Annotated in this window: 103 protein-coding genes and 2 pseudogenes (2 of these 105 running past the window's edge); 69 read left to right on the plus strand and 36 right to left on the minus strand. The window is 65.8% G+C overall.

What is annotated here, in order from left to right:
- From LC407_RS04870 to pcaC, 14 genes are all read left to right on the plus strand, one after another.
- A protein-coding gene (locus tag LC407_RS04870) for a glutathione S-transferase (RefSeq protein WP_025875105.1) crosses the window boundary here: on the plus strand, positions 1–11 show its end. 679 nt of this gene lie to the left of the window's left edge; the window shows 11 of its 690 coding nt (coding positions 680–690); the start codon falls outside the window, past its left edge; its stop codon occupies positions 9–11.
- 31 nt (positions 12–42) lie between these two features.
- Positions 43–1,608 carry a protein adenylyltransferase SelO gene (locus LC407_RS04875; protein ID WP_223482276.1) on the plus strand — a complete coding sequence of 522 codons (1,566 nt, stop codon included), beginning with the start codon at positions 43–45 and terminating at the stop codon, positions 1,606–1,608.
- 649 nt (positions 1,609–2,257) lie between these two features.
- Positions 2,258–3,769 carry a right-handed parallel beta-helix repeat-containing protein gene (locus tag LC407_RS04880; protein ID WP_223482277.1) on the plus strand — a complete coding sequence of 504 codons (1,512 nt, stop codon included), beginning with the start codon at positions 2,258–2,260 and terminating at the stop codon, positions 3,767–3,769.
- A gap of 22 nt (positions 3,770–3,791) precedes the next feature.
- Positions 3,792–5,081 (plus strand): carbohydrate porin, encoded by a 1,290-nt coding sequence (locus LC407_RS04885; protein ID WP_117310159.1) that lies wholly within the window; start codon positions 3,792–3,794, stop codon positions 5,079–5,081.
- Positions 5,082–5,116: 35 nt separating this feature from the next.
- Positions 5,117–5,968 (plus strand): type I 3-dehydroquinate dehydratase, encoded by an 852-nt coding sequence (gene aroD, locus LC407_RS04890; protein ID WP_223482278.1) that lies wholly within the window; start codon positions 5,117–5,119, stop codon positions 5,966–5,968.
- A gap of 53 nt (positions 5,969–6,021) precedes the next feature.
- Complete coding sequence (locus LC407_RS04895; protein WP_080149067.1) at positions 6,022–7,341, plus strand: MFS transporter; 1,320 nt, start codon at positions 6,022–6,024, stop codon at positions 7,339–7,341.
- Between the two features lie 171 nt (positions 7,342–7,512).
- Positions 7,513–8,193: a 3-oxoacid CoA-transferase subunit A gene (locus LC407_RS04900; RefSeq protein ID WP_025875093.1), complete on the plus strand. Its 681-nt coding sequence runs from the start codon at positions 7,513–7,515 to the stop codon at positions 8,191–8,193.
- Positions 8,190–8,837 (plus strand): 3-oxoacid CoA-transferase subunit B, encoded by a 648-nt coding sequence (locus tag LC407_RS04905; RefSeq protein WP_025875091.1) that lies wholly within the window; start codon positions 8,190–8,192, stop codon positions 8,835–8,837. Before LC407_RS04900 ends, LC407_RS04905 begins: the two co-directional genes overlap by 4 nt.
- 7 nt (positions 8,838–8,844) lie before the next feature.
- On the plus strand, positions 8,845–10,053 hold the full coding sequence (pcaF, locus tag LC407_RS04910) for a 3-oxoadipyl-CoA thiolase (protein ID WP_223482675.1): 1,209 nt from the start codon (positions 8,845–8,847) through the stop codon (positions 10,051–10,053).
- A 68-nt stretch (positions 10,054–10,121) separates the two neighbouring features.
- Positions 10,122–10,832 carry a protocatechuate 3,4-dioxygenase subunit beta gene (gene pcaH / locus LC407_RS04915; protein WP_032977592.1) on the plus strand — a complete coding sequence of 237 codons (711 nt, stop codon included), beginning with the start codon at positions 10,122–10,124 and terminating at the stop codon, positions 10,830–10,832.
- Between the two features lie 4 nt (positions 10,833–10,836).
- Complete coding sequence (gene pcaG / locus LC407_RS04920) at positions 10,837–11,400, plus strand: protocatechuate 3,4-dioxygenase subunit alpha (protein ID WP_223482279.1); 564 nt, start codon at positions 10,837–10,839, stop codon at positions 11,398–11,400.
- Between the two features lie 90 nt (positions 11,401–11,490).
- The gene (locus LC407_RS04925) at positions 11,491–12,834 is read left to right on the plus strand and encodes a 3-carboxy-cis,cis-muconate cycloisomerase (protein WP_059063875.1); all 1,344 of its coding nucleotides are present in this window, start codon (positions 11,491–11,493) and stop codon (positions 12,832–12,834) included.
- 25 nt (positions 12,835–12,859) lie between these two features.
- Entirely contained in the window at positions 12,860–13,645 is a 786-nt protein-coding gene (gene pcaD / locus LC407_RS04930; RefSeq protein ID WP_223482280.1) for a 3-oxoadipate enol-lactonase, read from the plus strand.
- Between the two features lie 23 nt (positions 13,646–13,668).
- Positions 13,669–14,055: a 4-carboxymuconolactone decarboxylase gene (gene pcaC, locus LC407_RS04935; RefSeq protein ID WP_025875079.1), complete on the plus strand. Its 387-nt coding sequence runs from the start codon at positions 13,669–13,671 to the stop codon at positions 14,053–14,055.
- Between the two features lie 80 nt (positions 14,056–14,135).
- Here pcaC and LC407_RS04940 read toward each other — a convergent pair whose 3' ends face one another.
- Positions 14,136–14,990 carry an IclR family transcriptional regulator C-terminal domain-containing protein gene (locus LC407_RS04940; protein ID WP_025875077.1) on the minus strand — a complete coding sequence of 285 codons (855 nt, stop codon included), beginning with the start codon at positions 14,988–14,990 and terminating at the stop codon, positions 14,136–14,138.
- 101 nt (positions 14,991–15,091) lie between these two features.
- Positions 15,092–17,515: a membrane-bound PQQ-dependent dehydrogenase, glucose/quinate/shikimate family gene (locus tag LC407_RS04945; RefSeq protein ID WP_223482281.1), complete on the minus strand. Its 2,424-nt coding sequence runs from the start codon at positions 17,513–17,515 to the stop codon at positions 15,092–15,094.
- A 300-nt stretch (positions 17,516–17,815) separates the two neighbouring features.
- Between LC407_RS04945 and LC407_RS04950 the strand changes: the two genes are divergently transcribed.
- Positions 17,816–18,355: an adenine phosphoribosyltransferase gene (locus LC407_RS04950; RefSeq protein ID WP_032951771.1), complete on the plus strand. Its 540-nt coding sequence runs from the start codon at positions 17,816–17,818 to the stop codon at positions 18,353–18,355.
- A gap of 78 nt (positions 18,356–18,433) precedes the next feature.
- On the opposite strand, the gene dbpA is transcribed toward LC407_RS04950, so the two are convergent.
- From dbpA to LC407_RS04965, 3 genes are all read right to left on the minus strand, one after another.
- On the minus strand, positions 18,434–19,810 hold the full coding sequence (gene dbpA / locus LC407_RS04955) for an ATP-dependent RNA helicase DbpA (RefSeq protein ID WP_025875072.1): 1,377 nt from the start codon (positions 19,808–19,810) through the stop codon (positions 18,434–18,436).
- A 102-nt stretch (positions 19,811–19,912) separates the two neighbouring features.
- Complete coding sequence (locus tag LC407_RS04960; protein WP_025875070.1) at positions 19,913–20,185, minus strand: hypothetical protein; 273 nt, start codon at positions 20,183–20,185, stop codon at positions 19,913–19,915.
- A gap of 28 nt (positions 20,186–20,213) precedes the next feature.
- Positions 20,214–21,293, minus strand: a complete 1,080-nt coding sequence (locus LC407_RS04965; protein ID WP_223482282.1) for a YeiH family protein — start codon at positions 21,291–21,293, stop codon at positions 20,214–20,216.
- 102 nt (positions 21,294–21,395) lie between these two features.
- On the opposite strand from LC407_RS04965, the gene LC407_RS04970 reads away from it, so the two are divergent.
- Both LC407_RS04970 and LC407_RS04975 read left to right on the plus strand, forming a co-directional pair.
- Positions 21,396–22,271 carry a LysR family transcriptional regulator gene (locus LC407_RS04970; protein WP_223482283.1) on the plus strand — a complete coding sequence of 292 codons (876 nt, stop codon included), beginning with the start codon at positions 21,396–21,398 and terminating at the stop codon, positions 22,269–22,271.
- A 409-nt stretch (positions 22,272–22,680) separates the two neighbouring features.
- Positions 22,681–24,561 carry an ATP-binding cassette domain-containing protein gene (locus LC407_RS04975; RefSeq protein ID WP_032977580.1) on the plus strand — a complete coding sequence of 627 codons (1,881 nt, stop codon included), beginning with the start codon at positions 22,681–22,683 and terminating at the stop codon, positions 24,559–24,561.
- A gap of 111 nt (positions 24,562–24,672) precedes the next feature.
- Here LC407_RS04975 and LC407_RS04980 read toward each other — a convergent pair whose 3' ends face one another.
- Both LC407_RS04980 and LC407_RS04985 read right to left on the minus strand, forming a co-directional pair.
- The gene (locus LC407_RS04980; RefSeq protein ID WP_032977578.1) at positions 24,673–25,134 is read right to left on the minus strand and encodes a cytochrome c; all 462 of its coding nucleotides are present in this window, start codon (positions 25,132–25,134) and stop codon (positions 24,673–24,675) included.
- Between the two features lie 9 nt (positions 25,135–25,143).
- Positions 25,144–25,536, minus strand: a complete 393-nt coding sequence (locus LC407_RS04985) for a c-type cytochrome (protein WP_025875058.1) — start codon at positions 25,534–25,536, stop codon at positions 25,144–25,146.
- 205 nt (positions 25,537–25,741) lie between these two features.
- Between LC407_RS04985 and LC407_RS04990 the strand changes: the two genes are divergently transcribed.
- The 3 genes and pseudogenes from LC407_RS04990 to LC407_RS05000 all read left to right on the plus strand — a co-directional run bounded on the left by LC407_RS04990 (position 25,742) and on the right by LC407_RS05000 (position 33,488).
- The gene (locus LC407_RS04990) at positions 25,742–26,893 is read left to right on the plus strand and encodes a MexH family multidrug efflux RND transporter periplasmic adaptor subunit (RefSeq protein ID WP_025875055.1); all 1,152 of its coding nucleotides are present in this window, start codon (positions 25,742–25,744) and stop codon (positions 26,891–26,893) included.
- Between the two features lie 62 nt (positions 26,894–26,955).
- Positions 26,956–30,411 (plus strand): annotated as a pseudogene (locus LC407_RS04995) (efflux RND transporter permease subunit); the annotation flags it as partial.
- Complete coding sequence (locus tag LC407_RS05000; RefSeq protein WP_223482284.1) at positions 30,408–33,488, plus strand: efflux RND transporter permease subunit; 3,081 nt, start codon at positions 30,408–30,410, stop codon at positions 33,486–33,488. The pseudogene LC407_RS04995 and the gene LC407_RS05000, both read left to right, overlap by 4 nt.
- A 195-nt stretch (positions 33,489–33,683) precedes the next feature.
- On the opposite strand, the gene LC407_RS05005 is transcribed toward LC407_RS05000, so the two are convergent.
- From LC407_RS05005 to ykgO, 6 genes are all read right to left on the minus strand, one after another.
- Complete coding sequence (locus LC407_RS05005) at positions 33,684–34,916, minus strand: TraB/GumN family protein (RefSeq protein WP_032951769.1); 1,233 nt, start codon at positions 34,914–34,916, stop codon at positions 33,684–33,686.
- On the minus strand, positions 34,909–35,439 hold the full coding sequence (locus tag LC407_RS05010; protein WP_025875048.1) for a GNAT family N-acetyltransferase: 531 nt from the start codon (positions 35,437–35,439) through the stop codon (positions 34,909–34,911). Before LC407_RS05010 ends, LC407_RS05005 begins: the two co-directional genes overlap by 8 nt.
- Positions 35,440–35,453: 14 nt before the next feature.
- Positions 35,454–36,341, minus strand: a complete 888-nt coding sequence (locus tag LC407_RS05015) for a carbon-nitrogen hydrolase (protein ID WP_223482285.1) — start codon at positions 36,339–36,341, stop codon at positions 35,454–35,456.
- 163 nt (positions 36,342–36,504) lie between these two features.
- Positions 36,505–37,542, minus strand: a complete 1,038-nt coding sequence (locus LC407_RS05020; RefSeq protein ID WP_025875044.1) for an agmatine deiminase family protein — start codon at positions 37,540–37,542, stop codon at positions 36,505–36,507.
- Positions 37,543–37,581: 39 nt separating this feature from the next.
- Positions 37,582–37,851: a hypothetical protein gene (locus tag LC407_RS05025; protein ID WP_223482678.1), complete on the minus strand. Its 270-nt coding sequence runs from the start codon at positions 37,849–37,851 to the stop codon at positions 37,582–37,584.
- Between the two features lie 206 nt (positions 37,852–38,057).
- A complete protein-coding gene (ykgO, locus tag LC407_RS05030; RefSeq protein ID WP_005409283.1) occupies positions 38,058–38,183 on the minus strand; it encodes a type B 50S ribosomal protein L36 in 126 nt (41 codons plus the stop codon).
- A gap of 197 nt (positions 38,184–38,380) precedes the next feature.
- On the opposite strand from ykgO, the gene cmk reads away from it, so the two are divergent.
- The 8 genes from cmk to galU all read left to right on the plus strand — a co-directional run bounded on the left by cmk (position 38,381) and on the right by galU (position 46,672).
- Positions 38,381–39,058 (plus strand): (d)CMP kinase, encoded by a 678-nt coding sequence (gene cmk / locus LC407_RS05035; RefSeq protein WP_032977572.1) that lies wholly within the window; start codon positions 38,381–38,383, stop codon positions 39,056–39,058.
- A 201-nt stretch (positions 39,059–39,259) separates the two neighbouring features.
- Positions 39,260–40,945: a 30S ribosomal protein S1 gene (rpsA, locus tag LC407_RS05040; RefSeq protein WP_025875032.1), complete on the plus strand. Its 1,686-nt coding sequence runs from the start codon at positions 39,260–39,262 to the stop codon at positions 40,943–40,945.
- Positions 40,946–41,034: 89 nt separating this feature from the next.
- Complete coding sequence (locus tag LC407_RS05045; RefSeq protein WP_005409286.1) at positions 41,035–41,340, plus strand: integration host factor subunit beta; 306 nt, start codon at positions 41,035–41,037, stop codon at positions 41,338–41,340.
- Between the two features lie 77 nt (positions 41,341–41,417).
- Positions 41,418–41,702, plus strand: a complete 285-nt coding sequence (locus LC407_RS05050; RefSeq protein ID WP_025875021.1) for a lipopolysaccharide assembly protein LapA domain-containing protein — start codon at positions 41,418–41,420, stop codon at positions 41,700–41,702.
- A gap of 6 nt (positions 41,703–41,708) precedes the next feature.
- Positions 41,709–42,887 (plus strand): lipopolysaccharide assembly protein LapB, encoded by a 1,179-nt coding sequence (gene lapB / locus LC407_RS05055; protein WP_032977571.1) that lies wholly within the window; start codon positions 41,709–41,711, stop codon positions 42,885–42,887.
- Between the two features lie 3 nt (positions 42,888–42,890).
- Entirely contained in the window at positions 42,891–43,868 is a 978-nt protein-coding gene (locus tag LC407_RS05060) for a glycosyltransferase family 4 protein (protein ID WP_223482286.1), read from the plus strand.
- A gap of 15 nt (positions 43,869–43,883) precedes the next feature.
- The gene (locus LC407_RS05065) at positions 43,884–45,797 is read left to right on the plus strand and encodes a nucleoside-diphosphate sugar epimerase/dehydratase (protein WP_162292037.1); all 1,914 of its coding nucleotides are present in this window, start codon (positions 43,884–43,886) and stop codon (positions 45,795–45,797) included.
- Positions 45,794–46,672, plus strand: a complete 879-nt coding sequence (gene galU, locus LC407_RS05070; protein ID WP_223482287.1) for a UTP--glucose-1-phosphate uridylyltransferase GalU — start codon at positions 45,794–45,796, stop codon at positions 46,670–46,672. Before LC407_RS05065 ends, galU begins: the two co-directional genes overlap by 4 nt.
- A gap of 454 nt (positions 46,673–47,126) precedes the next feature.
- On the opposite strand, the gene LC407_RS05075 is transcribed toward galU, so the two are convergent.
- The 3 genes from LC407_RS05075 to LC407_RS05085 form a co-directional block, all read right to left on the minus strand.
- Positions 47,127–48,335: an acetyl-CoA C-acyltransferase gene (locus tag LC407_RS05075; RefSeq protein ID WP_032977565.1), complete on the minus strand. Its 1,209-nt coding sequence runs from the start codon at positions 48,333–48,335 to the stop codon at positions 47,127–47,129.
- A 69-nt stretch (positions 48,336–48,404) separates the two neighbouring features.
- Positions 48,405–50,777, minus strand: a complete 2,373-nt coding sequence (locus LC407_RS05080) for a 3-hydroxyacyl-CoA dehydrogenase/enoyl-CoA hydratase family protein (RefSeq protein WP_218789140.1) — start codon at positions 50,775–50,777, stop codon at positions 48,405–48,407.
- A gap of 26 nt (positions 50,778–50,803) precedes the next feature.
- Positions 50,804–51,472: a TetR family transcriptional regulator gene (locus tag LC407_RS05085; RefSeq protein ID WP_025875011.1), complete on the minus strand. Its 669-nt coding sequence runs from the start codon at positions 51,470–51,472 to the stop codon at positions 50,804–50,806.
- A gap of 363 nt (positions 51,473–51,835) precedes the next feature.
- Between LC407_RS05085 and ndk the strand changes: the two genes are divergently transcribed.
- From ndk to der, 7 genes are all read left to right on the plus strand, one after another.
- The gene (gene ndk, locus LC407_RS05090) at positions 51,836–52,261 is read left to right on the plus strand and encodes a nucleoside-diphosphate kinase (RefSeq protein ID WP_008265389.1); all 426 of its coding nucleotides are present in this window, start codon (positions 51,836–51,838) and stop codon (positions 52,259–52,261) included.
- Positions 52,262–52,271: 10 nt separating this feature from the next.
- Complete coding sequence (gene rlmN / locus LC407_RS05095; RefSeq protein WP_223482288.1) at positions 52,272–53,477, plus strand: 23S rRNA (adenine(2503)-C(2))-methyltransferase RlmN; 1,206 nt, start codon at positions 52,272–52,274, stop codon at positions 53,475–53,477.
- Positions 53,464–54,249, plus strand: a complete 786-nt coding sequence (gene pilW / locus LC407_RS05100) for a type IV pilus biogenesis/stability protein PilW (protein WP_033830909.1) — start codon at positions 53,464–53,466, stop codon at positions 54,247–54,249. Before rlmN ends, pilW begins: the two co-directional genes overlap by 14 nt.
- An 18-nt stretch (positions 54,250–54,267) precedes the next feature.
- The gene (locus LC407_RS05105; RefSeq protein ID WP_025874999.1) at positions 54,268–55,128 is read left to right on the plus strand and encodes a RodZ domain-containing protein; all 861 of its coding nucleotides are present in this window, start codon (positions 54,268–54,270) and stop codon (positions 55,126–55,128) included.
- Between the two features lie 64 nt (positions 55,129–55,192).
- Entirely contained in the window at positions 55,193–55,831 is a 639-nt protein-coding gene (locus tag LC407_RS05110; RefSeq protein WP_025874997.1) for a tetratricopeptide repeat protein, read from the plus strand.
- Positions 55,831–57,039: an outer membrane protein assembly factor BamB gene (gene bamB / locus LC407_RS05115; RefSeq protein ID WP_032977555.1), complete on the plus strand. Its 1,209-nt coding sequence runs from the start codon at positions 55,831–55,833 to the stop codon at positions 57,037–57,039. Before LC407_RS05110 ends, bamB begins: the two co-directional genes overlap by 1 nt.
- Before the next feature lie 15 nt (positions 57,040–57,054).
- On the plus strand, positions 57,055–58,452 hold the full coding sequence (der, locus tag LC407_RS05120; RefSeq protein ID WP_025874993.1) for a ribosome biogenesis GTPase Der: 1,398 nt from the start codon (positions 57,055–57,057) through the stop codon (positions 58,450–58,452).
- A 78-nt stretch (positions 58,453–58,530) separates the two neighbouring features.
- Here der and LC407_RS05125 read toward each other — a convergent pair whose 3' ends face one another.
- Positions 58,531–59,118 (minus strand): GNAT family N-acetyltransferase, encoded by a 588-nt coding sequence (locus tag LC407_RS05125; protein ID WP_223482289.1) that lies wholly within the window; start codon positions 59,116–59,118, stop codon positions 58,531–58,533.
- Between LC407_RS05125 and moeB the strand changes: the two genes are divergently transcribed.
- The 5 genes from moeB (at position 59,117) to guaA (ending at position 66,757) form a co-directional block, all read left to right on the plus strand.
- Positions 59,117–60,253 (plus strand): molybdopterin-synthase adenylyltransferase MoeB, encoded by a 1,137-nt coding sequence (moeB, locus tag LC407_RS05130; RefSeq protein WP_223482290.1) that lies wholly within the window; start codon positions 59,117–59,119, stop codon positions 60,251–60,253. The genes LC407_RS05125 and moeB overlap by 2 nt on opposite strands.
- Before the next feature lie 217 nt (positions 60,254–60,470).
- Positions 60,471–62,306, plus strand: a complete 1,836-nt coding sequence (locus tag LC407_RS05135; protein ID WP_059063917.1) for a monovalent cation:proton antiporter-2 (CPA2) family protein — start codon at positions 60,471–60,473, stop codon at positions 62,304–62,306.
- A gap of 219 nt (positions 62,307–62,525) precedes the next feature.
- A complete protein-coding gene (folD, locus tag LC407_RS05140) occupies positions 62,526–63,404 on the plus strand; it encodes a bifunctional methylenetetrahydrofolate dehydrogenase/methenyltetrahydrofolate cyclohydrolase FolD (RefSeq protein WP_025874985.1) in 879 nt (292 codons plus the stop codon).
- 221 nt (positions 63,405–63,625) lie between these two features.
- The gene (gene guaB, locus LC407_RS05145) at positions 63,626–65,083 is read left to right on the plus strand and encodes an IMP dehydrogenase (RefSeq protein WP_025874983.1); all 1,458 of its coding nucleotides are present in this window, start codon (positions 63,626–63,628) and stop codon (positions 65,081–65,083) included.
- Between the two features lie 108 nt (positions 65,084–65,191).
- Positions 65,192–66,757: a glutamine-hydrolyzing GMP synthase gene (gene guaA, locus LC407_RS05150; protein WP_108265561.1), complete on the plus strand. Its 1,566-nt coding sequence runs from the start codon at positions 65,192–65,194 to the stop codon at positions 66,755–66,757.
- 80 nt (positions 66,758–66,837) lie between these two features.
- On the opposite strand, the gene LC407_RS05155 is transcribed toward guaA, so the two are convergent.
- Positions 66,838–67,764 (minus strand): LysR family transcriptional regulator, encoded by a 927-nt coding sequence (locus tag LC407_RS05155; protein ID WP_223482291.1) that lies wholly within the window; start codon positions 67,762–67,764, stop codon positions 66,838–66,840.
- 109 nt (positions 67,765–67,873) lie between these two features.
- On the opposite strand from LC407_RS05155, the gene LC407_RS05160 reads away from it, so the two are divergent.
- Positions 67,874–68,626: an SDR family oxidoreductase gene (locus LC407_RS05160; protein ID WP_218789483.1), complete on the plus strand. Its 753-nt coding sequence runs from the start codon at positions 67,874–67,876 to the stop codon at positions 68,624–68,626.
- A 385-nt stretch (positions 68,627–69,011) separates the two neighbouring features.
- On the opposite strand, the gene LC407_RS05165 is transcribed toward LC407_RS05160, so the two are convergent.
- A complete protein-coding gene (locus LC407_RS05165) occupies positions 69,012–70,376 on the minus strand; it encodes an ImmA/IrrE family metallo-endopeptidase (protein ID WP_223482293.1) in 1,365 nt (454 codons plus the stop codon).
- Between the two features lie 155 nt (positions 70,377–70,531).
- Here LC407_RS05165 and LC407_RS05170 point away from each other — a divergent pair, with 155 nt between their 5' ends.
- Positions 70,532–71,503 carry a hypothetical protein gene (locus LC407_RS05170; protein ID WP_223482294.1) on the plus strand — a complete coding sequence of 324 codons (972 nt, stop codon included), beginning with the start codon at positions 70,532–70,534 and terminating at the stop codon, positions 71,501–71,503.
- Between the two features lie 144 nt (positions 71,504–71,647).
- On the opposite strand, the gene LC407_RS05175 is transcribed toward LC407_RS05170, so the two are convergent.
- Together LC407_RS05175 and LC407_RS05180 are read right to left on the minus strand one after the other, a co-directional pair.
- On the minus strand, positions 71,648–72,004 hold the full coding sequence (locus tag LC407_RS05175) for a hypothetical protein (RefSeq protein ID WP_223482295.1): 357 nt from the start codon (positions 72,002–72,004) through the stop codon (positions 71,648–71,650).
- 543 nt (positions 72,005–72,547) lie between these two features.
- Positions 72,548–73,471 carry a LysR family transcriptional regulator gene (locus LC407_RS05180; RefSeq protein WP_223482296.1) on the minus strand — a complete coding sequence of 308 codons (924 nt, stop codon included), beginning with the start codon at positions 73,469–73,471 and terminating at the stop codon, positions 72,548–72,550.
- Between the two features lie 96 nt (positions 73,472–73,567).
- Here LC407_RS05180 and LC407_RS05185 point away from each other — a divergent pair, with 96 nt between their 5' ends.
- A complete protein-coding gene (locus LC407_RS05185; RefSeq protein WP_223482297.1) occupies positions 73,568–74,407 on the plus strand; it encodes a type 1 glutamine amidotransferase domain-containing protein in 840 nt (279 codons plus the stop codon).
- A 95-nt stretch (positions 74,408–74,502) separates the two neighbouring features.
- Here the strand turns inward: LC407_RS05185 and LC407_RS05190 are convergent, their stop codons facing one another.
- Positions 74,503–75,078: a hypothetical protein gene (locus LC407_RS05190; protein WP_223482298.1), complete on the minus strand. Its 576-nt coding sequence runs from the start codon at positions 75,076–75,078 to the stop codon at positions 74,503–74,505.
- Between the two features lie 550 nt (positions 75,079–75,628).
- Between LC407_RS05190 and LC407_RS20880 the strand changes: the two are divergent.
- The 4 genes and pseudogenes from LC407_RS20880 to LC407_RS05205 all read left to right on the plus strand — a co-directional run.
- Positions 75,629–75,916: pseudogene (locus tag LC407_RS20880) on the plus strand (DUF1963 domain-containing protein); the annotation flags it as partial.
- Positions 75,917–75,982: 66 nt separating this feature from the next.
- A complete protein-coding gene (locus LC407_RS05195) occupies positions 75,983–76,720 on the plus strand; it encodes a hypothetical protein (protein ID WP_317850711.1) in 738 nt (245 codons plus the stop codon).
- Positions 76,721–76,829: 109 nt separating this feature from the next.
- Positions 76,830–77,285 (plus strand): hypothetical protein, encoded by a 456-nt coding sequence (locus LC407_RS05200; protein ID WP_223482300.1) that lies wholly within the window; start codon positions 76,830–76,832, stop codon positions 77,283–77,285.
- 85 nt (positions 77,286–77,370) lie between these two features.
- Positions 77,371–78,153: a 3-hydroxybutyrate dehydrogenase gene (locus LC407_RS05205; protein ID WP_223482301.1), complete on the plus strand. Its 783-nt coding sequence runs from the start codon at positions 77,371–77,373 to the stop codon at positions 78,151–78,153.
- Between the two features lie 295 nt (positions 78,154–78,448).
- On the opposite strand, the gene LC407_RS05210 is transcribed toward LC407_RS05205, so the two are convergent.
- The 5 genes from LC407_RS05210 to LC407_RS05230 all read right to left on the minus strand — a co-directional run bounded on the left by LC407_RS05210 (position 78,449) and on the right by LC407_RS05230 (position 81,172).
- Entirely contained in the window at positions 78,449–78,988 is a 540-nt protein-coding gene (locus LC407_RS05210) for a chemotaxis protein CheW (protein WP_223482302.1), read from the minus strand.
- A 75-nt stretch (positions 78,989–79,063) separates the two neighbouring features.
- Entirely contained in the window at positions 79,064–79,522 is a 459-nt protein-coding gene (locus LC407_RS05215) for an SRPBCC family protein (protein WP_223482303.1), read from the minus strand.
- A 2-nt stretch (positions 79,523–79,524) separates the two neighbouring features.
- Positions 79,525–79,839, minus strand: coding sequence for a metalloregulator ArsR/SmtB family transcription factor (locus tag LC407_RS05220; RefSeq protein WP_059063951.1), 315 nt, complete (start codon positions 79,837–79,839; stop codon positions 79,525–79,527).
- A 9-nt stretch (positions 79,840–79,848) separates the two neighbouring features.
- Entirely contained in the window at positions 79,849–80,304 is a 456-nt protein-coding gene (locus tag LC407_RS05225; RefSeq protein ID WP_223482304.1) for an SRPBCC domain-containing protein, read from the minus strand.
- Between the two features lie 412 nt (positions 80,305–80,716).
- On the minus strand, positions 80,717–81,172 hold the full coding sequence (locus tag LC407_RS05230) for a MarR family winged helix-turn-helix transcriptional regulator (protein ID WP_108264839.1): 456 nt from the start codon (positions 81,170–81,172) through the stop codon (positions 80,717–80,719).
- An 82-nt stretch (positions 81,173–81,254) separates the two neighbouring features.
- Here LC407_RS05230 and LC407_RS05235 point away from each other — a divergent pair, with 82 nt between their 5' ends.
- Together LC407_RS05235 and LC407_RS05240 are read left to right on the plus strand one after the other, a co-directional pair.
- Positions 81,255–82,349: an NAD(P)/FAD-dependent oxidoreductase gene (locus LC407_RS05235; protein WP_223482305.1), complete on the plus strand. Its 1,095-nt coding sequence runs from the start codon at positions 81,255–81,257 to the stop codon at positions 82,347–82,349.
- 120 nt (positions 82,350–82,469) lie between these two features.
- Positions 82,470–84,239 (plus strand): oleate hydratase, encoded by a 1,770-nt coding sequence (locus LC407_RS05240; protein ID WP_223482306.1) that lies wholly within the window; start codon positions 82,470–82,472, stop codon positions 84,237–84,239.
- Positions 84,240–84,320: 81 nt separating this feature from the next.
- Here the strand turns inward: LC407_RS05240 and LC407_RS05245 are convergent, their stop codons facing one another.
- The gene (locus LC407_RS05245; protein ID WP_223482307.1) at positions 84,321–85,166 is read right to left on the minus strand and encodes an oxidoreductase; all 846 of its coding nucleotides are present in this window, start codon (positions 85,164–85,166) and stop codon (positions 84,321–84,323) included.
- Positions 85,167–85,267: 101 nt separating this feature from the next.
- On the opposite strand from LC407_RS05245, the gene LC407_RS05250 reads away from it, so the two are divergent.
- From LC407_RS05250 to LC407_RS05265, 4 genes are all read left to right on the plus strand, one after another.
- Positions 85,268–86,221 carry an AraC family transcriptional regulator gene (locus LC407_RS05250; RefSeq protein WP_223482308.1) on the plus strand — a complete coding sequence of 318 codons (954 nt, stop codon included), beginning with the start codon at positions 85,268–85,270 and terminating at the stop codon, positions 86,219–86,221.
- A 120-nt stretch (positions 86,222–86,341) separates the two neighbouring features.
- Complete coding sequence (locus LC407_RS05255) at positions 86,342–86,929, plus strand: TetR/AcrR family transcriptional regulator (protein ID WP_134832424.1); 588 nt, start codon at positions 86,342–86,344, stop codon at positions 86,927–86,929.
- A 90-nt stretch (positions 86,930–87,019) separates the two neighbouring features.
- Positions 87,020–87,511, plus strand: coding sequence for a hypothetical protein (locus LC407_RS05260; RefSeq protein ID WP_317850712.1), 492 nt, complete (start codon positions 87,020–87,022; stop codon positions 87,509–87,511).
- An 81-nt stretch (positions 87,512–87,592) separates the two neighbouring features.
- Positions 87,593–87,988 (plus strand): hypothetical protein, encoded by a 396-nt coding sequence (locus LC407_RS05265; protein ID WP_033830936.1) that lies wholly within the window; start codon positions 87,593–87,595, stop codon positions 87,986–87,988.
- 11 nt (positions 87,989–87,999) lie between these two features.
- On the opposite strand, the gene LC407_RS05270 is transcribed toward LC407_RS05265, so the two are convergent.
- Complete coding sequence (locus LC407_RS05270) at positions 88,000–89,001, minus strand: helix-turn-helix domain-containing protein (protein ID WP_223482310.1); 1,002 nt, start codon at positions 88,999–89,001, stop codon at positions 88,000–88,002.
- Positions 89,002–89,316: 315 nt separating this feature from the next.
- Here LC407_RS05270 and LC407_RS05275 point away from each other — a divergent pair, with 315 nt between their 5' ends.
- The 10 genes from LC407_RS05275 to LC407_RS05325 all read left to right on the plus strand — a co-directional run bounded on the left by LC407_RS05275 (position 89,317) and on the right by LC407_RS05325 (position 100,952).
- The gene (locus LC407_RS05275) at positions 89,317–91,893 is read left to right on the plus strand and encodes a TonB-dependent receptor (RefSeq protein ID WP_223482311.1); all 2,577 of its coding nucleotides are present in this window, start codon (positions 89,317–89,319) and stop codon (positions 91,891–91,893) included.
- 52 nt (positions 91,894–91,945) lie between these two features.
- Positions 91,946–92,527, plus strand: coding sequence for an FMN reductase (gene msuE / locus LC407_RS05280; protein WP_223482312.1), 582 nt, complete (start codon positions 91,946–91,948; stop codon positions 92,525–92,527).
- Between the two features lie 3 nt (positions 92,528–92,530).
- Positions 92,531–93,556 carry an LLM class flavin-dependent oxidoreductase gene (locus LC407_RS05285; RefSeq protein WP_223482313.1) on the plus strand — a complete coding sequence of 342 codons (1,026 nt, stop codon included), beginning with the start codon at positions 92,531–92,533 and terminating at the stop codon, positions 93,554–93,556.
- Between the two features lie 166 nt (positions 93,557–93,722).
- The gene (locus tag LC407_RS05290) at positions 93,723–94,085 is read left to right on the plus strand and encodes a DUF3088 family protein (RefSeq protein WP_089240600.1); all 363 of its coding nucleotides are present in this window, start codon (positions 93,723–93,725) and stop codon (positions 94,083–94,085) included.
- Between the two features lie 14 nt (positions 94,086–94,099).
- Entirely contained in the window at positions 94,100–95,077 is a 978-nt protein-coding gene (locus tag LC407_RS05295; RefSeq protein ID WP_223482314.1) for an LLM class flavin-dependent oxidoreductase, read from the plus strand.
- Between the two features lie 16 nt (positions 95,078–95,093).
- Positions 95,094–96,437: an LLM class flavin-dependent oxidoreductase gene (locus LC407_RS05300; protein ID WP_223482315.1), complete on the plus strand. Its 1,344-nt coding sequence runs from the start codon at positions 95,094–95,096 to the stop codon at positions 96,435–96,437.
- Positions 96,438–96,441: 4 nt separating this feature from the next.
- Entirely contained in the window at positions 96,442–97,662 is a 1,221-nt protein-coding gene (locus tag LC407_RS05305) for a M20 aminoacylase family protein (RefSeq protein ID WP_223482316.1), read from the plus strand.
- Entirely contained in the window at positions 97,659–98,225 is a 567-nt protein-coding gene (locus LC407_RS05310) for a GNAT family N-acetyltransferase (protein WP_059063980.1), read from the plus strand. Before LC407_RS05305 ends, LC407_RS05310 begins: the two co-directional genes overlap by 4 nt.
- Positions 98,222–99,958 carry an amino acid ABC transporter permease/ATP-binding protein gene (locus LC407_RS20885; RefSeq protein WP_317850703.1) on the plus strand — a complete coding sequence of 579 codons (1,737 nt, stop codon included), beginning with the start codon at positions 98,222–98,224 and terminating at the stop codon, positions 99,956–99,958. The genes LC407_RS05310 and LC407_RS20885 overlap by 4 nt, the downstream gene beginning before the upstream one ends.
- A 19-nt stretch (positions 99,959–99,977) precedes the next feature.
- Positions 99,978–100,952: an ABC transporter substrate-binding protein gene (locus tag LC407_RS05325; protein ID WP_223482317.1), complete on the plus strand. Its 975-nt coding sequence runs from the start codon at positions 99,978–99,980 to the stop codon at positions 100,950–100,952.
- A 145-nt stretch (positions 100,953–101,097) separates the two neighbouring features.
- Here LC407_RS05325 and LC407_RS05330 read toward each other — a convergent pair whose 3' ends face one another.
- The 3 genes from LC407_RS05330 to LC407_RS05340 form a co-directional block, all read right to left on the minus strand.
- Positions 101,098–101,526, minus strand: coding sequence for a hypothetical protein (locus LC407_RS05330; RefSeq protein WP_223482318.1), 429 nt, complete (start codon positions 101,524–101,526; stop codon positions 101,098–101,100).
- Complete coding sequence (locus LC407_RS05335) at positions 101,489–104,608, minus strand: discoidin domain-containing protein (protein ID WP_223482319.1); 3,120 nt, start codon at positions 104,606–104,608, stop codon at positions 101,489–101,491. The genes LC407_RS05330 and LC407_RS05335 overlap by 38 nt, the downstream gene beginning before the upstream one ends.
- A 114-nt stretch (positions 104,609–104,722) precedes the next feature.
- Complete coding sequence (locus LC407_RS05340) at positions 104,723–105,619, minus strand: LysR family transcriptional regulator (RefSeq protein WP_080148989.1); 897 nt, start codon at positions 105,617–105,619, stop codon at positions 104,723–104,725.
- An 84-nt stretch (positions 105,620–105,703) separates the two neighbouring features.
- Between LC407_RS05340 and LC407_RS05345 the strand changes: the two genes are divergently transcribed.
- The 3 genes from LC407_RS05345 (at position 105,704) to LC407_RS05350 (ending at position 107,394) form a co-directional block, all read left to right on the plus strand.
- Entirely contained in the window at positions 105,704–106,501 is a 798-nt protein-coding gene (locus LC407_RS05345; protein WP_080148988.1) for an NAD(P)H-dependent oxidoreductase, read from the plus strand.
- Positions 106,502–106,617: 116 nt separating this feature from the next.
- Entirely contained in the window at positions 106,618–106,860 is a 243-nt protein-coding gene (locus LC407_RS20845) for a hypothetical protein (protein WP_080148987.1), read from the plus strand.
- 33 nt (positions 106,861–106,893) lie between these two features.
- Positions 106,894–107,394, plus strand: a complete 501-nt coding sequence (locus LC407_RS05350; RefSeq protein ID WP_223482680.1) for a DNA-binding protein — start codon at positions 106,894–106,896, stop codon at positions 107,392–107,394.
- 21 nt (positions 107,395–107,415) lie between these two features.
- Here the strand turns inward: LC407_RS05350 and LC407_RS05355 are convergent, their stop codons facing one another.
- Positions 107,416–108,492, minus strand: a complete 1,077-nt coding sequence (locus LC407_RS05355) for an MBL fold metallo-hydrolase (protein WP_223482320.1) — start codon at positions 108,490–108,492, stop codon at positions 107,416–107,418.
- A 103-nt stretch (positions 108,493–108,595) separates the two neighbouring features.
- On the opposite strand from LC407_RS05355, the gene LC407_RS05360 reads away from it, so the two are divergent.
- On the plus strand, positions 108,596–109,207 hold the full coding sequence (locus tag LC407_RS05360) for a TetR/AcrR family transcriptional regulator (RefSeq protein WP_032976163.1): 612 nt from the start codon (positions 108,596–108,598) through the stop codon (positions 109,205–109,207).
- A 15-nt stretch (positions 109,208–109,222) separates the two neighbouring features.
- On the opposite strand, the gene LC407_RS05365 is transcribed toward LC407_RS05360, so the two are convergent.
- On the minus strand, positions 109,223–109,855 hold the full coding sequence (locus LC407_RS05365; RefSeq protein ID WP_025874904.1) for a TetR family transcriptional regulator: 633 nt from the start codon (positions 109,853–109,855) through the stop codon (positions 109,223–109,225).
- Positions 109,856–109,958: 103 nt separating this feature from the next.
- Between LC407_RS05365 and LC407_RS05370 the strand changes: the two genes are divergently transcribed.
- Positions 109,959–110,618 (plus strand): O-methyltransferase, encoded by a 660-nt coding sequence (locus LC407_RS05370; RefSeq protein ID WP_105163941.1) that lies wholly within the window; start codon positions 109,959–109,961, stop codon positions 110,616–110,618.
- 7 nt (positions 110,619–110,625) lie between these two features.
- Here the strand turns inward: LC407_RS05370 and LC407_RS05375 are convergent, their stop codons facing one another.
- Together LC407_RS05375 and LC407_RS05380 are read right to left on the minus strand one after the other, a co-directional pair.
- Positions 110,626–112,566, minus strand: a complete 1,941-nt coding sequence (locus LC407_RS05375; RefSeq protein ID WP_080149509.1) for a bifunctional diguanylate cyclase/phosphodiesterase — start codon at positions 112,564–112,566, stop codon at positions 110,626–110,628.
- Between the two features lie 104 nt (positions 112,567–112,670).
- Positions 112,671–113,387, minus strand: coding sequence for an SDR family NAD(P)-dependent oxidoreductase (locus LC407_RS05380; protein ID WP_223482322.1), 717 nt, complete (start codon positions 113,385–113,387; stop codon positions 112,671–112,673).
- A 71-nt stretch (positions 113,388–113,458) separates the two neighbouring features.
- Here LC407_RS05380 and LC407_RS05385 point away from each other — a divergent pair, with 71 nt between their 5' ends.
- Positions 113,459–113,908: the 5' portion of an APH(3')-II family aminoglycoside O-phosphotransferase gene (locus LC407_RS05385; RefSeq protein WP_223482323.1), read on the plus strand. Its footprint extends 354 nt past the window's final position; only the first 450 of its 804 coding nucleotides appear in the window; its start codon is at positions 113,459–113,461; its stop codon lies off the right edge, out of view.

Raw genomic sequence — 113,908 nt, forward strand, 5'->3', positions numbered from 1 at the left:
GCGGCGATTGAGGATGGCCGTCGCCGCCCCCATGCTTTGCCCATGGATACCACTGCCCCCCAGTTCGACAACCGCCTGCTGAATCTGCTGCCGGGCGATCCCGAGTCCGGTCCGCGCCGGCGCGAAGTGCTGGGTGCGGCCTGGTCGTCGGTAATGCCGACGCCTGTCGCAGCGCCGGTGCTGCTGGCGTGGTCGCCGGAGGTTGCCGGGATGCTGGGGTTCGATCCTGCGCAGGTCGATGACGAAGGCTTCGCCGAGGTGTTCGGCGGCAACGCGTTGTATGCGGGCATGCAGCCGTGGGCGGCCAACTATGGGGGCCATCAGTTCGGCCATTGGGCCGGCCAGCTCGGTGATGGCCGCGCCATCTCGCTGGGCGAGGTGATCGCCCCCGATGGCCGGCACTGGGAGCTTCAGCTGAAGGGTGCCGGGCCGACGCCGTATTCGCGCGGCGCCGACGGCCGTGCGGTGCTGCGCTCGTCGATCCGTGAATTCCTGTGCAGCGAGGCCATGCATCACCTGGGTGTGCCGACCACGCGCGCCCTGTCGCTGGTCGGCACCGGCGAAGACGTGGTGCGCGACATGTTCTACGACGGTCATCCGCGCGCGGAGCCCGGCGCGATTGTCTGCCGGGTATCGCCCTCGTTCCTGCGCTTTGGTTCGTTTGAACTGCCTGCTTCACGTGGCGAGACCGCACTGCTGAAGCAACTGGTCGAGGCGTGCATCGCCCGCGATTTCCCGGAACTGACGGGGCAGGGCGAAGCGCTGTATGGCGACTGGTTCGCACGGATCGCCGTGCGCACCGCAGAGATGATCGCGCACTGGATGCGCGTGGGCTTCGTGCATGGGGTGATGAACACCGACAACCTCTCCGTGCTCGGCGTGACGCTGGACTATGGCCCCTATGGCTGGGTCGAAGACTTCGACCCGGACTGGACCCCGAACACCACCGATGCGCAGGGACGCCGCTATCGTTTCGGCACCCAGCCGCAGGTGGCGTACTGGAATCTCAACCGGCTTGCGCAGGCGCTGTCGCCGTTGTTCGCCGACGTGCAGCCACTGCAGGCAGGGCTGGCCGCTTACCAGGCGACCTTGGTCGCCTGCACCCGCCGCGATGTTGCGGCCAAGCTGGGGCTGGCCGCGGCCGACGATGCCGATCTGCAGCTTTACCAGCGCTGGCAGCAGCTGATGCAGGACGGCGGCATGGACATGACCCTGGCATGGCGTGCGTTGATGCGCATCGATGCCAACGCACCCGATGCAAGCGTATTGGCCGAGGTCTTCTACGACGCCGAGCGCCAGCACGCGGTGCAGGAACCTCTGCAGCAGTGGTTGCAGGAGTACGCGGCGCGGCTGCGTGCCGATCCGCTGCCGGCAGCCGAGCGTGTCGCGAAGATGGGTGCGGCCAATCCACTGTATGTGCTGCGCAACTGGCTGGCACAGGAAGCGATCGACCGCGCCGAGCAGGGCGACCTGGGCGCTGTGCATGCCCTGCAGGACGTACTGCGTGATCCGTACACCGAACGCCCGGGGCTGGAGCATTACGCCGGCAAGCGGCCGGCGTGGGCTGACGACCGCGCAGGCTGTTCGATGCTTTCCTGCAGTTCGTAGGGTTTTCCTTTGCAGGGCTGCGCCCTGCACCCGCCGAGGCCGGAGCAACAGCCACAGCGGGGATCCTGTGGGATGGCCGGGCACTGTGGGTTTGCGGGGACGCCGTAAACCCCCGGTGGCCAGTAGAGCCACGCCATGCGCGGATGTTTTCGATTTCAATTCGAAATATTCGATTTCAACCAGATGTGATCCACGCGAAGCGTGGATGGACCAGCCGTCATCCGGAAATTGTCGAGGGGTGGGGCGGTGTGGGTGGGCAGGACCGCAGGCGCCATGGATGGCGCCTACGAGCCCCCAAGGATGGGTTGACGGCGTGTCCTGCCCACCCGCACCGCCCCGCCCAGCCAGCAGAAAACCCGAGCCTCCCTTGACCTCGACGTTGCTCTGGCTCCAAGCAGGTGCAGGGCTGCAAGCCCTGCAAACACCTCGCCTACAACGATGGTAGTACCCATTCAGTGCGATATTCGCACACGCAGTCGATTACCGCACTTGAATGGTGCAGTGCGATAAACCTACTTTCATTTCCGCAGTTTCATAGCAGTCCAAGCGATCCACCCCTGGCGGGGCGAGGGCAGCAGCCGGTCCGGTGCTGATGCCAGGTGCAGGGGGAAGGCCGCCGGATTTTCCTTCCTCTGCGCGGAGTGATCGCATGCGCCGTCGTCTGTCCATTGTTTCCCTGTCCCTGCTTGCCGTGCTGCCGTCGCTGGCGCTGGCCTACCAGGCCGAACCGCCGCGCGAAGCACTGCAGGTGCTGCGCGTGGACCGCTACGCCGACGACGCCAACGCCGGCTCGCTGCGCTGGGCGATCACCACTGCCAATGCGGTGCCGGGTCGCTACCGCATCGAGATCGCGGCCGTGGGCGCTGCGCCTTACGTCATCACGCCGGCCACGCCGCTGCCGGAGATCAAGGGGCCGGTGCAGATCATCGGCACGTCCTGGGAACGCGATGGCCAGTACGTCGCCATCGATGGCTCGGCCTACGTGACCGGCACCGGTACCGATGCCTGCCCAGGCGCCGAGCCGGGCCAGTCCGGCACCAACGTGCGCACCACCACGCTGCCGGGCCTGGTCCTGCGCGATACCCAGGGCGTGGAGCTGGCCGGCCTGGAGATCCGCAATTTCTGCATCGGCGTGCTGGTCAACCGCTCCAGCCACAACGAGATCCATGACAACCGCATCGTCGCCAACAAGGGCGGCGCCGGCATCATGCTCACCGGTGATGACGGCAAGGGCCAGTCCACCGCCGCCACCACCGTGCACAACCGCATCGTGCGCAACGTATTCCTCGATAACGGCGACGGCCTGGAGTTGACCCGCGGCGCGGCCTGGAACCTGGTGGCCGACAACCTGTTCCAATCCACCAGGGCCAACCCGGAACCCTCGCAGGGCATCGAGATCCTGTGGGGCAACGACAACAGCGTGGTCCACAACCGCTTCGTCGATTACTCCGATGGCCTGCAGATCAACTGGGGTAACCGCAACTACATCGCGGCAAACACCTTCACCGGCAATTCGCTGGGCCTGAGCATCACCGGCAGCGGCAACGTGGTCGACGGCAACACCATCACCGGCAATGGCATCGGCATCGGCGTGCGCCCGCAGCCGGTCAGTGCGCCGAACCGCTTCACCGGCAACCGCATCTACGGCAACGGTCTGCCGATCGAGCGCTGCGAAGCCGGCGGGGCCTGCGTGAAGGGCCAGCCGCGTGGCGCCATCGTGTTCGGTGTGCCGGGCCTGGAGCACGCCAGCTTCGTCGGCTCCCGTGGCCGTGGCGTGGACAACGATGCGTCCAAGCGTGCGCGCATCTGCACCGCTGCCGGCCGGGCTGGCTGCCAGCCACTGCCGAACCTCGGCCAGGCCGCGCCGCAGCTGACCGCAGTGCAGGGCAAGGGTGCGCAGCGCCTGCTGACCGGTCGTTTCCAGGGCGTGCCTGATGCCCGCTACCAGGTGGAAGTGTTCGGCAACCGCGCCGCCACCGGCAGCGAGGCCGAGTGGGTGCTGGGCAGTGTGGAAGCACGTACCGACGCGCAGGGGCAGGGCAGCTTCACCTTCCCGCTCGGTGCAGGGACCGACGCTGCCGCTGCCGGCAGCCTGACCGCCACGGTTACCTCGGCGCAGGGCGCCACCTCCCCGCTGAGTGCGCCGCTGTCGCTGCGCTGATCACCTCCACGAGACCGCGATCATGAATCCTGCGAAACCTGTTTCCCTGGGCCTGCTGGCCGCCCTGCTGCTGCCAGCCGTGGCCAGCGCGCAGTCCAGCAACCGCTACGAAGGCAAGACGCTTACCGGCGACTGGGGAGGCACCCGCACCGAACTGTTCGAGCGCGGCGTTGCCTTCCGCGGCGACTACGTGGGCGAGGCCATGGGCGTGGTCGATGGTGGCTACGGCGAAACCGGCGCGCGCTATGCGCAGCAGGTGCGGGTGGGCGTGGACCTGGACATGGGCAAGCTGGCCGGCTGGGACGGCGGTGCGTTCCACTTCACCCTCAACGACCGTCGTGGCCGCAGCACCTCGGTGGACTTCGTCGGCAACCGCTTCCCGATCCAGGAGGCGTATGGCGGCCAGTACACGCGGCTGACCGAGCTGAGCTACGACCAGACCTTCAATGCGGGCCGGTCGTACTACAAGCTGGGGTACTACGCGATGGGCAACCAGTTCGGCCTGCACAGCCTGCTGACCCACTTCGTCAACGCCGCATTCTGCGCCCACCCGCTGGCGATGTCCGGCAACAGCGGCTGGTACAACTATCCGATGGCACGCTGGGGCGGTGAGTTCGCCCAGCAGATCAGCCCGGCGGTGAACGTGCGCACGGGTTGGTTCCAGGTCAACCCGAACCTGGGCGGCAACATCGAACGCAACGCATTCCGTCCGTTCGTTTCGGGCACCACCGGCTCGCTGTTTCCGGTGGAGGTGACCTGGACGCCGGCCAAGGGCAGCCGCTACGCCGGCGTCTACAAGTTCGGTGGCTACTACGACACGTCGCGCGTGGACAGGCGCGGCCTCGATACCTCGCCGACCACCGGCCGGCACGGCGCCTACGTGCTGGCCGAACAGCGCCTGACCCAGGAATCGGCCGACCCGAGCCGCGGCCTGACCGCCTTCGCGCAGTACATGGTGTCCGACACCGATACCGCGCAGATCAAGCGCTGGTACGCGCTGGGCGGCGTCTACCAGGGCATCGGCGCGCGTGCGCAGGACAGCATCGCACTGGGCTACGTCGGCGCTGACATCAATGACCGCCTGGTCGATGCGCGGCGCGCCACGTTGGCCGCCGGGGGCGTGCCCACCGATTCGCCGCTGTACAACCTCAGCCAGGCCGAGGAGCTGTTCGAGCTGTCCTACAGCTTCCAGGTGAACCCCTGGCTGATGATCCGCCCGGACGTGCAGTACATCGTCAACCCGGGCACGTTCAATTACAGCGGTACCGACAACGCCTGGGCCGTGGGTGTCCAGGCCAAGGTGACCTTCTGATGGCCGCGCGCTCCTTCCATGCTGTGGTGACTGCGATGAAAATTCCGCTCGCTTCCGTTGTCCTCGCCGGCGTGCTCGCCACCTCCCCCTTGCTGGCCCTGGCCTCGCCACCACCGGCGGTGCTGCAGGTCGGCCAACTACGCATCGGCGAGGGCAGCCCGCGCACCATCGTTCCGATTACCGGTGCCACCGCGGATGTCGCTCTGCAGCAGGCCGCGGCGATCGCCGCCAGCAGATCCACCGACATCGCCGAGTGGCGCATCGACTACCTGGACATCGCCACCGATGGCAAGGCGCTGGTCGCGCTGGGCAAGCGCATCCAAGCCACGCTGGGGGGCAAGCCGGCCATCGTGACCTTCCGCACGAAGGCCGAAGGGGGCGCCAAGCCGATCAGCGATGCCGACTACGGCAAGCTCTACGCTGCGCTGCTGCGCGGTGGTGTCGCCCAGCTGATCGACGTGGAGATGTTCCGCGATCCGAAGGTGGTGCAGGCGCTGGTGGCGCAGGCCCACAAGGCTGGCGTGAAAGTGGTGATGTCCAGCCATGACTTCCACGCCACGCCACCGCGCGAGGAAATCGTCGCACGCCTGCTAAAGCAGCAGGCCCTTGGCGCGGACGTGCTGAAGATCGCGGTGATGCCGCGCGACGCTGGCGATGTGCTGGCATTGCTCGATGCCACCTGGCAGGTGCGCCAGCAGAGCGACAAGCCGCTGCTGACCATGTCGATGGGCGGCACCGGCGTGGTTTCGCGGCTGGCCGGCGAAACCTTCGGCCAAGCCCTGACCTTCGGCATGATCGGCACCCCGTCGGCGCCAGGCCAGGTCGAGGTTGAGCGCCTCCAGGACGTTCTGCAGGTCATTCATGCATCCAGCCAGGCCGGTCACTGAGACCTTCCCCGCCGGACGTTCCACCGCACCACGCTGTTGCAGGAAACCGCACCATGAGCCACGCCTCCGCCGCCGCACCGTCGCTTGTCCTTGAACGGATGAGTCCCTTCCAGTGGACCGCCATCGCCATCTGCGTGCTGTTGAACATGCTTGATGGCTTCGATGTGATGGTCATGGCCTTCACCGCGCCGCATGTTTCGGCGGACTGGGCGCTGTCGGGCAAGGTACTGGGGCTGATGCTCAGTGCCGGCCTGGTCGGCATGGCGCTGGGTTCGTTCCTGCTGGCACCGCTGGCCGACCGCTGGGGGCGGCGGCCGATGATCGTCTGCTGCCTGCTGATCCTCACCAGTGGCATGGCGCTGTCCGCGCTGGCCGCCGACGCCTGGCAGCTGGGTGCGCTGCGCGTGTACACCGGCATCGGCATCGGCGGCATGCTGGCCGGTGTGGGGGTGATCACCGCCGAGTACGCCAACGCCAAGTGGCGCAGCACCGCAGTCGCGCTGCAGGCCACCGGCTACCCGATCGGTGCGACCGCTGGCGGTCTGCTGGCTGCTTGGATGCTGGAGCACTGGGCCTGGCACAGCGTGTTCCTGGTCGGCGCAGCGGCATCGCTGCTGTGCATTCCGCTGGTGCTCAAATGCCTGCCCGAATCGCTGGATTTCCTGGTCGCGCGTCGCCCGGCCAATGCCTTGCCACGCTTGAACGCGCTGCTCTCGCGCATGCGCATGCCGGAGCTGCAGGCGCTGCCGCCAGCGCCGGTGCGCGACGGCCAGCGCCAGGGCTATGCCGCGCTGTTCGTGGGTGACCTGCGCCGCGTCGCGCTGCTGATCGCGCTGGCGTTCTTCCTGCACATGTTCGCGTTCTATTTCGTGCTGAGCTGGACGCCGAAGCTGCTGGTCTCGGCCGGCGTGTCGGCGCAGCAGGGCATCACCGGTGGCGTGCTGTTGAACCTGGGCGGCATCGTTGGCGGCAGCCTGTTCGGCTGGCTGGCCTCGCGCTGGTCGCTGTCCAGGCTGACGGCCGGCGCGCTGCTGCTGGCGATGGTCTCGATGCTGGGCTTTGCGGCCTTCAGCACGCAGCTGGGCGTGGCCTTCCCGCTGGCCTTCGTGATCGGTGCGGCACTGTTCGCAGCGATGGCCGGCCTGTATGCGGCCGCGCCGGTGGTGTTCGCCGCCGAAGTGCGGACCACCGGCCTGGGCTGGGCCATCGGCATCGGCCGGGTCGGCGCGATCCTCTCGCCACTCACGGTGGGTGTTCTGGTCGATGGTGGCTGGCAGCCGTCCTCGTTGTACGTGCTGTGCGCTGCGCCGCTGCTGCTGGCGGCATGGGCGTGCCTCGGCCTGCGCGTGGGCGTGGGTCAGAACCGGCGTTGAACCGATGGCCGGAGCACATCACTCAATGTGCGATTATCGAATCGAATGGCCGAATATCGCATTGACCGGGCGGCGTGCCATGGCGACCATGTCCGGGTCGTGTTTTCCCTTCGCAGTGGCCCTGCAGCGTGGCGGTGATGACCGCCGGCAGGCAGGGCAAGGAGCAATGCAGTGATCGACAAGAGCGTAGCCAGCGTGGAAGCAGCGGTGGCCGATATCCATGATGGCGCGACCGTGATGATCGGCGGCTTTGGCACTGCCGGCATGCCCGACGAGCTGATCGATGCGCTCATTGCACAGGGTGCGCGCGAGCTGACCATCATCAACAACAACGCCGGCAACGGCGATACCGGCTTGGCTGCGCTGATCAAGCACAAGCGCGTTCGCCGCATCGTCTGCTCCTTCCCGCGCCAGGCCGATTCGCAGCACTTCGACGCGGCCTACCGCGCCGGCGAGATCGAACTGGAGCTGGTGCCGCAGGGCAACCTGGCCGCGCGCATCCATGCGGCCGGTTCCGGGCTGGGCGCGGTCTTCACGCCCACCGGCTATGGCACCGAGCTGGCCCAGGGCAAGGAAACGCGCGAGATCGACGGTCGCCACTACGTGCTCGAGTACCCGCTGCATGCCGATTTCGCGCTGATCAAGGCTGACCGCGGCGATCGCTGGGGCAACCTGGTGTATCGCCGGACTGCACGCAACTTCGGCCCGCTGATGGCGATGGCCGCGCGCTGCACCATCGTGCAGGTGCGTGAGGTGGTGCCGCTGGGCGAGCTGGACCCGGAGGCCGTGGTGACCCCCGGCATCTTCGTGCAGCGCGTGGTGCCGGTGGCCGCAGAAGGAGTGCAGGCATGAACAAGCTCAGCCGCGAACAGATGGCCGCGCGCGTGGCGCGCGATATTCCCGAAGGGGCCTACGTCAACCTGGGCATCGGCCTGCCGACCACGGTGGCCAACTTCCTGCCGGCGGACAAGGAGATACTGCTGCAGTCTGAAAACGGCCTGCTGGGCATGGGCCCGGCGCCGGCGCCCGGCCAGGAAGACCCGGACCTGATCAATGCCGGCAAGCAGCCGGTTACCCTGCTGACCGGTGGCTGCTATTTCCACCACGCCGATTCGTTCGCGATGATGCGTGGCGGCCACCTCGACATCTGCGTGCTCGGTGCCTTCCAGGTCTCGGCGCACGGTGACCTGGCCAACTGGAGCACCGGCGCCTCCGATGCGATTCCCGCCGTGGGCGGTGCAATGGACCTGGCCATCGGGGCCAAGCAGGTGTTCGTGATGATGGACCTGTTCACCAAGCAGGGTGAAAGCAAGTTGGTGGCCGAATGCAGCTATCCGCTGACCGGCCTGCGCTGCGTGTCGCGCGTGTATACCGATGTGGCGGTGTTCGACCTTGGCGCCGACGGCGCGACCGTGCTGGAAATGGTCGAGGGCGTGGACATCGATCAACTGCGTGAACTGACCGGCCTGCCGCTGGCACTGGCCGAGGGAGCCTGATATGCCCCTGCACGAGACCTACATCGTCGATGGCATCCGCACCCCGATCGGCCGCTACGGCGGCGCGTTGTCCGGTGTGCGCGCCGACGACCTCGGCGCGATTCCGCTGAAGGCACTGCTGGCGCGTCACCCGCAACTGGACCCGGCGCTGGTGGAGGACGTCTACCTGGGCTGCGCCAACCAGGCCGGTGAGGACAACCGCAACGTAGCCCGCATGAGCCTGCTGCTGGCCGGCCTGCCGGTGAGCGTGCCCGGCAGCACGATCAACCGCCTGTGCGGTTCGGGCCTGGATGCGATCGGCACCGTGGCCCGTGGTATTGCTGCCGGCGAGCTCGGCCTGGCCATTGCCGGCGGCGTCGAATCAATGTCGCGCGCGCCGTTCGTGATGGGCAAGGCAACCTCGCCGTTTGCCCGTGACCAGCAGATCGAAGACACCACCATGGGCTGGCGCTTCATCAACCCGCGCCTGCGTGAACTGCACGGCGTGGAGACCATGGGCCAGACCGCCGAGAACGTGGCTGAGCGCTACGGCGTCAGCCGCGAGGACCAGGATGCGTTCGCCCTGCGCAGCCAGCAGCGAACGGCCGCCGCGCAGGCGCGCGGCTTCTTCGACGGCGAGATCGTGGCGGTGGACGTACCGGGCCGCAAACGCGGCGAAACCGTGACCGTCGACCGCGATGAACACCCGCGCGGCGATACCACCGCCGAAGCACTGGCCAAGCTGAAGCCGCTGTTCCGCCAGCCGGGCACGGTTACTGCCGGCAACGCCTCGGGCATCAACGATGGTGCCGCCGCGCTGCTGCTGGCCTCCGGTGCGCAGGTGCAGGCGCTGGACCTGACCCCGCGCGCGCGCATCCTCGGCTTTGCCAGTGCCGGCGTGGAGCCGGCGATCATGGGCATGGGCCCGGTGCCGGCCAGCCAGAAGCTGATGGCACGGCTGGGCCTGGCCATCGCCGACTTCGATGCCATCGAACTGAACGAGGCCTTCGCCTCGCAGGGGCTGGCCTGCATGCGCCAGCTGGGCCTGGCCGACGATGCCGTGCACGTGAACCCCAACGGCGGTGCCATCGCGCTGGGCCACCCGCTGGGCATGAGCGGCGCGCGCCTGGCGCTGACCCTGCTGCGCCAGCTGGAGGCCAGCGGTGGCCGCCGTGGCCTGGCCACGATGTGCATCGGCGTGGGGCAGGGCGTGGCCCTGGCCATCGAGCGCGTGTGAACCATCCCCTGATTCCGTAATCTCAAGACAGCTGCGGCTTCCGGGCCGCTCGCCAACAGGAGTACGCCATGAGCGATCCCACCCCACTTCGCGGCTACCGCAAGCCGTACCCCGGCAGCCAGCCGCCGCGCATCCACCTGCCGTACGCCTCCACCGCGCTGCGCGGCCCGGGAACCGACCCGATCGCGATCCCGGTGACGCTCTCGGAAGTGACCGGCCCGAGCATCAACCGCATCACCCTCGGTGAGCATGCCGCCGACCTGACCGCCGGCTTCCCCGGCCAGCCGCAGGGCGAGCGCATCATCGTCAGCGGCCGTGTGCTGGACGAGAACGGTCGCCCGGTGCGCAACACCGTGGTGGAGGTATGGCAGTGCAACGCCGCCGGCCGTTACCTGCACAAGGGCGACCAGCACGACGCGCCGCTGGATCCGAACTTCAAGGGCACCGGCCAGGTGCTGACCGACAGCGAAGGCCGCTACCGCTTCACCACCATCAAACCGGGCGCGTACCCGTGGCGCAATCACTACAACGCCTGGCGCCCGGCACACATCCACTTCTCGCTGCATGGCGAAGGCATCGGCCAGCGCCTGGTCACGCAGATGTATTTCCCCAATGATCCGCTGCTGGCGTTTGATCCGATCTACAACTGCGTGGACGACGCCAAGGCGCGGGAGCGCATGGTGTCCTCGTTCGATTGGGAAAACACCGCCAATGAATTCGCACTGGGCTACCGTTTCGACATCGTGCTGCGCGGTCGCAAGATGACCGTCTGGGAGTAACACCATGAGTTTCCAATCCACTCCATGGCAGACCGTGGGCCCGTACTACCGCCTGGGCCTGGAACCGCTGTACCGCACCGACATCGCCCCGGCCATCGCGCAGGGTGAGCGCGTGGAAGTGCAGGGCCAGGTGTTCGATGGCAATGGCGTGCCGGTGTCCGATGCCGTGCTGGAAATCTGGCAGGCCGACGCGCAGGGCATCTATGCCCATGGCGAAGACCCGCGCCGGGACGACCACGACCCGGCCTTCGACGGCTGGGGCCGCGTGCCCACCGACGACCAGGGCCGCTTCGCCTTCACCACCGTCAAGCCGGGCCGCGTGCCAGGCCTGCGTGGCGAGCCGCAGGCGCCGCACCTGGTGGTGCTGGTGTTCATGCGCGGCCTGCTGCAGGCCACCCGCGCACGCATCTACTTCAGTGACGAAGCCAGCAACGCCGAGGACGGCATCCTCGCGCTGGTGCCGGCCGAACGCCGCCACACCCTGGTCGCACAGGCGCAGGGCAAGGGCCTGTACCACTGGGACGTGCGCATGCAGGGCCCGGACGAGACGGTGTTCTTCGCATACTGATCGCGGCGCGCCCGACGCGCCTTCCGGCCACTCCACGCCCGCGTGCGGCGGGCGCGGGTAAGCTGTGATTACCCAGGATGGACTGCACCGATGAGCCACTTCCCAACGCTGCTGGGCGGTCTGTTCGGCGACCCCGCCGTCGACGCCGTGTTCCGCGATGAAGCACGCCTGCAGGCGATGCTCGATGTCGAACGCGCTCTGGCGCGCGCGCAGGTGCAGTGCGGGGTGATTCCCGCAGCCGCGCTGGCACCGATCGAAGCGGCCTGCAGTGCCGATCTGTATTCGTTGCCGGCGCTGTCGGCAGCCACCGCACTGGCTGGCAATCCGGCCATTCCACTGGTCAAGGCACTCACCGCGCAGGTCAAGGCGAACGATGCCGAGGCCGCGCGCTGGGTGCACTGGGGCGCCACCAGCCAGGACATCATCGATACCGGCGCGGTGCTGCAGCTGCGCGCGGCAGTCAGCCAGGTGCAGGCGCGCCTGCGCGTGCTGTGCATGGCGCTGGCGCGGCTGGCCGAGGCCGAGCGCGGCACCGGGCTGCCCGGACGCACGCTGCTGCAACAAGCAGTGCCGGTGACCTTCGGCCTGAAGGCGGCCGGTTGGCTCGACGCCCTGCAGCGCAGCCAGCGCAGGCTGGATGCGTTGGCCGCAGACACCCTGGTGCTGCAGTTCGGCGGTGCCGCCGGCACCCTGGCCTCGCTGCAGACGCGCGGGCTGGACGTGGCCGAAGCCCTGGCTGCCGAGCTGCAGTTGCCGCTGCCGGCGTTGCCCTGGCACACCGCGCGTGACCGCATTGCCGAGTTCGGCAGCGTGTTCGCACTGCTGACCGGCAGTCTCGGCAAGATCGCCACCGACATCGTGCTGCTGATGCAGTCCGAGGTGGCCGAAGCCTTCGAGCCGGCGGGCGAGGGCAAGGGCGGTTCCTCGGCAATGCCGCACAAGCGCAATCCGGTGGGCTGCGTGGCCGCCATTGCCGCCGCCACGCGCGTACCGGGCCTGCTGTCCACGCTGTTCACTGCCATGCCGCAGCCGCACGAGCGCGCAGCAGGCCAATGGCACGCCGAATGGGACACCGTGCCGGAGATCGTGCGCCTGTGTGCGGGCAGCCTGGCCCAGGTGGATGTGGTGGTGCAGGGCCTGCAGCTGGACCGCGAGCGCATGCGCCAGCACCTGGATAGTCACGGCGGCCTGCTTTACGCCGAAGCCGTTGCGGTCACCCTGGGCGAGCGCATCGGCAAGCCGGCCGCGCATGCCTTGGTTGAACAAGCGGCCAGGCAGGCGCTTGCGCAATCGCAGCACCTGCGCGTGGTGCTGGGGCAGATGCCCGAAGTCACCGCGCAGCTTTCCGCCGCACAACTGGATGCCCTGTTCGCCGCAGACAGCTGGCGCGGCATGGCCGATACCTGGATCGACCGCGTGCTCGCGCGCGGCTGATCCTACGTTCAACGCTGGAGCACGCATGCCATTCCTCGACCTTCCGCAGCATCGCCTGCACTACCAGACCGAGGGCCGCGCCGACGGGCCGTGGCTGACCTTCTGCAATTCGCTGGGTACCGACCTGGGCATGTGGCAGCCGCAGGTGGATGCACTCGCCTCGCAGTACCGCATCCTGCGCTATGACCGTCGCGGCCATGGCCAGTCCAGCGCGCCGCCGGGGCTGTACAGCGTGGCCGAACTGGGCGCTGATGTGCTGGCCCTGTGGGACCACCTCGGCATCGCGCGCAGCCATTTCTGCGGGCTGTCGATCGGTGGCCTGACCGGGCAGTGGCTGGGCGTGCATGCTGGCAATCGCCTGCGCACGCTCACGGTGGCTGCGACCGCAGCGAAGATCGGCACGCTGGACGGCTGGCAGGCGCGCATCGCCCAGGTCCAGCACGATGGCCTGTTGCCGCTGGTCGATGGCACCCGCGAACGCTGGTTCACCGCCGCTTTCGCGCAGACCCATGCCAGCCAGGTGGAAGACATCCTGCAGCGCTTCCTCGCCACCAGCGTGGCTGGCTATGCCGGCTGCTGCAACGCCGTGGGCACGGCCGACTTCCGTGATGCGCTGGGCCGCATTGGCGTGCCGCTGCTGGCCATTGCCGGAAATGACGACCCGGTGTGCGCTCCGTCCGAGCTGCAGGCAATCGCCGACGGCGTGGCCCATGGCCACCATGCCGCCGTGCCGGGCCGCCACATCTGCAACCTGGAATCGCCGCAGGCGTTCACCTCCGCACTGGCCGCGCATCTTTCGGCGCAGCACTGATCCCGCACAACAGGTAGACCACGATGGACGAACAGGAACGCTACGAAGCCGGCCTTGCGGTGCGCCGCCAGGTACTGGGTGAGGCACACGTCGAACGCTCGCTGCAGGCGCGCACCGAGTTCACCACCGAATTCCAGGAATTCATCACGCGCACGGCGTGGGGCACGGTGTGGACGCGCGAGGGCCTGCCGCGGCATACGCGCTCGCTGCTGACCATCGTGATGATGGTGGCGCTGGGCCATGACGAGGAGTTCAAGCTGCATATCCGTGCCGCCCGCAACAACGGGGTGACGCCGGAGGAGATCAAGGAAGCGCTGCTGCAGGCCGCGATCTACTGTGGCGTGCCCGCGGCCAACCATGCGTTCGCGCTGGCCAAGCCGATCCTGGAAGAGCAGGCCGCAGAGCGCTGACGCCGAACGTCCGCCGGGCATGGCCCGGCGCTACCAGCGCGCGGCCCCGGTAGCGCCGGGCCATGCCCGGCGGCTGTACCTCAATTCAACAACGTGCCCAGCCGCTGTGCGGCTTCGCGCAGGCGCGGCAACAGCTGGGTCTGCATCACGCCCAGGCCGATACGGCCCGCCTGGGTGCCGATGTTCAGCGCGGCCACGACATCGCCGCTGCGCGAACGCACTGGCACGGCGATCGAGCGCAGGCCGATCTCCAGTTCCTGGTCGACCAGCGACGCGCCTTCGCGGCGCACCTTTTCCAGCAGGTCGAGGAAGTCATCCATGCGGGTGACCGTGCGTTCAGTACGCGGCCGCAGCGGGTTGCGTTCCAGGTAGCCTTCCAGCGTGTCGCGCGGCAACGAGGCCAGCAGCACGCGGCCCATCGAGGTGCAGTAGGCCGGCAGGCGACTGCCTGCGCGCAGGCCGATCGACATGATGCGTACGGTTTCCGCGCGCGCCACGTACAGGATGTCATCGCCATCGAGCACGCCCAGCGAGCAGGATTCGTGCACGGCATCGCGCAGGGCATCCAGCACCGGTTGTGCAGCAGCGGTCATCGACGACGACGCGACATAGGCGCCGCCCATGCCCAGCACGCGCGGCAGCAGCACGAAGCCGCGGCCCTGTTCACCCACGTAGCCGAGCTTTTCCAGCGTGTACAGCACGCGCCGTACCGCTGCGCGGGAAATGCCGGTATCGCTGCTGATCTGCGACATCGTCACTTCGCGCGGATGCTGCGAGAACACGCTCAGCACGGCCAGGCCGCGGCCGAGCGACGTCATGAAGTCCGGATCGCCCTGGTTGTCCTGGATCTGCTGCATCAGCTCATGGGCCAGGCCACGATCCTGCGGTGGGGCAGGGGGGCGCTTGGGTCGACGGCTGGGAGGAACGGCAGGCATGGCAGCAGCTTTCATCGGGTTCGACCTCGCATGGTAAGGGCTCGAACCAGCAACCGGTACCCACGCGGCGCAGCCTGCGAGGCTGCGCCGCATGGCGCCGGTCACTTGCGCTCGGGCAGCGCGTAGGCGATCACGTAGTCGCCACGGTCCGGTGACTGGCGTGCGCCACCGGCGGAAATCACCACGTACTGGCGACTGGTCTTCGGCGAGATGTAGGTCATCGGCGTGCCCTGGCTGCCAACCGGCATGCGGGCCTTCCACACTTCCTCGCCCGTGCGGCTGTCATAGGCGCGAAGGTAGTAATCCTGCGTACCGGCGAAGAACAGCAGGCCCGACTGCGTGGCCAGCGAACCGCCCAGGGTCGGCATGCCGATCGGAATCGGCAGGCCCATCTTGATGCCCATCGGCCCGGTGTCCTTCACCGTGCCCACCGGCACCTGCCAGACCAGCTGGCGGGTGGCCAGGTTGATCGCCGACATCGTGCCGAACGGCGGTTTCTGGCAGGGAATGCCCAGCTTGGACAGGAAGCGGTCGCGCAGCGAGCCGTACGGCGTACCGGTCTGCGAGGCCGCACCCATTTCCACGCCACCGTCGCCGCTGGTCATCTGCGCGCGCGGGATCAGCTTGGTCCACAGGCCCAGGCGCATGTCATTGACGAACAGGTAGCCGGTGGTGGGGTCGACCGAGGCGCTGCCCCAGTTCATGCCACCCAGCGAACCGGGCCACTGCAGCGCGAGGTCTTCGCCCGGCGGCGTGTACATGCCGTCGTAGCGGAACTGCTTGAACTGGATGCGGCACAGCATCTGGTCGATCGGGGTGGCGCCCCACATGTCCGACTCGGTCAGCGTCTGCGCGCCGATCTGCGGCAGGCCAACCGACAGCGGCTGGGTGGCGGCATAGCGTTCGCCCTGCGCATTGCCCTGCGGCGCGGGGATGTTGCGCACTTCGCTGATCGGCACCCCGGTCTGGCGATTGAGCATGAAGATCTGCCCGGCCTTGGTGATCTGCAGCAGGGCCGGCAGCGTGCCGCCCTTGCCGTCGGGCACGTCGGTCAGGGTCGGCTGCGCGGGCAGGTCGTAGTCCCACAGATCGTGGTGCACGGTCTGGTAGACCCAGCGCTCCTTGCCGGTGGCCACGTCCAGCGCAACCACCGCCGAACTGTACTTGTCATCCTGCGGGGTGCGCTCGCCGGCCCACTGGTCAGGGGTGGTGTTGCCGGTGGGCAGGTAGACCAGGCCCAGTTGCGGGTCGTAGGCCATCGAGGTCCACACGTTCGGCGTGGCGCGCGTGTAGTGGATCGACGGATCCAGCGGCACGTCCGGGGTTTCCCTGGAAAGATCCCAGACCCAGGCCAGCGCGCCGGTGCGCACGTTGTAGGCACGCACCACGCCGGACGGCTCACCCACTTCGATGTTGTCGGCCACGCGGCCACCGACCACGATCAGTTCGCCCGCCACCAACGGTGCGGCGGTGAGGGTGTAGAAGCCCGGCTTGATCTCGCCCATGCCGGCCTTCAGGTCGACCACGCCGTTGCTGCCGAAGTCCGGGCACAGCGCGCCGGTCTTCGCATCCAGCGCGAACAGGCGCGCATCGATGGAGGTCATCAGGATGCGCTTCTCGCACAGCGCCGGGCCCGTGCTGGCCGTTTCGGCGGCCGGCAGCGGCGCAGGTGCCGGAGCGGCTGCAACTGCAGCAGACGGTGCAGTGGTTGCGTCGAAATAGCCCAGACCGCGGCAGCGCTGCCAGTTCGGCGCGGTGGCCTTGGGGTCGAAGGCCCAGCGCTGCTTGCCGGAATCGGCATCGATGGCGATCACCTGGTTGTGCGGGGTGCACAGGAACAGGGTGTCGCCGATCTGCAGCGGGGTGTTCTGGTCCTCGGCACCGAAACCGTTGCTTTCCGGCACATCGCCGGTGCGCGCCGTCCAGGCAACCTGCAGTTCCTTCACGTTGGCCGGGGTGATCTGGTCCAGCGCGGCAAAGCGGGTGCCGGCGGTGGTGTTGCCCCAGTGCATCCAGTCGCGCTGTTCAGCGCCCTTGGCCACCGGCACCACCGGCGGCGTGGTGCCCTGCGCGGTCTGTACCGGGCGCGGCTGGAACGCCGACACCGCAGTGCCCAGCAGGCCAACCAGCAGCACGGCGGCTACGCCATAGGCGCCGCGGCCGGCAACCTGGCCTCGGCTGCGGCGCAGCACCGGCCACGCCAGGGCGACCAGCAGGGCCAGCACCGCCGGCATCACCAGCCGCGATACCAGCGGCCAGAAATTCCAGCCGGCATCCACCAGTGCCCACAGCAGCGTGGCCAGGAAGGCCAGGCCGTACAGCAGCGCACCGTTCGGCCGGCGCATCGCCAGCAGTACGCCGGCTACCGCCGACACCGCACCCATCAGCAGGAAATACCAACTGCCCCCCAGCTGCACCAGGCGTACACCGCCGACCAGCAGAGCCAGGCCGAACAGGGTCACCAGGATGCCGAGCAGGACCACCAGCACACGGCACAGGGCCGGAACTCTCGTCGTCTCGTCCACGTTGCATGAACCTCATTGCGAAAAACCCGCGCGGAGGCGGGGAAAGCCCCGCGCGCGCCAGGCGTGGCGGGGGCCAACGGCATCCCGGGCGGCTGCGGGCCGTGACGGCGGGCAGGCGTCGGCCTGCTTATGACGCAGGCTGGGTGAATGACCGGTTAGGGCGATTATCGCACGCGTGTGCGATTTTGGCGTGATGCCCCATGGCGCCATCGGTGGAACGCAGCGGCGCAGTGGTGCCGGGAACGGGCAGGGCAGGGGCGAACCGGTTACCCTATGCCGCCATACAAGCTGGTAGCTGCAATGACCGACGCCACCGTGGCCGTCCCCGCCTGGGCCTCACGCCTGCGCGACATCGCTGATTTCCCGAAGCCGGGCATCCTGTTCAAGGACATCATGCCGCTGCTCGCTCACAGCGAGGACTTCCGTGGCGCGATTGTGGCAATGGCCGATCGCTGGCGCGATCAGAAGCTGGACGCGGTGGTCGGCATCGAATCGCGCGGCTTCATCCTCGGTGCGGCCATGGCGCTGGAACTGGGCGTGGGCTTCGTGCCGGTGCGCAAGCCGGGCAAGCTGCCGGGCAAGGTGCTGCGCGAGGAATACACGCTGGAATACCGCAGCGACTGCATTGAAGTGCATGCCGACGCGCTGCCCGCCGGTGCGCGCGTAGCGATCATCGACGACGTGCTGGCAACCGGCGGTACGCTGGTTGCTGCGTTGTCGCTGGTGCGCCGCCTGGGCGTGGACGTGGTCGGCGCCGGCGTGCTGGTCGAACTGGATGGCCTGGGCGGCCGTGGCCGCTGGGAAGCGGATCTGCCGCTGCACACCGAACTGGTGTTCTGATTGCGTCGCCGGGCATGGCCCGGCGCTACCCACGGCAAGCAGGTAGCGCCGGGCCATGCCCGGCGGATGTCCTGCCCGTTACATCATCCGCACGCGGAAACGACGGCCCTTGATCTTGCCCGCTTCCAGCTTCGCCACCGCCTTGTTGACCTGCTCGCGGGCGATCGCCACGTAGGAACGGGTCGGGAAGATCGCGATCTTGCCGATGAACTTGGCCGACAGGCCGGCATCGCCGGTGAGGGCGCCGAGGATGTCGCCTGCGCGCAGCTTGTCGGTCTTGCCGCCATCGATGCGCAGGGTGCGCATCGCCGCCTGCGGCAGCTCGGCCGGGCGCGACGTCGCCAGCGGCGTCTTCTGCCAATCCAGCGGCTCGCCGCGCTGTGCTTCGATGGCGTCGGCGCGGTTCTTTTCGCGGCCCGCCACCAGGCTGATCGCCAAGCCACTGGCGCCGGCACGACCGGTACGGCCGACACGGTGCTGGTAGCTCTCGACGTCGGTCGGCAGCTCGTAGTTGATCACCGCCGCCAGTTCTTCCACATCCAGCCCGCGTGCGGCGACGTCGCTGGCAACCAGCACGTTGCAGCTGCGGTTGGCCAGGCGCAGCAGCACTTCCTCGCGGTCGCGCTGTTCCATGTCGCCATGCAGGGCGAGCGCGGAGAAGCCGAACTGCTGCAGCGAGTTGGCCACTTCGTCCACGTCCTTGCGGGTGTTGCAGAACACCACGGCCGATTCGGGCGTGTACTTCAGCAGCAGGCCAGCCAGTGCCTTCTGCCGGTGTGCCGGTTCGACTTCGCAGAACAGGTGGCGGATGGCCGGGGCCTGGTCGGCGCCTTCCACGGTCACTTCCACGGCATCGCGCAGCAGGTCGCGGGCCATGGCGCGGATGGTGTCGGGGAAGGTGGCCGAGAACAGCAGGCTCTGGCGATCGCGGTGGGTACGGCCGGCGATCTCACGGATCGGTTCCTCGAAGCCCATATCGAGCATGCGGTCGGCTTCATCCAGCACCAGCGTGCGCACGGCGCCCAGATTCAGTGCGCGCTTGCGCGCCAGTTCCTGCACGCGGCCGGGCGTGCCGACCACTACGTGCGGGTCGTGGCTTTCCAGCGACGCCAGCTGCGGGCCCAGCGGCGTGCCGCCGGTCAGCAGCAACAGCTTCAGGTTGGGGATGCCGGTGGCCAGCTTGCGGATCTGCTTGGCCACCTGGTCGGCCAGCTCGCGGGTGGGGCACAGCACCAGCGCCTGTACGCGGATCAGGCTGGGGTCGATGGATTGCAGCAGGCCAAGACCGAAGGCGGCGGTCTTGCCGCTGCCGGTCGGGGCCTGGGCGATCACATCGCGGCCATCAAGGATGGCGGGCAGGCTCTGCGCCTGGATCGGCGTGAGGGTGGTGTAGCCGAGGGCATCCAGGCCGGGCTGCAGGGCCGGGCTCAGCGGCAGGGTCGAGAAATCAGTCATGGCGCATTGTACCTGCGCGCGCGCCCGGTCCCGCCGTCGTTCACGATTGTGGGGGCGCCCGGTAGCGGGCGACCTTGGTCGGCACCTTGGCCGAACGTTCCCTCAACCCAGCCCGATGACCACCAGCCGCGCAGCCATCGCCTGCAACTGCTCCGGGGTGGCCGGTTTTCCAGCGACCCGGGGCTCCAGCAGCAGCTGGTGGAACCACGGGTTGGCGTGCCGCGTGTCGACGTCGAACGAACAGGTTGCCTGCACGCCCATCACCGCCTGAACGATCTCGACCAGCGTGTCTTCGGCTTCATCGACATTGCCCCGCCCATATCGATCATCCAGCAGGCGCAGCGGGATCTGCAGCAGGGCGGGGGAGACTGGCATGCCTCAAGTCTAACGATCCACGTTGCCCTCAGCCCAGCACCGCCAGCACACCCTCGTGGATCGCCAGGCCACCCAGCAGCAACCAGGCGAACAGGATCGATGCCAGCAGCAGCGGCTTCAACCCGGCCTGGCGCAGCGCAGACACATGGGTGGTCAGGCCCAGCGCGGCCATCGCCATGGCCAGCAGCACGGTATCCAGCTGCACCAGGCCGGCCTGCACACCCACCGGCAGCAGATGCAGCGAGTTGAGCCCGGCAACCGCCACGAAACCGAACGCGAACCACGGCACCACGATCCGGGCCTTGCCACCGTCCGCCGCCGCCTTGCCACCACGGGCCAGCCACAGCGACAGTGCGATCAGGAACGGTGCCAGAAGCATCACCCGCACCATCTTGGTGATGACCGCGGTATCGGCGGCTGACTCGCCCACCGCACGTCCGGCAGCCACCACCTGTGCCACTTCATGCACGGTGGCGCCGGTGAACAGGCCGTACTGCCGCGCGTCCATTGCCAGCCAGCCGTGCGACTGCACCAGCGCATACAGCGCCGGGTACAGGAACATGGCCAGCGTGCCGAACACCACCACCGTCGATACCGCCACCGTCACCTGCGCAGCGCGGCCGCGCACCACCGGCTCTGCGGCCATCACCGCCGCCGCACCGCAGATCGCGCTGCCGGCACCGATCAGCATGGCGGCCTCGCGCTCCATCCTGAACACCCGTACACCCAGCCAGCACGCCAGGCCGAAGGTGCTCGCCACCACCAGCACGTCCATCAGCACGCCGGCGAGGCCGACGTGGCCGATGTCCTGGAAGGTCAGCCGCAGGCCGTACAGCACGATGCCCGCACGCAGCAGCCAGTGCTTGGAGAAGCCCACGCCCGCCGCGCTGGCGGGGGCCAGTCGCGGGTAAACGGTGTTGCCGACCACGATGCCGGCGACGATGGCGACGGTCAGCGCACTCAGGCCATGCGCCTGCAGCCAGGGCAGCTCGGCCAGGTACAGCGACGCCGCCGCCACCAGGCCGACCAGCAGCAGGCCGGGCAGGCGCGGTTGCCAGCGCTGGCGCAGGGCGGGCAGGGACCAGGGGGACAGGGCAGGCGCGTTCATGGCGGGTGGGATGCGGGAGAGAGGCGTACAGCCTGCATCCATGCGATCAACCCGTAAAACGAATAATATCGGTGAAACCTACCCATAACACAGGTAATTGGCATGCGCCTGACGCTCCGCCAGCTGCAGGTCTTCGTTGCCATCGCCGACCAGGGCAGCACCACCGCCGCAGGCCAGGCCATCGCGCTTTCGCAGTCCGCCAGCAGCGCCGCCCTGCAGGAGCTGGAAGCGCACTTCGGCACGCCGCTGTTCGACCGCATTGGCCGCCGCCTGGCGTTGAACGGCCACGGCCGGGCCTTGCTGGAGCCGGCGCGCGCGCTGTTGGTCAATGCCGCCGATCTGGAGCGGCAATTGGCGGCGGGCGGTGACCCGTCCCAAGGCGCGCCGCTGCGGCTGGTCTTGGCCGCCAGCACCACCATCGGCAACTACCTGCTGCCGCCGCGCATCGCCGAGCTGCTGCGGCAGGCACCGCAGGCCGAGGTCGATCTGCGCATCGACAACAGCGCAGGCGTGGTGGCGGCCGTTCAACGGTTGGACGTGGATGCAGGATTGATCGAAGGCCCGTGCCACGAACGCGGGCTGCAGGTGACCGCGTGGCAGCAGGACCCGCTGGTGATCGTGGCGGCTGCGGATGCGCCCCCGCGCTGGTCGCTGGATGAACTGCGCGCAGCGCGCTGGCTGCTGCGCGAACCCGGCTCAGGTACCCGCGAGGCTGTCGAACAGGCATTGCTGCCGCATCTGCGCGGCTTCGCCCAGACCCTGCAGCTGGGCAATACCGAAGCCATCAAGCAAGCCGCCATCGCCGGCCTCGGCCTGGCCTGCCTCTCGCGCCACGCCCTGCAAGAACCCTTGGCCCTCGGCCGCCTGCGCATCCTTGAAACGCCATTGCCGGCCCTGCACCGCACGTTGTGGCTGGTACGCCACCCCGGCAAGCGATGGTTGCCGGGTTTGCAGGCGTTGTTGGGGGAAGTGCAGTAGCCGGGATCCATCTTCCACAGCGTGAATTCCACGTAGGGGTCAGAGCCTATTGCGCAGCAACGGGATCCGACCCCGTGCCGACCAACGGTCGGCACCCACCAACAGCAGCGGGAAACTGTCGAAGGCGGGGTGGGTCCGGTTGCCGGGGCGTGAGCGCCATGGATGGCGCGACCGAGCTTACAGGGGTGAGGGCGCTTTGCTTGCGAAGCACTGCTTCGCAAGCGCCCGAACGCACAGCCGCCAGCGGCTGGGCCGGGCCCCGGAGGGGGACTTGCAGCGTCCCCCGCAACCGGACCCACCCCGCCATCCCACAGGAAGCCGGCTTTGGCTGTTGCCTCGGCGGTTGACGTGGCCTCTGCGGGTGTCGGGCGCCGCCCGGCCAGGCCCCGCAACCCGCTACAATGGCCGGATGCCTCTGATTACTCTGCAAAACGTCGACTTCAGCGTCGGCGGCCCGCTGTTGCTGGAAAAAGCCGAACTGTCGATCGAGCCGGGCGAGCGTATCGCCCTGATCGGCCGCAACGGCGCCGGCAAATCGACCCTGCTCAAGCTGCTGTCCGGCGACCACAAGCCCGATGACGGTGAAGTGCGCGTGCAGCAGGGCGTGCGCGTGACTCGCCTGGAGCAGGAGGTGCCGCATGGCGCCGCTGGCAGCGTGTTCGACGTCGTCGCCGACGGCCTGGGCGAACTGGGCCAATGGCTCGCCGAATTCCATCACCTAAGCCACGCCGACGTGTTCGATGGCGAAGCGCTGGGCAACGTCCAGGCCAAGATCGATGCCGCCAACGGCTGGGGCCTGGACCAGCGCGTCAGCGAGACCCTGACCAAGCTCGACCTCGATGGCGACGCGGAGTTCGCGCGCCTGTCCGGCGGCATGAAGCGCCGCGTGCTGCTCGGCCGCGCGCTGGTGTCCAGCCCCGACCTGCTGCTGCTGGACGAACCGACCAACCACCTCGACATCGAAGCCATCGACTGGCTCGAAATGTTCCTCAAGAACTGGAACGGCAGCGTGGTGTTCGTCACCCATGACCGCCGCTTCCTGCGTGCGCTGGCCACCCGCATCGTCGAGATCGACCGCGGCCAAGTCACCAGCTGGCCGGGCGACTGGGCCAACTACGAGCGCCGTCGCGAAGAACGCCTCAACGCGCAGGCCCAGGAAAACGCACGGTTCGACAAGCTGCTGGCGCAGGAAGAAGTGTGGATCCGCCAGGGCATCAAGGCACGCCGCACCCGCGACGAAGGCCGTGTACGCCGCTTGAAGGCGATGCGCAACGAGCGTTCCGCGCGCCGCGACCTCAGCGGCAACGTCAAGATGGAAGCGGCCCAGGGCGTGAGCTCGGGCAAGAAGGTCATCGACATCAAGGACATTTCGTTCGCCTTCGGCGATCGCACGATGGTCCGCGATTTCTCCACCACCATCCTGCGTGGTGACCGCATCGGCCTGATCGGCCCCAACGGCAGTGGCAAGACCACACTGTTGAAGCTGCTGCTGGGCGAACTGCAGCCGCAGAAGGGTGAGGTCAACGCCGGCACCAACCTGCAGGTTGCGTACTTCGACCAGTACCGTGCAGTGCTGCGCGAAGACTGGAGCGCGATCGAGAACGTGGCCGAAGGCCGCGATTTCCTCGAGTTCAACGGCAAGCGCAAGCACGTGCACGCCTACCTGCAGGACTTCATGTTCACCCCTGAGCGCGCGCGCGCGCCGATCACCCGCCTGTCCGGTGGCGAGCGCAACCGCCTGCTGCTGGCCAAGCTGTTCGCGCAGCCGTCCAACCTGCTGGTGATGGACGAACCGACCAACGATCTGGACGTGGAAACCCTGGAGCTGCTGGAAGAGCTGCTGGGCGAATACAACGGCACGTTGCTGCTGGTCAGCCATGATCGTGACTTCATCGACAACGTGGTGACCTCCACGCTGGTGATGGAAGGCGATGGCGTGATCGGCGAGTACGTGGGCGGCTACAGCGACTGGCAGCGTTACGCGGCCAGCGTGGCCGCTGCGCCTGCGGTGGTTGCTGCCGCCAAGCCGGTGGTCGCTGCCCCGGCGGCTGCTGCGGAACCGGCAGCGCCCAAGCGCAAGCTCGCCTACAAGGAAGCGCGTGAGCTGGAACAGCTGCCGAAGACCATCGAAAAGCTGGAAGGCGATGTCGAAGGGCTTACCTCGGCAATGAACGATCCGTCGTTCTACACGCGCAGCAGCGCCGAAGTGACCGCGCACACCCAGCAGCTGGCCAAGGTGCAGGCTGAACTGGATGCCGCGTACGCACGCTGGGAAGAGCTGGAAGGCTGAGCGCCGGTCGGATTCAGTAGATCCACGCCATGCGTGGATATCCGGATACGTGCGGACCAACGGTGCGCACCCACCGGCCAACGGTCCGCACCCACTGGGGCGGGCCGGCGGTCATTTGACCCCGTGCAGATCCCGCAGCTGGCTCGGCCGGCTGCCGAAGTACGCGGCCAGATCGGCGATGTCCTGATCGCTCAGGTCCTTCGCCTGCGGTGTCATCAGCGCATGCTGGCGATCACCGGCACGGTAGGCCTGCAGCGCATGCGCCAGGTAATCGCCGTATTGACCACCCAGCTTCGGATAGGTCGGATCGATCGGCGCATTGCCGTCGGCACCGTGGCAATCGATGCAGCTCTGGCTGGTGGCCTTGCTCTTGACCTTGGCGCGGGCCTCGCCGGCGGCTTCACGCCCGGCAGGCAGGCCCGCGGAGGAAGACGATCCGTGCTCGCCGCTGGCGTGGCCGGGATCGCCGGCGGATTTCTCGCTGTTCTCCACCTGTGACTGCGAGCAGGCCGCCAGCAGCAGGGCGACGGACAGGGCGATGGCGTGACGCAGTGGATGCGCGGCTTTCGACATGGGCGGGCCTTACTTGACGGTGGACAGGTAAACAGCGAGATCGGCGATCTCCTGTTCGCTGAAACTCATCGACTGCGCCTGCATCGTCGGATGCCGGCGCTTGCCCTGGCGGTACTCGGTCAGGGCCTGGGTCAGGTACTGCTGGGTCTGGCCACCGATCTTCGGTACCCGGTAACTGGGGTAGGCGTTCTTGTAACCGGTAATGCCGTGGCAACCCTGGCAGGTGTAGGCCAGCACACGGCCATTGTCGAAACTGCCGGTGGGCGTGGCAGCCGCCGGCACAGGGGCCGGAGCCGGTGCCGGGGCGGGTGGTGCTGCAGGAGCAGGTGCGGGCTGTGCGGCGGCCCCGAGGGGCAGGAGGACGGCCAGAGCGAGACAAGCGGCGAGCGGCTGCGGGCGCATGGTGTCTTTTCCGGGGATTCGGGTCTGGTCGTTCCGGCGTGGGGTACGGAACGACCCGAGTATAGCCTCAGGTTTCATCTAGCTGAAATGGGGTCGGCCCGACCGGCGGCGTGAAGACACCATGACCTTTGGGATATGGTGTTGCCGTGAAGTGGTGCATTACTTTGCTACCACACCTGCCCACGCATCCTCCAGGGATCTGACGATGTCGCACCAAACCTTCCTGCCCGGCCCCCGCAGCGGACTCTGCGCTGCCGCGCTGCTGCTCTCCACCTCCCTGCTGCTGAGCGGTTGCGCCGCTGGGCCCAACAACGAGGCCAAGGCGGCCGAGACCAAGGACGAGAAGAAGGTCGACGCGGTGCCGGTGGAAGTGGCCGTGGCCAGCCATCGCGCGGTGGCCGCCAGCTACACCGGAACGGCGGCACTGGAGCCGCGCGCCGAATCGCAGGTGGTCGCCAAGACCTCGGGCGTCGCGCTGGCGGTACTGGTCGAGGAAGGGCAGCGGGTCAGCGCCGGGCAGCCTCTGGTGCGGCTGGATCCGGACCGCGCACGCCTGGCCGTTGCCCAGAGCGAGGCGCAGATGCGCAAGCTGGAGAACAACTACCAGCGCGCACAGAAGCTGGTCGGCCAGCAGATGGTCAGCGCTGCCGATGTCGACCAGCTGCGCTACGACCTGGAAAACGTGCGCGCGCAGTACCGCCTGGCCACGCTGGAACTGTCCTACACCACCGTGGTCGCACCGATTTCCGGCGTGATCGCCTCGCGATCGATCAAGACCGGCAACTTCGTGCAGATCAACACGCCGATCTTCCGCATTGTCGACAACTCGCGGCTGGAAGCCACCCTCAACGTGCCCGAGCGCGAGCTGGCGACCTTGCGTGCGGGCCAGCCGGTCACGCTGTCGGCCGATGCGCTGCCGGGCCAGACCTTCACTGGTGTGGTGGACCGTATCGCGCCGGTGGTGGATTCGGGCAGCGGCACCTTCCGTGTGGTCAGTGCTTTCGATGGCGCCGCGCAGTCGCTGCAGCCGGGCATGTTCGGTCGTATCCGCATCGACTACGACCAGCGTGCCGATGCACTGGTGGTACCGCGCCTGGCGCTGCTGGACGATGGTGAGCCGGCAGTGTTCCGCGTGCGCGAGGGCAAGGTCGCGCGGGTGCCGGTCAAGCTTGGCTACGCCGAAGGGCCGTGGGTGGAAATCCGTGAGGGACTGGCGGCGGGTGACCAGATCGTCACCGCCGGCAAGGTCGCCCTGCGCGACGGCACCGCGGTGCAGGTGATCGCCGATCCGAAGGCCAAGGCGAAGACCGTAACCGCCTCGGCCAAGCCGGCAGAGAAGGCCGGGAGCACGCAATGACCGCGCCCGGCCACGATCACGGTGCCTCGCCCGGGAGCGATGGCGCCGCCGCAGGCATGCGTGGCGGCCTGGTGGAGTTCGCCACCCGCCGCCGCGTCACCATCGCCATGTGCACGGTCACCCTGTTGCTGTTCGGCCTGATCGCACTGGGCAACCTCAAGGTCAACCTGCTGCCCGACCTGAGCTATCCGACGCTGACCGTGCGCACCGAGTACACCGGTGCGGCGCCGACGGAAATGGAAACCCTGATCACCCAGCCGGTCGAAGAAGCCGTGGGCGTGGTCAAGAACCTGCGCAAGCTGAAGTCGGTCTCGCGTACCGGCCAGAGTGATGTGGTGCTCGAGTTCGCCTGGGGCACCAACATGGACCAGGCCAGCCTGGAAGTGCGCGACAAGATGGAAGCGCTGAACCTGCCCCTGGAAGCCAAGGCGCCGGTGCTGCTGCGCTTCAATCCGTCCACCGAGCCGATCATGCGCCTGGTGCTGTCGACCAAGGCCGCGCCTGCGACCGACGAAGAAGCGATCCGTGAACTGACCGGCCTGCGTCGCTATGCCGACGAAGACCTGAAGAAGAAGCTGGAGCCGGTTACCGGCGTGGCGGCGGTGAAGGTTGGCGGTGGCCTGGAAGACGAGATCCAGGTCGACATCGACCAGCAGAAACTGGCCCAGCTCAACCTGCCGATCGACACCGTCATCAAGCGGTTGAAGGAAGAGAACATCAACATTTCCGGCGGCCGCCTGGAGGAGGGCTCGCAGCGCTTCCTGGTGCGCACCGTCAACCAGTTCGCCGATCTGGAAGAAATCCGCAACCTGCTGGTCACCACCCAGTCCGCCAACGGCAGCGCGGCCGACTCGGCGCTGCAGCAGATGTTCAACATCGCTGCCTCTACGGGTTCGGCTGCAGCCGTCGCCGCCGCTTCCGCTGCGCAGAGCGCTTCCTCTGGCGGCGCCTCCAGCGTGGTCGCCAACGGCGTGCCGGTGCGCCTGAAGGACGTGGCCACCGTGCGCCAGGGCTACAAGGAACGCGAAGCGGTCATCCGCCTGGGCGGCAAGGAATCGGTCGAACTGGCGATCTACAAGGAAGGCGACGCCAATACCGTGGCCACCGCCGAAGCGCTGCGCAAGCGTCTGGAGCAGATCAAGGCAACGTTCCCGGCCGATGCCGAACTGACCACCATCGAAGACCAGTCGCGCTTCATCGAGCATGCCATCGCCGACGTCAAGAAGGACGCGGTGATCGGTGGCCTGCTGGCGATCCTGATCATCTTCCTGTTCCTGCGCGACGGCTGGAGCACGTTCGTGATCAGCCTGTCGTTGCCGGTCTCGATCATCGCCACGTTCTTCTTCATGGGCCAGCTTGGCCTGAGCTTGAACGTGATGTCGCTGGGCGGCCTGGCACTGGCCACCGGCCTGGTGGTGGATGACTCCATCGTGGTGCTGGAGAGCATCGCCAAGGCGCGCGAACGCGGCCTGGGCATCCTGCAGGCGGCGATCGCCGGTACCCGTGAAGTGAGCATGGCCGTGGTCGCCTCGACCCTGACCACCATCGCGGTGTTCCTGCCGCTGGTGTTCGTCGACGGCATCGCCGGCCAGCTGTTCCGCGACCAGGCGTTGACCGTGGCCATCGCCATCGCGATTTCGCTGCTGGTGTCGATGACCCTGATTCCGATGCTGAGCTCGCTGAAGGGTCGGCCGCCGCTGGCCTTCCCGGAAGAAGCCGCAGCCGAGCCGTGGCATCCGCAGAGCCGCTGGCAGAAGCCGGTCGCACTCGGCCGTCGTGGTGCGGTGGCGACGATGCGCTGGAGTTTCTACGCGCTGGCATGGCTGGTGGTGCGCCTCTGCCGTGGCGTGGCTGCAGTGGTCGGCCCGGTGATGCGCAAGGCCAGTGACATCGCCATGAAGCCGTATGCCGGTGCCGAACGTGGCTACCTGCGGCTGCTGCCGGGTGCGTTGGCCCACCCTGGCAAGGTGCTGGGCCTGGCTGCGCTAGCGTTTGTCGGCACGATGGCGCTGGTGCCGATGCTCGGCGCCGACCTGATCCCGCAGCTGGCGCAGGACCGTTTCGAAATGACGGTCAAGCTGCCGGCCGGCACGCCGCTGAAGCAGACCGATGCGCTGGTGCGTGAGCTGCAGTTGGCGCATGGCAAGGGCGAAGGCGTGGCATCGCTGTACGGTGTCAGCGGCAGCGGTACCCGCCTGGATGCCAGCCCGACCGAGAGTGGCGAGAACATCGGCAAGCTGACCATCGTGATGGAAGGCGGCGGCAACCCGCAGACCGAAGCGGAGATCACCGAGCGCCTGCGCGACACCATGGGCCAGCACCCGGGTGCGCAGGTCGACTTCGCGCGGCCGGCGTTGTTCAGCTTCTCCACGCCGCTGGAAATCGAACTGCGTGGGCAGGACATGGCGACCCTGGAAGTGGCGGGCCAGCGCCTGGCGGCGCTGCTGCGCGGCAATGCGCACTACGCCGACGTCAAATCCACCGTGGAAGAGGGCTTCCCGGAAATCCAGATCCGCTTCGACCAGGAGCGAGCCGGCGCACTGGGCCTGACCACGCGGCAGATCGCCGATGTGGTGGTGAAGAAGGTGCGCGGCGATGTCGCCACCCGCTACAGCTTCCGCGACCGCAAGATCGACGTGCTGGTGCGCGCGCAGGAAACCGATCGTGCCAGCGTGGAGAGCATCCGCCGGTTGATCGTCAATCCGGGCAGCACCCGTCCGGTCACCCTGGATGCGGTTGCCGACGTGGTGGCCACCACCGGCCCCAGCGAGATCCATCGTGCCGACCAGACCCGGGTGGCCGTGGTCTCGGCCAACCTGCGCGACATCGACCTGGGCGCGGCCATGCGCGAAGTACAGCAGATGGTGTCCGAACAGCCGCTGGGCGCTGGCGTGGGCCTGCACATCGGCGGCCAGGGCGAGGAACTGGCACAGGCGGCGAAGTCGCTGATCTTCGCCTTCGGCCTGGCGATCTTCCTGGTCTACCTGGTGATGGCGTCGCAGTTCGAATCGCTGCTGCATCCGTTCGTGATCCTGTTCACCATCCCGCTGGCGCTGGTCGGCGCGATCCTGGCGTTGATGCTGACCGGCAAGCCGATTTCGGTGGTGGTGTTCATCGGCCTGATCCTGCTGGTCGGCCTGGTCACCAAGAACGCGATCATCCTGATCGACAAGGTCAACCAGCTGCGCGAGGCCGGCGTGGCCAAGCACGAGGCGCTGGTGGAAGGTGCGCGTTCGCGCTTGCGGCCGATCATCATGACCACCCTGTGCACGCTGTTCGGCTTCCTGCCGCTGGCGGTGGCGATGGGCGAGGGCGCCGAAGTGCGCGCACCGATGGCGATCACCGTGATCGGTGGCCTGCTGGTGTCGACCCTGTTGACCCTGCTGGTGATCCCGGTGGTGTACGACCTGATGGACCGCCGCGGCGATGCCTACTACCGCGAACGCGGTCGCAAGCATGCCGGTGAGGGCCTGCACGATGCCGAGGGCAGTGCGTCGGGTGCGGAGGAACCGGCATGAGCGTTGCCGAGTTCTCCATCCGCCGCCCGGTCACCACCATCATGTGTTTCGTGTCGCTGGTGGTGGTCGGCCTGATCGCCTCGTTCCGGCTGCCACTGGAAGCGCTGCCGGACATCTCCGCACCGTTCCTGTTCGTGCAGATTCCCTATACCGGCTCCACGCCGGAAGAAGTCGAGCGGACCATCATCCGGCCGGTGGAGGAGTCGCTGGCGACGATGACCGGCATCAAGCGCATGCGGTCGTCGGCGACCTCCGAAGCTGCGTCGATCTTCATCGAGTTCAGCGACTGGGATCGTGATATCGCCATCGCCGCTTCGGACGCGCGCGAGCGCATCGACGCTATCCGCAGTGACCTGCCTGACGATGTGCAGCGCTACAACGTGTTCAAGTGGTCCAGCAGCGACCAGCCGGTGCTGAAAGTGCGTCTGGCCAGTACCACCGACCTGACCACCGCCTATGACATGCTCGACCGCGAATTCAAGCGGCGTATCGAGCGGATTCCGGGCGTGGCCCGGGTCGAGATCACCGGCGCGCCACCGAACGAGGTGGAGATCGCGATCGATCCGAACCGCCTGAACGCCCACGGCCTGAGCATCAACGAGCTGAGCGATCGCCTGCGCACGCTGAATTTCTCGATCTCGGCCGGGCAGATAGACGACAACGGCCAGCGCGTGCGCGTGCAGCCGGTGGGCGAGATCACCGACCTGCAGGAAATGCGTGACCTGGTGATCAATGCCAAGGGACTGCGCCTGGGTGACATTGCCGATGTGCGGCTGAAGCCGGCGCGGATGAGCTATGGCCGCCGCTTGGATGGCAATCCTGCCGTCGGCCTGGACATCTACAAGGAACGCAGCGCCAACCTGGTGGACGTCTCGCGCGGCGCGCTTGCCGAGGTTGAAGCGATCCGCGCGCAGGCATCGATGCGCGACGTGCAGATCAAGGTGATCGACAACCAGGGCAAGGCGGTGACCTCGTCCCTGCTGGAGCTGGCCGAGGCCGGCGGTGTCGGCCTGATCCTGTCGGTGACGGTGCTGTTCTTCTTCCTGCGCCACTGGCCGTCCACGTTGATGGTGACCCTGGCCATCCCGATCTGCTTCACCATCACCCTGGGCTTCATGTATTTCGCCGGCGTCACGCTCAACATCCTGACCATGATGGGCCTGCTGCTGGCCGTGGGCATGCTGGTCGACAATGCAGTGGTGGTGGTCGAGAGCATCTACCAGGAACGTGAGCGGCTGCCGGACCAGCCACGCCTGGCCTCGATCATCGGCACCCGCAACGTTGCCATCGCGCTCAGCGCCGGCACCTTGTGCCACTGCATCGTGTTCGTACCCAACCTGTTCGGCGAAACCAACAACATCAGCATCTTCATGGCGCAGATCGCGATCACCATCTCGGTCTCGCTGCTGGCCTCGTGGCTGGTGGCGGTCAGCCTGATCCCGATGCTGTCCGCACGCATGGCCACGCCGAAGCTGGTGCACTCGCAGACCGGCGTGATCGCGCGCCTGCAGCGCCGCTACGCGCAGCTGCTGGACTGGTCACTGCGCCATCGCGGCTGGAGCCTGCTGGGCATCCTGCTGGTGGTGCTGGTCAGCCTGGTGCCGATGAAGCTGACCAAGATCGACATGTTCGGTGGCGATGGTGGCAAGGACATCTTCATCGGCTACATGTGGAAGGGCGCCTACACCTACCGGCAGATGTCCGAGGAAGTGGCCCGCGTCGAAGGCTGGATCGAGCAGAACCGCGAGCGCCTGCACGTGCAGCAGGTCTATTCCTGGTACAGCGAACAGGAAGGCAGTTCGACCGTGGTCACCCTGGACGAGAAGTACGCCAAGGACATCAAGGCGCTGCAGGAAGAGCTGCGCAAAGGGCTGCCGAAATCCGCGCGTACCGACTACTTCGTCGGCAACCAGGGCGGTGATGGTGGCGGTGGCGGCAACCAAGGCGTGCAGGTGCAGCTGGTCGGCGACTCCAGCGCGATGCTGCAGGAGATCGGCCAGGAAGTGCTGCCGCTGCTGGCGCAGCGCGCCGAGCTGCGCGATGTGCGCATCGACAACGGCGAGAAGGGCGGCGAGCTGAAAGTGCACGTCGACCGCGAGCGTGCAGCGGCGTTCGGATTCAATGCCGAGCAGGTTGCCAGTTTCGTTGGCCTGGCGCTGCGTGGTGCACCGATGCGCGAGTTCCGTCGTGGTGACAACGAAGTGCCGGTATGGGTGCGCTTCGCCGGTGCCGAACAGAGCAGCCCTGAAGACCTGGCCGGTTTCAGCGTGCGCACCGGCGATGGCCGCAGCGTACCGCTGTTGAGCCTGGTCAGTGTCGATGTGGGTTCATCAGCGACCCAGATCGGTCGCACCAACCGCCAGACCACGTTGACCATCAAGGCCAACCTGGCCGAGAAGATCACCGCACCGGACGGCCGCAAGGCCATGGAAGCAGTGCTCAGGCCGATGAACTTCCCGGCCGGCTACGGCTTCACCTTCGATGGCGGCGACTACGGCGATGACAACGAGGCGATGCAGCAGATGGTGTTCAACCTGCTGATCGCGCTGGTGATGATCTACGTGGTGATGGCCGCAGTGTTCGAATCGCTGCTGTTCCCGGCGGCGATCATGAGCGGCGTGCTGTTCTCGATCTTCGGCGTGTTCTGGCTGTTCTGGATCACCGGCACCTCGTTCGGGATCATTTCCTTCATCGGCATCCTGGTGCTGATGGGCGTGGTGGTGAACAACGGCATCGTGATGATCGAGCACATCAACAATCTGCGCCGGGGCGGGATGGGCCGTACCCAGGCGCTGGTGGAGGGCTCACGCGAGCGTCTGCGCCCGATCATGATGACCATGGGCACGGCGATCCTGGCGATGGTGCCGATCTCGCTGACCGATACACAGATGTTCGGCAACGGGCCGGAGTACTCGCCGATGGCGCGTGCGATTGCCGGTGGCCTGGCGTTCTCTACCGTGGTCAGCCTGCTGTTCCTGCCGACGATCTACGCGGTGCTTGATGACCTGCGCAATGCGGTGGTGCGGCTGATCCAGCGCGCTCGCGGCCGCGAGGTCGTGGCGGGAACCCCGGTGTAGGTGTAGTGGTCGAGCTTGCTCGACCGGAGGGGCGGAAACGTGTTGTGGTGGGGGGAGACCGGTCGTAGTGGGGCGGTCTCCCCTTTTTTTTGCCGGGCATGGCCCGGCGCTACCATCGCCGTGGATGTAAATGACGTGCCAACCAAAGTTGGCACCTACCGGTAGCGCCGGGCCATGCCCGGCGGGGCAGGGCGATCAGCTCGCCACCTTGCTCCACACCTTGCCCGCGGTCAGCCACAGGCCCAGCATGCTGCCCAGGTTGGTCAGCATGAAGGTCAGCACCACGCGGGTGACACGGTTGCGGTACCAGCCCTTCAACGACTGTGCATCGTCACGCAGCTTGAGGAAATCCTCGTAGGTCGGCTTGCGCAGGCGCGCTTCCACCAGTGCCGCGAATGCGCCGGTGGGGATGCTCAGGCGGAACGGCTTGAACGGCGCCACCACGATCGCGGTGAGGATGCTCAGCGGGTGGCTGCCGGCCACCAGGCAGCCCAGGCCAGCCAGGCCGCCGGTATACATCGCCCAGGTCGCCAGCAGTTCGGTGCCCACGCCCAGTCCACCACGATAGAAGCCGACACCGATGCCGGTGGCCACGATGGCGAGGATCGCCAGGGTGAACCACGGGATGTTGCGCTTCTTCGGCACCGCTTCCAGCTGCTCGCGCAACGGCGCAGGCGCCTCGGTATCGGTTTCCAGGTAACGCGCCAGGCCGGCCAGATGGCCGGCGCCGACCACCGCCAGCACTTCGCGCTGCTGCGGATCATGCGCTTCGCGCAGGCGCGTGGCCATGTAGCGGTCGCGCTCGCCGATGATCGTTTCGTACAACGCCGGGTTCTCGCTGGCGAACTCGCCGAAGCTCGATTCCAGCATGTCGCCCTGCTTCAGCTTCTCGATCTCGTCTTCGCCGACATCCTCGGACGAGAACAGGCCGGCGCCAAGCCCGGCCACCAGCTTCAGCTTGCCGAAGAAGCCCAGTCGCTGCGAAGCACGACGGAATGTCAGGCCGACTTCGCGGTCGATCAGGTGCACCGGCAGGTTGCGCTCGCGCGCCAGGTCCACCGCACGCTTGAGTTCCGCGCCCGGCTCGATGCCGAGCTGTTCGGCCAGTCGGCGCTGGTAGGCCGACAACGCGAGGTTGGCCGCGAACAACGCGACGCGGCCCTTGCGGATCACTTCCACCAGGTCCAGTTTGGCCAGCGTGTCCGGGTCGCTCAGCGCCTGCAGGCGCTGCGGGTCCAGCTCGACGGCCACCGCATCGAATCGTCCGCTGTCGATTGCTTTCTCCACCGCCTCGACGCTGGCATGGGAGACGTGGGCAGTGCCCAGCAGGGTGTAGCGCACGCCATCGCGCTCGACGACGCGCACTGGCTGGCCGGCGAACAGATCGTCGCCGGTTTCGGGAAGGGTTTCGGTCATGGAATCATTCATTGGAAGGAGCGGAATCGGCGCCATCGCCGAGCGCGCGCTGCATCTGTACGGTGTCCAGCCAGCGGCCGTGCTTGCGGCCGAGGCCACGGAACACGCCCACCAGCTGGAAGCCGAAGCGTTCGTGCAGCTTGATGGAGGCCGTGTTGGTCGGCTCGCCGATCACCGCCACCATCTGTCGATGGCCGCGCGCGGTGCAGGCATCGATCAGTGCCTGCAGCAGGCTGGTGCCGACGCCACGGCCCTGGAAACGGGCATCGACGTAGACCGAGTTCTCAACGGTCCACTGGTAGGCGATGCGCGTGCGGTAGGTGTTGGCATACGCATAGCCGGCAACCTGGCCGTCGACCTCGGCCACCAGGTAGGGGAAGCCGCGGTCGATGATGTCGCGCATGCGGCGCAGCATCTCGGCCTGGTCAGGGATCTCGTACTCGTAGGTATTGACGAAGTCGGTCACTTCCACCGCGTAGATCGCGGTGATCGCAGCGATGTCGGCAGGGCCGGCATCACGGATGAGTACGGCCATGCGCGGGCTCCGGGTCAGTCGATGTAGCGCTTGAGCAGGTCGCCGTAGGCGTCGATGCGACGATCACGCAGGAACGGCCAGATGCGGCGCACGTGTTCGCTGCGCTGCAGGTCGACCTCGCACATCAGGATGGTCGCGTCGGTGCCGGCTTCGGCCAGGAACTCGCCCTGCGGGCCCAGCACGTGGCTGTTGCCCCAGAACTGGATGCCCGAGGCGCCCAGCGGCGAAGCCTCATGGCCGACGCGGTTGCAGCTGAGCACCGGCACGCCGTTGGCTACGGCATGGCCACGGTGGCTCAGTACCCAGGCGTCGCGCTGGCGGGTCTTTTCGTCCAGCACATCATCCGGGTCCCAGCCGATCGCGGTGGGGTACAGCAGCAGCTCAGCACCGGCCAGCGCCATCAGGCGCGCTGCTTCCGGGTACCACTGGTCCCAGCACACCAGCACGCCAAGGCGGCCGACCGAGGTGTCGATCGGCTTGAAGCCGATATCGCCCGGGGTGAAGTAGAACTTCTCGTAGAAGCCCGGGTCATCGGGAATGTGCATCTTGCGGTACTTGCCCAGCAAGGTGCCGTCCTTCTCGAAGACCACGGCGGTGTTGTGGTACAGGCCGGCAGCGCGGCGCTCGAACAGCGAGCCGACCAGCACCACGCCATGCTTCTTGGCCAGCGCGCCCAAGCGCTCGGTGCTCGGGCCCGGAATCGGCTCGGCCAGGTCGAATTCATCGACCGATTCGTGCTGGCAGAAGTAGGGACCGTTGTGCAGTTCCTGCAGCAGCACCAGCTTCGCGCCCTGCGCCGCGGCGTCGGCAACACGCGCTTCGATCACCGCCAGGTTGGCGGCGGCATCACCGTGGTTGCGCTCCTGGATCAGGGCGACGGTAAGGGGGCTGCGCGAGTTCATGCGGGGCGATCCTGCGGGGGAAAACCCGCATGTTAACGCGGATGCGCCACGACAGCGTGTTGGCTGCTGAATGGTGCACGCAACCGGTAGCGCCGGGCCATGCCCGGCGGATTTTCCAGATGCCGCCGCGCTCGCCGGGCATGGCCCGGCGCTACCGCGTGGTTTATGCCTTCAACAGCCCAGCCGGCAGCTGCATGGTGATGCAGTGAAGGCTGCCGTTCTGCCAGATCAGCGAGCGGCACGGCACCTGCACGATCTCGCGGCCAGGGTGGGCCTGTGCCAGCACGTCGCGGGCCAGGTCATCGGCCGGGTCGCCATAGGCCGGCATCAGCACCGCGCCGTTGACGATCAGGTAATTGGCATACGAAGCAGCCAGGCGACGGCCTTCATCGATCACCGGCTGTGCCCACGGCAGCGGGAACAGGCGGTACGGCTTTCCGTCAGCGGTGCGCAACGCGGCCAGCTCGGCGCCCATCGCCTGCAGCTCGGCGTAATGCGAGTCGCTGGCGTCGTCGCAGGCCTGGTAGACGATGCTGTCGGCCGAGGCGAAGCGGGCGAGGGTGTCGATATGGGCGTCGGTGTCGTCGCCTTCCAGATAGCCATGATCCAGCCACAGCACGCGCTTCTGCTGCAGCCAGTCGGCCAGGTCGGCGCTCAGGCTGTCGCGGTCACGGTCGGGATGGCGCTCGTGCAGGCACTTCCAGGTGGTCAGCAGGGTGCCTTCGCCATCGGTCTCGATGCCGCCGCCCTCCAGCGCGAACGGAATGCTGCGCACCGTCGCGTCGTTGAACACGCCGGCCTGGTCGAGCGCGCCGACCAGCTGGTCATCCAGGGTGGCGTCGAACTTGCCGCCCCAGCCGGTGAAGCGGAAGTCCAGCAGCTGGAAGCTGCCGTCGGCACGGCGCAGGGTGATGGGGCCCGAATCACGCAGCCAGGTGTCGTCGTAGGCGGCGGTGGTGAAGTGGACCTTGTCCATGTCGATGCGGTTGGAGCGCAACCGCATTTCGGCGTAGGTCTCCACGTCATCGTCGGCCACGCAGATCAGCACCGGCTGGAAGCGGGTGATCGCTGCAACCAGGGCGATGTAGGTCTCTTCCACCTGGCCCAGGCGGTCGGCCCAGTCGGTGTCGGCGGTGGGCCAGGCAATCAGGACGCCGCTCTGGGCTTCCCATTCGGCAGGAAAACGAAGGGTCTGGTTCATGGTCTCGCTACACGCGCCCGCCGGTGGCGGGCATGGGGGTCAACGGATCGGCGGCTTGGGGCCGATTTCGTTCGGATCCGCCTGGTTTGCCACCACGTCGATCACCTTCTGCTTCTCGAAGTAGACGGTGAACTGCGGGTACACCCAGCGGTGGATGGTCGGCCATTGCCGTTTCTGCCCGCCGCGCGGCTGCAGCTGCTCTGCCGGCGCGCCGAACTGCGACTGCACCTGCTGCATGCTCTGGCCGCGGACGGGCAGGGCGCCGGCCGGCTTTTCGCGGGCGCGGTCGACAAGCAGGGTATCGGCCATCGCCGGAGTGGCGGCAGCCAGGGTGGCCAGTACGGCCAGGGTGCACAGGTAACGCGTCATCTCGATCTACTCCCCAGTGGTCAAGAACAGCGATTACAGCAAAAACGGCAGGAAAAAACCGCATAAACAAAAAACCGCCCGAAGGCGGCTTTTTGCATCGGGTCGGCCCCGCGTGGGGCCAGCCGCGGTCACAAGGACCGTTGGGCTTAGCGCTGACGCGCCTTGAAACGCGGGTTCGACTTGCAGATGACGAAGATCTTGCCACGACGACGCACGACCTTGCAGTCACGGTGACGGGCCTTCGCCGACTTCAGGGAGGACAGAACTTTCATGGCATACCTCGGCGTAAACAGTAGTTGTTCGGGTGGAGCGTGGCCGCGATATGCGAAAGACAATCGGCAGTGGACGCTCGTTCAAGCCCGCCATTCTACCGGGCTTTTCCCCATGGTTTCAAGTGGTTGCACAAAAGGCCCGTTACGGGGTGTCCGGCAGGGGCTAGAATGCCCCCTTCACACGCGCAAGGACCCCCATGAATCCACTCGTTCCCGTCCTGACCATCGACGGCCCGTCAGGGGCCGGCAAGGGTACCATCAGCCGCATCGTGGCGCGCCGGTTGGGCTGGCACTACCTGGATTCGGGCGCTCTGTACCGCGCGGTCGGCGTGGCGGCCAGCTGGGCCGACATCGACACCTCCGATGCTTCCGCGCTGGTGCGCTGCACCTTTGATACGCATGTCCAGTTCGTCGAGCAGGGCGATGCCATGCGGGTCCTGGTCAATGGCACCGACGCCACCGACGAGCTGCGGCTGGAGACCACCGGGGCGCTGGCGTCGGCGATTGCCGCCATCCCCGAGGTCCGGGCCGCCCTGAAGGAGCGCCAGCGCGCATTCAGGATGGAGCCGGGTCTGGTCGCCGACGGCCGCGACATGGGCACGGTGATCTTCCCGGACGCCCCCTACAAGGTCTTCCTGACCGCCAGTGCCGAGGAGCGCGCCGAGCGCCGGCATAAGCAGTTGAAAGACAAGGGGGTTTCTGTTAACTTTGAAGACCTCCTGCGCGAGATCATGGCCCGCGACGCCCGTGATGCTCAGCGTACCGTGGCGCCCCTGAAGCCGGCAGACGATGCTGTCCTCATCGACACCACAGGCATCGGCATCGAAGATGTCGTTGCCAGAGTGATGGATCTGCTTCCGGTTCCGGCTGCCTGATCCGTTCGCGCGGGAGCTCTGCCAGCAGCATCGGTGGAGGTCGCGCATCTGCAGTGCTGTAAAAGCTCCGTCGCGCAATGATACGTGGCGGTTTTCCTACTTCCACACACGACCTGCATTTCCGGGGTCGACCAACAGGCGGGCGGTAGCCATTCCCTGAAGGGAAGCCAACCGACCCATGTGTCCAACAGAGTAAATCTAATGACCGAATCATTTGCCGAACTGTTTGAAGCCAGCCAGGCCAACCTGGCCAAGCTGAAGCCGGGCGCCATCGTCAGCGGTACCGTTGTTGAAGTCCGCGGCGACGTCGTGGTGATCAACGCCGGGCTGAAGTCGGAAGGCATCGTGCCGATCGAACAGTTCCGTAACGACGCTGGCGAAATCGATGTTGCCGAAGGCGACATCGTCAAGGTCGCCCTCGACTCGATCGAGAACGGCTTCGGTGAAACCGTCCTGTCGCGCGAGAAGGCCAAGCGCGCGATGGTGTGGGACGAGCTGGAAGAAGCGTTGGAAAAGAACGAAACCATCACCGGTCGCATCAGCGGCAAGGTCAAGGGTGGTTTCACCGTGGACATCAAGGATGTCCGCGCCTTCCTGCCGGGTTCCCTGGTCGATGTGCGCCCCGTGCGCGATCCGGCCTACCTGGAAGGCAAGGAGCTGGAATTCAAGCTCATCAAGCTTGACCGCAAGCGCAACAACGTCGTGGTCTCGCGCCGCGCTGTCGTCGAAAGCGAGCACTCGGAAGAGCGCGAGCAGCTGATGGACAAGCTGCAGGAAGGCGCGATCCTGAAGGGTGTCGTCAAGAACCTGACCGATTACGGCGCATTCGTGGACCTGGGCGGCATCGACGGCCTGTTGCACATCACCGACATGGCATGGAAGCGCGTGCGCCATCCGTCCGAAGTCGTCAATGTCGGCGACGAGCTGGACGTGCGCGTGCTGAAGTTCGACCGCGAGCGCAACCGCGTTTCGCTGGGCCTGAAGCAGCTGGGCGAAGATCCGTGGGATAACATCGCCCGTCGTTACCCGGCCAACAGCCGCGTGTTCGGCAAGGTCTCCAACGTCACCGATTACGGCGCATTCGTCGAAATCGAGCCGGGCGTCGAAGGTCTGGTGCACGTTTCCGAGATGGATTGGACCAACAAGAACGTCAACCCGTCCAAGGTTGTGCAGGTCGGTGACGAAGTTGAAGTCATGGTCCTGGACGTCGACGAGGAGCGTCGCCGCATCTCGCTGGGCATGAAGCAGGTTGCCGCCAATCCGTGGGAAACCTTCGCTGCCACCCACAAGAAGGGTGACAAGGTGTCGGGCCAGATCAAGTCGATCACCGACTTCGGCATCTTCATCGGCCTGGACGGCGGCATCGACGGCCTGGTTCACCTGTCCGACATCAGCTGGGCGACCACTGGCGAAGACATCGTTCGCAACTTCAAGAAGGGCGACAACCTGGACGCAGTCGTCCTGGCCGTCGATCCGGAGCGCGAGCGCATTTCGCTGGGCGTCAAGCAGCTGGAGCAGGATCCGTTCGGCCAGTACATGGCGACCAATCCGAAGGGCTCCAAGGTCGAAGGCGTGGTGAAGGAAGTCGACGCCAAGGGCGCGATCATCGAGCTGTCCGACGGCATCGAAGGCTATGTTGCAGCTCGCGACATCGCCAACGAGCGTGTTGACGACGCGACCCAGCACCTGAAGGTCGGCGACAAGGTTGAAGCCAAGTTCGTGGGCATGGATCGCAAGGGTCGTACCCTGCAGCTGTCGATCAAGGCCAAGGACGACGCGGAAATGCGCGAAGTGCTGGAGGAATACCAGTCCTCTTCGGCTTCCAGCGGCACCACCCAGCTGGGCGCGCTGCTGCGTGCACAGCTGAACGGCAACAAGTCCGAGTAATATCGGCCTTACGCTGTTCGTTGTTTCCTGGACGGCCCGGGCACTGCCCGGGCCGTTTCAGGCTGAGATGCCCCTGATGTGAGCCGGTAATGACCAAATCCGAACTGATCGAAATCCTTGCGCGCCGGCAGGCGCACCTGAAGGCCGATGATGTCGATCTGGCGGTCAAGTCATTGCTGGAAATGATGGGGGGCTCACTGTCGGCTGGCGATCGCATCGAGATCCGCGGCTTCGGCAGCTTTTCGCTGCACTACCGTCCGCCGCGCCTGGGTCGCAACCCGAAGACCGGCGAATCGGTTGCCCTGCCGGGCAAGCATGTCCCTCATTTCAAGCCAGGCAAGGAATTGCGCGAGCGGGTCAGCAGTGTGCTGCCGCTGGACGCAGATCCGGCCTGAGCCATCCGTCGCGCGACTTCGTGCGAATCCCACCACGAGTCGGATAAGCTACGGCCTCCTGCCAATGGAGCTGTCGCATGAAAGTTTTTCGTCTGCTGGTCCTGCTGGCGGTTCTGATCCTTGGTCTGATCATCGGTGCGGTCAACATGACGGCCATGTCGATCAACCTGCTGTTTACCCAGTTGAACACGTCCGTCGGTGTGGCGCTGATCGCCGCCCTGCTGATTGGTGTCGTGGTCGGCGCTGGTCTGGTGCTGGTGAGCGTGGTGATTCCGCTCTACAGCCAGCTGCGCCGAGCCAACAAGTCGGCGGCCGCACCGTCGGCGCCGGTTGCCCCCTCCCAATCTTTTGATGGACGTTGATCGACGATGGAATTCGTTTCCGAGTGGTTCTGGTTCTTCCTCTGCCTGCCGTTGGCGGCCCTGGCCGGCTGGGTGATCGGACGCCGCGGCGGTCAACGCCACGGTGACAACCAGGTCAGCCACCTGTCCAGCACCTATTTCCGTGGCCTGAACTACCTGCTCAACGAGCAGCCGGACAAGGCCATCGAACTGTTCCTGCACATCGCCGAGCTGGACAAGGAAACCTTCGAGACCCAGGTCGCGCTGGGCCATCTGTTCCGTCGCCGTGGCGAAGTGGACCGCGCCATCCGCCTGCACCAGGGCCTGGTCAACCGCCAGGACCTGAGCGACGCGCAGCGCGTGCAGGCCCTGCTTGCACTGGGCGAGGACTACATGAAGTCCGGCCTGCTGGACCGTGCCGAAACCGTGTTCACCGAACTGGCGCAGCTGGACCAGCGCGCACCGCAGGCGCTCAAGCACCTGATCGGCATCTACCAGGCCGAGCGCGACTGGGAAAAGGCGATCGACAACGCTACCCGCTTCGAAGATGTCACCGGCGAGCCGATGGGCAAGCTGATCGGGCAGTTTGAATGCGAGCTCGCCGAGCGCTTCCGTGGCGCTGGCAAGCTGGAAGAGGCGAGGGCGGCCATTGCCCGCGCCTACCAGGCTGATGCCATGTCGGTCCGTGCCGGCATCATCGAGGGCCGCCTGGAAACCGATGCAGGCAACGCCGAGGCGGCCGTGCGCGCCTTCGAGCGTGCCGCCCGCAACGATCCGGAGTACCTGCCGGAAGTGCTACCGGCGCTGATGGAAAACTACCGCAAGGTCGGCGACCTCGGCGGCGCGCGCGCGTTCCTGTCCGAGATGACCGAGCATTACCGCGGCATCGCCCCGGTGCTGGCGCTGACCCGCCTGATGGAAGAGCAGGAGGGTGTTGCACCTGCCCGCGCCTACCTCGGCCGCCAGCTCAAGGATCGCCCGTCGGTGCGTGGCGAATCGGCGCTGATCGACCTCACCCTGGCCGAGGGCGCAGATTCCACCGCGACCCTGCATGACCTCAAGCACATCACCGACCAGCTGCTGGTGCGTAACCCCGCTTACCGCTGCACCCGCTGCGGGTTCGGCGCCCGCACCCACCATTGGCAATGCCCCAGCTGCAAGGAATGGGGCACGGTCAAGCCGCTGTTGAATTACGCGGTGCTCTGAACCATGCCGTGGCTTGTGATGGCCGCGCTGCTGGGCCTGGCCCTGCTCAGCGCGGCATTGACCTGGGCGGCGCGCGTGTATGCGCTGCGCAGGCAGCTGCTGGATCAGCCCGGCGAGCGCCGCAGCCATAGTGTCGCCACCCCTCGCGGTGGCGGCATCGCCATCGTGATCAGTCTGCTGGTTGCCGCGGCCGTGGCCGCTTTTTTCTGGCCGGACGCCGCGCCCAGCCTGGCCGTCTCCAGTCTTGGCCTGCTGCTGGTGGCCGGCATTGGCTGGTGGGATGACCATCGGCCGCTGCCAGCCATGCGCCGGCTGCTGGTGCATTTCCTTGCCGCCCTGTTGCTGGCAGGGCTGGTCAAGATGCACGGCGGCAGCTGGCTGTTGAGCCTGCTGGTGCTGTTCTTCACCGCCTCGCTGATCAACATCTGGAACTTCATGGATGGCATCAACGGGATTGCCAGCAGCCAGGCCGTCATCGTTGCGCTGGGCTTTGCCACCGTGCTGCCGTGGCCTTATTCGCTGGTGGCCGTTGTTCTCGGCCTGGCGTGCGTGGGTTTTCTGCCGTTCAATTTCCCGCAGGCGCGGATCTTCATGGGTGATGTGGGCAGTGGCGCGCTGGGCTACGCCGTGGCCGTCGTGCTGGCGGTCGCGGCACTGCACACCGACATCAACTGGATCCTGCAGTTGCTGCCGTTGTCTGCATTTCTTGTGGACGCGGGCTTCACGCTGTTGGCGCGCATGCTTTCAGGCCAACGCTGGATGGAACCCCACACCCAGCATGTCTACCAGCGCGCGGTGCAGGCAGGAGCCAGCCATGCCCTGGTGACAGGGATGTACTTTGTTTTGGGCCTGTTCAGTATTACAGTGTTCAATATCTGCACCAATTTGCAGCCGAGGTGGGAGGCTGCCGTAGCGGTCGCGTGGTTTGCCGCGCTGACCCTGCTGTGGCTCCTCCTGCGCAATGGATTGCGCCACCGATAAGGAATTACTCGATCTATGTCTTCACCCTGGCGGGACAGAATCCTCGGCCTGATGCCGCGTACGGCCATCGTCTGCCACGACTTGTTCATGGTATGGGCCTGTTGGCAGCTGTTGCATGCAGGTCGTTACTCGATCCTCGCCGATGCTCCCGCATTGCCGTTGTGGAACGTGGATACGACGCTGGTACTGGCGCTGCAGGGACTGGTGTTCTGGCGTATCGGCCTTTATCGCGGCCTGTGGCGTTTTGCCAGCGTCAGCGACCTGCTGAACATCTTCAAGGCCAGCTTCATCGGCCTGATCGCCATTGTTCTGGTACTGGCCTGGAAGCGCTTCGACGGCGTGCCGATGTCGGTGCTGGTGATCTATCCGTTCGCGCTGTCGGCGCTGCTGGGCGCGCCACGCCTGCTGTACCGGGCGTGGAAGGACTATCAGTCGCTGCAGTCCGACTCCACCGCGCGCCGAGTGCTGATTCTCGGCGCCGGCCAGGCCGCCGAGACCCTGGTGCGCGACCTGCGCCGGTCCGGCAATTTCGAGCCGGTCGGCCTGCTCGATGATGCGCCGCACCTGCGTGGCGCCAAGCTGCAGAGCCTGCCGATCCTGGGGACCCTGGACGACGCACCGGCGGTGGCCCGCGAGACCGCAGCCAAGCTGCTGGTGATCGCCATGCCCTCACTGGATGCGGTGGGCATGCAGCGCGTGGTGGCCATCTGCGAGAGCACCGGCATTCCGTTCCGGACCGTGCCCAAGCTCAGCGACATCCTGCAGGGGCAGTCGCTGCCGGGCCAGTTGAAGGAAGTGGCGATCGAAGATCTGCTCGGCCGCAAGCCGATCATGCCGGACTGGAACCTCATCCGTGGCTGGTTGGGCGGGCGCACGGTGATGGTGACCGGTGCCGGTGGCTCGATCGGGTCCGAGTTGTGCCGCCAGTGCGCGCGCCATGGTGCCGGTCGTATCGTGCTGCTGGAGATCAGTGAGCTGCTGCTGTTGACCATCGAGGGCGAGCTGCGCCGCAGCTTCCCCGATGTCGAGATCGAAGCGGTGCTCGGTGACTGTGGCGATCCCGCGGTGATCCGCCACGCGCTGTCGCTGCACCCGGTCGACACCGCCTTCCATGCGGCTGCCTACAAGCACGTGCCGGTGCTGGAGCGTCAGCTGCGTGAAGCCGTGCGCAACAACATCCTGGCTACCGAGAACGTGGCCCGCGCCTGCCTGGAAGCCCACGTCGAGCACTTTGTGTTCATCTCGACCGACAAGGCGGTGGACCCGGTCAATGCGCTGGGCGCCAGCAAGCGCTATGCGGAGATGATCTGCCAGAGCCTGGACCAGAAGTCCACGCACACCCGTTTCGTGACCGTGCGTTTCGGCAACGTGCTGGCGTCGGCCGGCAGCGTGGTGCCGCTGTTCCGCGAGCAGATCCTCAAGGGCGGCCCGGTCACGGTGACAGACCCGGAGGTCAGCCGCTATTTCATGACCATTCCCGAGGCGTGCCAGCTGATCCTGCAGGCGGCCGCGTCGGCGTCGCACGGCGCGATCTACACCCTGGACATGGGCGAGCCCGTGCCGATCCGGGTGTTGGCCGAGCAGATGATCCGGCTGGCGGGCAAGCAGCCCTACAAGGAAATTCCGATCATCTATACCGGCCTGCGCCAGGGCGAGAAGCTGCACGAGACGCTGTTCTATTCCGACGAGGACTACCGGCCGACCGCGCACCCGAAGATCCTCGAGGCCGGCGTCCGTTCGTTCTCGCGGGACATCGTGCTGGGCAACGTGCCGAAGCTGCGCGAGGCCATTGCCCGGTACGACATCGATACGATCCAGGAAATCCTGTTTGCGACCATGCCGGAATTCTCGCCAATCGAACAGGATGCTTACATTTCATCCGCTAAGGTTGTGCCCTTTCCGGCACGTGAGGCCAACAGGCACCAATGAGCAAGCGCATTCGCAAGGCGGTATTCCCGGTAGCGGGTCTGGGCACGCGTTTTCTTCCGGCGACCAAGACGGTGCCGAAGGAGATGCTGCCGATCATCGATCGGCCGCTGATCCAGTACGCCGTGGATGAGGCGATCGAAGCAGGCTGTGACACCCTGGTGTTCATCACCAACCGTTACAAGCACGCCGTCGCCGACTATTTCGACAAGGCCTACGAGCTGGAGCAGAAGCTCGAGCGCGCGGGCAAGCACGAGCAACTCGAATTGATCCGCCATGTGCTGCCGGAAGGCGTGCGCGCGATCTTCGTCACCCAGGCCGAGGCTCTGGGCCTGGGCCATGCGGTGCTGTGCGCCAAGGCGGTCATCGGTGACGAGCCGTTCGCCGTGCTGCTGCCCGACGATCTGATCTGGAACCGCGGCGCGGGTGCGCTGAAGCAGATGGCCGACCTCAACGAGGCCAGTGGTGCCAGCGTCATCGCCGTGGAGGACGTGCCCCACGACAAGACGGCCAGTTACGGCATCGTCGCCACCGAGGCGTTCGACGGCCGCAAGGGGCGTATCTCGCAGATCGTGGAGAAGCCCAAGCCGGAAGACGCACCGAGTGACCTGGCAGTGGTGGGGCGCTACGTGCTGAGCCCGAAGATTTTCGAGCTGCTCGAGCAGACCCGCACCGGTGCCGGCGGCGAGATCCAGTTGACCGATGCGATCGCCGAACTGCTGAAGACCGACCAGGTCGATGCCTATCGTTTCGAGGGCACCCGTTTCGACTGCGGCACCCATCTGGGGCTGGTCGAGGCCACGATCCGCTTCGCGTTGGACAACCCGAAGCTGGCCGGCCCGGCGCGCGAGAAGCTGGCGGCGATGCTGGCGGAGTAAGGGTTTTCAAGCGCTCCGGCAGCGCCTTCCTGCATAGCTGGGGGAGGCGCAGGCAGGCCGCTGCAGGACACGCCGTAAACCCATCCTTGGGGGCTCGATGGCGCCATCCATGGCGCCAACGGTCCTGCAGCGGCCTGCCCACGCCTCTCGACAGTTTCCTGCGGGCGCGGACGGGTAGGGCGGAATCAAGAGCAGGGCAGAAACGAAAAAGGCAGCCGATGGCTGCCTTTTTTCGTTTTCGGAGCATCCACGCATGGCGTGGATCTACTGCTCTTGCCTCTTCTTATCCCACCGCCGCGGGGAGGCTGGAAGGGCCGGGTTGGCAGGGCTGCCCGGGACCGTTGGCGCCATGGATGGCGCCATCGAGCCCCCATGGATGGGTTCACGGCGTGTCCCGGGCAGCCCTGCCAACCCGGCCCACGCCTTGAAGCCCAACGAGGCAACGCTTTGAAACTTACAGCGCCTCGAAAATGCCCGCCGCACCCATGCCGGTGCCGATGCACATCGTCACCATGCCGTACTTCTGCTGGCGACGGCGCAGGCCGTGCAGCAGGGTCGCGGTACGGATCGCGCCGGTCGCACCCAGCGGATGGCCCAGCGCGATCGCGCCGCCCAGCGGGTTGACCTTGCTCGGGTCCAGGCCGCAATCGCGGATCACCGCCAGCGACTGCGCGGCGAAGGCTTCGTTGAGCTCGATCCAGTCCAGCTGGTCCTGGCTCAGGCCGGCCTGCTTCAGTGCCTTCGGAATCGCGGCGATCGGGCCGATGCCCATCACTTCCGGGCGCACACCAGCCACCGAGAAGCTGACGAATCGGGCCAGCGGGGTCAGGCCGTAATCCTTGATCGCCTGTTCCGACGCCAGCAGCACTGCGCCGGCGCCATCGCTCATCTGCGAGGAGTTGCCGGCAGTGACGGTGCCGCCGAACTGGCCGTTGCGGAACACCGGGCGCAGCTTGGCCAGGCCTTCAGCGGAGGAATCCGGGCGCGGGCCTTCGTCGGTGTCGGCCACCTTGTTGCGGGTGATGATGCGCTTGCCGTCGGCCAGGTCGGGCTGGTGCGAGACGATCTCGTACGGGCTGATCTCGTCCTTGAAGTCGCCGTTCTGGATGGCGGCCATGGCCTTCTGGTGCGAGGCCAGGGCGAACGCGTCCTGTTCTTCGCGCGAGACCTTCCACTCTTCAGCGACCTTCTCGGCGGTGATGCCCATGCCGTAGGCGATGGCGACGTGGTCGTTGTCGAACACGCTCGGGGCCATCGCGATCTTGTTGCCCATCATCGGCACCATCGACATCGATTCGGTGCCGCCGGCCAGCATCAGGTCGGCGTTGCCAAGGCGGATCGCGTCGGCCGCCTGCGCCACGGCCTGCAGGCCGGAGGAGCAGAAGCGGTTCACGGTCTGCGCGGCAATGGTGTTCGGCAGGCCGGCCAGCAGCACGCCGATGCGGGCCACGTTCATGCCCTGCTCGGCTTCGGGCATCGCGCAGCCGATGATCGCGTCATCGATGCGGTTGACGTCCACGCCCGGCGCCTGCGCCACGACGCTGCGCAGCACGTGGGCGAGCATGTCGTCGGGGCGGGTGTTGCGGAACATGCCCTTGGGCGCCTTGCCAACCGGGGTGCGGGTGGCGGCGACGATGTAGGCGTCCTGGATTTGCTTGGTCATTGCAGTGATCTCTTGAATAGGGGTTGGAAGAGGTTGCCGGCCAGCGGCCGGCACTACCGATGTCTTCCGTCAGTTCCGCAGCGGCTTGCCGGTCTTGAGCATGTGCGCGATGCGGGCCTGGGTCTTTTCCTGCTGGGCCAGTTCGACGAAGTGCTTGCGCTCCAGGGTCAGCAGCCACTCTTCGTCGACCAAGGTGCCGCGGTCGACCTTGCCGCCGCACAGCACGGTGGCGATGCGCTCGGCGATCTCGTAGTCGTACGGGCTGATGAAGCGGCCTTCCAGCATGTTGACCAGCATCATCTTGAAGGTGGCGATGCCGACGTCGCCGGCCACCTGGATACGGCGTGCCGGCAGCGGCGGACGGTAGCCCGCTTCGGCCAGGGCGCGTGCTTCGGCCTTGGCGATGTACAGGGCCTCGTAGCTGTTGAACACCACCTTGTCGGTGCTGCGCAGCAGGCCCAGTTCCTTGGCGTTGACCGCCGAGTTGGACACCTTGGCCATCGCCACGGTCTCGAAGGTCTTCTTCAGTTCGGCGAACACGTCACCGCCCGGGCCGGCGGCCTGCGATGCGCGCACGGCCAGTTCCTTCAGGCCGCCGCCTGCCGGCAGCAGGCCGACGCCGGCCTCGACCAGACCGATGTAGCTTTCCAGGAAGGCCACGGTCTTGGCGCTGTGCATCTGGAACTCGCAGCCGCCACCCAGGGCCAGGCCACGCACCGCAGCCACCACCGGCACCAGCGAGTACTTGATGCGCTGGCTGGTGCGCTGGAAGTTGTGCACCATCGCTTCGAACTGGTCGACCTTGCCGGCCTGCAGCAGGCCGAGGGCGCCAGCCAGGTCGGCACCGGCGGAGAAGGGCTCCTTCTGCTGCCAGATCACCAAGCCCTGGAAGTCCTTCTCGGCGCGGGTGACGCATTCCTGCAGGCCATCCAGCACATGGTCGGACACGGTGTTCATCTTGGTCTTGAAGCTGACCACGGCAATGCCATCGCCGTCGTGCCACATGCGCAGGCCGTCGTTCTCGAACACGGTCTCGCCCGGCGCGAACTTCTCACCCAGCAGCGGATCGGGGAAGCGCTGGCGCTGGTACACCGGCAGCGACGAACGCGGCAGCTTGGCGTTGCGCGACGGGCTGTAGCTGCCCTCGGCGGCGTGCACGCCATCGCGGCCATCGAACACCCAGTCCGGCAGCGGCGCGTTGCTCATGCTCTTGCCGGCGACGATGTCATCGGCGATCCACTGCGCGACCTGCTTCCAGCCGGCGGCCTGCCAGGTTTCGAACGGGCCCAGCGACCAGCCGTAGCCCCAGCGGATGGCCAGATCGACGTCGCGCGCGGTCTCGGCGATGTCGGCCAGGTGGTAGGCGCTGTAGTGGAACAGGTCGCGGAAGGTCGCCCACAGGAACTGCGCCTGCGGGTGCTGGCTCTCGCGCAGCTTGGCGAACTTCTCGGCCGGGTTCTTGATCTTCAGGATCTCGACCACTTCCGGTGCGGCGGCGCGGTCAGCCGGACGGTAGTCCTGCTTTTCCAGGTCCAGCACCACGATGTCCTTGCCGACCTTGCGGAAGATGCCGGCGCCGGTCTTCTGGCCCAGTGCGCCCTTGGCAATCAGCGCATCCAGCCACTTCGGCGACTTGAAGAACTCATGCCACGGGTCGTTGGGCAGGGTATCGCCCATGGTCTTGATGACGTGGGCCATGGTGTCCAGGCCGACCACGTCGGAGGTGCGGTAGGTGGCGGACTTCGGGCGGCCGACCAGCGGGCCGGTCAGGCCGTCCACTTCGTCGAAGCCCAGGCCGAATTCCTGAGTGTGGTGGATGGTGGACAGGATCGAGAACACGCCGATGCGGTTGCCGATGAAGTTCGGGGTGTCCTTGGCGTACACCACACCCTTGCCCAGGGTGGTGACCAGGAACGCTTCCAGGCCTTCCAGCACGCTGGCGTCGGTGGTGGTGGCCGGGATCAGCTCGGCCAGGTGCATGTAGCGCGGCGGGTTGAAGAAATGCACGCCGCAGAAGCGGTGGCGCAGCTGTTCGGGCAGCACGTCGGCCAGCTTGTTGATGCCCAGGCCCGAGGTGTTGGAGGCCAGCACGGCGTGGTCGGCCACGAACGGGGCGATCTTCCTGTACAGGTCCTGCTTCCAGTCCATGCGCTCGGCGATGGCCTCGATGATCAGGTCGCAGTCCTTCAGCTGTTCCAGGCCGGTCTCGTAGTTGGCCGGGGTGATGGCTTCGGCCAGCGACTTGCTGGCCAGCGGCGCCGGGCTCAGCTTGCCGAGGTTGGCGATCGACTTCAGCACGATGCCATCGGCCGGACCTTCCTTGGCAGGCAGGTCGAACAGCACGGTGTCGACGCCGGCATTGGTGAGGTGGGCGGCGATCTGGGCACCCATGACGCCGGCACCCAGCACGGCGGCGCGGCGGACTAGCAGGGAATTGGACATGGTGTAGGGCCTTTGTTGGTCAGCAGTTACTGGGTGGAATCAATGGAGGCGGGCAGGGCGCTGCCGCTGCGGGCGGCGGCACGGAATCCGGCCTCGGCGAAATGGATCAGTTCATGGGCGGCATGGGCACGATGCGCCGTTTCGGTGACACCGGCAGGTCGCTTGATCAGCCCGAAATCGGCCATGGCATAGGTCAGCGAGCCAGCGAGGAAATCCAGGCGCCAATAGAGCTCTTCCTTGCTCAGGCCGGGCACGCAGGTGGCGATCGCCTTGCCGAACTCACGCAGCACGTGGCCGTAGTGGTCGGACAGGAACTTGCGCAGGTTGTCGTTCTTTTCAGCGTAGGCACGGGCGATCACGCGGACGAAGGCACCGCCGTTCTGGCGGTCCTGGGCCAGCGCCAGGGCCGGCTCGACGAAGGCGGCGAGCACCGGCCGCAGTTGCCCGGGGTGTTCGTTGCGGGCACGCTCGAGCTGGGCCAGGCGGGCGCCGGTCATCTCGTCCATGCGGCGGCGGAACACCTCGTTGACCAGGTTTTCCTTGGAGCCGAAGTGGTAGTTGACCGCAGCGATGTTGACGTCTGCCTGGCTGGTGACCTGGCGCAGCGAGGTGCCGGCGAAGCCGTGCTGGGCGAACAGCTCCTCGGCGGCGCCGAGGATCCGGTCCTTGGTCGAGAAGTGGGCGGGCTTGGCCATCGGGCGGGCGGACCTTAATCAAACGATTGTTTGATACTAGAACCAGACGGTACCGTATGGCATTTTGCAGTGCAGCAAAAATGCCCGGGCTGGTCAGAATCCGCTCAGGTGGGTGAATGGGGTGGTGGCTGGGGTCGGATCCCCCCTGGGGCTCCGACCCCGGTGCTGGCCCCGTAATGGGGTCAGAGCCCCTGCGGGGATCCGACCCCTGCGCCCAATGCCGGCCAGCGGCCGGCACTACCACCCTGCCGCTTTATCTTTTACAATCCGCGCACGTTTATCAGGCTAAGCCCGCGTTTCGACGCGGCTTTTTTTTTGTTACCCTTCGGGCCATCAGCGGCCCGATTCCATTGGAGACATCCCATGGCGCTGGAGCGCACCCTTTCGATCATCAAGCCGGACGCCGTTGCCAAGAACGTCATCGGCGAAATCTACGCCCGCTTCGAAAAGGCCGGCCTGAAGGTCGTGGCCGCCAAGTACAAGCAGCTGTCGCGTCGTGAAGCCGAAGGCTTCTACGCCGTGCACCGCGAGCGTCCGTTCTTCAACGCACTGGTCGAGTTCATGATCTCCGGCCCGGTGATGATCCAGGCCCTGGAAGGCGAGAACGCCGTCCTGGCCCACCGCGACCTGCTGGGCGCCACCAACCCGAAGGAAGCCGCTGCGGGCACCATCCGCGCCGACTTCGCCGAATCCATCGATGCCAATGCCGCCCACGGCTCGGACTCGGTCGAGAATGCCGCGATTGAAATCGCGTACTTCTTCGCCGCCACCGAAGTCGTCTCGCGCTGAGAGTAATGCCGTGAACGAGGTCGTACAGAAAATCGCCATCCAGCCGCTGCCGAGGTCGGCACCCACGGCTGGCAAGCAGAACCTGCTCGACCTCGATCGCGCGGGCCTGGAGAAGTTTTTCGTCGAGGTTCTCGGCGAGAAGAAGTTCCGCGCCCATCAGGTGATGAAGTGGATCCACCATCGCTACGTCACCGAGTTCGATGAGATGACCGACCTCGGCAAGGTTCTGCGCGCCAAGCTGCAGGAGCATGCCGAGGTCCTCGTCCCGAACATCATCTTCGACAAGCCCTCCGCCGACGGCACCCACAAGTGGCTGCTGGCGATGGGCGTGGATGGCAAGAACGCCATCGAGACCGTGTACATCCCCGACAAGACCCGCGGCACGCTGTGCGTGTCCTCGCAGGTCGGTTGTGGCCTGAACTGCACGTTCTGCTCCACCGCCACCCAGGGCTTCAACCGCAACCTGACCACCGCCGAGATCATCGGCCAGGTGTGGATCGCCGCGCGCCACCTGGGCAACGTGCCGCACCAGATGCGCCGCCTCACCAACGTGGTGATGATGGGCATGGGCGAGCCGTTGATGAATTTCGACAACGTCGTGCGTGCCATGAGCGTGATGCGCGACGATCTGGGCTACGGCCTGGCCAACAAGCGCGTGACCCTGTCGACCTCCGGCCTGGTGCCGCAGATCGACCGGCTGTCCACCGAAAGCGACGTGTCGCTGGCGGTGTCGCTGCATGCGCCGAACGATGAGCTGCGCGAAACCCTCGTGCCGCTCAACAAGAAGTACCCGATCGCCGAGCTGATGGCTTCGTGCGCACGCTACCTGCGTGCCAACAAGCGCCGCGAATCGGTCACCTTCGAATACACCCTGATGAAGGGCATCAACGACAAGCCCGAGCATGCCCGCGAGCTGGCCCGCCTGATGCGCCAGTTCGACAACGCGGTGCAGGCCAAGGATTCGGGCAAGGTCAACCTGATCCCGTTCAACCCGTTCCCGGGCACCCGCTACGAGCGGTCCGAAGAGGCGCATATCCGCGCCTTCCAGAAGATCCTGCTCGACAGCAACGTGCTGACGATGGTGCGCCGTACCCGTGGCGACGATATCGACGCCGCCTGCGGCCAGCTCAAGGGCCAGGTGATGGATCGCACCCGCCGCCAGGCTGAGTTCAACAAGACACTGCAGGCAGGGAAGGGGAGCGATGCCGCGGCCTGATCGCTTCTGGCTGGCACTGCTTGCAGGCGTGCTGGCCCTCTCGGTCACCGCTTGCAAGTCGCAACCCAAAGCCAAGCTGGGCCCCAGCCAGGCGACGGTCTATTCGGTCCGCGACCCTGAGGGTGTTCGCCGGCAGGTCCGCGCCGCGGATCTGCTCGCCTTGGCCGCCCGCGACATGCAGAGCGGCAACCTCGATGCGGCCGAGCGCAAGACGCGCGATGCGATCAAGCTGGCGCCTGCCGACCCCGATGCACTGGTGCTGCTGGCCGGCATCGATGATCAGCGTGGCCGCACCCGACAGGCCGGGGAAGGTTTCCGCAGGGCCGCCGAACTGGCGCCGCAGCGGGGGGACGTGCTCAACAATTATGGTGCCTGGCTGTGCCAGAACGGACAGGCTGCCGAGTCACTGGCCTGGTTCGATCGTGCGCTGCAGGCGCGCAGCTACACCACGCCGGCCGAGGCGCAGGCCAACGGCGGCAGCTGTGCGTTGGATGCCGGGCAGCTTGATCGCGCCGAACGCAACCTGCGTGCCGCCCTGTCCCAGGTGCCTGGCAACCCGGTCGCGCTGGAGGCGATGGCCCAGCTGAGCTTCCGTCGCGGCCAGTTCATGGAGGCCCGCGCCTTCGCCGAACGTAGGATTGCGGCTGCACCGGCCACGCGTTCCGTGTTACAACTTGCGTCTCAAATCGAGGCGCGGCTGGGTGATCAGGCAGCATCTGATCGCTATCTTCAGCGGATTCGACAGGAATTTCCGCAGGACGCGGGCTCCTAACTCCAGGGTTGATGCATTGTGATTGATGACCAGACTGTGAGCGATCTCGAGACTGTGGCCGGCTGCGGCACCCGCCTGCGCCAGGCCCGCGAGGCCGCCGGACTGACCCTTGAAGATGTCGGCCAGCGCCTGCGCATGCCGGTTCAAGTGGTCAAGTCGCTCGAGCAGGAGCAGTGGCAGAAGCTCGGCGCGCCGGTGTTCGTGCGCGGCCAGCTGCGCAGCTATGCCCGCCTGCTCGGTGTCGACGTCAGCGAACTGCTGGAACAGGCCCAGGTTGGCCCGGTGGTTCCGCCGACCCTGGTCAGCCACACCCATACCCCGCGTGCGCGCCGGATCGCCGAGAATCTCGGCCGCCGTGCGCTGTATGTCGGTATTACCGCCGTGCTGGCGGTCCCGGTCTGGTTCGCCACCCGCGGTCACTTCGATGGCACCGCACCTTCGCCGAACACCGCCTCGCTGGATGTGATCCCGGCCGCCGTACCGGTTACCCCGGCCGGTCCCGGGTCCGCCGCCGCGGCGCCCGCCGAGGTGGCGGCCGCGCCTGTCACCAAGCCGACTGCTACCCCCTACGTTGCCTCGCTGGCCCCGGTGCCACGCGCTGCGCCGGCTGCTGCCGCCAACCTGGACATGCAGTTCAGTGGCGACAGCTGGGTCGATATCGCCGGTCCGGATGGCGGCAGCGTCGAGAAGGCGTTGATCAAGGCGGGCGAGACCCGCAGCTTCACCCCCGGCCAGGTGGCCCGGGTCACCTTGGGCAACGCCTCGGCGGTCCAGGTTCAGCAGAATGGCGCTATCGTCGATCTGACGCCCTATCAGCGAGCCAACGTGGCACGCTTTCAGGTATCCTCTGAAGGCTCCGTTGTCCCGGTTTCACACTGAGGCGCGGTTTCACCACCTTCGATAATCCCAATGGTCCCTCCCGATGGGCGGGGCGAGAGTACGCATGGCGATCGACGACCTGCTCGACGAGCACGAACAAAGTGAACGCGTCCGCAGCTGGCTGCGGAAGAATGGTGCCAGCATCCTCGGTGGCGTAGTCATCGCCATCGGTGCCATTGCCGGCTGGCAGTGGTACCAGAAGGATCAGGGCGGCAAGCTGGCCTCGGCCAATGTCGAGTACCAGAAGGCCTTGGTGGGCCTGCAGCAGAACAAGCTCGACGACGCTGCGAAGGCGGTCAAGGCGCTGGAGGCTGGCCCGTCCAGCATCTACGGCGACCTGGCTGCGCTGCAGCTGGCCAAGGCCCAGGTCGATGCCGGCAAGAATGAAGAGGCGCTGGCCACCCTGCGCGCGGTGAAGGTCGAAGGCGACCTGCAGCGCGTGGTCGACCAGCGCGTGGCACGCCTGCTGGTGGCTACCGGCAAGGGCGATGAAGCGATCAAGCTGCTGGGCAGCGCCACCGACAGCAGCAGCCTGGAAATCCATGGCGATGCGCTGATGGCGCAGGGCAAGCGTGACGCGGCCCGCGAACAGTATGAGAAGGCGCTGAAGACGCTGGACGTGGCAGCGCCGCAGCGGCGACTGCTGGAAACCAAGGTTATGGACGCCGGCGGCACCGTCGCCGCCCCTGCGGAGTCGGTTTGATGAGTCAGAAGGTCATGATCACGCGCGTCGCCACCGTACTCCTGCTCGGTATGGCGCTGTCCGGTTGCAGCACCATGAAGGGCTGGTTCGCTGGCAAGGACGCAGCAGCGAAGAAGGCACAGGAACCGGCGGAACTGGTGAAGTTCGAGCCGACCCTGAAGGTCAACAAGGCCTGGTCGGTCAACCTGGGCAAGGGCGAGCGCCGCATCGGCGTGCGCCAGGGCCCGGCAGTGGCCAATGGCCACGTGTTCGCCGCGGCGATCACCGGTGGCGTGCACGCCATCGACCTGCAGACCGGCAAGAAGGTCTGGACCTGGGAGCCGAAGAAGGAAAAGAAGAAGGCCAAGCTGCGGCTGTCCGGTGGTCCGGGCGTCGGCGAGAACCTGGTGGTCATCGGTACCCTCGATGGCCAGGTGATCGCGCTGGACATCAACGATGGCAGCGAGAAGTGGCGCGCACGCGTGCCCAACGAAGTCATCGCCGCACCGGCCATTGCCCAGGGCATGGTCTTCGTGCGCAGCAATGATGGTCGCGTCACCGCGTTCGATGCCGGCAACGGCACCCAGAAGTGGTTCAACCCCAGCGAGCTGCCGGCGCTGACCGTGCGTGGCAACGCGCCGGTGGTGGCCGGTCCGGGCGTGCTGTTCATCGGCAAGGACGAGGGCAGCGTGTCTGCGCTGGCCATGCAGGACGGCCGCACGCTGTGGGACCAGAACGTGGGTACCGGCGAAGGCCGTACCGAGCTGGACCGCATGGCCGACGTCGATGGCGCCCCGGTGCTCGACGGCAACACGCTGTTCGTGAGCAGCTTCAAGAACCAGACCATGGCCATCGAAGGCCCGACCGGTCGCCCGCTGTGGGCGCGTGACCACGGCGGTGCCGGCGGTGTGGCGGTGTCTTCGGGCAATGTTTTCGTTACTGACAACAAGGGCGGCGTGTTCGGCCTGGACAAGGCCAGCGGCGCGGCGATGTGGTCGCAGACCGCACTGGCCCGGCGCTCGCTGACCGGTCCGGCGCTGCACGGCGACTACGTGGTGGTCGGTGACTACAAGGGATACCTGCATTGGCTGCAGGCCTCCGATGGCGCGATGGCGGCGCGGGCGAAAAGCGGCGGTGATGCGCTTCTGGCCCAGCCAATCGTCGTCGATGGAGTGCTGCTGGTGCAGAACGTTGATGGCAAGCTGACCGCATTCCGGTTGGCAAATTAATACGGAGTAATCGCGATGCTGCCTTTGGTCGCCCTGGTTGGACGGCCGAATGTCGGCAAGTCGACCATATTCAATGCACTGACCCGTACACGTGACGCCCTGGTCCATGACCAGCCCGGCGTCACCCGGGACCGCAACTATGGCGTCTGCCGGCTTGACGAGGACAACCATTTCCTCGTCGTCGATACCGGCGGCATCGCAGAGGAAGAAGAAGGCCTGGCTGGTGCTACCACGCGCCAGGCCCGCGCTGCCGCTGGCGAAGCTGACCTGATCCTGTTCGTCGTCGATGCCCGCGAGGGCACCTCGGCGATGGACGATGAGATCCTGGCCTGGCTGCGCAAGCTGTCGCGCCCGACGCTGCTGCTGATCAACAAGATCGACGGCACCGACGAGGACACCGTGCGTTCGGAGTTCGCCCGCTACGGCTTCAGCGAGATGCTGACCGTGTCGGCTGCCCATCGCCAGGGCCTGGACGACCTGCTTGACGAGGTCATCCAGCGCCTGCCGGAAGAGGGCAGCGGCGAAGAGCTGGACAACGATCCGAACCGCGTGCGCATCGCCTTCGTCGGCCGCCCCAACGTGGGCAAGTCGACCCTGGTCAACCGCATCCTCGGCGAAGAGCGCATGATCGCCTCGGACGTGCCGGGCACCACCCGCGATTCGATCTCGGTGGACCTGGAGCGCGATGGCCGCGAGTACCGCCTGATCGACACCGCCGGCCTGCGTCGCCGTTCGCGCGTGGACGAGGTCGTCGAGAAGTTCTCGGTGGTCAAGACCATGCAGTCGATCGAGCAGTGCCAGGTGGCCGTGCTGATGCTCGATGCCACCGAAGGCGTGACCGACCAGGACGCCACCGTGCTCGGCGCCGTGCTGGATGCCGGCCGCGCGCTGGTGATCGCGATCAACAAGTGGGACGGCCTGACCGACTACCAGCGTGAGCAGGCGGAAACGATGCTGTCGCTGCGGCTGGGCTTCGTGCCGTGGGCTGAATCGGTGCGCATCTCGGCCAAGCACGGCTCGGGCCTGCGCGAGCTGTTCCGTGCGGTGCACCGTGCGCACGAATCGGCGAACAAGACCTTCACCACCAGCGAAGTGAACAAGGCGCTGGAAGTGGCCTACGAGACCAACCCGCCGCCGACCATCCGCGGCCACGTCTCCAAGCTGCGTTACGTGCACCCGGCCGGCGCCAACCCGCCGACCTTCATCGTGCACGGCACCCGCCTGAAGGAACTGCAGGAGTCGTACAAGCGCTACCTGGAGAACTTCTTCCGCAAGCGCTTCAAGCTGATCGGTACGCCGGTGCAGTTCATCTTCCGCGAGGGTGCCAACCCGTACGAAGGCAAGAAGAACGTGCTGACCGAACGGCAGGTCAAGGCCAAGCGGCGCTTGATGAAGCACGTCAAGGGCAAGTGATCCACGAAAAGGCGGCCGCAGGGCCGCCTTTCTCGTTGTGGCGATCCTGTCGGTAGTGCCGGCCGCTGGCCGGCAACCTCAGCCAGGCAGCCCCGGCACCGGAATCCGATAGACCACCGACGCAAACTTCGCGCTCTGCTCGGTGCCGACCACCTGGCCGCCCAGTGCTTCGGCAATCCGCCGGCTGGCCACGTTGTCCACCGCCACCGGGTAGCGATAGGCGACCGCAGCGAGCCGTTCCGCGCACCAGTGGACGACGGCGCGCACTGCCTCGCGGCCGTAGCCCTGTCCGTGCTCGCGCTCGCTTATCCAGATGCCAAGCTCGGGTTCGCCCTCGGTAGCGCGGTGCACGGCGGCGATGCCCACAAAGCGTCCGTCCTGCAGATGCCGGATCACGAACGTGTATTCCGCGCCTTCCTCGATCAGGCGCAGCCATTCCTGGCCGATCTTTTCGAATGCCGCAAAAGAGTCCGGCGGATCGAATGCCATGAAGCGGGTCAGCGTTGGCGTGATGCCGGCGAGGACCTCGGGGCCGTCGGCGCATGAGAACGGCCGGAGCACCAGGTGCTCGGTCTGTACGGGATTGATCGATGGTTTCACCGGCCAGAGGGTCCTACGCGCCGTCGGCTCCGTCAACATGGGGCCCGGCTCTACAATGGACGCCATGAGCATTCCAGAGCTTTCCCCCGAGCGGGCGCGCGCGCGCGTGGCCCATGGTGCGGTGCTGATCGACGTGCGCGAGGCGCACGAGCGGGCCGGCGGCATGGCCGAGGGCGCGCGTGGCGTGGCCAAGGATGAACTTCTGGCCGACCCGGCCGCGCACCTGCCTCTGCCGGAACAGGAAATCCTGCTGATCTGCCAGAGCGGCAAGCGCTCGGTTGATGCAGCACAGGCGCTGCTGGATGCGGGCTATACGAACGTGAGCTCCGTTGCCGGCGGCACCGTGGCCTGGCGCGAGCTGGCGCTGCCGTTGGTGCAGCCACTGACCAGCGCCGCCGACCGCGATTTCTACGACCGCTATTCGCGCCACCTGCTGCTGCCGCAGGTGGGCGAGGCTGGGCAGCGCCGCCTGCAGCAGTCGCGGGTGCTGGTACTGGGCGCGGGCGGCCTGGGCGCGCCGGCCGGGTTCTACCTGGCGGCCGCCGGGGTAGGGCACCTGCGTTTTGCCGACCACGACCGTGTCGAGCGCAGCAACCTGCACCGGCAGATCGTGCATACCGAGGCCAGCGTCGGCCAGCTGAAGGTTGATTCGGCACGTGAGCGGCTGCTGGCGTTGAACCCGTCCATCGAGGTCGAGGCCGTGCCCGAGCGGGTCACCTCGGAGAACGTGGATCGCCTGCTGCAGGACGTTGACGTGGTGCTGGACGGTTCGGACAACTTCCCGTTGCGCTACCTGCTCAACGACGCCTGCATCAAGCACGCCACGCCGATGGTCTACGCCGCCATCGAGCGCTTCGACGGCCAGGTGAGCGTGTTCGATGCCGGCCGCCAGCGCGGCGTGGCACCGTGCTACCGCTGCCTGTTCCCGGAGCCGCCGCCGCCGGAGTTCGCGCCGAACTGTTCCGAGGCCGGCGTGCTGGGCGTGCTGCCCGGCCTGGCAGGTGTGCTGCAGGCCACCGAGGTGCTGAAGCTGCTGCTGGGCATCGGCGAACCGTTGGTGGGGCGCCTGCTGCGCTTTGACGCGCTGGGCATGCGCTTCCGCGAGACCCGCATCAGCCCCGACCCGCAGTGCCCGCTGTGCGCACCCGGCGTGCCGTTCCCGGGGTATATCGATTACGCCGCGTTCTGCCGGGGCGGGTGAACCGGTCGGCGCGTCATCCACGCATGGCGTGGATCTACTAATGCGTTGGTAGATCCACGCCATGCGTGGATGGATGCGTCCGGTTTCGGGATGATATTGGGGGTCATCCCTGGCATCGTTCCATCTCCAAGACAATAAAACGCAACACACGTGCTATTGCCGTCATCGGTGTTGCTCTATCGTTGAGGCCGATTTCGATTTCCGGGGAACCCACCGCATGGCGGTAGAAGCAGCGACCAGCGAGCTGGTCAAGGTCGTCGCCCTGTTGGGCGCAGCGGTGGTGATGGTGCCGCTGTTCCGTCGGCTCGGCCTGGGCTCGGTGCTGGGCTACTTCGCCGCCGGCCTGGCGATCGGCCCGTTCGGGCTGGGCTGGTTCTCCGACCCGCAGGCGATCCTGCATACCGCCGAACTCGGCGTGGTCATGTTCCTGTTCGTCATCGGCCTGGAAATGCGGCCCTCGCACCTGTGGAGCCTGCGCAAGGAAATCTTCGGGCTGGGCACGCTGCAGATCGTCACCTGCGCGCTGGTGCTGACCAGCATCGCCAAGCTGTTCGGGCTGCCGTGGCAGATCGCTTTCATCGGCGCCACCGGTTTCGTGCTCACCTCCACCGCAGTGGTGATGCAGCTGCTGGCCGAGCGCGGCGATATCGCGCTGCCGTCCGGGCAGAAGATCGTCTCGATCCTGCTGTTCGAAGACCTGCTGATCGTGCCGTTGCTGGCGCTGGTCGCGTGGATGGCGCCGGCGGCCGGCAGTGCCGATGGCGAGGGCTCGCGCTGGATGTCGGTGGCGATCGGCGTGGGCGCCATCGTCGGCCTGGTGCTGGTGGGCCGCTTCCTGCTCAATCCGCTGTTCCGCGTGCTGGCCGAATCGAAAGCGCGCGAAGTGATGACCGCTGCCGCGCTGCTGGTGGTGCTGGGCGCGGCGCTGCTGATGCAGCTGTCCGGGTTGTCGATGGCGATGGGCGCGTTCCTGGCCGGCGTGCTGCTGAGCGAATCAACCTTCCGCCACCAGATCGAAGCGGACATCGAACCGTTCCGCGGCATCCTGCTGGGCCTGTTCTTCCTCAGCGTGGGCATGGCGCTGGACCTGGGCGTGGTGGCCGGCAACTGGCCGATGATCCTCGGCCTGGTGGTCGCGCTGATGGCGGCCAAGGCGCTGTGCATCTACGTGGTGGCGCGGTTGATGGGCAGTGACCATGCGCAGGCGCTGGATCGTGGCGTGCTGATGGCGCAGGGCGGCGAGTTCGCCTTCGTGCTGTTCTCCGCCGCAGCCAGTGCCGGGGTGATCAGCCTGGACATCAATGCCAACTTCACTGCCGTGGTGGTGCTGTCGATGGCGCTGACGCCGCTGGTGGTGCTGGTCTACAAGCGCGTGGCGCCGACGCCGACCGTCAGCCTGGAAGGCGTGGATACCGCCGATGGCCTGTCCGGCAGCGTGCTGCTGATCGGCTTCGGCCGCTTCGGCCAGGTGGCCAGCCAGTCGCTGCTGGCCCGCGACGTGGACGTGACCATCATCGACAACGATGTGGAGATGATCCACAACGCCGAGCGCTTCGGTTTCAAGATCTATTACGGCGACGGCACCCGGCTGGACGTGCTGCATGCCTCCGGCGCGGGCAGTGCGCGGGCGATTGCGGTGTGCGTGAACAATGCCGAGGATGCTGACCGCATCGTCGAACTTGTCGCGCATCAGTTCCCGCAGGCCAAGCTGCTGGTGCGCTCGTTCGACCGCGAACATTCGCTGCGGCTGATCCATGCCGGCGTGGACTTCCAGATCCGCGAAACCTTCGAGTCGGCACTGCTGTTCGGGCAGGCGGCACTGGTGGAACTGGGCGCGGACGAGGATGACGCTCGCGAGATCGCCGAGCAGATCCGCGAGCGCGATGCCGAGCGCTTCGAACTGGAAATGGCCGGTGGCAGCCTGAGGGCCGGCGCGCACATGGTGTTCGGCAGCGCGCTGCCGGGTGTGCCGACGCCGACGCCGTTTACCGCGCCCAAGCGTAAGGCACGCACGCTCAATGCGGATGAAGTGCCGGAAGAAGAAGAGGAATGATCTGAAGCATGGTAGTGCCGGCCGCTGGCCGGCAACTGCACGGTGCTTCCTGCGCTCATGAGGTTGCCGGCCAGCGGCCGGCACTACCGACGTGCGTGCTTGGTCGATGGGGTCAGAGCCCTTTGCCTTTGGCAAAGGGATCCGACCCCGTCTGTGCCGGTGGGCGAGGGGGCGTGAATCGGGGACAATAGCGTCCCCGCCGCCCCACGCCCGCACCCGATGACCGACTCCGCCCCCCAGCTTCCTGCCCGCATCCTCGATGGCCGCCGTATCGCCGAGGACCTGCTCGACAGCCTGAAGGTGCGGGTCGACGCCCGTGTCGCCGCCGGTGGCAGCCGCCCCGGCCTGGCCGTGGTGCTGGTGGGGGGCGACCCGGCCTCGACCGTGTACGTGCGCAACAAGCGCCGCGCGGCCGAGAAGGTCGGCATCGAGGCCTATGACTACGATCTGCCGGCCGGCACCACCGAGGCCGAGCTGCTCGACCTGATCGACCAGCTCAACGCCGACCCGAAGATCAACGGCATTTTGATCCAGCTGCCGCTGCCGGGCATTCCCGACGCGCGCCGGCTGATCCAGCGCATCGACCCGCGCAAGGACGTGGACGGCTTCCATCCGGAAAACGTCGGCCACCTGGCCCTGCGCGAGTTCGGCCTGCGCCCGTGCACCCCGCGTGGCATCACCACGTTGCTGGGCCACACCGACCAACCGGTGCGCGGCCGCAACGCCACCATCGTCGGCGTCAGCAACCACGTCGGCCGGCCGATGGGCCTGGAGCTGCTGATTGCCGGTTGCACCGTGACCAGCTGCCACAAGTTCACCCCCAAGGACGTGCTGGAACAGGCCGTGCGCAACGCCGACATCCTGGTGGTGGCGGTGGGCCGGCCGGACATCGTGCCGGGCGAGTGGGTGAAGCCGGGCGCGGTGGTGATCGACGTGGGCATCAACCGCTTGGATGACGGCCGTCTGGTGGGCGATGTCGGGTTCGAGGCCGCAGCGCAGCGGGCGAGCTGGATCACCCCGGTGCCGGGTGGCGTGGGCCCGATGACCGTGGCCACGCTGATGCAGAACACGTTGGAAGCGGCGGAAGCTGGGGTTTGACGGTAGTGCCGGCCGCTGGCCGGCAACCCGGTATGCCATCCGAAGGTTCATGAGGTTGCCGGCCAGCGGCCGGCACTACCCGCTTCGGTAGGTGCCCTGAACAGATCCCCGCCCGCGCGACACTGTGTCGCAGGATTACCTATTTCCGGTTACCAAAATTACTGTTCTTGGTCGCCAAAACAGGGTAAAATGTCGCGCTTCCCCACATCTCGGGTATGCCGATGCTGCGCATCCAGGCTGAAGCACTCACTTACGACGACGTCTCGCTCGTCCCCGCTCATTCGACCATCCTGCCCAAGGACGTCAACCTCGAAACGCGGTTGACGCGTGACCTGAAGCTCAAGCTTCCGATTCTGTCCGCCGCCATGGATACCGTCACCGAAGCACGCTTGGCCATCGCCATGGCACAGCTGGGTGGCATGGGCATCATCCACAAGAACCTGAGCGTGGAGCAGCAGGCCGCGGAAGTGGCCAAGGTCAAGAAGTTCGAGGCCGGTGTCATCCGCGACCCGATCACCGTTGGCCCGGAAACCACCATCCGCGACGTGCTGGCCCTGACCCAGGCGCACAACATCTCCGGCGTGCCGGTGGTGGGCAGCGACGGCCTGCTGGCCGGCATCGTGACCCATCGCGACATGCGCTTCGAGACCGAGCTGGACGATCCGGTCCGCCACATCATGACCAAGAAGGATCGCCTGATCACGGTCAAGGAAGGCGCCGCGTCTGATGAAGTGCTGCAGCTGCTGCACCGCAACCGCATCGAAAAGGTGCTGGTGGTCAACGATGATTTCGCCCTGCGTGGCCTGATCACCGTCAAGGACATCCAGAAGAACACCGACTTCCCGAACGCTGCCAAGGACGTCGCCACCCGCCTGCTGGTCGGCGCGGCCGTCGGCGTGGGCGGCGATACTGATCGCCGCGTGGAAGCGCTGGTGGCTGCCGGCGTGGACGTGATCGTGGTCGATACCGCGCACGGCCATTCGCAGGGCGTGCTGGACCGCGTCAGCTGGGTCAAGAAGAACTTCCCGAACGTGCAGGTCATCGGCGGCAACATCTGCACCGGTGAAGCCGCGCTGGCGCTGCTGGACAGCGGCGCGGACGCAGTGAAGGTCGGCATCGGCCCGGGCTCGATCTGCACCACCCGCGTGGTGGCAGGCGTGGGCGTGCCGCAGATCACCGCGATCGACCTGGTGGCCGAAGCGCTGCAGGACCGCATCCCGCTGATCGCCGACGGTGGCATCCGCTACTCCGGCGACATCGGCAAGGCACTGGCCGCCGGTGCGTCCACCATCATGATCGGTGGCCTGCTGGCCGGTACCGAGGAATCGCCGGGCGAAACCGAGCTGTTCCAGGGCCGTTCGTACAAGAGCTACCGCGGCATGGGCTCGCTGGCCGCGATGGAGAAGGGGTCCAAGGACCGCTACTTCCAGGACGCCGCCACCGCCGACAAGCTGGTGCCCGAAGGCATTGAAGGCCGCGTGCCGTACCGCGGCCCGGTGGGCGGCATCATCCACCAGCTGATGGGCGGCCTGCGCGCCACCATGGGCTACGTGGGTTGCGCCACCGTCGAGGACATGCGCAGCAAGCCCAAGTTCGTGAAGATCAGCGGCGCCGGCCAGCGCGAGAGCCACGTCCACGACGTGACGATCACCAAAGAGCCGCCGAACTACCGCTCCTGATGCGGGACGAGCAAAGAGGAACGAGGAAGCTGATTCCCGTTCCTCTTTCTCCATCTGCCGCTGAAAAATCTGACGTTTTCGTTTTCCCTACTGCATTGCCGGGGCGCCATGACCAACATCCATAACGACAAGATCCTCATCCTCGATTTCGGCGCGCAGTACACGCAGCTGATTGCCCGCCGCATCCGCGAGCTGGGCGTCTACTGCGAAATCTGGGCGTGGGACCACAACCCGGCCGAGATCGCCGGCTTCGGCGCCAAGGGCATCATTCTGTCTGGTGGCCCGGAATCGACCACGCTGCCGGGCGCGCCCGCCGCGCCGCAGGAAGTGTTCGACAGCGGCCTGCCGATCTTCGGCATCTGCTACGGCATGCAGACCCTGGCCGCGCAGCTGGGCGGTGCCACCGAAGCGGCTGACCAGCGCGAATTCGGCCACGCCGAAGTGAACGTCATCAACCCGGATGCGCTGTTCAAGGGCCTGAGCGACCACGGCGGCGAGCCGAAGTTGAATGTCTGGATGAGCCACGGCGACCACGTCTCCGTTGCGCCGCCGGGCTTCACCATCACCGCCACCACCGACCGCATTCCGGTGGCCGCCATGGCCAACGAAGAGAAGCGCTGGTACGGCGTGCAGTTCCACCCGGAAGTGACCCACACCCTGCAGGGCCAGGCGCTGTTGCGCCGCTTCGTGGTGGACGTGTGCGGCTGCCAGACCCTGTGGACCGCCGCCAACATCATCGACGACCAGATCGCCCGCGTGCGCGAACAGGTGGGCGATGACGAAGTGATCCTGGGCCTGTCCGGCGGCGTCGATTCGTCCGTCGTGGCCGCACTGCTGCACAAGGCCATCGGCGAGAAGCTGACCTGCGTGTTCGTGGATACCGGCCTGCTGCGCTGGCAGGAGGGCGACCAGGTGATGGCGATGTTTGCCGAGCACATGGGCGTGAAGGTCGTGCGCGTGAATGCCGCCGACCGTTACTTCAGCGCGCTGGAAGGCGTGAGCGACCCGGAAGCCAAGCGCAAGATCATCGGCAACCTGTTCGTTGAGATCTTCGACGAAGAGTCGAACAAGCTGAAGAACGCCAAGTGGCTGGCGCAGGGCACCATCTACCCGGACGTGATCGAGTCGGCCGGCAGCAAGACCGGCAAGGCACATGTGATCAAGAGCCACCACAACGTGGGCGGCCTGCCGGAGCACATGAAGCTGGGCCTGGTGGAGCCGCTGCGCGAGTTGTTCAAGGACGAAGTGCGCCGCCTGGGCGTCGAGCTGGGCCTGCCACGCAGCATGGTCTACCGCCATCCGTTCCCGGGCCCGGGCCTGGGTGTGCGCATTCTGGGCGAAGTGAAGCGTGAGTACGCCGAATTGCTGGCCAAGGCCGATGCGATCTTCATCGACGAGCTGCGCAAGGCCGACCTGTACGACAAGACCAGCCAGGCGTTTGCCGTGTTCCTGCCGGTGAAGTCGGTGGGCGTGGTGGGCGACGCGCGCGCTTATGAGTGGGTGATTGCGCTAAGGGCGGTGGAGACGATCGACTTCATGACCGCGCATTGGGCGCATCTGCCGTATGAGTTCCTGGGTACGGTGAGCAACCGGATCATCAATGAGTTGCGGGGGGTGTCGCGGGTTGTCTATGACATCTCGGGGAAGCCGCCGGCGACCATTGAGTGGGAATGATCCTGCTGGTTGATAGAGCTGAATGAAAAGAGCGCTTCGGCGCTCTTTTCATTTCTGGACGCACGCTTTGTCGTCTCGTCTTATCGAGTCGGCACAGGGATGCTGCCGTTCAAGGCTGGAATCCTTGAAAACACCTCAGCCATAAAATCCATGAACACGATAGCCCGCGTGGGAAGCAGCCTATTGGCGACGTAGACCATCTGCACGGGGACAGGGGGAGCCGTATGGTTGCTGAGAATGAACTGCAATCTGCCGCTGTTCAATCCGTCCTGAAAGAGCCACGCAGGTCCATGTGCCACACCCAGGCCCGCCGCAACCGCTGCACTCACGGCGTCGGGCGAGTTGACCCTGAGCCTGCCGCTGATCGGAATTTCCGCATCCCGGAATCGCCAGGTCGCCCCGGACGACAGCAAGGTGTAGATGATGCAATCGTGGTCGCGTAGATCATCCGGGGTCTGCGGAACTCCACGTTTGGCCAAGTAGTCCTTGCTGGCGACGAAGACCCGCTCATACCATCCAAGAGGCCGCGCGCGCAGGGCGCTGTCCTCCAGCTGTCCTATGCGGATCGCGAGTTCGGTGCCCTCATTGACCAGGTCTACGTATCGATCGTTGAGTTGGAGATCCAGGTTCAATTGAGGGTAGCGCTCCAGAAAGGCCGGCACATGCGGCAGCACAAACGCATGTGCGAGAGCTGTCGGACAGGCTACGCGCAAGAGCCCTGATGGGTCGACGTTGCTCCTGAAGGACGATTCGGATTCATCCACCGCATCCAGGATGCGCCGGATGTCCGCGTAGTAGCGTTCGCCCTCCGGCGTCAAGGACAACTTCCGCGTAGACCGGTGGAGCAAGCGCGCCTGCAGATGATCCTCCAGAGCTGCTACATAGCGGCTCACGTTGGGTTGCCCCAACCCTAGATCCCGCCCTGCTGCCGAAAAGCTCCCGGTTTCCACAGCACGCGCAAAGCATGTCATCAAAAGAAATCGGTCCACGGCGCCGCCTCTATTCATGCCTGATCTGCATGAATTATATGCGAACAGACAGTCTTATCTGCTGTGAGGCATGAGCGCATATTTCTCCATGTCGACCACGGTGGTCGTCATTCACCGGAGAATTCAAATGGCGCGCTTGCAAGGTAAACGTACTCTCATCACTGGCGGCACCAGTGGCATTGGGCTGGAAACGGCAAAGCAGTTCCTGGCGGAGGGCGCTCGCGTGATCGTAACGGGCGTCAACCCCGATTCGATTGCAAGGGCCCAGGCCGAACTGGGCCCGGAAGTGCCGGTGCTGCGCGCCGACTCGGCCAGCGTTGCTGCACAAAAGGAGCTGGCACAAGCCATCAAGGAACACTACGGCCAACTCGACGTTGCCTTCCTCAATGCCGGCGTATCCGTCTGGCGGCCCATTGAGGAATGGACGGAAGACATGTTCGACCGCATTTTCGACATCAACGTCAAAGGGCCGTACTTCCTGATGCAGGCGCTTTTGCCGGTCTTCGCAAATCCTGCTTCCGTCGTGTTGACCACTTCCGTCAGCGCGCATGCAGGCGCAGATCGCTCGTCGGTGTATGCCGCAACGAAGGCCGCATTGCTGAACATGTCGAAGACGCTCTCGACCGAACTGCTGGGCCGCGGCATCCGTGTCAACGCAGTGAGCCCTGGCCCCGTCGAGACTCCGCTTTACGACAAGGCCGGTATTCCGGAAGCTTATCGCGAGCAGGTTAACAAAGCGATCGCGGCAACCATTCCGCTTGGCCGTTTCGGTACCTCCGACGAGGTGGCCAAAGCAGTGCTGTATCTGGCATCGGACGAGTCGCGCTGGACGGTCGGCTCTGAAATCGTCCTGGACGGCGGCCGTCTGCTGAACGGCTAAGCGCGCGGGATCATGGGTTCAAGAGGGGAGGGCAGGCGATTTCGAAGGTCTCAGTGAAGTGAGGATAGGAGGAAGACCGCTGCGCTTGTCTGCGCTGTCCTGGAAGGTGATTGACGATGGTGTTGCCAGAGTCGTCGCCCTGCAAATCTCTCCATCTGCCGCACCAGACAAAGCTCTTGTCGGATGACGGTAAAAGCGACGGTAATGGCCCATGTCGATCATCGAAAATCCCTTAACCACGCGGGCTTGCGAGACCTGTTGATGATGGAGTGGGAATGAGTTGAAAGAACGAGGGCGCCGAGAGGCGCCCTTGTTGTGAAAGTGTGACCCGCTCACCCTTAGGGAAATAATAATTCGAGACGCACAAGTGCGATTTGCGAAGGGGCTATGGGTCAGTGCGGTGGATGTTTCGCAAAATGTTCTCGCTCAGAATACCTGCGTTTTTTACAGTGGATGCCTCTCGAAGTAATCCTAGCTCAGTGAGTCGAAGTCGAACCGCCGCTTTCGAAACTTTGAAGTGATGTGATATAGCGGAGCAAATGATTAGGAATGAATCTATGTTGCATTTCTGATCATCAAGATAGAGAAGGCCAAATCCCCTATCTCTTATTTGGCGCTTACTCGTCTGTTTCCTTACCTCTGCGATTAATGCACGTCTAGGCAAAAGTAGGCAGGCGGCGAAGTAGTTTGCTTGCCACTCAAGACGGGCTATGGCGGAGATGGTAACTCCGCTGGGTTGGTCGATGGCGGTATCTGAGACTCTTAGCTTCTCACGCTTCATAAATCTGCCATGGTCTAAGTAGATGTGACCAAGCTCATGGGCGAGCGTAAATCGCCTCCTTGCGTCAGTTCCAGATTGGGCGTCATCAATTTGAATCTTCAGCGGGTCAAACGAAAGTTCTGCCAAGACGCCTTGAGGCAGGGTGGCCGAGTGTACGATGAGTCCTCGTTCGTCCTGAAGGCTGAGGCAAAGATCTTCTAGAAGGTATTCGGGTTGGCTTCGCGTCGCCTTCAATATGCAAGACCGGGCAGTGGCCTCGATTAACTCGGACGACAAGAAGGGAATCCAGGTCTCGTTACTTTCTTGTTGGTATAAATGTGGGTCGATATTTAGTGTCGCCGCCAATTCCGGGAAATCAAGGATCATTTCGTAAGTTAGGTCGAACAATGAATTTGTTCGCTCTTCTCCGAGTGCGCAATGATAATCAAAGTAGCGACTCACATATGCGTCGGAAGTGAGTGCTTCCGAGTCGGCGGTTGAATGGAAGAACGACTTCTGAGTCCGAAGTTCCGAAGGCGCTCTGCGGAGTATCCATTCTAGGTCTCTGTCTGGAAAATATCTTGCCACTCCCATTCGCTTTGAGCGAGCAAAGGAGAGCGCGCCTTCTTGGAAAGAGTTTGAACTTACAATTACAGCCTTTGTACCTGCGGCTCCAACTTGCTCGACCTTCTGAAAGAATTCTTCTAGGTCGCTGACCGGTACCTTGTGCGAGTAATTCTTGCATTCATAAACTAAAAGAATTGACCATTCCGATGCCCCTGGCATCCAGAATTCCAATGAAACATCAAAGATGATGTCTGATTCGCGATCCTTCGAGTAATACCCCTTCTTCTGGAAGACTCTGCAGCAGGATTGGTCAATTCCAAATTTACCAGCGGCAACATCTTGGGTCAGTTGATGGTAGACCGCATCCTCCAGTGCATTTCCTTTCTGGACGGAGGTCTGCGCTGATGGCAATATCTCGATCATGGTAGCGGGCAGGTTGTTGGCTGTCACTGGAGCTGTGGATCGTCTCATGTATTGGTCGTCAATCCAACATCCGGGCTTGCGGTGTTATAGTCGCCAAAACTGCATAAAAATTGTCCAACTAGTCTCTGAGTATGCGAATGATCCGTCGTAAACAGATGACCGAGATTGCTGTTTCTCTTCCATCGCAGGGGACATTGCTTGTACATCCAAAAGATTTGGCGATGATCGACGGATTGCCCGATGATCTCCGAGAATTGGCAGAGGAGTGTCATATCTACATTATTGGGAAGCGGCCTCGCCTGCGCTTCGTTCCTGGTTCAATCAGGGTTGGAGAAGGTCGTACTGAAGGCGTTATGGAGTATAGCGAAGGAGGTTTCTGGCTCCCAATAAAGTTCGCCATGAAAGGCGAATTGTCACTGGAGCTTGCCTACTCTCCATTTCCGCATCGCACGATTGATTTGATTCGAGAAGGAAAGGTGGTGCATACCCTGCCGGCATATCTCATGCCAAGTCTCTTCGCGTGGACTGATACGCCTGCGGTTAGGAATTTGGAAGTGGTATATGTTGGAATGGCGTATGGAGATGGCAATCGCTCTGCGAAGGATCGTCTCAAGGGGCACGCTACTTTGCAGCAGGTTCTGGCGGACATCAGTGCTGATGATCCAGAATCGGAGGCCATGATCGTTATGGTGCAATATGATGATCCGATTGCTATTTTTCAGTTCGATAACGATGGAGGTAGCTTGGATGATGCTCCAGATCGAGACCCGGTGGCTGATTTGGAAGCGATTGAGGCAGGTTTAAGTCGGCGGATAGAGATCTGCTTGGCTGAGGCTGGGTTGATTCGATACTTTCAGCCGAAGTATAACGAGAAATATAAGAACTATTTTCCGAGTTCCGCTCATTCAATCACTAGGGCGCTTTACGATATAGATATCGCTGGGTTATCTGTGGAAATAAATACAGAGGATCTGGATGTCAGGCTCTATAGCCACGTTCGTCCTCATGGTTACCATCACATAGCCACTTATGATCTGCATGATCCTAGTGAGAGGCGTAGCTTTTACGCTTTTCTAGAATCATCTTCAAGTTATAGGGCGGAGAATTTTTCAGGTCCTGTGTTCTAATTTGGTGATTTTTATCAAGTTAAGAGCGGAGGTTCGCGTGCTTCTGGCCGGGCGATGAAAGGTTCGTCCGGTCTGATAGGTATCTATATCGCTGAGTTCGGTCGAGTGTGTCCCCTCGAAGAGCAAGTCGAGAAGAATCTTAATTTATTTCGGCCTAATTTCCTGACACGCCCACTCAGCCAACCCCCGGCAAGCCAGAAACAATCCATCCACCACCCCCTCGTCCAAATGCCGTTCCGGCTCCGCTGCCACCCGGCAGCGGTCTGCCGAATGCAGCACCTCCAGCACTGTCAGCAGCCCCACCAACGCGCGCTCGGTCCTCGCCAGGCTCACACGACGGCCGGGTGACACGTCGTTCTCCGGCCAGGGCAGCCCATCAGCCCCCTCGCATCCGCGCATGCGCTTGAGAATGCCCAAGAAGGTGCTCAGGTCCGGCAGTGGGGTGTCGTCGTTGATGGGCTCAACAGCGGCGTACGAGGAGAAGGTGTCGGAATCGTTCATGGCGTCGGTTTCCTTGGCTGTGCTTAACAGCGCCACCGCGTAGGCGGGGTGGCGGACGATGCGTGGCTGCAAACCGGACGTTAGTTGTCAGTACCCGGCGGGCCCGAAGACCCCCACGCACCGCCCGCCATAAAGGCCGACGGATTACCCGCCGGCACCGGTTAAGGGCGGTGCCGACGGGTAAGCGTAAACAACTAACAATTCGGGTTTGCAGACCCGGCCACCCGTTGTCGGTGGCGCGCCATGGTGTTTACGCGGTCGCTTCGAATGCAAATTGAAATTCGCGAAGAAATCTTGCGATTCGAGAGCGAAGAACTATTGTTGCACGCACCATTCGTGCAGCACGCGACGCCACAAGACGCATTCGTGCAGATGCTCTGCTTATTGCGAATCAAAGTGGCGCAATCGCCCGTGCCGCAAGCGAATAGTGCGATGGCCTTCTTTGCAACAGTTCTTAGTCCGCATCGGGTGGCCACGCCGGCTGATCTGCCGCGTGGTCCGAAAATCGGTTCAAACCCGACACCGCAAGAAGGCATCGCATCCTTAGCCGACGCCGTCCTCAACCACCGCCGCATTCCCCACCAGCAACTCAATCATCGCCCGTGCCGCCGCCGACTGCCGCCGATGCGGCGCATAGATCACCGAGAACGGCCGCGATCTTCCCCGCAGCTGCGGCAGCACTTCCACCAGCTGCCCGCGCTGCAACCGCTCGCGCACGATGAACTCATAGCTCTGGCAGATGCCGATGCCCTGTTCGGCCAGCGACACCACGCCCAGCACATCGTCGGAGGTCTCGATGGACGAACGCGGCAGCCAGTCCACGTTGCGCCCGTCGTCGCGGAAGATCCAGGGTGCCAGCCGCCCGGTGCGTGGCATAACGAAGGGCAGGCACAGGTGCTGCTGCAGGTCGTCCAGCGTCTGCGGCGTGCCGCGGCGTTGCAGGTAGTCCGGCGCGGCCACCAGCAGCAGCCGGGCGTCTTCCAGCTTTCGCGCCACCAGCCCGCTGTCCGGCAGCTGGCCCAGGCGGATGGCCAGGTCGAAGCCTTCGGCCACCAGGTCCACGTTGCGGTTGGTGATGTTCAGTTCCACCTGCACCTGCGGGTACTGCTGCGCAAAGCGCGCCAGCACGGGCGGCAGCCGGTAGTGGCCATAGGTGGTGGGCACGCTCAGGCGCACGCGGCCGGCCAGCGCACCGTCTTGGGCCAGTACGTCGCGCTCGGCGTCGTCCAGCAGGCCGAAGGCAGTGCGCACCTGTTCCCGATAGAGCCGCCCGGCGTCGGTCAGGCCCACGCGGCGGGTGGTCCGCTGCAGCAGCTGCCGGCCCAGCCGCGCTTCCAGGCGGGTGACCGCACGGCTCAGCACCGAGGGCGTGGTGGACAGCGCCACCGCGCCGGCCGTGAACGAGCCGTGCTCGACCACCGCCAGGAACACCTCCACATCGCCCAGGTAGTCGAACTTGCGGCTCATTTGGCTCTCCGGGGAACAGATGTTTTGCGATGCGGCCAATTTATCGCCGCTGGGGCGATGAATAAAGTGGCCGCCATTCCCCGACAGGAGCTCCCCATGAACCTGAAGACCCGGCTGGCCGCAGCGCTGGCCCTGACCCTGGCCGCCAGCGGCGCGCATGCCGCCAACGTGCTGGTGGTGCTGTCCGACGAAAACCACCTGGACCTGAAGGACGGCAAGGTGCTGTCCACCGGCTTCTATCTCAACGAGCTGATGCAGCCGGTCAAGCTGCTGCTGGACGCGGGCCACGAGGTGACCTTCGCCACGCCGCAGGGGCGGGCGCCAACGGTGGATGCGTCCTCGGTGACGCCGGCGTACTTCGGCAACGATGCCGCGCAGCTGACGCTGCACAAGGATCTGCTGGAGAAACTGGCGCTGACCTCGCCGACCGCCTCGCCGGTGGTCAGCCTGGCACGCGTCGAGCAGCAGGGCTATGCGCGTTTCGATGCGGTCTACATTCCCGGTGGCCACGCGCCGATGCAGGACCTGCTGAAGAGCCCGGCGCTGGGCCGGCTGCTGGCCGACTTCCACCAGCGCAACAAGACCACCGCGCTGGTCTGCCACGGGCCGATCGCGCTGCTGTCCACGCTGCCGGATGCCGATGGCTTCGTGGCGAAGCTGGACGCGGGTGCGATGCCGGCTACGCCGAAGTGGATCTACAGCGGCTACCAGATGACGGTGATCAGCAACCAGGAAGAGGAGCAGGCCAAGCCGTTGCTGGGCGGCGGTGAGATGAAGTTCTACCCGCAGACCGCGTTGCAGCGGGCGGGGGCGAAGTTCAGCAGCAATGCCACGCCGTGGACGGGGCATGTGGCGGTGGACCGCGAGTTGATTACCGGGCAGAACCCGGCGTCGGCGCTGGAGGTGGGGCAGCGGTTGGTGGAGCGGTTGAAGTAAGGCCGGGCTACAAAGCAGGTTGCCCGCCTTGGGGGCCGAGGGGCCAGTCCCTCGGCCTGTCTATGGAGATATCAACGTGGCCGTTACAGGAGGAATCAGCCCGCCACGCGCGCTGTTCCTGACAAATCTTCTATTTCGGAAAGCGCATGACGCGTCAGTGCCCAATCGCCGGCGTGCCTGATCGCCACGCCTCCCGCCGCTGTCCAGGCATCACAGTTCTCCTTGAAATCATCGATCAGAACATCGCCCGGCTGGTGCATGAAGAGAGGCTTGTGCCTGCCGCCGAGCACAGGCAACACCAGGCAGGTTGCTGACAAGTGTTCGCGAACCCACTGTCGCTTCTGCATCGCAGCGAGCGGATAGTTCGATTTCGGACAGGCAGTGAGAATCACCGGATTCAAGTGGTGGATGCTGTGGAAGAACTCCACTGCACCGTCCATCGGCGGAAGGTCGCGGAAGAATGACGGGTGGTTGTTGATGTGCCCCCACATTTCATCGTCGGCGAGCAAGCGATGGTCCAGGCCAAACAGGGCGGGAAATGCCGCGTCGAAGTCGGCCATCACACCATCAAGATCTACATAGATTGTGCGTCTGGGTGCACTCGATCCATCTGGGTGCTGCTTCGCGAGCGGGTCCATCATCGGTATCGACTTCACATCATCTGCGTTCATTACAGAGTTCTCCTCTCAAGAGTGGGCATTCTTCTTCATCCGTTCCCCGCTAGCGGGGCAAAGTGCTTGGCGATTGCGACAAGCCTGGCAGCAGTCACGAAGCTGCCGGCGTCGGTCCAAGGCGAAAAGGGGGATGGCCTGCAACCCCCGCCAATGCGGAACGCCAGAGTGTCTTTTAAGTCCATCAGGCGCTGCTGCAGCGGGACAGTGCGCCGCGCCGTAACAACACAATACGAGCACCACCAGCCAGAATTGAAGCTGAGATGGAACTCGCATCACGGCGTCGCCCACCGGCTGATGCCGTAATCGGCACGCTTGAATTGCGGTTTATATCGCGGCGCTTCTTCAAATGCCTGCCGAGTGGCTGCTCTGGCCCCTGGCCAAGACGCGGCCCGCACCCACTGGCTCATTTTGCCAACCAAGGAGCACTCTTGCTCGCTGGTGAGTGGGTCATCGCCTTGCGCTACATAAAGGCCGGACGGTGATATACCTGTAGCGCTCGATCCAGACTCAAAAGGACGTCACTGAAATGGATGCTCAGGCTTATTCAATGTACCACGCCGACCAGCGCGACCGCCATTTGCAGGACGAGCATTTGCCGTTTGATGAGAGCATGCGCACGCTGCCTGACGGCCGCAAGCGCTGCGCTGAATCGCGCGTGCACCAGATGTTGGGGCACGTACCACGCTTGCACGGCGTCGTGCCGGAGGTGGAGGGCGAGGGCGGAGAAGTCTGTCTGCTGCAGTTGGCGTGTGATCCGGCGATTGATCTGGTCTTTGGCGACTGTGGTCAGGCCACGTTCTGGTTGAGTCGTGAGGATCTGCGCAACTGCAGGTTTGATCGCGTCGTTGGCGTGGTGGAGTCACACTGTCAGCCGTTTTCCCAGGGAAGCCCTTCAACAGATATGCGAACGTTCGTCCTCTTCATTCACTCCGCCTTGTGCTTCGCCCTGCTGTCTGGTTGCGCCAGCGGGCCGGAATATCACCATTACAGTCGCGAGATCACCGGCGCGTTCGTGGCCGACGACGGCAAGCTGTACTTGTTGCCTGTCTATGACGAGCCGATGCGCTTCGATGCGGCGCCGTTCCGTGATTACCGCGCCCTGATGGACAGCCCGCTGCGCGAGGCCGTGGTCTGCGCGCAGATGTACATCCGTGAGGACTGGCGCGTGCCGGCTGACCGGACCAAGGTGCATGGCAGCTACGCGCTGCTGCTGCGGCCGGAGCAGGTGACGCCGGAGCAGGCTGCCCAGTTCAAGCTGGAGCGGTTGGAAATCAGTCCGCGGGTGGCCAAGGCCATCGACGAGTTGACGCGCCGGCCGTACATCCTTGAAGCCCGGAGCCGCTACGAACTGGCGGCCGACCCGGACTGCAATCTTTCCAGGAAGGGCGGCAGCTATTACAGCGCGCTGTTCGAGGGCGATGGCGAACGGGTGCAATTGCCGGACGCTGCTGCGCTGGCCGCGAAGGCGAAGTTGCCGCAGTCGATTACCGCGCGGGCTGAGCGGATCCAGCCGGAGGATAAGGACAAGCCGGGCGTGGGTGCGGCGACCGGCAAGGTGCTGGGTGCGGCGTTGGTACCTGTGGCGGTTCCGGTGTTTGTGTTGAGCCTGCCGTTCCTGGGGCCGGATCATTGGAAGTGATGGGGCGTTGAAGCCAGAGCATCCACGCGTGGCGTGGATCTACTTGGGCATCGCCAATGCCTGAACGTTCACCCTGGAGATCTGTGTGCCAAGCACATTGGAGACTGTTTTGAAGACCGTAGGCTTGATTGTCCTTGCGGTGCTTCCTTTGTTGACCATCTGGTTCATCCAGCGGCGAAGGACCCAGAGCGCCCGTTCCGCGTTGGAATCTGGGCTGCGCTTGAACCCGCCTCGCCGGATTTCCGGTACGTCCATGACCTTGGTGATGGTTAATGGGAAAGAGGCTCGAGAGCACTACTTCTTTGATACAGATACCTTCTATCTGCAGCGGGGCCCAGTGCCCACGGCGGTGCCGCTCTCGCAGATCACCTCCGTCACCCGAACCTCTGACATGATCTACGAGCGCTATGTCTGGCAGGTGTGCTTCAGCAAAGCAGCGGTCAGAAAGAGCGTAACGTTCACCAACAATCTGACGCTGTTCAACCGCGACTTCCTGCTCTTCCTGGAGGCGGTGCGGAAAGCCAATCCCCTGGCGACCGTTGAGCGAGCGGGCCTGCTCTTCTAACCGTGGTCCGCGACACGGGCAGGCCATTCAAAGGGGCGGGGCCGTGAGGCTACACTGGCCGCCTACACCCGATGGAAGCTTGCCCATGTTCAACGGAAAGGTCGCGGTGGTCACCGGCTCCACCAGCGGTATCGGTCTTGGTATTGCCACCGCGCTCGCGCGGCAAGGCGCTGACATCGTGCTGAATGGCTTCGGCGATGCGCAGGAAATCGAACGCATCCGTTCCAACCTGGAAACCGAGTTCGGTGTACGGGTGGCGCACGATGGCGCCGACCTGTCTCGCGGCGACGCCGTTCGGGACATGATCGACCACGCCGTGGCGAAGATGGGGCGCATCGACATTCTGGTGAACAACGCGGGCATCCAGCACACCGCATCGATCGAGGAATTTCCCGTCGAGAAGTGGGATGCGATCCTCGCGCTGAATCTGTCGGCGGTGTTCCACTCAACGGCGGCGGCGTTGTCCTACATGAAGCAGCAGGGATCCGGCCGCATCATCAATATCGCGTCGGTGCATGGACTGGTTGGCTCGGTGAACAAGTCTGCCTATGTGGCGGCCAAGCATGGCGTGGTGGGATTCACCAAGGTGACCGCGCTGGAGAACGCCGGCACGGGCATCACCGCCAACGCCATCTGCCCGGGGTGGGTGCGAACGGCGCTGGTTGAGCAGCAGATCACGGCACTGGCTGAGCGCGAGGGTACGGATCAGGAGTCCGCCGCTCGCGCGCTGCTGGCCGAGAAACAGCCCTCGTTGCAGTTCGTGACGCCTGAACAGCTGGGGGAGATGGTGGTGTTCCTGGCCTCGGATGCTGCGGCTCAAATTGCGGGTACGGCGCTTCCGGTGGATGGGGGCTGGACGGCGCGCTAGCTGGCCGGCTGCCCGCCGGGCATGGCCCGGCGCTACCGGGAGATCGGTGTGGGGTCCGGTGTTATCGGGAGGTCGGTGCGGTGGTTCGGTGTTACCGGGAGATCGGTGCGGGGTCCGGTGCTACCGGGAGATCGGTGCGGGGTCCGGTGTTACCGGGAGATCGGTGCGGGGTCCGGTGTTACTGGGAGATCGGTGCGGGGTCCGGTGTTACCGGGAGATCGGTGTGGGGTCCGGTGTTACCGGGAGATCGGTGTGGGGTCCGGTGTTATCGGGAGGTCGGTGCGGTGGTTCGGCGTTATCGAAGCCGGCTGGGATCGATCAGGGGAATCTCGCCCAGCGCATCCAGCGTGACGCGATGACTGCAGAATCCGAACGGGATATCTGCGGCGGGCTGCACATTGGTGCTTGGCACGCTTTCGATGTCCCGTACCTCGTCTACGGCCAAGGCAAAGGTCTCCGTGCCGTTCTGCATCAGCAGCATGGCCGGGCAGCCATGGGCAAACCCACTCAAGCCGCTGGCCTGGCGCAGGTCGACCACCGGCAGGGCGTGGCCGCGTACGGTGAGGTGCGGGCGCGCGCCACTGCCGGGGCGATCAAAGGTTTCCGGGCCACGGATTTCAATCGCGGCTTCGACATCGATGGCAAACAGGTGGGTACCGGCCCGCACAACAACAACTTCAATGAAGGCTGGCGACGACGGGGCCGGTTCACCGGCCGAAGGGGAAGAGGGCTGCAAGAGGAACCTGTGGAAGGGTATTGAAACTGCAACGCAATGATGCCGTGTTGACGTGACGTAACGCGTACTTTGCGGATGAGCGGCCAGCACGCGTTGCATGCGTCGTTCAGCGGGATCAAGGCGCCTTCACGCGTCGGCTTGGGCCGTGGGCGGATTGCCAGCCATGGTCTGGCACTACTGGGGTTTGGCGAATACGTCCAGGCCTTTGCCGGTTTCCAGCAACGATTTCAGGCTCGACAGCACGATCGGCCAGCCTTGGCGGATGCCGGTATCCATGCCGCTGCCCGGTTCCAGCTCGTCATGGGTCACTGTCAGCTTGACCATGTCCTCATACGGCACGATCTCGAACGTCACCCGGCTGTAGGCCTTCGGGTTGTCCGCCTGCGAGGCGGCGGCCCAGGTGATCACCAGCCGCGAGGGTGGGGTGTTTTCCACCACTTCGCCGACCAGTTCGACCGTGCGCTCGTCGTTGGCGCGCACGTGCTGCCAGCGCGAGCCGGGCTTCCAGTCCGATACGTTTTCGTGCCCCCAGTAGGTGCGGGCAATCTCCGGCCGGGTGATGGCCTCGAACACCTTCTGCGGCGTGGAGGCGATATAGATCACGTGGATGAAACGGGTGGATTCAGCGCTCATCGTCATTCTCCTTCCAGTTCCTGTTTGAGGTCATGCAGCAGGCTCAGGCGCTGCTGCTCGAACTTGCTTACCCAGCGCGTATAGACATCGTGCAGCGGCACCGGGTTGATGAAGTGCAGCTTCTCGCGGCCACGCCTGACGGTGCTGATCAGGTTGGCGTCTTCCAGCAGGCCCAGGTGCTGGGTGACCGATTGCCGGGCCATGTCTAAATGCTCGCAGAGCTGGCTGAGGGTCTGGCCGTTGTCTTTGCAGAGCAGGTCCAGCAGCGTGCGGCGCGTGGGGTCGGCCAGTGCCTTGAACACCTTGTCTGCATCCATGGGGTGCCTTCAGTTCCAGTTGTCGATCTTGACGTCGTGCGGGCTGGGCTGACCGCGCCCGGTTTCCAGCAGGGATTTCAGGCTCATCAGGAAGATGGCCCACTTGGTGCTGCAGTGGTGCAGGAACTCCACGCGCTCCTTCCAGCCTTCATGGCTGAACAGCACGATGCAGTAGTCGCCGTCCTGGTGCAGGGCGAAGCGCGCGGTGGTGCCGATCCATTCCGGTGGGCCGTCGACGAATTCCCACAGCACCCGCTCGTTCGGCTGCAGCTGCAGCAGCTTCATCTGCATGGCGCCGATTTCCTGGCCGTTGGCGGTGAAGCGGGCGGTGACGGTGCCGCCGGGGTGGCGGTCGCCGGTGGTGTCCTCGGCCCACCAGGCGGCGATGCCTCCGGGGTTGGCCAGGGCTTGGTAGACTTGGGCTGATGGGGCGTTGATGCCGACTCTGTGTGCGATATCCACCATGACTGCGGCTCCACGGTGGGCGGCGGGGTGCCGTCCGTGGGATCACAATGGGCAGGTAAATGCCTGCATGTCAACTCCGCCGCCGTGAACGCACGGCCGTGGTAGTGCCGGCCGCTGGCCGGCAGCCTGGGCGGGTTGGGTGATTGCAGCTGCCGGCCAGCGGCCGGCACTACCGGTCAATGACGCGGCGTGGATTGTCGGTTTGGGTAGTGCCGGTCGTTGGCCGGCAGCCTGGGCGGGGTTGGGTGATTGCAGTTGCCGGCCAGCGGCCGGCACTACCGGTCAATGACGCGGCGTGGATTGTCGGTTGGGGTAGTGCCGGCCGTTGGCCGGCAGCCTGGTGGAGTTGGGGAACTGCAGCTGCCGGCCAGCGGCCGGCACTACCGGGACGCCGCGGGCGATTGGCGGCGTCTCAGTTTTCCGCGTCCTGTAGTGCTGCATGCAGTTTGTCGGTGATCTGCTGCAGCGCGGCCAGGTCATCGGCTGAGAGATGATCGAGGAAATTCCGGCGCACGCTGGCGACGTGTACCGGCCGCGCTGCGCCTAGCTGGGTGCGACCTTCTGCGGTCATGCGGATCACCACCACGTTGTCACTGTCGGTGTCACGCTCGATCAGGCCACGACCGGCCATGCGGGTGAGCTGGTGCGAGAGCCGGGTCTTGTCCCATTCCAGGTAGTCCAGCAGTTCGCGCTGGCGGCGGCAGCGGTCCTTGGCCTTGCTCAGTTCCATCAGCACGACAAAGTCGGCACTGGAGAGTCCGGTGCTGCGGGTGATGTCGTGGACGATGCGGCCGGAGGTGATCTCGGCCATACGCCGAAAGCCGCGCCAGGCGGCCCACTCGTCAGGGGTGATGGTGGGTGGGGTCATGCGCTCACGTTGCCAGTGGTTGGTTGACGTGTCAACTCGAACGTTCTACGGTTGATATATCAACCACTCTGCAGGTCGCATCATGCCGCACCCTCCACGTATCGCCATCATCGGCGCGGGCCCCGCCGGCCTGACGGCTGCGCTCATCCTGCATCGCGGCGGTCATCGCGTGAGCGTGTACGAGGGCGAATCATCGGGGCAGCAGCGCACCCAGGGCGGCACGCTGGACCTGCACGAGGATTCCGGCCAGGTGGCGTTGCAGCGCGCCGGTCTGCTGGAGGCGTTCCGGGCGGTGGCGCGCCATGAAGGGCAGGAGGAGCGGATGGGTGATCCGTGGTCCGGGGCGATTACCGCAGGTGGGTTCGGGCCGAAGGGAAGCATGGACAAGCCGGAGATCGACCGCGGTGACCTGCGCCAGTTGCTGCTGGACGCGTTGCCGGCCGACACGGTGCAGTGGGGCCATTGCCTGAGCGAGATGGAACCTGCAGATGCCGGCTGCCACAGCCTGCGTTTTGCCAATGGCGTGCAGGCCGAGGCGGACATCGTGATCGGTGCCGATGGTGCGTGGTCGAAAGTCCGCGCTGCCTTGAGTGCCTGCCAGCCGCTGCCGACCGGCATTACGTTCTTTGAAGGATGGATCGCGCAGCCTGCGGCGGATATCGCGGGCATGGTGGGGCAGGGCAGCCTGTTCTGCTTTGGCGGCGAGGAGGCGCTGTTCGTGCAGCGCAACAGCGGCGATCGACTCTGCGTGTACGCGGCGCTGAAGCGGCCTTCTGATTGGCTTGATGCGCAGATCGCGCAGCAAGGCATGCGTGCGCTGGTGACAGGCAGCTACACCGGCTGGGCACCGAACCTGCGGCGGCTGCTGGAGGCGTGCACCGACTTCGTGCGGCGGCCGATCTACAGCCTGCCGGCGGATTTCCGCTGGACACCGCGCAACGGCGTGACGCTGATCGGCGATGCTGCCCATCTGATGCCGCCGGTGGGCGTGGGCGTGAACCTGGCGATGCTGGATGCGTCGGATGTGGCGATGGCGTTGTGTGCGCAGCCGGATGCAGTGAGTGCCATTCGCCACGCCGAATCCTTGGTCTACGAGCGCGCCAGCACGCTGATGCCTGACGCCATCCAGGGGTTCCAGCGCTGGTTCACTACCGAGGCGACTGCTGACCGCGGATGAGGCCGCTTGCAACGCTGGGACGGGAAGCACCTGCGTCACTGCGTCGCAGTCTCTCTGCAGGATGCGGTACATCGGTTCGGCGCTAGAGTGGGGGCTACCCCATCCAGGAAGGAGACACGCATGTACTACAGCAGTGGCAACTACGAGGCCTTCGCGCGCCCGCGCAAGCCGGCGGGCGTGGACAACAAGACGGCCTGGTTCGTGGGTTCGGGCCTGGCCTCGCTGGCCGGTGCGGCGTTCCTGGTGCGCGATGGGCGCATGCCCGGCGAGCGCATCACCATCCTGGAACAGCAGCAGATTGCCGGTGGCGCGCTGGATGGCCTGAAGGTGCCGGAGAAGGGTTTCGTGATCCGCGGCGGCCGCGAGATGGAAGACCACTTCGAGTGCCTGTGGGATCTGTTCCGTTCGATTCCGTCGCTGGAAATAGACGATGCCAGTGTGCTGGACGAGTTCTACTGGTTGAACAAGGACGACCCGAACTATTCGCTGCAGCGTGCCACGATCAATCGCGGCGAAGATGCGCATACCGATGGCTTGTTCACCCTGAGCGAGCAGGCGCAGAAGGACGTGATCGCGCTGTTCCTGGCCACCCGGCAGGAGATGGAGAACAAGCGCATCAACGAAGTGCTTGGCCGCGATTTCCTCGACAGCAATTTCTGGCTGTACTGGCGCACGATGTTCGCGTTCGAGGAATGGCACTCGGCGCTGGAGATGAAGCTGTACCTGCATCGTTTCATCCACCATATCGGCGGGCTGCCGGATTTCTCGGCGCTGAAGTTCACCAAGTACAACCAGTACGAGTCGCTGGTGCTGCCGCTGGTCAAGTGGCTGCAGGAACACGGCGTGCGTTTCCAATACGGCACTGAAGTGACCGATGTGGACTTCGACCTGCAGGCGGGCCGCAAGCAGGCCACGCGCATCCACTGGATGCAGGATGGACAGGCCGGTGGCGTGGACCTGGGCGCGGACGATCTGGTGTTCATGACGATCGGCTCGCTGACCGAGAATTCCGACAACGGCGACCATGACACCGCCGCACGCTTGAATGAAGGCCCTGCACCGGCGTGGGACCTGTGGCGGCGCATCGCGGCCAAGGATGCCGCGTTCGGGCGCCCGGATGTATTCGGTGCGCATATACCGGAAACCAAGTGGGAATCGGCGACGGTAACCACGTTGGACGCGCGCATTCCGGCGTACATCGAGAAGATTGCCAAGCGCGATCCGTTCAGCGGCAAGGTGGTGACTGGTGGAATCGTGAGCGTGCGTGACTCGCGCTGGCTGATGAGCTGGACGGTGAACCGCCAGCCGCACTTCAAGAGCCAGCCGAAGGACCAGATCGTGGTGTGGGTGTATTCGCTGTTCGTGGATACGCCGGGCGATTACGTGAACAAGCCGATGCAGGACTGCACGGGCGAGGAGATCACCCGCGAGTGGCTGTACCACCTGGGTGTGCCGGTGGAGGAGATCGACGAGCTGGCGGCGACCGGGGCGAAGACGGTGCCGGTGATGATGCCGTACATCACCGCGTTCTTCATGCCGCGTCAGGCCGGTGACCGCCCGGACGTGGTGCCGGAGGGCGCGGTGAACTTCGCCTTCATCGGCCAGTTTGCCGAGTCGAAGCAGCGCGACTGCATCTTCACCACCGAGTATTCGGTGCGCACGCCGATGGAAGCGGTGTACACGCTGCTGGGCATCGAGCGCGGCGTGCCGGAGGTGTTCAATTCCACCTACGACGTGCGCACGCTGCTGGCAGCGACCGGGCGTCTTCGCGATGGCAAGGAACTGGACATCCCGGGGCCGGCGTTCCTGCGCAACCTGCTGATGAACAAGCTGGACAAGACCCAGATTGGCGGGCTGCTGCGCGAGTTCGGGCTGGTGCAGGACGATTGAGCGAGCGGGGCGTCGGGGGGCGCCGGGCCATGCCCGGCGGCTTCTTTTGGCGCCGCTTCGCTCGCCGGGCATGGCCCGACGCTACCGCAACGCCGCGTTGTCGGTGGAGCGGCTCAGCCGCTCCCAGGCATCGATGCGTTCTGTCATGGCAGCCAGCTTGCCGCGTACCAGGTGCAGGGCGTCGCTGCCCAACAGCAGATGCGTGGGTGGGTTGGGGGTGTCGATCACCTGCAGCATGGCTTGCGCGGCCTTGATCGGGTCGCCCAGCTGATGGCCGCTCTTTTCCTCGCGTGCGCTGCGGATCGGGTCAAACAGCGCGTCGTAGTCGCCGATGCTGCGCGAGGCCCGCACCATCGAACGGCCGGCCCAATCGGTGCGGAACGAACCCGGCGCGATCGCGGTCACATGGATGCCGAACGGCGCCACTTCCTTGCCCAGCACCTCGCTGATGCCTTCCAGCGCAAACTTGCTGCCGCAGTACCAGGCGATGCCCGGCAAGGTGATGAAGCCGCCCATGGAGGTGATGTTGAGGATGTGGCCGCGGCGGCGCGCGCGCATGTGCGGCAGCACGGCTTTGATCAGCGCGGCGGGACCGAACACGTTTACTTCGAACTGATGGCGCAGTTCGTCCAGCGTGGATTCTTCGAGGATGCCTTCGTGGCCGTAGCCGGCGTTGTTGACCAGCACGTCGATGGCGCCGATGTCGGCTTCGACGGTGGCCACCAGTGCATCGATGGCCGCGGCGTCGGTGACATCCAGCAGGCGGCCGAAGGCGCGACCGGGGGCGAGCGCCGCAAATTGCTGGCGGGCAGATTCGCTGCGCACGGTGCCGACCACGCGATGGCCGGCCAGCAGGGCCTGCTGGGCCAGGGCGCGGCCGAAGCCGCTGCTGACGCCGGTGATGAGGAGGAGGCGGGATTCGGTCATGGCTGAGGGCTCGTGGCTGGGGAGTTGCACGTTAGTGATTGAGTGCGCGGCCGCCCAGGCCTAAGCTTCGGGCTTTATTGCCTATTCCTATGGGGCGCCCGATGCGGTCGGCCGATGATCCGCTGCAACATCCCGCACAGGCACGCATGGTCGGCCTGCTGCAGGCGCTGGCCGTGGACGAGGGCTACACGCTGACGGCAGTGCCCGGGGTGCGGCTGCTGCGCTCCAACCGTCCCTTGGCGCGCACGCCGGTGCTGTACGACCCCGGCATCGTGATCGTCTGCCAGGGCGTGAAGCGTGGCTATCTGGGCGGGCAGGTCTACCAGTACGACGCGCAGCACTACCTGGCGGTGTCGGTGCCGGTGCCCTTCACCATGGAAACCGAGGCCACGGCCGAGGCGCCGCTGCTGGCGATCTACCTGCATCTTGATCTGCAGCTGGCCGCAGATCTGCTGATAGAACTGGGCGAGCGCACTGCCAGCACCGAAGCGCCGGCAAGAAGCATGATGTCCAGCCCGATGCAGCCTGCGATGCAGGCCACGGTGCTGCGATTGCTGGAAGCGCTGGCCGATCCATTGGAGGCCGACGTGCTGGGGCCCTCGCTGGTGCGCGAGCTGTATTTCCGGGTGCTGACCGGCGCACAGGGTGGGGCGCTGCGCGAGGCGTTGGCGATGCGCGGGCGCTTCGGCCGCATCGGCAGGGTGCTGCGGCATATTCATGCGGCCTACTCGACGGCGCTGGATGTGGATGCGCTGGCAGCGCAGGCGGAGATGAGCGTGGCCACGTTCCATGATCACTTCCGCAGCATTACCGGTACCTCGCCGATGCAGTACGTGAAGTCGACGCGGCTGCACCAGGCGCGGCTGCTGATGCTGCGGCAGGGCATGACGGCCGAGGCGGCATCGTTGGCGGTGGGGTACGCCAGCCCGTCGCAGTTCAATCGGGAGTTCAAGCGCTTGTTCGGGTTGCCGCCGGCGGCCGAGGTGGCGCGCATGCGGCGAAGTTTTGCGCTGCCGCCGGCGCCGGCCGATGCGCTGTATGTGTCTTCGCACTGACCGCTGCGCTCGCCGGGCATGGCCCGGCGCTACCAGGGAAGCCCGTGTCAGGTAGCGCCGGGCCATGCCCGGCGAACGAGTCGGTTGACAGGGCGTCTACCTACTAGTAGGTTTGTATCCATGAAAGAGTCACTGTCCCCCAAGGCCCACGAGATCCTGGCCCACGCCCGTTCGCTGCTGGAAGCCGGAGGCTACAACGGTTTCAGCTATGCCGACGTGTCCGCGCGGGTGAACATCAGCAAGGCCAGCATCCACCACCATTTCCCCAGCAAGGCGGATCTGGTGCGGACGGTGGTGGAGCTGTACCGGGCGGAGGCACGGGAAGGCCTGGCGCTGCTGGACCGGCAGCTGGGCGATCCGTTGCTGGCGCTCAACGCCTACGTGGATTACTGGTCCAGCTGCATTGCCGGTGGCACCTCGTCGTTCTGCATCTGCGCGATGCTGGCGGCCGAAGCGCCGATGATCCCCGACGAGATTGCCGATGAAGTGCGCGGGCATTTCGAGGATCTGAGCGGCTGGCTGACGATCACGCTGGAAAAGGGGGCGGCGCAGGGGCAGCTGAGGCTGCAGGGCACGCCTGCCGATGAGGCCAAGGCGTTCATGGCCTCGGTGCACGGCGCGATGCTGGCCGCGCGTGGGTTTGGTGATACGGCGACGTTCGCGGCGCTCGCACGGTTGTCGATTGCCCGGCTGGTGCCGGCGGTCTGAATGTTTCGACGAAGGCCTGCGTGGAGCGGGCCTTCTTTTTGTCCATTGAGCCTACCTACTAGTAGGTTAAAAACTCCAACAGAGGTCGCCATGAGTCATCCGCTTTCTTCCTTGGGCATTGTGCACACCGCGATCAGCCTGGTTCCCATCGCCGCCGGCCTGTACGGTTTCATCCGCCATCGCGGCATCGATCCGGCTACGCGCGCCGGCAAGCTTTATCTGCTGGGGTTGGTGCTGTCGGTGGTGACCTCGTTCACCGTCTCCAGCACCGGGGGCCTCAATCCTGGCCACGCGTTTGGTGTGGTGATTCTGCTGATTGCGTTCGGTGGGGTGTTGGCGGCTCGGTTGCGGTTCCTTGGGCGATTGGCACCCTATCTGTCCACGTTCGCGCTGTCTTTCAGCTTCCTGCTGTCGCTGGTGCCAGGCGTGAATGAAACGCTGACACGCTTGCCGGTGGCGCACCCGATTGCGCCTGCACCGTTGGCGCCGGTGATCCTGCAGACGTTGCTGGGGTGCGCGGTGGTTTTTGCGATCGGATTCGTGGCGCAGTGCTGGCGGATTCGCGCGCGGACACGACTCTGATGCGGTCGAACAGACGCTGTGCCCATCGCGGCAACGCTCTACAATCCTGTCCAGGGAAGCTGCTTATCCACGGATCAGGTGATGAGAAAGAGCGAACGACTAAAGTTGGCCTTGGAATTGTTCGAAGGAATGCCGCCAGCGCAGGACGCAGCGGCTGCGATGAAGCAGCTTGGCGAAGCGCTTCGGAGTGTGGAGGTTGAGCACTCCGGGTTTGCTGACTATTCCATCCAGCGCGGGTATGCCAACGCGCAGCTCCATTTGTTTCCCTACTACGCGGAAAGTCCGTTCTGGCGGCATCACCCTGACGCGGAGCACACCCTGGTCTGCCAGTTGACGTCGCACTATGCGGTGTTCGGCAGCGAGGGCGGCGTCGCTATTTTCACGCGCGACAACTGCGTCGGGCGGGACTTGGTGTTCTGCAAGCCGAGGGGCATGCTCCCGGTCGGCACACGCGATGTACGTCTGTGGCCTGAATAACCGGGCGGCGCTCAGCAGCCCACCAGCCGGTCGGCGCTGAGGCCACTGCGGTGCTGGTTGCGGTATTCGATGGGGCTGGCGTCGACCATGCCGCGGAAGTGCCGGCGGAACGATTCCTGCGAGCCGAACCCCGCCTGTTCGGCCACCCATTGCAGCGGGCGGTCGGTGGTTTCCAGCAGTTCGCGTGCGTAGGCCACGCGTTCGCGGATGAGCCAGTCGATGGGCGACAGGCCGGTGGCTTCCAGGAACTGCCGCTGCAGGGTGCGCTGGCTGAGTGCGGCCTGTTCGGCGAGGCTGCCCAGCGAATGCGGCTCGCGCAGGTTGCGACGCATCCATTCCATCAGTTTCGCCAGCCGCGTGGGCTCGCCCAGCGGGATTGCGCGGCTGACCCGCTGGCTGCGTTCGGCATCGCGCCAGGGTGCCAGTACCAGCCGTTCGGCCACCAGATTGGCCACGCGCGCGCCGTAATCCTTGCGCACCATGTGCAGCATCATGTCCATGCCGGTGGCCGAGCCGGCCGAGGTGATGATGCTGCCGGCGTCCACGTACAGCACATCGTCGCGCACGTGGATGCGCGGGAACTCGCGCGCCAGCGTTTCGGTGAGGCGCCAGTGGGTGGTGGCTTGGCGACCATCGAGCAAACCGGCCCAGGCGAGCACGAATGCACCGGAGCAGATGGACGTGATGCGTGCGCCGCGCGCGTGGGCGCGGGTGAGGGCATCAAGCAACGCCTGCGGTGGGCGCTCGCTGGGTTCGCGCCAACCGGGAATGACGATGATGTCGGCGTCGTCGACAGCGCTCAGATCGTAGGGCAGTTGCACCTGCGCGCTGCCGAGCATGCGTAGTGCACCGGGTTCGCCAGCGCAGAGCTGGGTGCGGTACCAGGCCACGCCCAGTTCAGGGCGGATGGGTGCGAACAGGCCGACCGCGCAGCCGAATTCGAACAGGCCCTGGCCGTGGCAGGCCACGATGGCGACGGTGGGCGCGGTCGGATCGGCAGGCACGGTGGGCATGGCTTGATGCTACCGACGCAGGCACGTGCCGCTGAGTGGCGCGCGGGCATGAGGTGATGCCCGCAGGGTATATGGAGGCCTGGGTCAGATCCTTTCCGCAGGAAGGGCTCTGACCCTGCGGATTCGCGTGTATGGGGTCAGAGCCTTTTCCTTTGGAAAGGGATCCGACCCGGTGTGTGCATGCTGCGTAAGGTCATTACCAGCAGTCATGTGGCTGGCGCGATGTGACGGTCACATGACGCGATATCCGCTGTTGCGTGTTGGGCGTGGGCTCTTGAATGGAGGCGTGTCTCCGGCCCACCCCCACGAGCCCCCATGCCTGCTGCCCACATTCCTGCGCTGTCCACGCTCTCCCTGCTGATTGCCGCCACTCTTGCCGCTGCCCCGGCGTATGCGGCTGAGGCCGATTCACCGTCGGCGACCACTGCTACTTCTGCCAACCTTGCTGCGTCCACGCTGGATGCGGTGGTGGTGACCGGTTCACGCACCAGCACGCGCACGGTGAAGAACAGCTCGACACCGATCGACGTGATCTCTGCCGAGGATCTGGCCGCGACCGGCCAGGCCAACCTGCTGGAAGCGCTGCAGCGCAGCCTGCCATCGCTGAGCCAGATCGGCGGTTACCAGAGCGACCAGGAAAGCCTGATCCGCGGTTACCAGCTGCGCAACCTGTCGCCGGGTTACACGCTGGTGCTGGTGAACGGCAAGCGCCGCAACGCCAGCGCGTATGTCAGTGGCGCCAACGGTGGCGGCTATCCCGGCCACGCCTGGGCCGATCTGGCGCTGATTCCGGTGTCGGCCATCGACCATGTGGAGGTGCTGCGTGATGGTGCTTCGGCCATCTACGGTTCGGACGCGATCACCGGAGTGATCAACGTGATCCTGAAATCGCAGGCGCACGGTGGCGATGTCTCGGTGGAGAGCGGGCAGAGCACCGATGGCGACGGCAGCCGCACCAGCGTGCGCGCCAACATCGGCCTGCCGTGGGGCGAGGATGGCTTCATCAACCTGTCCGGCGAGAGCACGCGCCAGCACCATGCGATCCGCACGCGGCGCTACATCGACGGCTACCTGAGCTATCCCGCCGTGGATGGCAACGGCAACCTGGTGGCGCTGCGTCCAAACAACCGCTTGCCGGCTGGAGCGACGCCGAACCCGGCCGAGGCCGGGCGCGATGCCGAGGCCAACATCATCCTCAGCTCGCCGTCGTATGCGCTGAAGGCCTTCGCGGTGAACGTGGGCCATGGCCTGGGCGAGAACGCCCAGTTCTACGCCAATGCGACCGCCAGCGACCGCACCGCGCAGGCGATCCAGAACTTCCGCCTGCCGGCAACGATCTTCACCACCTACAAGGCGCCGGGCGTGCTGAGCGTGTTTCCCGATGGCTTCCTGCCGGTGCTGGAAACCAAGGAGAAGCAGTACACCGGCACGGCTGGGTTGAAGGGCCAGGTTGCGGGGTGGGACTACGACTTCAGCCTGACCGGCAACCGCGACACGGTGCGCACCTACACCCGCAATTCGGTGAACTACTCGCTGCCGTACCCCGGCTCGCCGACCGACTTCTATGACGGCAAGCTGGATTACCAGCAGGGCATCGCCAACCTTGATCTGAGTCGCGGCTTCGAGGTGGCGGCCTTCGCATCGCCGCTGGAAGTGAGTGCCGGTGCCGAGTACCAGCACGAACAATACGAACGCGGGGCAGGGCAGTGGGAGTCGCACACCGGCTTCGGTGCGGCCGCCTTCGTGGGCTATTCGACCGCCGATGCGGTGAAGGCCACCCGCAACAGCAAGGCGGTGTACGCCGGTGCAGCGACCAACATCACGTCGCGCTGGTACCTGGACGCCGCCGCGCGCTGGGAAGACCACTCGGACTTCGGCACGGTGTCGACCGGTCGGCTGACCACGCGCTTCGACTTCACCGATGCGCTGGGCGTACGTGCCACGGTCAGCAATGGCTTCCACGCGCCGAGCCTGGGCGCGCAGTTCTACCAGGCCACCGGCAGCTGCCCGTGCGGTACCACGCTGGTGGCGCAGGTCGCTTCGCCGGCAGCAGTGGCGCTGGGCGCTACGCCACTGAAGCCGGAGAAGGCCACCAACTACAGCCTCGGCGTGACATGGGACCCGAGCCCGGCCTTCCATCTGGCGGTGGATGCGTACCAGATCGACATCCGTGGCCAGCTGGGCCAGTCCAGCCAGATCGGCTACAACGCGCAGGACCCGGCGCGGGTGACCGACAACAGTGGCACCGTGCTGACCGCCGCGCAGAAGAACACCATCGACGCGCTGCTGGGCACGGCCGGCATCAGCATCCTGCCCGGTGATGCGTTCTACGCCAGTTACTTCACCAACGTGGGCGACACCCGCACGCGCGGCGTGGAGCTGACCCTGGAAGCCAACCAGGAAACGCAGTGGGGCAAGCTGCGCTGGAGCTACGCGGCCAACGTGGGCCGCACCACCATCCAGAAAGTGAGCGCGATTCCGCAGGCGTTGCAGGGGCTGCCGAACATCAACCTGCTGACCAAGTCGAGCGAGTACGCGCTGCGCTTCCGCACGCCGTCGTACACGCAGGTGGCGGGGCTGGGCTGGCAGAACGGGCGCTGGCGTTCGAACGTGGACTTCACTTACTACGGCCCGATCAAGCGCCTGAACAACGGCGTGGAGTACAAGCAGCCGCCGGTGCTGGTGACCAACCTGTCCGGTGGCGTAGAGCTGGGCGCGGGCTGGAGCGCGGCGCTGGGCATCAACAATCTGTTCGACAAGCGCACCCGCAAGGTGCCCGCGTACGCACGCAGCGCCACCGATGTGGCCAGCATCGAGACCACCTGGGACAGCGGTGATGTGCTTAGCAACGTCGGGACGTTCTGGTACGGGCGCGTCAACTACCGGTTCTGAGGTTCATGTGAAACGTCGCCGGGCATGGCCCGGCGCTACCGAGGAGGGGGTCATGTCATCTGCATTGAAGGTGGTTGCATTGGTGGGGTCGCCGACCAGTTCGGCGACGTCGCGCACGTTGCTGCTGGTGCGGCATCTGCTGGAAGAACTGCGTGAGCGGATCAACGTCAGCGTGGAGCTGGTCGAGCTGGCGCCGATCGCGCGCTCGCTGGGGCAGGCGCTGCAGCGTAGTGAAGTGGAGCCGCAGGTGGAGCGCGCGCTGGCCACGATTGAGTCGGCGCAGCTGCTGGTGGCGGCCACGCCGGTGTATCGCGGGTCCTATCCGGGCCTGTTCAAGCACCTGATCGACTTCATCGGGCTGGACGCGCTGGTGGATACGCCGGTGCTGCTGGCGGCTACCGGTGGCAGCGAGCGCCACGCGCTGGTGATCGACCATCAGCTGCGTCCACTCTTCAGCTTCCTGCAGGCGCATACGTTGCCGATCGGGGTGTATGCCACGCCGGCCGACTTCGACGGCGACCGGATCAACAGCGCTGCACTGCAGGCACGCATCCAACTGGCGGCCGAGCGTGCGGCTGGACACGTGGCGCACTTGGCGGCGGCGCTGCCTGCGCCGCTGCGCAGGATCGCCTAGGACGTGGCGGTGCAGCTGCGGCACCTGGCGTTCCTCACGCCGGGAAGCTATCTGCCGGAACAACCGCGCGCAGGCCTGGACGCGACGTTGGCGCTGATCGCGTTTGCCGAACAGCTGGGCTATGACGGCGCGTGGGTGCGCCATCGGCATCTGGAACCGGGCATCAGCTCGGCAGCGGTGTTCCTGGCGGCGGCCAGCCAGCACACCACGCGCATCGAACTGGGCAGTGCGGTCATCCAGCTGGGCTACGAAACACCTTTCCGCCTGGCTGAGGATCTGTCATTGCTGGATGCGCTGGCAGGTGGCCGGCTGCAGATAGGCGTCAGTACTGGCGCGCCGCCGCACGGGGAGCTGGTAGGGCCTTTGCTGTACGACAGCGACCCTGCGCGCATCGACTTTTCCCATGGCCGGGTGGCGCGGTTGCTGGAAGCGCTGCGTGGTGAGCCGTTGGGCGCCGCCGATGCCGAAGTCGGCAACGCCGCCACGCGCTATCGCCCGCGTCTGCAGCCACATGCGCCGGGGTTGGTGGACCGGGTCTGGTATGGCGCTGGCTCCCTGCAGTCGGCGCGTTCTGCGGGTGAGCAGGGGCTGCATCTGCTGCTGGGCAACGTCAACCGTGCCGAGCTGAGTGATGACTTCTTTGGCGCCCAGCTGCAGCACCTGCAGGCCTATCGTGCGGCATTGCCGGTGGGCAGCGCACGCCGCGTGGCGGTGGGGCGGGTGCTGGTGCCCACCGAGGGTGTGGATGCGGCCACGCGGCAGCGGATCGAGGCCTTCAGTGCGCAGCGGCGTGCGCGCACCCTGGCCCCGCAAGGGCCGCGACGCACGATGTTCGCACCCGACGTGGTCGGCAGCACGGCGCAGATCATCGCGCGGTTGCAGGCTGATCCGCTGCTGCAGCAGGTGGACGAGCTGCGGGTGGAGCTGCCTTATGAACTGCCCGAGCAGGACTACCGGCGCATCCTCACCACGGTGATCGAGGACATCGCGCCGGCACTGGGCTGGCGCGCACCTGCGCGAGCGGCGTGATGCCGCCCGTGCCCATAACGGCCGGCAGTCTGCTTATTGCCAACCTGCATCTGCATGGCCGGATCCGACCGTGGATTGTCGAGTTCCGGCGCTGGAATCGGGCCGTCCTTCTCTAGCATCGATATCGAAGCGGCAGTGCATTGCCGGCCCCTACGAGGACGATCCCGTGGCTGTAGACGCAACCCACAAACCCATCCTGTTCCTGCTGGACCGCGAGTTCGAGGACGGCCAGCTGCCCGGCCAACGCTTCTTCTGCCGGCACAGCCTGCTGCTGGAAGGTGCGCTGTCGAGCATCGATGGCCTGGACGCACAGCTGGATGTGCGCCGCATCGGCTTCAGCCGGCCGCGCCGCGAGGTGATCGCCGAGATCGGTGAGCAGGACCAGTCGCTGCCGAAGCTGGTGCTGCCGCAGGGCGTGGTCAATGAGCACGCCAGTGGTGAGTACCAGCAGCGCCAGTACATCTCCGGTGCTGAGCCGATCCTGGCGGCACTGAATGGCCTGCTTGGCATTCCCGTGGCCCATCCCTGAGCGAGGATGTGACGATGAGCTACCTCACCAGCGTGTTGGACAAGAGCCCGGTGGCCGACGGCAGCACGCCCGAACAAGCGCTGCGCAACAGCCTGCAACTGGCGCAGCGCGCCGAGCAACTGGGTTACCACCGCTACTGGTTTGCCGAACACCATGCCGCGCCGACGCTGGCCAGCCCGGCACCGGAAGTGCTGGCGGCGTGGGTGCTGGCGCAGACCCGGCGCATCCGCATCGGCAGTGGCGGGGTGATGCTGCGCCACTACGCCCCCTACAAGGTGGCCGAGAATTTCAATCTGCTGGCCGCCCTTGCGCCCGGACGCGTGGATCTTGGCGTGGGCAAGGCGCCGGGTGGTCTGCCGGCATCGACTGCCGCACTGGCCGCCGGTCGCCCGCCGTTCGCCGATTTCGACCAGCAGGTACGCGACCTGGAAGGCTATCTGTCCGATGCGCAGGCAGACGCTCAGGCGCGACCGATTCCGCAGACGCCGCCAGAGCGCTTCCTGCTGGGCGCGAGTCCACAGAGTGCGCGGCAGGCCGCAGAGCTTGGCTGGCGCTTCGTCTACGCCGCCCACTTCGATGGCGACCCGAAGCACATCGAGGCCGCCTTCGAGGCCTATCGCGCGGTGTCCGCGCACGCCCCGCTGCTGGCGACCGTGGCCTTCGCCGCGCCCACCAGCGAGGCCGCCGCCCGCCATATCGGCGCGTTGCGGGTCTACAAGCTGCACCTGGGCCCAGGGCAGACGGTGAACCTGCCCAGCCCCGAAGCCGCTGCCGAATACGCACGGCAGGTCGGGGTCACTGATTTCCGCGTCGAAGAAACACGCCCCAGCGTGCTCTCTGGCGACGCGCAGCACGTACGCAGCGAGCTGGATGCGCTGCATCGACGCTTCGGCGTGGGTGAATTCATCCTCGACGCGCCGGTGGCCGACCTCGACGCACGCCTGACGTCCCTTGAACTGCTGTCGCCCGCACCCCGCGCGGCGGTGGCCTGACTGCTGGAGCGACCCCATGACCACGACCCCGCGTCCCATCCCGTTCGGCATCATGCTGCAGGGCCCCGGCAGCCACATGCATGCGTGGAAGCACCCGTCCAACGTGTCCGATGCCAGCGTCAACCTGGGCTACTACATCGACATCGCGCGTACCGCCGAGGACAACGGCATCGCCTTCGGCTTCGTTGCCGACGGGCTGTACATCAACGAGAAGTCGATCCCGCATTTCCTCAACCGCTTCGAGCCGATCTCGCTGCTGTCGGCGCTGGCGACGGCGACGAAGAAGATCGGCCTGGCCGGCACGCTCTCCACCTCGTACAGCGATCCGTTCACCGTGGCGCGCCAGTTCGCCTCGCTGGATCTGCTCAGCGGTGGCCGTGCAGGGTGGAACGTGGTGACCTCGCCGCTGGAAGGCTCGGGACGAAACTACGGGCGTCCGCATCCGGAACACGCGCTGCGTTACCAGATTGCCGATGAGTACCTGGAAGTGGTGCAGGGCCTGTGGGATTCGTGGGATGACGATGCGTTCGTGCGTGACCGCGACAGCGGCACGTTCTTCGCGCCGGAGAAGTTCCGCCGCCTCGACCACAAGGGCCGCTTCTTCCAGGTGGAAGGCCCACTCAACATCCAGCGCTCGCCGCAGGGGCAGCCGGTGATTTTCCAGGCCGGTTCGTCCGACGATGGCATTGCGTTGGCTGGAAAATACGCCGATGCGGTGTTCACCCACGCGCCGTCGCTGGAGGAGACCCGTACGTTCACCCAGAAGGTGAAGAACTCGGCGATCGCCCATGGCCGCAGCGCCGGTGACGTCAAGATCTTTCCGGGGATCGGCCCGATCGTTGGCCGTACGGCGGAAGAAGCCGAGGCCAAGTACCAGGCGATTGCCGCGCTGGCCGGGCTGGACGATGCCCTGGCGTATCTCGGCCGCTTCTTCGACCACCATGATTTCAGCCAGTACGACCCGGATGCGCCGTTCCCTGAGCTGGGCGACATCGGCGCCAATTCCTTCCGTTCCACCACCGACCGCATCAAGCAGGATGCGCGCGAGCAGGGCCTGATCCTGCGCCAGGTGGCACTGCAGGCGGTGAGCCCGCGGCCGAACTTCATCGGCACGCCGGAACATGTGGCCGACGAACTGATCCGCTGGTTCGACGCCGGCGCCAGCGATGGCTTCATCCTCGGCTTCGCCGCGCAGCGCGAAGGCCTGGATGATTTCGTAACGCTGGTGCTGCCCCTGCTGGAAGCACGCGGTTACCACCGCAGTGCGCTGGAAGGACAGACCCTGCGCGACCACCTGGGCCTGCCACGCAAGGCAAGCCGTTACAGCACCGACGCCGAGCCGGCGCGGAAGGTGGGATAAGGCGATGAGCGGAGACACTTCGGTAGCGCCGGGCCATGCCCGGCGGAATTCGCCGGCAACGGGCGTGCTGCCCGAGATCGCGGCACGTGCCGAACAGGCCATCGCGATCCGCCACGACCTGCATCAGCATCCGGAACTGGCCTTCGAAGAACACCGCACCAGCGCCCGCGTGGCCGAGCTGCTGCAGCAATGGGGCTACGCGGTCAGCACCGGCATCGGTGGCACCGGCGTGGTCGGTACGCTGCAGCGCGGGCAGGGCCGTCGCCGGCTGGGTCTGCGTGCCGACATCGATGCGCTGCCGATCCATGAAGAATCCGGGCTGGCCTATGCCAGCCAGCGCGAAGGCCTGATGCACGCCTGCGGCCACGATGGCCACACCGCCATCCTGCTCTCGGCTGCCCACTACCTTGCGCACCACGGGCGTTTCGATGGCACCTTGCAGCTGGTGTTCCAGCCGGCCGAGGAAACCGGCTCGGGTGCTTCGAAGATGATCGCCGATGGCCTGTTCGAACGCTTCCCGGTCGATGCCATCTATGGCCTGCACAACTGGCCGGGCGTGCCGGTGGGGCACTTCGGCTTCGTCGACGGACCGGCGATGGCCTCGGTGGACTGGGCGCGTCTGCGGGTGATCGGCAAGGGCGGCCACGGCGCCGAGCCGCAGGGCAGCGTCGATCCGATCCTGGCTGCCGCGCACATCATCACCGCGCTGCAGAGCGTGGTGTCGCGCAACGTCGATCCGCGGCAGATGGGCGTGGTCACCGTCGGCTCGATCCATGGTGGGCAGGCGGCCAATGTCATCCCCGATGTGGTGGAGCTGAAACTGACCGTGCGCGCCTACCTGCCAGAGGTGCGCGATACGCTGCGCCGGCGGGTCACCGACATTGCCGAGCAGACCGCCGCTGCCTTCGGTGCGCGTGCCGAGATCGAATTCCCGCGCGGCTTCCCCAGCGTGATCAACCACCCCGAGCAGACGGCCTACGTCCGCGAGGTGGCGATACAGGGGTTCGGTGCAGGGCAGGTGGTGGAGGCCTTCGCGCCGCGTACCGCCAGCGAGGACTTTGCCTTCCTGCTGCAGGCGCGGCCGGGCAGTTTCGTGTTCGTCGGCAACGGCGACAGCGCGCCGCTGCACAGCCCGCGCTATGTGTTCAACGACGCGGCCATCGCCCCGGCGGCCAGCCTGTGGGCGCGTCTGGCCGAGCACTATCTGGTGGAGGACGTGGCATGAGCGTGCGGTATGACAACGATCGGTTCCTGTACACCTCGGTGGACGACCCGCTGGCGCGCCCGTTGTTCGACGGCCTGGAGCAGGAGTACGACCACCGCTATGCGGACGTGCGCCGGCGTATCGGTGGCAGTGCCCGCGAGGAGCTGCAGCGCTATCCGGCCGAAGCCTTCGCTGCCCCGGTCGGTGCATTCGTGCTGCTGCTGCGCGACGGCGTGGCGATTTCCGGCGGCGCGTTCATGCCGCATCGCGATGAGGACACCGCCGAGTTCAAACGCATCTGGACGCTGCCTGGCCTGCGTCGGCAGGGCATCGCCCGGCGCGTGCTGCAGGAACTGGAAGACCAGGCTGCACGGCAGGGCTATCGGCGCGTGTTCCTGACCACCGGCTTCCGCCAGCCTGAGGCGGTCGGCCTGTACCTCAGCCACGGCTACACCGCGTTGTTCGATCTGCATGCGGACCCGGAAACCATCGCGCATCTGCCGTTCGAAAAACACCTGGTGCCACAGCCACAGTCACAGGCGGGCGACGCAGCTACCCTCGCACTGCATGGAGCGGCGGCATGAGTACGCCTTCCACTGCCATCGAGGGCATTGTCCGCCAGCCGGCCACGGCGTTGAAGATCGTGCCGGCGCGGCATCCGTTGCAGGTGATCGGCACGGTGTTGGCACTCGCGCTGATCCTGATCGGCCTGCAGTCGGTGCTGGGCAATCCGCGCTGGGGCTGGGGCACGTTCGCCGAGTGGTTCTTTGCCCGGCCGGTACTGGAAGGGTTGGGGCGAACGCTGCTGCTGACCGCACTCGGTACCGGCCTCGGCTTCGCGCTGGGCACCTTGCTGGCCTTGGCCCGGGTCTCCGGTTCACCGCTGTTGTCGGCGGTGTCGTGGGGCTACGTGTGGCTGTTCCGTTCGATTCCGCTGCTGGTGTTGTTGCTGCTGCTGAACAACCTGGGCTACCTGTACAGCACCATCGAACTGGGCGTTCCCTTCACCGGCATCAGCCTGTTCTCGTACCCGACCACGCAGCTGATCGGCGTGTTCACTGCCGCCGTGCTCGGCCTCACCTTGAACCAGGCGGCGTTCTCGGCCGAGGTGATCCGTGGTGGCATCCTGTCGGTCGACCACGGCCAGTACGAGGCGGCCGCAGCGTTGGGCCTGCCGCGTGGGCGCCAGGTGCGCCGCATCATCCTGCCGCAGGCGATGCGTTCGATCCTGCCTGCAGCGTTCAATGATGTGATCGGCCTGGCCAAGAGCACCTCGGTGGTCTACGTGCTGGCGTTGCCGGAGCTGTTCTACACCGTGCAGGTGATCTATCGGCGCAACCTGGAGGTGGTGCCGCTGCTGATGGTGGCCACGGTGTGGTATCTGGTGATCCTTACCGTGCTGTCGCTGCTGCAACGGCGGGTGGAGCAGCGTTTCGCGCGCGGCCAGCTGCAGCATGAGCGCAGCGTGTCGCGGGTACCGTCTGCAGCACCGCGGGCGGCGACCGCTGCACGCGTGCCCAGCCGGGCGGCATTTGCCGTGCCGATCGAGGCCGGAACGGGCGCGGCTGTGTCCCTGCAGGGCGTGGGCAAGGCCTTCGGCGAGCAGACGGTGCTTGATGACGTGCATCTGGAACTGAGGGCCGGCAGCGTGACCGTACTGATTGGTCCGTCCGGTGCGGGCAAGTCCACGCTGCTGCGGCTGATCAATCATCTTGAACGCGCTGACAGCGGCTTCGTCACCGTGGGCGGCCAGCTGATCGGTTACCGCCGCGACGGCGACACCCTGTACGAGTTGCCGGAAGGTGAGATCCGCCGTCGCCGCGCGGAAGTCGGCATGGTGTTCCAGGGCTTCAACCTGTTCCCGCACATGACCGCACTGGAGAACATCATCGAAGCGCCCATCGCGGTGCGCGGCATTTCGCGCGCCCAGGCCGAGCAGCAGGCACGCACCCTGCTGGAGCGGGTGGGGCTGGCCGACAAGGCCGATGCTTTCCCGCGCCAGCTGTCTGGCGGCCAGCAGCAGCGTGTGGCCATCGCCCGCGCGCTGGCCCTGCAGCCGAAGGTACTGCTGTTCGACGAGCCGACCTCCGCGTTGGACCCGGAGCTGGTGTCGGAGGTGCTGAGCGTGATCGAGGAACTGGCCAGTTCCGGCACCACGCTGGTGATCGTCACCCACGAACTGGGCTTCGCCCGCCGCGTGGCCGACCACGTGGTGATGATGGACCAGGGCCGGGTGATCGAGCAGGGCACGCCGGACGCGCTGTTTGAACACCCGCGCCAGCAACGCACCGCCGATTTCCTGGCCAAGACCCTGTAACTCCCTTTCGAGAACCGCCATGAGCCCAGCATCGCAGCGACGTCCCGCCCGTAGCACCCTGTTGATCGTCGGTGCGCTGGTCATCGGCATTGCCGGCATCGTCTATTCGCGCGTGCGCCAGGGCCCCGACGGCGTGCCCGTTGCGGCGACCTCGCTGGCGGCCAGCAACGCGCAGATACTGAAGGGCACGCCCGATCCGAAGGCGCAGGCGCTGATTCCGGCCGGCTATCGCTTCGTCACCCCCGGCGCGTTCACCATCGCCACCCATCCCGGCCAGCTGCCATTGGCCGACTACGGTGCCGACAGCAAGGAAGTGGTGGGCGTGGAGCCGGACATCGCGCGGTTGATCGCCGATGGCCTGGGCCTGAAGCTGGTGGTGGTGCCGGTGGCCTGGGCCGACTGGCCGCTGGGGCTGGAATCGGGCAAGTACGATGCGGTGCTCTCGAACGTGACGGTCACTGAAGAACGCAAGAAGAAGTTCGATTTCTCCAGCTATCGTTTCGACCTGCTGGGCATCTACACCCGCACCGATGGCCCGATCCAGAAGATCGCCACACCGGCCGACATTGCGGGGCTGAAAGTGGTGGTGGGGGCCAGCACCAACCAGGACCAGATCCTGCGCCAATGGGACAAGCAGAACATCGCCGCAGGCCTGAAACCGGTGGAGTACCAGTACTTCGATGATGCGGTGATCGGGCGGTTGGCAGTGATCACCGGCCGCGCCGACGTGTCGTTCGAGCCGAATGCCACCGGCGCCTATTCGGCGCGCGATGGCAAGGTGCGCCGGGTCGGCCTGTTCCCGGGTGGCTGGCCGGACGCAGCGGCGATTTCGGTGACCACCCGCAAGGGCAGTGGCCTGGCCGATGCGGTGACCCAGGCATTGAACACCCAGATCAGCAGCGGTACCTACGCGAAGGTGCTGGCGCGCTGGAATGTGGCCGAAGAAGCGGTGCCGCAGTCGCAGACCAATCCGCCGGGGTTGCCGGGGTTCTAGCGATGCCGCTTGGTAGGCGTCGAGCTTGCTCGACGGAAGGCGTGCCGACCAAGGTCGGCCTCTACCGGAGGGCGTGCCAACCAACGGTTGGCACCCACCGGAATGCGAGGCGGGGCATGCCGACCAAGGTCGGCCTCCACCGGGGTCAGGGCTGCCAATCGATGTGTTCCAGGCGGGCGCCTCCATTGCCGTGAAAGAAACTGATCGCGGCGAAGCACACCTCGATGCCGATGCACCACGCCAGGGGATAGCCATCCACCTGGCCATTGTCGAGCCGGAAATAGGCGTTGCCGGCGCGGTGTTCGTTTCCGCAAGAGTGGAAGCCGCCGTCGCCGGGCTCGCGCAGGTACATCAGCCATGCATGCTCGGCATTGCGCAGCATGCACAGCGATGGACCGTCGGGCACCGATGCCCATAGTTCGAACTGGGGCATGGATGCGGCCAGCGCCAGTGCGCTGGCCAGCTGATCGTCGGTAGCGGCGGCGACAGGGCTGCCATCGAGTAGAAGTTCGATCACTTCGGTTCCTGCATCGGCATTACTGCCAACGTGCCTCCAAGGTTCGGAACGGGCCATCGAGCAGCACGCCGTCCTTGTCGAAGTTCCGTACCGATCGCCCATCCACGCGCACGTCCTTGGGCAGGGTACGGCTGGGCCACCATACGCGTACCGTCGTGCCCTTGCGCAGCCCCTTGCCGAGCGACACGGTCAGGTTGCCGTTGCGCTGCCGCGCCTGCATCTGCAGGGTGCCATAGGCAGTGGGCAAGCGTTCCACGGCCAGGCCCTCGCCAGCGACCCACGAAGGGGGCGTACCCGGCAGCAGCGACAACGCATCGTCGTCCTCGCGCATCAGCATGCCGAACAGGGTGCGGCCGTATTCGGCGCCGATCCAGGTGTGCGGCATGTCGCCCAGATAGCGTGGGAAGCGCAACCGCGAGTGCACGACCTCGGCCAGCACCTGCCATTCCAGCGGCCTGCGATCGTGCAGCAGGCCCTGCAGCAGCTCGTCGGCCGCTTCGGGCTGGCCCAGGTGCACGTAGCTCAGCACGTTGCGGATTTCATACGGCGTGTAGGCATACAGCGCACCGGGCTGGTTGCGCTTGCGCACATCGTCCAGGTAGCGGGCAAAGGTGGTGCGCAGGGCCTCGGCCGGCAGCACGCTCTGCGCACCGGTGGGATCCAGCGCGATCGATACACCGGTCGGGTCGCCATCGCCGAGGTCGGCCGATGACGGAATGAAGTCGATGCCCTTCCACGCCATCGTCGCGCGGATCGAGGCGTGCAGTGCGTCATACAGCGCCTTGTACTGTTCGCGCGCCCACGTGGCGGTTTCGTGGTCGCCCAGCGATTCGGCCAACCACGCGCCGTCATGCCAGCCCTTCAGGCCCCAGTAGTCGTCCCAGTAGCTGTGGGTGGGTGAGGGGTAGCCTTCGTGGCTGATCGACGGCGCAAGGATGCCGGCGAAGCGCTCCGGCGAGGGCTGGTCAGCCATGTAGCCCGGCACCAGCGTGCGTTCGCGCAGTTCCTGCAGGAAGCGCAGCGCGGCCTTCACCTTGGGCAGGTAGGCACGCACGCTTTCCGGCCCGCCATCGAGCCGGGCGACGTCGGCAACGAGGGTGACGTACTGGCCCTGGCTGTCGTACTCGATGTCCGAGCCGAAGCCGGTATTGACGCTGCCATCGTCGTTGAGGATGGGCGACACCAGGCCATTGCCGTGCACGCCGTGTTCGCTGTACCAGGCCAGGTAGTCGCGTGCCACTTTCGCTTCGCCCATGCGCAGCAGCACGGCCGAGGTGGCCATGCCATCGCGGATGAAGGAGCGGTTGTAGTTGCGCGGACCGGGCTGCATGGCCGGGCCGGTCTGGTTGATCAGCATGTAGGCGGCCTGTGCGCGCAGCATGTCCACCAGCGAAGGGTCGGGCAGGCGCAGGCCGACCTGGCCCAGCCGCGCCTGCCAATCGGCGGAGGCGCGGCTGGCCAGCGTGTCGAACGCCTTGTCGCCGTCGCGCGGCAGCGAGGCGAGGTTGAGGGCCGGTGCTTCCGGCAGCACGCCATTGGCATCGGCGGTGGCGGTACCGAGCGGGAAGGCCACCACCACCGCGTCGCTGGCACCGGGTGCCAGGGTGACGCGGTAGCTCAACGCCGCCGCTGCCAGGCCTGCGGCATCGCTGGACTGCTGTGCGGCAGGCAGTTGTCCGCTGGCGATGGCCGTGGTGATCTCGGTGTCACCTTCGTTGCCGAAGGGGGCGGTGCCAGCGGCATCCATCGCGCTGAGTGACTGCAGCAGCGTGCGGCCATTGACGCGCACGCTGTTGCCTTCGACGACCACCTGGCGGATCGGCGACAGGCCGCCGTTCTGCCACGGCGGGTTCATCTGCATCGGTCGCACTGCGAGGGTCAGGGTGCCTTCGATGGCCGCGCTGCCGGTGTTGCGCAGGCGATGGCGCACGAAGGTGACCGGTTGCCCGTCGCGCTCGATGGCGAAGGCCTCGCTGCGCAGTTCCAGCCCGGGCTGCGGTGACCACGTGGCAGACGGCATCGGCTTCCAGCCATCGCGCAGTGCGTGCTGCACCGGTTGTTCGGCGGCACCGGTCGCGCGGCCATCGGCACGGCGCCAGATCGGCTGCACCAGCGGTGCGCCCTTGTAGGCTTCGATGTTGCCGTATTCGTCGAAGATCGATTTCTGCCGGCCCGCATGCACGCCGACCGCGGTCCAGTAGGTCTGCTGCATGTGCAGCGAGGCCGGGAACAACGCGCGCTGCGCGCCACTGGCGGCGATCTGGTACCGCTTCATCGGCGTCATCACCGCCTTCGGGCCGAGCAGGCGGATGCGTTTGACCTGGGGTGCATCGCCTTCCACGGTCAGCCGCAGTGCCTTGATGTCCAGTGGCGCCTCGGCCGCCAGCCAGCTGTGCTGCCGGGTCGCTGCCTGCGCATCGCGCGCCAGTTCGTGCCAGCGGCCCTGTGCGTCCTGCGCCTGCAGGCGTGCAGCGCCGTGCACGTTGGCCCAGTCCACCGCCAGCCCGGTGCTGGGCTGCGCACGGGGCAGGGTGATGTCGAGCGTGTGGATGCCGCCTTTGCCTGCGGGGATGGCAACCGTGCCGCCGCCCTGCCACAGCGCAGCAGACTGGGTGGCGTCCAGCCCGGTCACCCGTGCGCTGAGCGTGGTGTCGAGCGGTTCCATTTCGAAGATGGATACGCCCCAGTCGGAAGTGCGCTGCGGGCTGGCCAGGCGCAGGTAGCGGGCCTGTCGCGGCGCGAAGTACAGGGTCTCGATGCCACCCAGCGAATCGCCCATGACGTAGGCGCTTTGCCACTGCTTGCCGTCGAGCGAGGTCTGCAGCGAATAGCCTTCGGGGTTGGAGACATCCCAGGTGAGGCGTGCACCGGCCAGCATCGCAGGCTTGCCGAGATCGACCTGGAACCAGTGGCCGGGACTGAACGCGCCGCCGGTCACCGTCTTCGGATCGTTGTCGATCAGGTGGCTGATCGCCATCGCCGGAACCTGCTGCGACGACGCGCTGGCCTGCCATTGCGCGCGCGGTGGCAGGTTCTGAGCGGTGGCGGTGGCGGCCAGTGACAGGCCGAGCAGCAGGGCCGCGGCAAGGCGCCGGTTCGGCAGGCGTGGAGCGGTCCAGCGGTCAGCGCACAACGTCATTGCGAAGGCCTCACATCGGCAGGGCCCGGGAACGGGCGGGCCTACGCTAGCAAGGGATGTAACCGGTTACATGACGCGTCGCAATATTTCCCGGGCGGGTCCTGGCACGAGGGTTCATGAATGCGCACAGATACGCTCGCGCAGCCAGCGATGTGCCGGATCGCGATGCACGCGTTCGTGCCAGAGCATCACCATCTCGAACCCGGGCACATCAATGGGCGCGGCAACCGCCTTCAAGGCCGGGTCCTGCGCGACCAGGCGCGAGGGCATCATCGCCACCAGGTCCGTGCGCAGCAGCACGCTGCGCAGGAACAGGAAGTGCGGCACCGACAGCACCACGTTGCGACGCGCGCCTACATGCGCCAACGCGCTGTCGGTGCCGCCATGGAAACCGCCGCCATCCGGTGACACGATCACATGGTCCAGCGCGCAGAACTGCTTGAGCGTCGGCCGCCGCTTCAGTCGTGGATGGTCGCGACGCCCGGCCAGTACGTAGCGTTCCTGGAACAGCGGACGATGGTGCAGGGAGGGAGGCGCGTCGGAGGTGATGTGGAGGGCGAGATCGATCTCGCCGCGTTCGCTCTGCGCCACCATCTGCGCCGGCGCCAGGCTGACCACGGCCAGGCGCGTGCCGGGTGCGCGCACGCGCAGGTCGGCCAATGCCGGCAGGACGATCGTGGTTTCGCCGAAGTCCGACGCCATGATGCGCCAGGTCTGCTTGGCCTGGGCCGGATCGAACGCCTGCACCGGTGCGACCGCACGCTGCAGTGCAGCCAGTGCTTCGGCCAATGGTTCGCGCAGCGCATCGGCACGTGCGGTGGCACGCATGCCGCGTGGCCCCGGCAGCAGCAACGGATCATCGAACAGGTGGCGCAGGCGCGCCAGCTGCACGCTGACCGTGGGCTGGGCCAGATGCAGGCGTTCGGCCGCGCGGGTGACGTTCTGCTCTTCCAGCAAGGCCTGCAGGGTTACCAGCAGGTTGAGGTCGATGCGACGCAGGGTATTGTCCATGGCAATGCCGGGGATTGCAGGAATTCATTTCAACTATAGCGTGGCGGCACCCAACATGGCCGGCATTCCCTCCCTGGTACCACCATGAACGTTCTGCTTGTCTACGCCCACCCCGAACCCACCTCGCTCAATGGCACCCTGAAGGCCTTCACCGTCGAGCACCTGCAACGCGCCGGCCACACCGTGCAGGTGTCCGACCTGCATGCCATGCAATGGAAGGCGCAGATCGATGCCGACGATCACCCCGGGCGGGATCCTTCGGTGCCGTTCCACGCGTCACTGGATTCGCGCGACGCCTTCAGGACGGGCCGGCAGAGCGCCGACATCGCCGCCGAGCAGGAAAAACTGCGCTGGGCCGACGCGGTGATCCTGCAGTTCCCGCTGTGGTGGTTCTCGATGCCGGCCATCCTGAAGGGTTGGGTGGATCGCGTGTATGCCTATGGTTTTGCCTATGGCGTGGGCGAACATTCCGACCGGCATTGGGGCGACCGCTATGGCGAGGGCGCGATGTCCGGCAAGCGCGCGATGCTGGTGGTCACCACCGGTGGTTGGGAGTCGCATTACGGTCCGCGCGGCATCAATGGGCCGATCGACGATGTGCTGTTCCCGATCCAGCACGGCATCCTGTTCTATCCCGGCTTTGACGTGCTGCCCGCGCATGTGATCTACCGCAGCAGCCGTATCGATGAGGCGTCCTTGCCTGGCGTGCTGGAGGGGCTGGGCGCGCGGCTGGATGGGCTGGCGAGCGATCCGGTGATTGCCTACCGGCGGCAGAACGGTGGTGATTATCTGATCCCTGCACTGAGCCTGCGGCCTGAGTTGGCCGAGGGTGAGGCAGGGTTGGGAGTTCACGTGCAGGAACAGGTGCACCCGGATCACTGACGCGGATGGCTCTGGACCCATGGCGGAGAGGCTGTAGGGTCGAAGCGACTGATCGCACCATCACGGGTTGTCACTTGACAACCTTTGCGATCGCATCCAGACTCAGAGGGAAGGGAATGCCCCGTTCGCGCCATCCGGACAAAGACATTGAAGCTGCCCTCCGTTTCGCCGAGTCGCGTGGATGGTGGCTGCGGATCGGCGGCAGTCATGCCTGGGGACGAATGTACTGTCCCTACAACGACAAGGACTGCCGATGCGGGGAATTCTGTGTGGTGAGCGTATGGAGCACGCCCCGGAATGCCTTGAACCATGCGCGGGCCTTGTGTCGCGTTGTCGAGAACTGCAGCCGTGAGCGATGACGCAGTCGCCATCCTCCCAAGGACACATCGATGATGGAATTCACCTTCATTCTCAAATACCGTCTACCGGATACAGGTACCGATGCTGGCTCGCTTGAGCAACGCCTTGCCGATGCCGGCTGTGATGATGCGCTGCTGGGCATTGGCAGGCCGGGCAGGTTGGCGCTTGAATTCTGCCGTCAGGCGACCAGCGCCCGGGAGGCCGTACTTTCCGCGCTTGCAGATGTACGACAAGCCGTACCCGGTGCAGAGCTGATCGAAGTCAGTCCCGATCTGGTTGGGCTGACGGATGTCGCTGATCTGCTGGGCATGTCACGGCAGAACATGCGCAAGTTGCTGCTCGCGCACCCGCAGACGTTTCCGGCACCGGTGCACGAAGGCAGCGCGTCGATCTGGCATCTGGCCGATATTCTTTCGTGGATGCAGGCGCGCGGCAGCCAGAAGGTCAGCAGCGAGCTGGCGGAGCTCGCTGCTGCGGCGCTGCAGATCAATGTGGCGAAGGAGCAGGAACGGCTGGTTCAGCATCCCGGCTGAGGGTCGCTGCGCGACAGGCCGTTACAGTTGCACACGCTCCCACCAGCGCGTACCAGCGGTCGGTGATTGCATGTCCAGTGCCTCGCCCATCATCGGCGTGGCCACCGGCACGTTCTTTGCGGCAGACAATGCGCTGATGCGTTCGAACGGTTGCTGCCACTCGTGCAGGGCCAGGTCGAAGGTGCCGTTGTGGATCGGCAGCAGCCACTTGCCACGCAGGTCCAGGTGCGCCTGCAGGGTCTGTTCGGGCTGCATGTGCACGAATGCCCAGCGTTGATCGTAGGCACCGGTTTCGATCATCGTCAGGTTGAACGGACCGTACTTCTCGCCGATGGCCTTGAAGCCGTCGAAGTAGCCGGTGTCGCCGCTGAAGAAGATGCGGAAGTCGCCGTCCTGGATCACCCACGACGCCCACAGGCTGCGATCGCTGTCACCCAGGCCGCGGCCGGAGAAATGCTGGCCGGGGGTTGCGGTCAGGCGCAGGCCAGCGGCTTCGGTGGACTGCCACCAGTCCAGCTGCTCGACCTTGGCTGCATCCACGCCCCAGGCAATCAGCTGGTCGCCCACACCCAGCGGTGCGATGAAGCGCGCGGTCTTGCCGGCCAGCTTCATTACCGCCGCGTGGTCGAGGTGGTCGTAATGATTGTGCGAGAGGATGACGCCGGCGATCGGCGGCAGTTCGTCGATGCTGATCGGCGGCGCATGGAAGCGTGCCGGGCCCATCCATTGCACCGGTGAGGCGCGCTCGGAGAACACCGGATCGGTCAGCCAGTACTGCCCGCGCAGCTTCAGCAGGATCGTCGAATGCCCCAGGCGGAACAGGCTGCGGTCGGGCGCCGCATCCAGGGTGGTGCGGTCCAGCGCCTGCACCGGGATGGGGTGGTCGGGCACGGTGCCCTTGGGCTTGTTGAACAGGAAGGTCCACCAGATCTCCAAGCCATCACGCAGGCCCATTGCCGGTTTCGGCAGGGCATTGCGGAACTTGCCTTCGCGGTACTGCGGCGAATCGGGGAAGTCGGGGAGGGACCAGGATTTGCAGAAGGTATAGGCGGTCACGACGAGGATTCCGAGCAGGAGGACAAGGAGCAGGCGCTTCATGGGTGACGTCCGCAGGGTACACTGCACAGTGTAGTTTCCGGATTTCAGAAAGTACACTGCTGGGTGTAAAATGGTGGCATCCGTTCAGCTGTCTGGTTCCGCCATGCCCCGTACCCCGCAACGCCTTACCGACCGCAAGCGCGAGGCCATCGTCCGCGCGGCGGTGGAAGAGTTCCGTTCGGCCGGCTACGAGGCGACCAGCATGGACCGCATCGCGGCGGTGGCTGGCGTCTCCAAGCGCACCGTCTACAACCACTTCCCGAGCAAGGAAGAACTGTTCGCGCTGATCCTGGAAGAGCTGTGGCAGAGCAGCGTGGCCAGCGTCGAGCTGCCGTACCGCGCCGACCAGCCGCTGGATGTGCAGCTGCTGCAGCTGCTGCGGCAGAAGCTGGACCTGCTGGGTGATGCCAACTTCATCGATCTGGCGCGGGTGGCGATGGCCGAGATCATCCATTCACCCGAGCGCGCGCAGGCGATCGTCTGCCGCATGGGCGAGAAGGAGAGCGGCGTCAGCGCATGGATCCGTGCGGCGATTGCCGATGGGCGGCTGCGCCAGGTCGATCCGGAATTCGCCGGCCATCAGCTGCAGGGCCTGGTGAAGAGCTTCGCGTTCTGGCCGCAGGTGACGATGGGCCAGGCGCCGCTGGCGCAGGCCGAACGCACGCGCGTGGCCGAGTCGGCGGTGGCGATGTTCCTGGGCTTCTACGCGGTGTAAGCCGGCGGCTGCACGTCAGTGCGCGCCCAGCTGCCTGAGATAGGCGCAGAACATATCCGCGACCGCATCGGCATAGACGCGCATCTCGGCGGCAGTGCGCGGTTCACTGGAAAATTCGCGACCGGTGGCACCCAGCGTGGTATCGATCAGATCCACCGCCAGCTGGCGCGTGCCCGCCGAGGCCTGCGGCAGCAGCTCGGCCATGAACACGAGCATCGCTTCGTCGGTCTCGCTGCGTGCTTCCTGCGCTTCCGGCGCATCGCGGTACAGCGGCGCGGCATCGTTCAACGCGCCACGGGTCTGCGCTTCTTCGCATTCCGACACGATGAAGGCATGCACCAACGTGCGCAGGCGCTGCAGGTGCGGTTGTCGTGTGTCCTGCAGGATGTCGCGCAGCATCGCGCCGGTCTGCTGCCACTCGTCGCGCTGCAGGCGGAACAGGATTGCCGCCTTGTTGGGAAAGTACTGGTACAGCGAACCGACGCTGACGCCGGCGCGTTCGGCCACCCGCGCGGTGGTGAACCGGGGGGCGCCTTCGTGCTTCAGAACCTGAGCAGCGGCTTCGAGAATGGCCGCGACCAGGTCGTTCGATCGTGACTGGCGAGGCTGTTTTCTCGAGGAAATCTGCGGCGGACGACGTTCGGACATGGGGCTTTTCCAATGCGAATAGGCGGAACCGGAGATCGTCCGTATTCTTGATTGCGACGAATCATTCGCATTCTAACCCCGTCATCGCAAGGAACATCCGTCCATGTCCACCCTGATCTCAACCCCGGTCGCGCCCCTGCTGGTACGCCTGTTCACCGAAGCCGACAGCGCGCTCAGCCCGGCCTTGACCTCCGTCTCCCCCGAAGAGCGGCAGCGCCTGCTGGGCAGCCGCACCGAATACCGGCGCCTGTATGGCGAGCTGCTGAAGGACCTGTGGCTGCCGGTGTCGCCGGAAACCGGCCGCCTGCTGTACCTGCTGGCGCGCAGCAGTGGCGCGCGCAGCATCGTTGAGTTCGGGACGTCGTTCGGCATCTCCAGCATCCATCTGGCTGCGGCGTTGCGTGACAACGGCGGCGGCCGCCTGATCACCACCGAGTTCGAACCGGAGAAGGCGCGCCGTGCCGCCGGCCACCTGCGTGAAGCGGGCCTGGACGATCTGGTCGAGATCCGCGTGGGCGACGCACTGGAGACCCTGGCGGTGGACCTGCCCGATACGATCGATCTGGTGCTGCTCGATGGTGCCAAGGTGCTGTACGACGATGTGCTGGAGCTGCTGCACGAGCGGCTGCGCCCGGGCGCAGTGGTGATCGCCGACAACGCCGACGACAGCCCGCGCTACCAGCAGCGCATGCGCTCGGGCAATGCAGGCTATCTGTCCGTGCCCTTCGCCGACGATGTGGAGCTGTCGATGCGGCTGGCCTGAAGGCCGCTCAGGCCAACTGCCGGAACTGCTCCGGTGGCAGGGCCCGTGCATACAGATAACCCTGGCCCACATCCACCCCCAGCGCACGCAGCAGCTGCTCCTGCGCCGGGGTCTCGGTGCCTTCGGCAACGACGATGGCACCGCAGCGGTGGGCTACTTCCACGATGAAGCGGACGATGGACTGCGACTTGGCATCGGACAGCGTGGCGATCAATGCCCGCTCGATCTTGACCTCGGCCACCGACAGCTGCGACAGCAGGATCAGGGTCGAATAGCCGGCGCCGAAGTCGTCCAGTGACAGGCTCATGCCAGCGGCCAGCAGAACGACGACGTTGGCATCGACGACGTCGCGCTCGACGATTTCGGTCCACTCGACGATCTCCAGCCGCAGCATCGCGCCGGGTATGCGCTGCTGCTCCAGCAAGGTGCACAGGCGTGCGCCGAAACCGGGTTGGCGCAGCGATTCGGCGGACACGTTCACTGCGATCGTCAGCGTATGCCCGTCATCCCTGCAGTGGCCAAGGAAGGCGGTGGCCGCCTGCAGCGTGGCCCATTCCAGTTCGGCCAGGCGTCCGCGACGGCGCAGCAGCGAAACCACCCGCATCGGTGCAATCAGGTGGCCATCGCCATCGCGCATCCGCAGCAGCGCCTCGGCGCCGACCAGGTGGCGGTCCTGCAGGCGGAACTTGGGCTGGTAGTACAGTGGTGCATCGGCGTGCTGCAGCCAGTGGTCCAGCGCGGTCTCGATCAGGGCATCCACTTCGCTGTCGCGCTGGATAGGATCATCGAAGAACACCACACCGGACTCGATCGCGTTCAAGGCCAGGGTGACCGCGCGGAACGGGATGGAGCTGTCGTCCTGCGTGGGCGGCTGCAGCTCGACCACCGCGCAGCGGAACACCGGGCGGAAGCCCGGCCAGTCATCGCCGATCACCGTGGACAGGCGGTCGGCCAGCGCAGGCAGCCCGGTATCCGCGCGGAGATCGGCAAGGCTTGCGTCCGGCAGCAGGATCGCCAGCGCGCTGTCACCGAACTGATAGATCTCCATCGCATCGGTCGGTCGCGCATGCAGCAGGGTGCGGCGCACGGCCTCGGCGTTGTGCGGGTTCCACAGGCCGCTGTCATTGAGCGGGCCATAGCGCAGCAGCAGGTCCTGCAGGTTGCCCATCTCGGTCACGATCAGGCACGCATTGCCGCGGTCGTCGCTGCTGCGCCAATGACGCTGCAGACGCTCGTCGAGGGCGCGCAGGTTGGGCAGGCCGCTCACCGGGTCGATGCGCATCCACGCATGTTCGCGTTGGCGCTGGGCATCGATCTGCGCATCGTTGTAGACCAGCGCGAATACGGCCACCAGCACCAGCAGTGACACCGGCAGGGCCAGCACGCGCTGGGTGGCCAGTTCCAGCAGGGGCAGCTGCGCGCTGCCGATGATCGCCACGCCCAACACCAGCCCGATCAAGGTCACCGCGATGCGCACCGCCCAGGCCTGCAGGATCAACCGCAGTGAGAAGTGGGTGAGCATGCGCGGGTATATCCGCCCGCGCAGCCAGATGCCTGCCAGCACCTGCAGCGCCGCTTCCAGGCTGGCGGGCAGGAAATACTGCGTGCCGGAGAACTGGTAGCGCGCCAGCAGGCTGGCCAGCAGGCAGGTCACGCCGCCGCGCCAGCCGCCCAGCAGACCGCTGATCAGCAGGATGTCGATGCCGAGGTTGAGTTTGACCACGCCCTGCGCGTAGCCGGCCACGAACCATGAATTGAACAGGTAGATCAGGCCGAGGATCGCGCCGATGTAGACGCGGCGTCCTTCCATGGCATGGCCGCCGCGGCGGGTGGCGATCAGGAACACGCCGATCATGCCGATCACCGCAGTGGCCTGCAGCAGGTACAGCGGCAGGCTGGGCAGGGCGCTGTCCAGAACCCGGGTCGAGAGCCTCGATAGCGCATCGATAGCCATAGCCGGTCCTGTGTGCGGCCAACTGCCAGTAGACGCAGAGTAAACCACGGCCGCGTGTACGGCCAAACCGGGGCTGCCAGTGTGTGCTGAGCGCTGGTCTAGTAACGCGGATCGGCGATGGCGGGCAGCACCAGCTCGCGCACGAAGCTGGACGGTGACAGCTGCAGCAGGGCGCGCACCATCGACACCACGTCGTGCACCGGCACGTACTCGCCATTGCCGCGTGCGGCCGCCTGCTGCAGCGGCACCGACAGTGCATCTTCGGTATTGAGGTAGCCCAGCTGTAGCGTCGTCACGGCCAGCCGCTGCTGGCGGAAGCCTTCGCGCAGGGCATCGGCAATGCCGTTGAGCGCGAACTTGGACGCGCCGAAGGCCACCTCGGGGCGGCCACTGCGTGGCAGCGCCGAGGTCGAGCCGGTCAACACCAGTTGCGGGCGGCGCCCGCCGAGCACGCGCGGCAGCAGCTGCTTGAGCAGCAGCAGGGTGGCGGTGATGTTGACGTCCACCAGCTGCGCCAGCGCGCTGTCACTTTCGTTGAGGAAATCGTACTCGTCACTGAATGCGGTCTCCTCCCAGATGCCAAGGTTATGGATGAGCACATCGAGATCCGGCGGCGCCTGCGCCGCGATGCTGGCGGCGGCCCGTGCTGGCTGGCTCAGGTCTGCTTCTATCCAGTGCAGGTCGACGCCCTCGCCGCAGTCCAGCTGCGTGGGGCGTGTGCGCGATACGCCGATGACGGTATCGCCGGGCCGGCAGAGGCCTTCCACGAAGGCGCGGCCAAGACCTTCGCTGGCGCCGATGACCATGAGTTTCATGCGGTGTCCTTTGCTGTGGGGTGTCCGATTCGGAGAGAATCCAGGCTGTGACCGGGGCCGGAGCGGTGGGGATGGAAGCAGGATCGAGCGATGGCGGTGTAATGCCCTTGCCGTCGCAATGGCGCAGCGTGCTGCGCGATGCAGATATCGAGATGCAGGGCATCGGCGTGTCGCGCGCCGATGTGGCGCGGGTGCGACGCCCGGGAACGCCGGATGCGTTCCTGAAATCGGAAGTGATCGATGCCTTCAGCGAGCTGGATGGCGAAATCCTGCGTCTGCGTTGGCTGCGGGCACAGGGACAGCCGGTGCCAACGGTGTTGGACACTGCGGAGGAGGGCGGTCGGCGTTGGCTGCTGATGAGCGCGTTGCCCGGCCATGACCTGGCATCGTCGCCGACGCTGGCGCCCGCCCAGGTGGTCGTGCTGCTGGCTGACGCGCTGCGCGCCCTGCATGCGTTGCCGGTTGCCGGTTGTCCGTTCGATCATCGCCTTGCATCGCGCTTGCCGGAGGTCGCTGCGCGC

Origin of the sequence: Stenotrophomonas sp. OVS01A (genome assembly GCF_019969775.1) — a bacterium.
GTDB lineage: Bacteria > Pseudomonadota > Gammaproteobacteria > Xanthomonadales > Xanthomonadaceae > Stenotrophomonas > Stenotrophomonas indicatrix.

Bases quoted from the DNA above. Each gene is read 5' to 3' on its own strand.
- LC407_RS04875 (WP_223482276.1), top strand. From the start codon at position 43: ATGGATACCACTGCCCCCCAGTTCGACAACCGCCTGCTGAATCTGCTG.
- LC407_RS04880 (WP_223482277.1), top strand. From the start codon at position 2,258: ATGCGCCGTCGTCTGTCCATTGTTTCCCTGTCCCTGCTTGCCGTGCTG.
- LC407_RS04885 (WP_117310159.1), top strand. From the start codon at position 3,792: ATGAATCCTGCGAAACCTGTTTCCCTGGGCCTGCTGGCCGCCCTGCTG.
- aroD (WP_223482278.1), top strand. From the start codon at position 5,117: ATGAAAATTCCGCTCGCTTCCGTTGTCCTCGCCGGCGTGCTCGCCACC.
- LC407_RS04895 (WP_080149067.1), top strand. From the start codon at position 6,022: ATGAGCCACGCCTCCGCCGCCGCACCGTCGCTTGTCCTTGAACGGATG.
- LC407_RS04905 (WP_025875091.1), top strand. From the start codon at position 8,190: ATGAACAAGCTCAGCCGCGAACAGATGGCCGCGCGCGTGGCGCGCGAT.
- pcaH (WP_032977592.1), top strand. From the start codon at position 10,122: ATGAGCGATCCCACCCCACTTCGCGGCTACCGCAAGCCGTACCCCGGC.
- pcaG (WP_223482279.1), top strand. From the start codon at position 10,837: ATGAGTTTCCAATCCACTCCATGGCAGACCGTGGGCCCGTACTACCGC.
- LC407_RS04925 (WP_059063875.1), top strand. From the start codon at position 11,491: ATGAGCCACTTCCCAACGCTGCTGGGCGGTCTGTTCGGCGACCCCGCC.
- pcaD (WP_223482280.1), top strand. From the start codon at position 12,860: ATGCCATTCCTCGACCTTCCGCAGCATCGCCTGCACTACCAGACCGAG.
- pcaC (WP_025875079.1), top strand. From the start codon at position 13,669: ATGGACGAACAGGAACGCTACGAAGCCGGCCTTGCGGTGCGCCGCCAG.
- LC407_RS04940 (WP_025875077.1), bottom strand. From the start codon at position 14,990: ATGCCTGCCGTTCCTCCCAGCCGTCGACCCAAGCGCCCCCCTGCCCCA.
- LC407_RS04950 (WP_032951771.1), top strand. From the start codon at position 17,816: ATGACCGACGCCACCGTGGCCGTCCCCGCCTGGGCCTCACGCCTGCGC.
- dbpA (WP_025875072.1), bottom strand. From the start codon at position 19,810: ATGACTGATTTCTCGACCCTGCCGCTGAGCCCGGCCCTGCAGCCCGGC.
- LC407_RS04960 (WP_025875070.1), bottom strand. From the start codon at position 20,185: ATGCCAGTCTCCCCCGCCCTGCTGCAGATCCCGCTGCGCCTGCTGGAT.
- LC407_RS04965 (WP_223482282.1), bottom strand. From the start codon at position 21,293: ATGAACGCGCCTGCCCTGTCCCCCTGGTCCCTGCCCGCCCTGCGCCAG.
- LC407_RS04970 (WP_223482283.1), top strand. From the start codon at position 21,396: ATGCGCCTGACGCTCCGCCAGCTGCAGGTCTTCGTTGCCATCGCCGAC.
- LC407_RS04975 (WP_032977580.1), top strand. From the start codon at position 22,681: ATGCCTCTGATTACTCTGCAAAACGTCGACTTCAGCGTCGGCGGCCCG.
- LC407_RS04980 (WP_032977578.1), bottom strand. From the start codon at position 25,134: ATGTCGAAAGCCGCGCATCCACTGCGTCACGCCATCGCCCTGTCCGTC.
- LC407_RS04985 (WP_025875058.1), bottom strand. From the start codon at position 25,536: ATGCGCCCGCAGCCGCTCGCCGCTTGTCTCGCTCTGGCCGTCCTCCTG.
- LC407_RS04990 (WP_025875055.1), top strand. From the start codon at position 25,742: ATGTCGCACCAAACCTTCCTGCCCGGCCCCCGCAGCGGACTCTGCGCT.
- LC407_RS05000 (WP_223482284.1), top strand. From the start codon at position 30,408: ATGAGCGTTGCCGAGTTCTCCATCCGCCGCCCGGTCACCACCATCATG.
- LC407_RS05005 (WP_032951769.1), bottom strand. From the start codon at position 34,916: ATGAATGATTCCATGACCGAAACCCTTCCCGAAACCGGCGACGATCTG.
- LC407_RS05010 (WP_025875048.1), bottom strand. From the start codon at position 35,439: ATGGCCGTACTCATCCGTGATGCCGGCCCTGCCGACATCGCTGCGATC.
- LC407_RS05015 (WP_223482285.1), bottom strand. From the start codon at position 36,341: ATGAACTCGCGCAGCCCCCTTACCGTCGCCCTGATCCAGGAGCGCAAC.
- LC407_RS05020 (WP_025875044.1), bottom strand. From the start codon at position 37,542: ATGAACCAGACCCTTCGTTTTCCTGCCGAATGGGAAGCCCAGAGCGGC.
- LC407_RS05025 (WP_223482678.1), bottom strand. From the start codon at position 37,851: ATGGCCGATACCCTGCTTGTCGACCGCGCCCGCGAAAAGCCGGCCGGC.
- ykgO (WP_005409283.1), bottom strand. From the start codon at position 38,183: ATGAAAGTTCTGTCCTCCCTGAAGTCGGCGAAGGCCCGTCACCGTGAC.
- cmk (WP_032977572.1), top strand. From the start codon at position 38,381: ATGAATCCACTCGTTCCCGTCCTGACCATCGACGGCCCGTCAGGGGCC.
- rpsA (WP_025875032.1), top strand. From the start codon at position 39,260: ATGACCGAATCATTTGCCGAACTGTTTGAAGCCAGCCAGGCCAACCTG.
- LC407_RS05045 (WP_005409286.1), top strand. From the start codon at position 41,035: ATGACCAAATCCGAACTGATCGAAATCCTTGCGCGCCGGCAGGCGCAC.
- LC407_RS05050 (WP_025875021.1), top strand. From the start codon at position 41,418: ATGAAAGTTTTTCGTCTGCTGGTCCTGCTGGCGGTTCTGATCCTTGGT.
- lapB (WP_032977571.1), top strand. From the start codon at position 41,709: ATGGAATTCGTTTCCGAGTGGTTCTGGTTCTTCCTCTGCCTGCCGTTG.
- LC407_RS05060 (WP_223482286.1), top strand. From the start codon at position 42,891: ATGCCGTGGCTTGTGATGGCCGCGCTGCTGGGCCTGGCCCTGCTCAGC.
- LC407_RS05065 (WP_162292037.1), top strand. From the start codon at position 43,884: ATGTCTTCACCCTGGCGGGACAGAATCCTCGGCCTGATGCCGCGTACG.
- galU (WP_223482287.1), top strand. From the start codon at position 45,794: ATGAGCAAGCGCATTCGCAAGGCGGTATTCCCGGTAGCGGGTCTGGGC.
- LC407_RS05075 (WP_032977565.1), bottom strand. From the start codon at position 48,335: ATGACCAAGCAAATCCAGGACGCCTACATCGTCGCCGCCACCCGCACC.
- LC407_RS05080 (WP_218789140.1), bottom strand. From the start codon at position 50,777: ATGTCCAATTCCCTGCTAGTCCGCCGCGCCGCCGTGCTGGGTGCCGGC.
- LC407_RS05085 (WP_025875011.1), bottom strand. From the start codon at position 51,472: ATGGCCAAGCCCGCCCACTTCTCGACCAAGGACCGGATCCTCGGCGCC.
- ndk (WP_008265389.1), top strand. From the start codon at position 51,836: ATGGCGCTGGAGCGCACCCTTTCGATCATCAAGCCGGACGCCGTTGCC.
- pilW (WP_033830909.1), top strand. From the start codon at position 53,464: ATGCCGCGGCCTGATCGCTTCTGGCTGGCACTGCTTGCAGGCGTGCTG.
- LC407_RS05110 (WP_025874997.1), top strand. From the start codon at position 55,193: ATGGCGATCGACGACCTGCTCGACGAGCACGAACAAAGTGAACGCGTC.
- bamB (WP_032977555.1), top strand. From the start codon at position 55,831: ATGAGTCAGAAGGTCATGATCACGCGCGTCGCCACCGTACTCCTGCTC.
- der (WP_025874993.1), top strand. From the start codon at position 57,055: ATGCTGCCTTTGGTCGCCCTGGTTGGACGGCCGAATGTCGGCAAGTCG.
- moeB (WP_223482290.1), top strand. From the start codon at position 59,117: ATGAGCATTCCAGAGCTTTCCCCCGAGCGGGCGCGCGCGCGCGTGGCC.
- LC407_RS05125 (WP_223482289.1), bottom strand. From the start codon at position 59,118: ATGGCGTCCATTGTAGAGCCGGGCCCCATGTTGACGGAGCCGACGGCG.
- LC407_RS05135 (WP_059063917.1), top strand. From the start codon at position 60,471: ATGGCGGTAGAAGCAGCGACCAGCGAGCTGGTCAAGGTCGTCGCCCTG.
- folD (WP_025874985.1), top strand. From the start codon at position 62,526: ATGACCGACTCCGCCCCCCAGCTTCCTGCCCGCATCCTCGATGGCCGC.
- guaB (WP_025874983.1), top strand. From the start codon at position 63,626: ATGCTGCGCATCCAGGCTGAAGCACTCACTTACGACGACGTCTCGCTC.
- guaA (WP_108265561.1), top strand. From the start codon at position 65,192: ATGACCAACATCCATAACGACAAGATCCTCATCCTCGATTTCGGCGCG.
- LC407_RS05155 (WP_223482291.1), bottom strand. From the start codon at position 67,764: ATGAATAGAGGCGGCGCCGTGGACCGATTTCTTTTGATGACATGCTTT.
- LC407_RS05160 (WP_218789483.1), top strand. From the start codon at position 67,874: ATGGCGCGCTTGCAAGGTAAACGTACTCTCATCACTGGCGGCACCAGT.
- LC407_RS05165 (WP_223482293.1), bottom strand. From the start codon at position 70,376: ATGATCGAGATATTGCCATCAGCGCAGACCTCCGTCCAGAAAGGAAAT.
- LC407_RS05170 (WP_223482294.1), top strand. From the start codon at position 70,532: ATGACCGAGATTGCTGTTTCTCTTCCATCGCAGGGGACATTGCTTGTA.
- LC407_RS05175 (WP_223482295.1), bottom strand. From the start codon at position 72,004: ATGAACGATTCCGACACCTTCTCCTCGTACGCCGCTGTTGAGCCCATC.
- LC407_RS05180 (WP_223482296.1), bottom strand. From the start codon at position 73,471: ATGAGCCGCAAGTTCGACTACCTGGGCGATGTGGAGGTGTTCCTGGCG.
- LC407_RS05185 (WP_223482297.1), top strand. From the start codon at position 73,568: ATGAACCTGAAGACCCGGCTGGCCGCAGCGCTGGCCCTGACCCTGGCC.
- LC407_RS05190 (WP_223482298.1), bottom strand. From the start codon at position 75,078: ATGAACGCAGATGATGTGAAGTCGATACCGATGATGGACCCGCTCGCG.
- LC407_RS05195 (WP_317850711.1), top strand. From the start codon at position 75,983: ATGCGAACGTTCGTCCTCTTCATTCACTCCGCCTTGTGCTTCGCCCTG.
- LC407_RS05205 (WP_223482301.1), top strand. From the start codon at position 77,371: ATGTTCAACGGAAAGGTCGCGGTGGTCACCGGCTCCACCAGCGGTATC.
- LC407_RS05210 (WP_223482302.1), bottom strand. From the start codon at position 78,988: ATGCAACGCGTGCTGGCCGCTCATCCGCAAAGTACGCGTTACGTCACG.
- LC407_RS05215 (WP_223482303.1), bottom strand. From the start codon at position 79,522: ATGAGCGCTGAATCCACCCGTTTCATCCACGTGATCTATATCGCCTCC.
- LC407_RS05220 (WP_059063951.1), bottom strand. From the start codon at position 79,839: ATGGATGCAGACAAGGTGTTCAAGGCACTGGCCGACCCCACGCGCCGC.
- LC407_RS05225 (WP_223482304.1), bottom strand. From the start codon at position 80,304: ATGGTGGATATCGCACACAGAGTCGGCATCAACGCCCCATCAGCCCAA.
- LC407_RS05230 (WP_108264839.1), bottom strand. From the start codon at position 81,172: ATGACCCCACCCACCATCACCCCTGACGAGTGGGCCGCCTGGCGCGGC.
- LC407_RS05235 (WP_223482305.1), top strand. From the start codon at position 81,255: ATGCCGCACCCTCCACGTATCGCCATCATCGGCGCGGGCCCCGCCGGC.
- LC407_RS05240 (WP_223482306.1), top strand. From the start codon at position 82,470: ATGTACTACAGCAGTGGCAACTACGAGGCCTTCGCGCGCCCGCGCAAG.
- LC407_RS05245 (WP_223482307.1), bottom strand. From the start codon at position 85,166: ATGACCGAATCCCGCCTCCTCCTCATCACCGGCGTCAGCAGCGGCTTC.
- LC407_RS05250 (WP_223482308.1), top strand. From the start codon at position 85,268: ATGCGGTCGGCCGATGATCCGCTGCAACATCCCGCACAGGCACGCATG.
- LC407_RS05255 (WP_134832424.1), top strand. From the start codon at position 86,342: ATGAAAGAGTCACTGTCCCCCAAGGCCCACGAGATCCTGGCCCACGCC.
- LC407_RS05260 (WP_317850712.1), top strand. From the start codon at position 87,020: ATGAGTCATCCGCTTTCTTCCTTGGGCATTGTGCACACCGCGATCAGC.
- LC407_RS05265 (WP_033830936.1), top strand. From the start codon at position 87,593: ATGAGAAAGAGCGAACGACTAAAGTTGGCCTTGGAATTGTTCGAAGGA.
- LC407_RS05270 (WP_223482310.1), bottom strand. From the start codon at position 89,001: ATGCCCACCGTGCCTGCCGATCCGACCGCGCCCACCGTCGCCATCGTG.
- LC407_RS05275 (WP_223482311.1), top strand. From the start codon at position 89,317: ATGCCTGCTGCCCACATTCCTGCGCTGTCCACGCTCTCCCTGCTGATT.
- msuE (WP_223482312.1), top strand. From the start codon at position 91,946: ATGTCATCTGCATTGAAGGTGGTTGCATTGGTGGGGTCGCCGACCAGT.
- LC407_RS05295 (WP_223482314.1), top strand. From the start codon at position 94,100: ATGAGCTACCTCACCAGCGTGTTGGACAAGAGCCCGGTGGCCGACGGC.
- LC407_RS05300 (WP_223482315.1), top strand. From the start codon at position 95,094: ATGACCACGACCCCGCGTCCCATCCCGTTCGGCATCATGCTGCAGGGC.
- LC407_RS05305 (WP_223482316.1), top strand. From the start codon at position 96,442: ATGAGCGGAGACACTTCGGTAGCGCCGGGCCATGCCCGGCGGAATTCG.
- LC407_RS05310 (WP_059063980.1), top strand. From the start codon at position 97,659: ATGAGCGTGCGGTATGACAACGATCGGTTCCTGTACACCTCGGTGGAC.
- LC407_RS20885 (WP_317850703.1), top strand. From the start codon at position 98,222: ATGAGTACGCCTTCCACTGCCATCGAGGGCATTGTCCGCCAGCCGGCC.
- LC407_RS05325 (WP_223482317.1), top strand. From the start codon at position 99,978: ATGAGCCCAGCATCGCAGCGACGTCCCGCCCGTAGCACCCTGTTGATC.
- LC407_RS05330 (WP_223482318.1), bottom strand. From the start codon at position 101,526: ATGGCCCGTTCCGAACCTTGGAGGCACGTTGGCAGTAATGCCGATGCA.
- LC407_RS05335 (WP_223482319.1), bottom strand. From the start codon at position 104,608: ATGACGTTGTGCGCTGACCGCTGGACCGCTCCACGCCTGCCGAACCGG.
- LC407_RS05340 (WP_080148989.1), bottom strand. From the start codon at position 105,619: ATGGACAATACCCTGCGTCGCATCGACCTCAACCTGCTGGTAACCCTG.
- LC407_RS05345 (WP_080148988.1), top strand. From the start codon at position 105,704: ATGAACGTTCTGCTTGTCTACGCCCACCCCGAACCCACCTCGCTCAAT.
- LC407_RS20845 (WP_080148987.1), top strand. From the start codon at position 106,618: ATGCCCCGTTCGCGCCATCCGGACAAAGACATTGAAGCTGCCCTCCGT.
- LC407_RS05350 (WP_223482680.1), top strand. From the start codon at position 106,894: ATGGAATTCACCTTCATTCTCAAATACCGTCTACCGGATACAGGTACC.
- LC407_RS05355 (WP_223482320.1), bottom strand. From the start codon at position 108,492: ATGAAGCGCCTGCTCCTTGTCCTCCTGCTCGGAATCCTCGTCGTGACC.
- LC407_RS05360 (WP_032976163.1), top strand. From the start codon at position 108,596: ATGCCCCGTACCCCGCAACGCCTTACCGACCGCAAGCGCGAGGCCATC.
- LC407_RS05365 (WP_025874904.1), bottom strand. From the start codon at position 109,855: ATGTCCGAACGTCGTCCGCCGCAGATTTCCTCGAGAAAACAGCCTCGC.
- LC407_RS05370 (WP_105163941.1), top strand. From the start codon at position 109,959: ATGTCCACCCTGATCTCAACCCCGGTCGCGCCCCTGCTGGTACGCCTG.
- LC407_RS05380 (WP_223482322.1), bottom strand. From the start codon at position 113,387: ATGAAACTCATGGTCATCGGCGCCAGCGAAGGTCTTGGCCGCGCCTTC.